Annotated in this window: 109 protein-coding genes, 4 tRNA genes and 1 pseudogene (1 of these 114 cut by a window edge); 79 read left to right on the forward strand and 35 right to left on the reverse strand. The window is 41.0% G+C overall.

Features of this window, described 5'->3' with window-relative positions; translation table 11 throughout:
* Together ABF487_RS06120 and ABF487_RS06125 are read left to right on the forward strand one after the other, a co-directional pair.
* A partial coding sequence (locus ABF487_RS06120) for a thiolase family protein (RefSeq protein ID WP_415634824.1) occupies positions 1–1,219 on the forward strand: 1,219 nt, incomplete at its 5' end.
* A 2-nt stretch (positions 1,220–1,221) separates the two neighbouring features.
* Positions 1,222–2,382, forward strand: coding sequence for a hydroxymethylglutaryl-CoA synthase (locus ABF487_RS06125; RefSeq protein WP_007744901.1), 1,161 nt, complete (start codon positions 1,222–1,224; stop codon positions 2,380–2,382).
* Between the two features lie 8 nt (positions 2,383–2,390).
* On the opposite strand, the gene ABF487_RS06130 is transcribed toward ABF487_RS06125, so the two are convergent.
* The 3 genes from ABF487_RS06130 to ABF487_RS06140 all read right to left on the reverse strand — a co-directional run bounded on the left by ABF487_RS06130 (position 2,391) and on the right by ABF487_RS06140 (position 3,656).
* Positions 2,391–2,846: a hypothetical protein gene (locus ABF487_RS06130; RefSeq protein WP_007744902.1), complete on the reverse strand. Its 456-nt coding sequence runs from the start codon at positions 2,844–2,846 to the stop codon at positions 2,391–2,393.
* A gap of 110 nt (positions 2,847–2,956) precedes the next feature.
* A complete protein-coding gene (locus ABF487_RS06135; RefSeq protein ID WP_007744903.1) occupies positions 2,957–3,427 on the reverse strand; it encodes a DUF669 domain-containing protein in 471 nt (156 codons plus the stop codon).
* Positions 3,428–3,584: 157 nt separating this feature from the next.
* Positions 3,585–3,656: transfer RNA gene (locus ABF487_RS06140), tRNA-Asn, on the reverse strand.
* 125 nt (positions 3,657–3,781) lie between these two features.
* Between ABF487_RS06140 and ABF487_RS06145 the strand changes: the two genes are divergently transcribed.
* From ABF487_RS06145 to ABF487_RS06165, 5 genes are all read left to right on the forward strand, one after another.
* Entirely contained in the window at positions 3,782–4,633 is an 852-nt protein-coding gene (locus ABF487_RS06145) for a sulfite exporter TauE/SafE family protein (protein ID WP_007744904.1), read from the forward strand.
* Entirely contained in the window at positions 4,633–5,001 is a 369-nt protein-coding gene (locus ABF487_RS06150; RefSeq protein ID WP_007744906.1) for a DUF1634 domain-containing protein, read from the forward strand. Before ABF487_RS06145 ends, ABF487_RS06150 begins: the two co-directional genes overlap by 1 nt.
* Before the next feature lie 3 nt (positions 5,002–5,004).
* Positions 5,005–5,817, forward strand: coding sequence for a Cof-type HAD-IIB family hydrolase (locus tag ABF487_RS06155; RefSeq protein WP_007744908.1), 813 nt, complete (start codon positions 5,005–5,007; stop codon positions 5,815–5,817).
* Between the two features lie 242 nt (positions 5,818–6,059).
* Positions 6,060–6,142 (forward strand) — tRNA-Tyr (locus ABF487_RS06160).
* A gap of 45 nt (positions 6,143–6,187) precedes the next feature.
* Positions 6,188–6,260, forward strand: a tRNA-Gln gene (locus tag ABF487_RS06165).
* A 48-nt stretch (positions 6,261–6,308) separates the two neighbouring features.
* Here ABF487_RS06165 and ABF487_RS06170 read toward each other — a convergent pair.
* A complete protein-coding gene (locus ABF487_RS06170) occupies positions 6,309–6,821 on the reverse strand; it encodes a phosphatidylglycerophosphatase A (RefSeq protein WP_007744910.1) in 513 nt (170 codons plus the stop codon).
* Positions 6,822–6,869: 48 nt separating this feature from the next.
* Positions 6,870–7,508 (reverse strand): hypothetical protein, encoded by a 639-nt coding sequence (locus ABF487_RS06175; protein WP_415634825.1) that lies wholly within the window; start codon positions 7,506–7,508, stop codon positions 6,870–6,872.
* Between the two features lie 126 nt (positions 7,509–7,634).
* Here ABF487_RS06175 and ABF487_RS06180 point away from each other — a divergent pair, with 126 nt between their 5' ends.
* Both ABF487_RS06180 and ABF487_RS06185 read left to right on the forward strand, forming a co-directional pair.
* Positions 7,635–8,525 (forward strand): aldo/keto reductase, encoded by an 891-nt coding sequence (locus ABF487_RS06180; RefSeq protein WP_415634826.1) that lies wholly within the window; start codon positions 7,635–7,637, stop codon positions 8,523–8,525.
* A gap of 59 nt (positions 8,526–8,584) precedes the next feature.
* Positions 8,585–10,456: an FAD/NAD(P)-binding protein gene (locus ABF487_RS06185; protein ID WP_007744915.1), complete on the forward strand. Its 1,872-nt coding sequence runs from the start codon at positions 8,585–8,587 to the stop codon at positions 10,454–10,456.
* A gap of 74 nt (positions 10,457–10,530) precedes the next feature.
* Here ABF487_RS06185 and lepB (ABF487_RS06190) read toward each other — a convergent pair whose 3' ends face one another.
* The 5 genes from lepB (ABF487_RS06190) to rpmH are packed head-to-tail and all read right to left on the reverse strand — an operon-like array spanning position 10,531 to position 13,146.
* Complete coding sequence (gene lepB / locus ABF487_RS06190; RefSeq protein WP_415634827.1) at positions 10,531–11,151, reverse strand: signal peptidase I; 621 nt, start codon at positions 11,149–11,151, stop codon at positions 10,531–10,533.
* The gene (gene lepB / locus ABF487_RS06195; RefSeq protein ID WP_007744919.1) at positions 11,148–11,768 is read right to left on the reverse strand and encodes a signal peptidase I; all 621 of its coding nucleotides are present in this window, start codon (positions 11,766–11,768) and stop codon (positions 11,148–11,150) included. Before lepB (ABF487_RS06195) ends, lepB (ABF487_RS06190) begins: the two co-directional genes overlap by 4 nt.
* A 3-nt stretch (positions 11,769–11,771) precedes the next feature.
* Positions 11,772–12,632 carry a membrane protein insertase YidC gene (locus ABF487_RS06200; RefSeq protein WP_415634828.1) on the reverse strand — a complete coding sequence of 287 codons (861 nt, stop codon included), beginning with the start codon at positions 12,630–12,632 and terminating at the stop codon, positions 11,772–11,774.
* Positions 12,622–12,981, reverse strand: coding sequence for a ribonuclease P protein component (gene rnpA, locus ABF487_RS06205; RefSeq protein ID WP_007744922.1), 360 nt, complete (start codon positions 12,979–12,981; stop codon positions 12,622–12,624). Before rnpA ends, ABF487_RS06200 begins: the two co-directional genes overlap by 11 nt.
* 30 nt (positions 12,982–13,011) lie before the next feature.
* Positions 13,012–13,146 (reverse strand): 50S ribosomal protein L34, encoded by a 135-nt coding sequence (gene rpmH / locus ABF487_RS06210; protein WP_002819722.1) that lies wholly within the window; start codon positions 13,144–13,146, stop codon positions 13,012–13,014.
* A gap of 449 nt (positions 13,147–13,595) precedes the next feature.
* Between rpmH and dnaA the strand changes: the two genes are divergently transcribed.
* The 6 genes from dnaA (at position 13,596) to gyrA (ending at position 22,219) form a co-directional block, all read left to right on the forward strand.
* Positions 13,596–14,942 (forward strand): chromosomal replication initiator protein DnaA, encoded by a 1,347-nt coding sequence (gene dnaA / locus ABF487_RS06215; RefSeq protein WP_007744923.1) that lies wholly within the window; start codon positions 13,596–13,598, stop codon positions 14,940–14,942.
* 162 nt (positions 14,943–15,104) lie between these two features.
* Entirely contained in the window at positions 15,105–16,232 is a 1,128-nt protein-coding gene (gene dnaN / locus ABF487_RS06220) for a DNA polymerase III subunit beta (protein WP_007744924.1), read from the forward strand.
* Between the two features lie 127 nt (positions 16,233–16,359).
* On the forward strand, positions 16,360–16,581 hold the full coding sequence (gene yaaA, locus ABF487_RS06225) for a S4 domain-containing protein YaaA (RefSeq protein WP_028291837.1): 222 nt from the start codon (positions 16,360–16,362) through the stop codon (positions 16,579–16,581).
* A complete protein-coding gene (gene recF, locus ABF487_RS06230) occupies positions 16,568–17,689 on the forward strand; it encodes a DNA replication/repair protein RecF (RefSeq protein ID WP_263779318.1) in 1,122 nt (373 codons plus the stop codon). Before yaaA ends, recF begins: the two co-directional genes overlap by 14 nt.
* Positions 17,682–19,640: a DNA topoisomerase (ATP-hydrolyzing) subunit B gene (gene gyrB / locus ABF487_RS06235; RefSeq protein WP_007744927.1), complete on the forward strand. Its 1,959-nt coding sequence runs from the start codon at positions 17,682–17,684 to the stop codon at positions 19,638–19,640. The genes recF and gyrB overlap by 8 nt, the downstream gene beginning before the upstream one ends.
* 8 nt (positions 19,641–19,648) lie before the next feature.
* Complete coding sequence (gene gyrA, locus ABF487_RS06240; protein WP_263779317.1) at positions 19,649–22,219, forward strand: DNA gyrase subunit A; 2,571 nt, start codon at positions 19,649–19,651, stop codon at positions 22,217–22,219.
* A gap of 59 nt (positions 22,220–22,278) precedes the next feature.
* On the opposite strand, the gene nadE is transcribed toward gyrA, so the two are convergent.
* Complete coding sequence (gene nadE, locus ABF487_RS06245; protein ID WP_007744929.1) at positions 22,279–23,109, reverse strand: ammonia-dependent NAD(+) synthetase; 831 nt, start codon at positions 23,107–23,109, stop codon at positions 22,279–22,281.
* Positions 23,110–23,357: 248 nt separating this feature from the next.
* On the opposite strand from nadE, the gene ABF487_RS06250 reads away from it, so the two are divergent.
* The 12 genes and pseudogenes from ABF487_RS06250 (at position 23,358) to ABF487_RS06305 (ending at position 35,960) form a co-directional block, all read left to right on the forward strand.
* Positions 23,358–24,827: a multicopper oxidase family protein gene (locus tag ABF487_RS06250; protein ID WP_036593974.1), complete on the forward strand. Its 1,470-nt coding sequence runs from the start codon at positions 23,358–23,360 to the stop codon at positions 24,825–24,827.
* Between the two features lie 136 nt (positions 24,828–24,963).
* Positions 24,964–25,239: pseudogene (gene rpsF, locus ABF487_RS06255) on the forward strand (30S ribosomal protein S6); the annotation flags it as partial.
* Positions 25,240–25,418: 179 nt separating this feature from the next.
* Complete coding sequence (gene ssb / locus ABF487_RS06260; RefSeq protein WP_007744940.1) at positions 25,419–25,964, forward strand: single-stranded DNA-binding protein; 546 nt, start codon at positions 25,419–25,421, stop codon at positions 25,962–25,964.
* A 24-nt stretch (positions 25,965–25,988) separates the two neighbouring features.
* Positions 25,989–26,309, forward strand: coding sequence for a 30S ribosomal protein S18 (gene rpsR, locus ABF487_RS06265; RefSeq protein ID WP_007744941.1), 321 nt, complete (start codon positions 25,989–25,991; stop codon positions 26,307–26,309).
* A 99-nt stretch (positions 26,310–26,408) separates the two neighbouring features.
* Positions 26,409–28,469, forward strand: a complete 2,061-nt coding sequence (locus ABF487_RS06270) for a DHH family phosphoesterase (RefSeq protein WP_028291840.1) — start codon at positions 26,409–26,411, stop codon at positions 28,467–28,469.
* An 8-nt stretch (positions 28,470–28,477) separates the two neighbouring features.
* Complete coding sequence (gene rplI, locus ABF487_RS06275) at positions 28,478–28,933, forward strand: 50S ribosomal protein L9 (RefSeq protein WP_007744945.1); 456 nt, start codon at positions 28,478–28,480, stop codon at positions 28,931–28,933.
* A gap of 2 nt (positions 28,934–28,935) precedes the next feature.
* Positions 28,936–30,393 (forward strand): replicative DNA helicase, encoded by a 1,458-nt coding sequence (gene dnaB / locus ABF487_RS06280; protein WP_028291841.1) that lies wholly within the window; start codon positions 28,936–28,938, stop codon positions 30,391–30,393.
* Between the two features lie 142 nt (positions 30,394–30,535).
* Complete coding sequence (locus ABF487_RS06285) at positions 30,536–31,603, forward strand: ABC transporter ATP-binding protein (RefSeq protein WP_007744947.1); 1,068 nt, start codon at positions 30,536–30,538, stop codon at positions 31,601–31,603.
* 2 nt (positions 31,604–31,605) lie between these two features.
* Positions 31,606–32,541: a carbohydrate ABC transporter permease gene (locus ABF487_RS06290; protein WP_007744948.1), complete on the forward strand. Its 936-nt coding sequence runs from the start codon at positions 31,606–31,608 to the stop codon at positions 32,539–32,541.
* On the forward strand, positions 32,538–33,395 hold the full coding sequence (locus ABF487_RS06295) for a carbohydrate ABC transporter permease (RefSeq protein ID WP_007744949.1): 858 nt from the start codon (positions 32,538–32,540) through the stop codon (positions 33,393–33,395). Before ABF487_RS06290 ends, ABF487_RS06295 begins: the two co-directional genes overlap by 4 nt.
* Positions 33,396–33,399: 4 nt before the next feature.
* Positions 33,400–34,671 carry an ABC transporter substrate-binding protein gene (locus tag ABF487_RS06300; RefSeq protein ID WP_263779312.1) on the forward strand — a complete coding sequence of 424 codons (1,272 nt, stop codon included), beginning with the start codon at positions 33,400–33,402 and terminating at the stop codon, positions 34,669–34,671.
* A gap of 65 nt (positions 34,672–34,736) precedes the next feature.
* Positions 34,737–35,960 carry an MBL fold metallo-hydrolase gene (locus ABF487_RS06305; RefSeq protein ID WP_007744952.1) on the forward strand — a complete coding sequence of 408 codons (1,224 nt, stop codon included), beginning with the start codon at positions 34,737–34,739 and terminating at the stop codon, positions 35,958–35,960.
* 7 nt (positions 35,961–35,967) lie between these two features.
* Here ABF487_RS06305 and ABF487_RS06310 read toward each other — a convergent pair whose 3' ends face one another.
* Together ABF487_RS06310 and ABF487_RS06315 are read right to left on the reverse strand one after the other, a co-directional pair.
* A complete protein-coding gene (locus ABF487_RS06310; RefSeq protein WP_415634829.1) occupies positions 35,968–36,534 on the reverse strand; it encodes a matrixin family metalloprotease in 567 nt (188 codons plus the stop codon).
* Between the two features lie 2 nt (positions 36,535–36,536).
* Positions 36,537–37,328 (reverse strand): hypothetical protein, encoded by a 792-nt coding sequence (locus ABF487_RS06315; protein WP_415634830.1) that lies wholly within the window; start codon positions 37,326–37,328, stop codon positions 36,537–36,539.
* A gap of 87 nt (positions 37,329–37,415) precedes the next feature.
* Here ABF487_RS06315 and dtd point away from each other — a divergent pair, with 87 nt between their 5' ends.
* Positions 37,416–37,862 (forward strand): D-aminoacyl-tRNA deacylase, encoded by a 447-nt coding sequence (gene dtd, locus ABF487_RS06320; RefSeq protein ID WP_007744956.1) that lies wholly within the window; start codon positions 37,416–37,418, stop codon positions 37,860–37,862.
* 3 nt (positions 37,863–37,865) lie between these two features.
* Here dtd and ABF487_RS06325 read toward each other — a convergent pair whose 3' ends face one another.
* Positions 37,866–38,600, reverse strand: a complete 735-nt coding sequence (locus tag ABF487_RS06325; RefSeq protein WP_007744957.1) for a MurR/RpiR family transcriptional regulator — start codon at positions 38,598–38,600, stop codon at positions 37,866–37,868.
* A gap of 201 nt (positions 38,601–38,801) precedes the next feature.
* Between ABF487_RS06325 and ABF487_RS06330 the strand changes: the two genes are divergently transcribed.
* The 8 genes from ABF487_RS06330 (at position 38,802) to ABF487_RS06365 (ending at position 48,987) form a co-directional block, all read left to right on the forward strand.
* Positions 38,802–40,253 (forward strand): 6-phospho-beta-glucosidase, encoded by a 1,452-nt coding sequence (locus tag ABF487_RS06330; protein WP_007744958.1) that lies wholly within the window; start codon positions 38,802–38,804, stop codon positions 40,251–40,253.
* A gap of 27 nt (positions 40,254–40,280) precedes the next feature.
* Positions 40,281–40,589: a PTS sugar transporter subunit IIB gene (locus ABF487_RS06335; RefSeq protein ID WP_415634831.1), complete on the forward strand. Its 309-nt coding sequence runs from the start codon at positions 40,281–40,283 to the stop codon at positions 40,587–40,589.
* An 82-nt stretch (positions 40,590–40,671) separates the two neighbouring features.
* Complete coding sequence (locus ABF487_RS06340; RefSeq protein WP_415625530.1) at positions 40,672–42,012, forward strand: PTS sugar transporter subunit IIC; 1,341 nt, start codon at positions 40,672–40,674, stop codon at positions 42,010–42,012.
* Positions 42,013–42,183: 171 nt separating this feature from the next.
* The gene (locus ABF487_RS06345; RefSeq protein WP_415634832.1) at positions 42,184–42,882 is read left to right on the forward strand and encodes a LytR/AlgR family response regulator transcription factor; all 699 of its coding nucleotides are present in this window, start codon (positions 42,184–42,186) and stop codon (positions 42,880–42,882) included.
* A gap of 253 nt (positions 42,883–43,135) precedes the next feature.
* Positions 43,136–44,005: a sensor histidine kinase gene (locus tag ABF487_RS06350; RefSeq protein WP_415634891.1), complete on the forward strand. Its 870-nt coding sequence runs from the start codon at positions 43,136–43,138 to the stop codon at positions 44,003–44,005.
* Between the two features lie 76 nt (positions 44,006–44,081).
* Positions 44,082–45,914, forward strand: a complete 1,833-nt coding sequence (locus tag ABF487_RS06355) for an ABC transporter ATP-binding protein (protein ID WP_415634833.1) — start codon at positions 44,082–44,084, stop codon at positions 45,912–45,914.
* Positions 45,907–47,811, forward strand: coding sequence for an ABC transporter ATP-binding protein (locus ABF487_RS06360; RefSeq protein WP_415634834.1), 1,905 nt, complete (start codon positions 45,907–45,909; stop codon positions 47,809–47,811). Before ABF487_RS06355 ends, ABF487_RS06360 begins: the two co-directional genes overlap by 8 nt.
* Before the next feature lie 72 nt (positions 47,812–47,883).
* Positions 47,884–48,987 (forward strand): P1 family peptidase, encoded by a 1,104-nt coding sequence (locus ABF487_RS06365; RefSeq protein WP_415634835.1) that lies wholly within the window; start codon positions 47,884–47,886, stop codon positions 48,985–48,987.
* 32 nt (positions 48,988–49,019) lie between these two features.
* On the opposite strand, the gene ABF487_RS06370 is transcribed toward ABF487_RS06365, so the two are convergent.
* Positions 49,020–49,199: a hypothetical protein gene (locus ABF487_RS06370; RefSeq protein WP_415634836.1), complete on the reverse strand. Its 180-nt coding sequence runs from the start codon at positions 49,197–49,199 to the stop codon at positions 49,020–49,022.
* A 187-nt stretch (positions 49,200–49,386) separates the two neighbouring features.
* Here ABF487_RS06370 and ABF487_RS06375 point away from each other — a divergent pair, with 187 nt between their 5' ends.
* Positions 49,387–49,656 carry a hypothetical protein gene (locus ABF487_RS06375; RefSeq protein ID WP_415634837.1) on the forward strand — a complete coding sequence of 90 codons (270 nt, stop codon included), beginning with the start codon at positions 49,387–49,389 and terminating at the stop codon, positions 49,654–49,656.
* Between the two features lie 43 nt (positions 49,657–49,699).
* Here the strand turns inward: ABF487_RS06375 and ABF487_RS06380 are convergent, their stop codons facing one another.
* A complete protein-coding gene (locus ABF487_RS06380; protein ID WP_415634892.1) occupies positions 49,700–50,476 on the reverse strand; it encodes an ABC transporter permease in 777 nt (258 codons plus the stop codon).
* 12 nt (positions 50,477–50,488) lie between these two features.
* The gene (locus tag ABF487_RS06385; protein ID WP_415634838.1) at positions 50,489–51,430 is read right to left on the reverse strand and encodes an ATP-binding cassette domain-containing protein; all 942 of its coding nucleotides are present in this window, start codon (positions 51,428–51,430) and stop codon (positions 50,489–50,491) included.
* 136 nt (positions 51,431–51,566) lie between these two features.
* On the opposite strand from ABF487_RS06385, the gene ABF487_RS06390 reads away from it, so the two are divergent.
* A complete protein-coding gene (locus ABF487_RS06390) occupies positions 51,567–52,073 on the forward strand; it encodes a MarR family winged helix-turn-helix transcriptional regulator (protein ID WP_415634839.1) in 507 nt (168 codons plus the stop codon).
* Between the two features lie 241 nt (positions 52,074–52,314).
* Here the strand turns inward: ABF487_RS06390 and ABF487_RS06395 are convergent, their stop codons facing one another.
* The 9 genes from ABF487_RS06395 to ABF487_RS06435 form a co-directional block, all read right to left on the reverse strand.
* Complete coding sequence (locus ABF487_RS06395) at positions 52,315–52,650, reverse strand: tyrosine-type recombinase/integrase (protein ID WP_415634893.1); 336 nt, start codon at positions 52,648–52,650, stop codon at positions 52,315–52,317.
* A complete protein-coding gene (locus ABF487_RS06400; protein ID WP_415634840.1) occupies positions 52,554–53,039 on the reverse strand; it encodes a site-specific integrase in 486 nt (161 codons plus the stop codon). Before ABF487_RS06400 ends, ABF487_RS06395 begins: the two co-directional genes overlap by 97 nt.
* Before the next feature lie 200 nt (positions 53,040–53,239).
* Complete coding sequence (locus tag ABF487_RS06405; RefSeq protein ID WP_263779100.1) at positions 53,240–53,890, reverse strand: bifunctional 2-keto-4-hydroxyglutarate aldolase/2-keto-3-deoxy-6-phosphogluconate aldolase; 651 nt, start codon at positions 53,888–53,890, stop codon at positions 53,240–53,242.
* A 26-nt stretch (positions 53,891–53,916) separates the two neighbouring features.
* The gene (gene hxlB / locus ABF487_RS06410; RefSeq protein ID WP_415634841.1) at positions 53,917–54,459 is read right to left on the reverse strand and encodes a 6-phospho-3-hexuloisomerase; all 543 of its coding nucleotides are present in this window, start codon (positions 54,457–54,459) and stop codon (positions 53,917–53,919) included.
* A complete protein-coding gene (locus ABF487_RS06415; RefSeq protein ID WP_415634842.1) occupies positions 54,456–55,079 on the reverse strand; it encodes an orotidine 5'-phosphate decarboxylase / HUMPS family protein in 624 nt (207 codons plus the stop codon). Before ABF487_RS06415 ends, hxlB begins: the two co-directional genes overlap by 4 nt.
* A complete protein-coding gene (locus tag ABF487_RS06420) occupies positions 55,057–56,040 on the reverse strand; it encodes a sugar kinase (protein WP_263779103.1) in 984 nt (327 codons plus the stop codon). Before ABF487_RS06420 ends, ABF487_RS06415 begins: the two co-directional genes overlap by 23 nt.
* 6 nt (positions 56,041–56,046) lie before the next feature.
* Entirely contained in the window at positions 56,047–57,336 is a 1,290-nt protein-coding gene (locus ABF487_RS06425; RefSeq protein WP_415634843.1) for a gluconate:proton symporter, read from the reverse strand.
* Positions 57,333–58,076 (reverse strand): sugar phosphate isomerase/epimerase family protein, encoded by a 744-nt coding sequence (locus tag ABF487_RS06430; protein ID WP_415634844.1) that lies wholly within the window; start codon positions 58,074–58,076, stop codon positions 57,333–57,335. Before ABF487_RS06430 ends, ABF487_RS06425 begins: the two co-directional genes overlap by 4 nt.
* A gap of 9 nt (positions 58,077–58,085) precedes the next feature.
* The gene (locus tag ABF487_RS06435; protein ID WP_263779106.1) at positions 58,086–58,343 is read right to left on the reverse strand and encodes a hypothetical protein; all 258 of its coding nucleotides are present in this window, start codon (positions 58,341–58,343) and stop codon (positions 58,086–58,088) included.
* 1,118 nt (positions 58,344–59,461) lie between these two features.
* Here ABF487_RS06435 and ABF487_RS06440 point away from each other — a divergent pair.
* The 7 genes from ABF487_RS06440 (at position 59,462) to ABF487_RS06470 (ending at position 64,769) form a co-directional block, all read left to right on the forward strand.
* Positions 59,462–60,034 carry a hypothetical protein gene (locus ABF487_RS06440; protein WP_415634845.1) on the forward strand — a complete coding sequence of 191 codons (573 nt, stop codon included), beginning with the start codon at positions 59,462–59,464 and terminating at the stop codon, positions 60,032–60,034.
* An 89-nt stretch (positions 60,035–60,123) separates the two neighbouring features.
* Entirely contained in the window at positions 60,124–60,939 is an 816-nt protein-coding gene (locus ABF487_RS06445; RefSeq protein ID WP_415634846.1) for a PTS mannose/fructose/sorbose/N-acetylgalactosamine transporter subunit IIC, read from the forward strand.
* 49 nt (positions 60,940–60,988) lie between these two features.
* Positions 60,989–61,867 (forward strand): PTS system mannose/fructose/sorbose family transporter subunit IID, encoded by an 879-nt coding sequence (locus tag ABF487_RS06450; RefSeq protein WP_415634894.1) that lies wholly within the window; start codon positions 60,989–60,991, stop codon positions 61,865–61,867.
* Positions 61,868–61,918: 51 nt separating this feature from the next.
* On the forward strand, positions 61,919–62,335 hold the full coding sequence (locus ABF487_RS06455; RefSeq protein ID WP_415634847.1) for a PTS sugar transporter subunit IIA: 417 nt from the start codon (positions 61,919–61,921) through the stop codon (positions 62,333–62,335).
* Between the two features lie 56 nt (positions 62,336–62,391).
* Positions 62,392–62,889, forward strand: coding sequence for a PTS system mannose/fructose/N-acetylgalactosamine-transporter subunit IIB (locus tag ABF487_RS06460; protein ID WP_415634848.1), 498 nt, complete (start codon positions 62,392–62,394; stop codon positions 62,887–62,889).
* Between the two features lie 149 nt (positions 62,890–63,038).
* Positions 63,039–64,043 (forward strand): D-isomer specific 2-hydroxyacid dehydrogenase family protein, encoded by a 1,005-nt coding sequence (locus tag ABF487_RS06465; protein ID WP_415634849.1) that lies wholly within the window; start codon positions 63,039–63,041, stop codon positions 64,041–64,043.
* Between the two features lie 45 nt (positions 64,044–64,088).
* Positions 64,089–64,769, forward strand: a complete 681-nt coding sequence (locus tag ABF487_RS06470) for an HAD hydrolase-like protein (protein ID WP_415634850.1) — start codon at positions 64,089–64,091, stop codon at positions 64,767–64,769.
* Positions 64,770–65,865: 1,096 nt separating this feature from the next.
* Here ABF487_RS06470 and ABF487_RS06475 read toward each other — a convergent pair.
* From ABF487_RS06475 to ABF487_RS06490, 4 genes are all read right to left on the reverse strand, one after another.
* Positions 65,866–65,938: transfer RNA gene (locus tag ABF487_RS06475), tRNA-Ala, on the reverse strand.
* Positions 65,939–65,985: 47 nt separating this feature from the next.
* Complete coding sequence (tyrS, locus tag ABF487_RS06480) at positions 65,986–67,239, reverse strand: tyrosine--tRNA ligase (RefSeq protein WP_415634851.1); 1,254 nt, start codon at positions 67,237–67,239, stop codon at positions 65,986–65,988.
* A 229-nt stretch (positions 67,240–67,468) separates the two neighbouring features.
* Positions 67,469–68,125 carry a hypothetical protein gene (locus ABF487_RS06485; protein WP_415634852.1) on the reverse strand — a complete coding sequence of 219 codons (657 nt, stop codon included), beginning with the start codon at positions 68,123–68,125 and terminating at the stop codon, positions 67,469–67,471.
* 38 nt (positions 68,126–68,163) lie between these two features.
* Positions 68,164–68,673: an aminoacyl-tRNA deacylase gene (locus ABF487_RS06490; protein ID WP_415634853.1), complete on the reverse strand. Its 510-nt coding sequence runs from the start codon at positions 68,671–68,673 to the stop codon at positions 68,164–68,166.
* Positions 68,674–68,825: 152 nt separating this feature from the next.
* Between ABF487_RS06490 and ABF487_RS06495 the strand changes: the two genes are divergently transcribed.
* From ABF487_RS06495 to ABF487_RS06530, 8 genes are all read left to right on the forward strand, one after another.
* Positions 68,826–71,279, forward strand: a complete 2,454-nt coding sequence (locus ABF487_RS06495) for a phosphoketolase (RefSeq protein ID WP_415634854.1) — start codon at positions 68,826–68,828, stop codon at positions 71,277–71,279.
* 173 nt (positions 71,280–71,452) lie between these two features.
* The gene (locus tag ABF487_RS06500) at positions 71,453–73,618 is read left to right on the forward strand and encodes a glycoside hydrolase family 3 N-terminal domain-containing protein (RefSeq protein ID WP_415634855.1); all 2,166 of its coding nucleotides are present in this window, start codon (positions 71,453–71,455) and stop codon (positions 73,616–73,618) included.
* Positions 73,619–73,632: 14 nt separating this feature from the next.
* Complete coding sequence (locus ABF487_RS06505) at positions 73,633–76,854, forward strand: GH36-type glycosyl hydrolase domain-containing protein (protein ID WP_415634856.1); 3,222 nt, start codon at positions 73,633–73,635, stop codon at positions 76,852–76,854.
* Between the two features lie 119 nt (positions 76,855–76,973).
* Positions 76,974–78,215: an extracellular solute-binding protein gene (locus ABF487_RS06510; RefSeq protein ID WP_415625607.1), complete on the forward strand. Its 1,242-nt coding sequence runs from the start codon at positions 76,974–76,976 to the stop codon at positions 78,213–78,215.
* A gap of 72 nt (positions 78,216–78,287) precedes the next feature.
* Positions 78,288–79,181, forward strand: a complete 894-nt coding sequence (locus ABF487_RS06515) for a carbohydrate ABC transporter permease (protein ID WP_263780063.1) — start codon at positions 78,288–78,290, stop codon at positions 79,179–79,181.
* Positions 79,182–79,183: 2 nt separating this feature from the next.
* A complete protein-coding gene (locus tag ABF487_RS06520) occupies positions 79,184–80,017 on the forward strand; it encodes a carbohydrate ABC transporter permease (RefSeq protein ID WP_415625608.1) in 834 nt (277 codons plus the stop codon).
* A 15-nt stretch (positions 80,018–80,032) separates the two neighbouring features.
* Positions 80,033–81,004 (forward strand): LacI family DNA-binding transcriptional regulator, encoded by a 972-nt coding sequence (locus ABF487_RS06525; RefSeq protein ID WP_263780065.1) that lies wholly within the window; start codon positions 80,033–80,035, stop codon positions 81,002–81,004.
* A gap of 43 nt (positions 81,005–81,047) precedes the next feature.
* Positions 81,048–81,797 carry an alpha/beta hydrolase gene (locus ABF487_RS06530; RefSeq protein ID WP_263780066.1) on the forward strand — a complete coding sequence of 250 codons (750 nt, stop codon included), beginning with the start codon at positions 81,048–81,050 and terminating at the stop codon, positions 81,795–81,797.
* 867 nt (positions 81,798–82,664) lie between these two features.
* Here ABF487_RS06530 and ABF487_RS06535 read toward each other — a convergent pair.
* Both ABF487_RS06535 and ABF487_RS06540 read right to left on the reverse strand, forming a co-directional pair.
* Entirely contained in the window at positions 82,665–83,648 is a 984-nt protein-coding gene (locus ABF487_RS06535; protein WP_415634857.1) for an asparaginase, read from the reverse strand.
* A gap of 5 nt (positions 83,649–83,653) precedes the next feature.
* On the reverse strand, positions 83,654–85,108 hold the full coding sequence (locus tag ABF487_RS06540; protein WP_415634858.1) for an ABC transporter substrate-binding protein/permease: 1,455 nt from the start codon (positions 85,106–85,108) through the stop codon (positions 83,654–83,656).
* Positions 85,109–85,267: 159 nt separating this feature from the next.
* On the opposite strand from ABF487_RS06540, the gene ABF487_RS06545 reads away from it, so the two are divergent.
* The 17 genes from ABF487_RS06545 (at position 85,268) to ABF487_RS06625 (ending at position 101,084) form a co-directional block, all read left to right on the forward strand.
* The gene (locus tag ABF487_RS06545) at positions 85,268–85,921 is read left to right on the forward strand and encodes an ATP-binding cassette domain-containing protein (RefSeq protein ID WP_007745113.1); all 654 of its coding nucleotides are present in this window, start codon (positions 85,268–85,270) and stop codon (positions 85,919–85,921) included.
* Complete coding sequence (locus ABF487_RS06550; protein WP_263780071.1) at positions 85,914–86,693, forward strand: ABC transporter permease; 780 nt, start codon at positions 85,914–85,916, stop codon at positions 86,691–86,693. The genes ABF487_RS06545 and ABF487_RS06550 overlap by 8 nt, the downstream gene beginning before the upstream one ends.
* A gap of 140 nt (positions 86,694–86,833) precedes the next feature.
* A complete protein-coding gene (locus ABF487_RS06555; RefSeq protein WP_007745115.1) occupies positions 86,834–87,760 on the forward strand; it encodes an ABC transporter ATP-binding protein in 927 nt (308 codons plus the stop codon).
* A 53-nt stretch (positions 87,761–87,813) separates the two neighbouring features.
* A complete protein-coding gene (locus tag ABF487_RS06560; RefSeq protein WP_415632491.1) occupies positions 87,814–88,572 on the forward strand; it encodes an ABC transporter permease subunit in 759 nt (252 codons plus the stop codon).
* 17 nt (positions 88,573–88,589) lie between these two features.
* The gene (locus ABF487_RS06565; RefSeq protein WP_007745118.1) at positions 88,590–88,961 is read left to right on the forward strand and encodes a GntR family transcriptional regulator; all 372 of its coding nucleotides are present in this window, start codon (positions 88,590–88,592) and stop codon (positions 88,959–88,961) included.
* On the forward strand, positions 88,948–89,841 hold the full coding sequence (locus ABF487_RS06570; protein WP_415634859.1) for an ATP-binding cassette domain-containing protein: 894 nt from the start codon (positions 88,948–88,950) through the stop codon (positions 89,839–89,841). Before ABF487_RS06565 ends, ABF487_RS06570 begins: the two co-directional genes overlap by 14 nt.
* A 3-nt stretch (positions 89,842–89,844) precedes the next feature.
* A complete protein-coding gene (locus tag ABF487_RS06575; RefSeq protein WP_415634860.1) occupies positions 89,845–91,287 on the forward strand; it encodes a hypothetical protein in 1,443 nt (480 codons plus the stop codon).
* Positions 91,288–91,318: 31 nt separating this feature from the next.
* Positions 91,319–91,939 carry a phosphatase PAP2 family protein gene (locus ABF487_RS06580; RefSeq protein ID WP_415634861.1) on the forward strand — a complete coding sequence of 207 codons (621 nt, stop codon included), beginning with the start codon at positions 91,319–91,321 and terminating at the stop codon, positions 91,937–91,939.
* Between the two features lie 19 nt (positions 91,940–91,958).
* Positions 91,959–92,984 (forward strand): tryptophan--tRNA ligase, encoded by a 1,026-nt coding sequence (gene trpS / locus ABF487_RS06585; protein WP_007745138.1) that lies wholly within the window; start codon positions 91,959–91,961, stop codon positions 92,982–92,984.
* Positions 92,981–94,069 (forward strand): hydroxymethylglutaryl-CoA reductase, degradative, encoded by a 1,089-nt coding sequence (locus tag ABF487_RS06590; RefSeq protein WP_415634862.1) that lies wholly within the window; start codon positions 92,981–92,983, stop codon positions 94,067–94,069. The genes trpS and ABF487_RS06590 overlap by 4 nt, the downstream gene beginning before the upstream one ends.
* Positions 94,066–95,583 carry a phosphoenolpyruvate carboxylase gene (gene ppcA, locus ABF487_RS06595; RefSeq protein ID WP_415634863.1) on the forward strand — a complete coding sequence of 506 codons (1,518 nt, stop codon included), beginning with the start codon at positions 94,066–94,068 and terminating at the stop codon, positions 95,581–95,583. Before ABF487_RS06590 ends, ppcA begins: the two co-directional genes overlap by 4 nt.
* A complete protein-coding gene (locus ABF487_RS06600; protein WP_028291857.1) occupies positions 95,583–96,284 on the forward strand; it encodes an NAD-dependent protein deacylase in 702 nt (233 codons plus the stop codon). Before ppcA ends, ABF487_RS06600 begins: the two co-directional genes overlap by 1 nt.
* Positions 96,285–96,293: 9 nt before the next feature.
* Positions 96,294–97,184 (forward strand): cation diffusion facilitator family transporter, encoded by an 891-nt coding sequence (locus ABF487_RS06605; RefSeq protein ID WP_415634864.1) that lies wholly within the window; start codon positions 96,294–96,296, stop codon positions 97,182–97,184.
* 289 nt (positions 97,185–97,473) lie between these two features.
* On the forward strand, positions 97,474–99,072 hold the full coding sequence (locus ABF487_RS06610; RefSeq protein WP_415634865.1) for an Nramp family divalent metal transporter: 1,599 nt from the start codon (positions 97,474–97,476) through the stop codon (positions 99,070–99,072).
* 105 nt (positions 99,073–99,177) lie between these two features.
* Positions 99,178–99,624 (forward strand): universal stress protein, encoded by a 447-nt coding sequence (locus tag ABF487_RS06615; RefSeq protein ID WP_007745149.1) that lies wholly within the window; start codon positions 99,178–99,180, stop codon positions 99,622–99,624.
* Positions 99,625–99,696: 72 nt separating this feature from the next.
* Positions 99,697–100,377 carry a VIT family protein gene (locus ABF487_RS06620; protein WP_007745151.1) on the forward strand — a complete coding sequence of 227 codons (681 nt, stop codon included), beginning with the start codon at positions 99,697–99,699 and terminating at the stop codon, positions 100,375–100,377.
* Positions 100,377–101,084, forward strand: coding sequence for a VIT family protein (locus ABF487_RS06625; RefSeq protein WP_415634866.1), 708 nt, complete (start codon positions 100,377–100,379; stop codon positions 101,082–101,084). The genes ABF487_RS06620 and ABF487_RS06625 overlap by 1 nt, the downstream gene beginning before the upstream one ends.
* 62 nt (positions 101,085–101,146) lie before the next feature.
* On the opposite strand, the gene ABF487_RS06630 is transcribed toward ABF487_RS06625, so the two are convergent.
* From ABF487_RS06630 to ABF487_RS06640, 3 genes are all read right to left on the reverse strand, one after another.
* Positions 101,147–102,820, reverse strand: a complete 1,674-nt coding sequence (locus ABF487_RS06630; protein WP_415634867.1) for an FAD-dependent oxidoreductase — start codon at positions 102,818–102,820, stop codon at positions 101,147–101,149.
* 15 nt (positions 102,821–102,835) lie between these two features.
* Positions 102,836–103,399, reverse strand: a complete 564-nt coding sequence (locus ABF487_RS06635; protein WP_415634868.1) for a redoxin domain-containing protein — start codon at positions 103,397–103,399, stop codon at positions 102,836–102,838.
* Positions 103,400–103,595: 196 nt separating this feature from the next.
* Positions 103,596–104,888 (reverse strand): HD domain-containing protein, encoded by a 1,293-nt coding sequence (locus ABF487_RS06640; protein WP_415634869.1) that lies wholly within the window; start codon positions 104,886–104,888, stop codon positions 103,596–103,598.
* A gap of 47 nt (positions 104,889–104,935) precedes the next feature.
* Between ABF487_RS06640 and ABF487_RS06645 the strand changes: the two genes are divergently transcribed.
* The 9 genes from ABF487_RS06645 to ABF487_RS06685 all read left to right on the forward strand — a co-directional run.
* A complete protein-coding gene (locus ABF487_RS06645) occupies positions 104,936–105,373 on the forward strand; it encodes a DUF1934 domain-containing protein (protein ID WP_007745160.1) in 438 nt (145 codons plus the stop codon).
* A gap of 26 nt (positions 105,374–105,399) precedes the next feature.
* Positions 105,400–105,978: a DNA-directed RNA polymerase subunit delta gene (gene rpoE / locus ABF487_RS06650; protein WP_007745162.1), complete on the forward strand. Its 579-nt coding sequence runs from the start codon at positions 105,400–105,402 to the stop codon at positions 105,976–105,978.
* Positions 105,979–106,107: 129 nt separating this feature from the next.
* The gene (locus ABF487_RS06655) at positions 106,108–107,736 is read left to right on the forward strand and encodes a CTP synthase (protein WP_415634870.1); all 1,629 of its coding nucleotides are present in this window, start codon (positions 106,108–106,110) and stop codon (positions 107,734–107,736) included.
* Positions 107,737–107,775: 39 nt separating this feature from the next.
* Positions 107,776–109,062 carry a UDP-N-acetylglucosamine 1-carboxyvinyltransferase gene (locus ABF487_RS06660; RefSeq protein WP_007745166.1) on the forward strand — a complete coding sequence of 429 codons (1,287 nt, stop codon included), beginning with the start codon at positions 107,776–107,778 and terminating at the stop codon, positions 109,060–109,062.
* A gap of 96 nt (positions 109,063–109,158) precedes the next feature.
* Positions 109,159–109,401 (forward strand): type B 50S ribosomal protein L31, encoded by a 243-nt coding sequence (locus ABF487_RS06665; protein ID WP_007745168.1) that lies wholly within the window; start codon positions 109,159–109,161, stop codon positions 109,399–109,401.
* Positions 109,402–109,458: 57 nt separating this feature from the next.
* Positions 109,459–110,889, forward strand: coding sequence for a C69 family dipeptidase (locus tag ABF487_RS06670; protein ID WP_415625619.1), 1,431 nt, complete (start codon positions 109,459–109,461; stop codon positions 110,887–110,889).
* An 86-nt stretch (positions 110,890–110,975) separates the two neighbouring features.
* On the forward strand, positions 110,976–111,938 hold the full coding sequence (locus tag ABF487_RS06675) for an aldo/keto reductase (RefSeq protein WP_007745171.1): 963 nt from the start codon (positions 110,976–110,978) through the stop codon (positions 111,936–111,938).
* A 177-nt stretch (positions 111,939–112,115) separates the two neighbouring features.
* Entirely contained in the window at positions 112,116–114,311 is a 2,196-nt protein-coding gene (locus ABF487_RS06680) for an alpha-galactosidase (RefSeq protein WP_415634871.1), read from the forward strand.
* Positions 114,308–115,343 carry the 5' portion of a glycoside-pentoside-hexuronide (GPH):cation symporter gene (locus ABF487_RS06685; protein ID WP_415634872.1) on the forward strand. Its footprint extends 362 nt past the window's final position, so the window shows 1,036 of its 1,398 coding nt (coding positions 1–1,036); it begins with the start codon at positions 114,308–114,310; its stop codon lies beyond the right edge, outside the window. The genes ABF487_RS06680 and ABF487_RS06685 overlap by 4 nt, the downstream gene beginning before the upstream one ends.

The raw sequence follows: 115,343 nt of genomic DNA on the forward strand, positions 1-115,343 counted from the left end.
ATTAAATACACCAGCCTTTAAGCGGGAAGACAATCGGCATTTTATAATGGTAAGTATGCAAAATGATCGAATTGCTGTCATCAGCGCAAAAAGAAGTGCCATCGGTAAATACGAAGGACAATTCCATTCACTTTCCGCGGTCGATTTAGCTACTTTGGTCAATCAAAACATTTTTCAAGAGACACATATTGACCCACAACTTGTCGACCAAGTGATTCTAGGCAACGTTTATCAAACAGGCAGTGGACAGAATCCTGCTCGTCAGACGGCATTAAGAAGCGGTCTCTCCAACTCCGCCACTGCCTTTACAGTCAACCAGCTCTGTGCATCCGGCATGAAAGCAATTAAATTAGCTAGCGATACCCTCCGGTTAGACGACAGCCGAGTCGTCTTGGCAGGCGGTTCAGAAAGTATGACCAACACAGTCCGTTTTATCAAAAAAGATGAACAATTGACGGAAAGCAATCTCCAAGACAGCTTATTTGTTGATGGTCTGGTTGACCCCTTTAATAACAAAGCTATGGGTCTGGAAACAGAATCATTGGCTGAAAAATATCAAATTACACGAGAATCTCAGGATCGTTGGGCTTACCGATCGCATCAAAAAGCCTATCAAGCCACTCTACAAGGACGTTTTTTAAATGAAATTGTGCCTATCCAAGTCCAAAATCAAAATATTAAAGAGGATCAATCAATCAGACCTGACAGTACGCTAGAGAAATTAGCACAACTAAAAAGTGTTTTTAAAATATCAGGACGAATTACAGCCGGCAATGCTGCACCGTTGAATGATGGCGCAGCATTGCTGCTGCTCACTAAGGAATCTTTTGCAGAAAAACAAGACTGGCCTATTATTGCTTATTTGAATACAGCAAGTGAAGCTGGTGTCCAATCCGAATTCTTTGGATACGGGCCAGTCGAGGCAACGCAGAAATTATTAAAAAAACAAGCAAGAACAATTGCCGATTACGATTTATTTGAGATCAACGAGGCTTTCGCAGCACAAGTTTTAGTTGATGCTGAAATTCTTCACATCCCCGCAGAGAAAATAAACGTCAATGGTGGATCATTGGCTTTGGGCCATCCCTTAGGAGCATCGGGCGCTCGAATTGTTGTTAGCCTGATTCACGCATTGAGGAATCGCGGGTTAAAAAGAGGCCTTGCAATGCTTTGCGTCGGCGGTGGTATGGGTATGGCAATGGAAATAGAGGTGGATTAAATATGAAAATTGGCATTGATAAAATCGCTTACTATACGCCAGAATATTATCTCGATTTAGTCGATTTAGCCCACGCAAGAGGGGTTGATCCGAACAAATATCTGATCGGGTTGATGCAAAAAGAAATGTCTGTCGCACCATTAGACCAAGATACAGTCACAATGGCAGCCAATGCAGCAGATCAAATCTTAAGTAAAACAGATAAAGACGAGATTGGCTTATTAATTTTAGCAACCGAATCAGGCATCGATCAATCAAAAGCGGCAGCGTTATATGTGCAAGAATTACTCCACATCAGTTCTCAAGCTCGTGTCTATGAGATCAAAGAGGCTTGTTACGGGGCAACCGCGGCTTTGACCAGTGCACTGGATTACATTACAAACCATCCATCCAAAAAAGCACTTATCATCGCCTCTGATATTGCACGTTACGGCCTCAACACACCTGGCGAAGTCACACAAGGTGCAGGCGCAGTGGCGATGCTTATTAGTACAGATCCTAAAATTGTCAGCTTAGACGGTCAAAGCGAAATTCATAGTGAGCAGATCATGGACTTTTGGCGGCCGAACTATGCTAAAGAAGCGCTCGCAGACGGCCACTATTCACAAGAACAGTATTTAAAATTTTTTCAGATTGTTTTTAAGGCCTACATGCAAAAACACCATCTGGATTTGAGTTATTTTTCAGCGATGCTCTTCCACCTGCCCTATGCTAAATTAGCTTTTAAGGCATTGAATCTGGCATTAGAAACCGATAAAAGCGGCTCGTCAAAACGACTCTCGCAAGCCTTTTCGCAAGCAATCCATCTCAATCAAAAAGTCGGGAATATTTATACAGCTTCTCTGTACCTTAGTCTGATTTCATTATTGCAATTTGATCAACAACTGAAAACTGGCGACAAAATTGCTGCCTTCAGCTACGGATCCGGTGCAGTCGCGGAATTTTTCACTCTAACTATTGAAGCAGGTTTTGAAGGCAGGCTGTCTAAAATAGATAACGATCGCCTTATCGGAAATAGAAAAAAATTGTCTATAGCAGAGTACGAACGTGCTTTTCAAGCCTCGCTACCTGAGGACGGCAGTGATTTTCAAGTGACAGCAATGTCTAAAGCACCATTTAAATTATTAGGAATTCATGGTCACAAAAGAATTTACGGTCAATAGATAGCGCCTCATTTGAAGAGACGGCTGAAAAAGCCTTCTTTTTTTTCTGCACCATCTTCTAAGAGTGGCTTCTTTTTTTCACTTAATTGCAATTTTTGAGATTGGTCCAGCAGTGTGTGTAAATCTTTTATCTGTTCATCCTTAATAGTCAACTGCTTATTAACTTCTTCAAGTTGTTTAATTAAAGCGTTAAGGGCCAGGCCGCTTGCCAAGTCATTATCAGCAGCTTTTTCTTGTTTAGTATTCTGGCCGGATTTGTCAACAATTGTACTATCTTTATCTTCACCATATTTCTTAGCTAGAAAAGAATGTGTTTTCTCGCTATATTCAAGTACCGTTAACTTACCGGTCTTTTTCCGGTTACTTACCGACAAACCACCTTTGGTAATGGCGTTTCGAATAGCTTGTTTAGATTTTCCAAATTCATCTGCAAGTTCTTTGATTGTATAATTTCTCTCGGTCACTTAGTCTATTTTACACATTTTTATTTTCAATTCCCAAACTTATCAATCAGATTTCTGCCTGCCTTTGCCATACAAAAAAAATCGGGAACACATTCCCGATTCTAAGCGGTTTAGACATTTTCCAAAACAATTTGCGTTGGTTCCCAATCCCAAGGTGCGACGGTCTCTTGAACACGATCTTCGCCTTGAAAAGTTGACACATCATGCGTAACAGCCACACGAACAGGTTTATTAATCAGCTCTTTTTTAAAATCTTCAAAAGTTTCATAAATACGCTTATTAGAAGCCCCGGCGGCGACAGCGATCGCATTAAGAGTTGTAAAACGATACTCAGGATTTCTTTCTGAATTCCACACCGTTGTAAAGAAAACGCGACCTGCAAATTTGCCGTTGGCATTAACTAGACCTGCTTCGTTTCCAATGCCGTGACGCACCTCTAACTGAAAGGCAATACCCGCATTACCGGTTGCCGCTTCTTTTTCATTAATATCTTTGATAACAACCTCATAATTACCGGTAGGCAATGCATCGTAACCGCCTCCTTCAGGCAAATGGTCATAATCTGTTTTCAAAAAATTCATTATAAATTCCTCCTATAACTCTTGATACGTATTTAAAGAGTTAAATCAGAAAAATGACGAATAAAATCGAACATGTCTCAATCACGGAAATCCATGGTTAAGAAAACAAGAAGGGGGCCGCATTTAGGAAATAAAAAAAGAGCTTTAGCTCCTCAAACTGTCCAGGCTGGGTTCGAACCAGCGACATCCACATTAACAGTGTGGCGTTCTACCACTGAACTACTAGACAATATTCTATTCATTATAAAGACATGTTTGCTATAAAGCAAGCCTTTTTTAATCAGCAAATGAGAAATACGGCATTTATCCCAAGACTATGTGTAAAAAGGAACTAATACCGCTAATATAGTAAATATGAGTCTTAGCCTCTTAATTACTTACATTTTGATTGGTGTCCTGGCTGGTATTTTTGGTTCGATATTAGGGTTAGGCGGCGGCATGATTGTCACACCGATTTTAGTACTTGCTTTTAATTTACCTATTCATTATGCTATCGCCGCTTCAATCATTGCAGTTATCGGTACCTCTTCCGGTGCATCGGTAGCATATTTAAGAGATGATTTATTAAATGTGCGTGTGGCGATGTTTCTAGAGATTTTTACAACCATCGGTGCATTAATCGGAGCCGTTCTTGTCGGTATTTTTCAGCCCGCATGGCTGAATGCTTTTTTCGGTTTATTGCTCGTCTACCAAGGTTACGCTATGTGGCAGAAAATTCATAATAAAAAAGCGGATGAGCTCGCATCAAAGGACGACAAGATAGCCGCCAAACTCAAATTAGACTCCAGTTACTACAATAAATTGGAACAAAAAAACGTATCCTATCATATCCAAAGGGTGCCTTTAGGTGCTCTGATTATGTTCGGTGCTGGTTTTGCCTCTGGACTATTAGGAATCGGCTCTGGTGGTTTTAAAGTGTTTGCTATGGACAGTGTGATGCAGATGCCATTAAAGCCTTCTAGTGCTACCTCTAACTTTATGATGGGTGTAACAGCTGCAGCATCAGCGGTCATTTACTTTTTTAATGGTACTTTGCAGCCCTTGATTGTTGCACCAATTGCCATCGGGATTATTTTCGGCTCTACTTTGGGATCTAGAATCATGCCGCACTTACCAAATAAATTGCTTCGAACTATATTCATTCCGGTGGTTCTGATCGCCGGTATCCAATTGATTATTAAGGCTTTCGGGATTAATTTATACTAATGGCAGATAAACAAGAAATAACAAACGAGAGAAAAATAGAAAATGGCATCGGCTGGATTCTGCGTGTAGGCGTTTTTTTTGCTGTTATCGTGATGAGTGTTGGCGTTATTCTGCTGCTGCTTCACGGAAATACCGGTTACGGAAAAAATATTCCTACAGATTTAGGTCCCCTAATCGCAGGCCTGATAAGTGGAAAAGCAGCAGCTTGGCTGATGATGGGTATTTTTATACTCATTTTGACGCCAACTATTCGTGTCTTTGCCTCCATTTTTGCTTTTTTAGCTGCTAAAGACTTTCTCTATGTAGGTATTACAACCTTGGTATTTATTATTCTATTATTCGCAGCCTTTATTGGACTCCGGGGATAAGATATGGCAGTTAGACTAATCACAATCGATGTCGACGGTACTTTATTATCCAGTGGGCAAACCGTCCCCAAAGACAATATCAAAGCTATTCAGGAAGCAATGTCTCAAGGATCTAAAATTGTGATTGCTTCCGGTCGTCCCCTATCCGGTATTATGCCATGGCTAAAAATTATTGGCGTCCCGATTGCAGATGATCAATTTGTAATTGCATTTAATGGCGGAGTCGTTCAGACAACTTCAGGAAAATTGCTTGAAAAAAATCAAATCACTTATCAAGATTATGAGCAGCTGCAGGCTTTTGCTGACCAGCAGCAGGCATACTTTCAAGTGGAGTCTTTAGATGGGTCTCACACCATAGCCAATAAAATTCCTAAAGAAGCTCAAATGGAAAATTATCTGATAAACGCTGATTTACAGATACACAAAAAAATGCCAGAACAAATAGAGTTTATCAAACCAATGATTAACGGCAGTAAAGATGAGTTGGATCGCATCATCAAACTTGTTCCAACGGAGATATCACGCAATTTTAACGTCGTACGCGGTGCTTGGTATAACTTGGAATTCATGTCAAAAAAAGCTTCTAAAGGAAATGCGCTACATATGCTGTCTCATCACCTGGGTATCGAAAACACACAAACGATGGCAATTGGTGACCAGCAAAACGACCTATCCATGTTCAGCCAAGCCCATTATGCAATTGCAATGGGCAACGCCGATGATGCAATTAAAAATCAGGCTGATTTTACGACCAAAAGCAATGATGAAGCGGGTGTTGCACTGGCCATTAGAAAATTTGCGCTTGCAAAATCTTAAATATTGACAAACAAATCTATCCGAGTAATAATATAAACACATCTAGGAAAGGGGGCGATCCGTTTTGAATTCAAATAAATCTGAACTTCTTAACGGCTTCGCCGCTTAAAGGAAAAGCGGCGAGAGCTGTTGAGAGAACCCGGGCAAATTTAGTTAGGTGGCCCGGGTTTTTGTTTGAACTTTTTCAAGAAATACTTGATATTCGTGTGGTTTTCCCTTAGAATAATTTAGTCAAAGCGTTTGGGAGTGTAGCGAAGTGGTTAAACGCTGCGGACTGTAAATCCGCCCTCTTACGAGTTCGTAGGTTCGAATCCTACCGCTCCCATCGGTAATAAGTTCGCTTGCTTGTCACAAATTTATTACCAACAAATGCCCCATAGCCAAGTCGGTAAGGCAACGGTTTTTGGTACCGTCATGCGCTGGTTCGAGTCCAGCTGGGGCAAGAAATAAAAAAAGACCTGTTGGAGGTCTTTTTTTATTATCCTAATATTTTATTGTGCATCATCCACAAATCCCTTAGGATACTTCTGAGCCAAACGCGACCCGGCTGCTGCCGCAATCCCACCAATGACATCATCAATAAAAGTTGTTGTGACACCCTTGGTCGTTTTACCAATTTTATCTAGTTTACCGATAATACCAGGTTTGATGTTATCAACATAACCATACCCTGTAAATCCAATTGAGCCAAACGAAGTTGCAATTGCATTGCCTAGTAATTCATCAACGCCAAACAGGCCAAAATCTTCCTTAATGACATCGCGCAAGGGCTCATTAATGAGATTTTCTTCTGTCAAACGATCAAGCTCCAAAGCAACCCACACAACATGCTGTACTTCTCTTTTCTCTAGTACGCGTTGGACAGATTGCATCGCAATCTGCTTGGTCAGTCCCGGTAGATAACGCAACTGGAAATGATAAGCTATCTCGGCAATATCATCCAAGTCAACGTGCCGTTCTTTTAATTTTGCAACTGTATTTTCATAATTTACGTGTTCAGACATACCTACCTCCAAATATAGATTTTTAATTACAAGCCAATTTTGATTAATTCAACGGCGTATCAAAATACCGAAAGTTAATCCTAGCAGCATAGCAATTGCCATCATCCAATAATTTCTCATCGCGAGATTAGCGGTTGCGAGTATGAATGGACGAGAAATAAATTTAATAACGTTGTTGAACACAGGAGGCAAAGCAGCGACTAGCAGCAGCGTTGTCCATGGTAGGAAGGCAAACAGAACCGCTCCGGCCACGGCAAAAAATGAAATAACATAAGCAGTAGAAAACATAATCAAATCCCGCCTCAAAGACTCAACCTCCTCAGCATTTGCCGGACTGTTGTGCATGATAATTCTATGAGACAAAAGAACATTAAAAATACTAACAACGGCAGGAAAACAGGCTAAGAAAACCAAAACATAGCTGCTCAGCGTTAAATTATTGTTTGAATTTAAAAAAATTAAGGCTGCAGGAATGATATAGCCCAAAATCAAGGAATAGATAATAATAGCCGTTTTTTCAGTTGGCAGCTGACTAAAAAACGAATAGATCATTGTAATAATAATCACAGCGAAAACAGCTGCAATTGAAGACCAGAAGTTAAGCTTGCTAAAATTGAATTGAACAATTAAAAGAGCTAAAACGATTGGAAAAACAATCAATTTAATTGTTAAAAACTTATCCGTCATTTATCAGCCCTTTCTGGGCTCTTCCTATATTCTACCTGCTCTTCTATAATCATGTATAGAAGCTCTCTTTGAACTTCAGGTTTGCTGGAACGTTAAATCTTTTTTCTGTCATATGGGGGACTTTATATGCAAATAAGTGCAAAGACATTAACAGATACATATTCATTAAAAAACGGCATTAAAATTCCAGTAGTTGGTTTTGGTACTTGGCAATCCAATAATGGTGCAGAAGCATACAATGCCGTAAAATGGGCCTTAGAAGCGGGTTATCGACACATTGATACCGCAGCTGTGTATGGCAACGAGGAATCAGTTGGAAAAGCCATTCGCGATTCAGGCATTAAACGCGATGATTTGTTTATCACAACTAAATTATGGAATTATCAAAGAGATAGCTATGAACATACATTACAAGCATTTGGTGATTCTCTTTCACGCTTGGGGCTGGATTATGTCGATCTCTATCTGATTCATTGGCCGGAACCAATTGAATATCGCGATCACTGGCAAAGCCTCAATGACAACTCTTGGCGAGCAATGGAAAAAATTTATCGAGACGGCGGAACACGCGCAATTGGTGTCTCTAATTTTAGAGAAACACATATCAACGAATTACTAAAAACAGCCGAAATCACACCAATGGTCAACCAAATTTTCTTAAATCCTGGCGATCAAGAGAAAAACTTAATCAAATATAATCAAGATCATAAAATTTTAACTGAAGCTTATTCACCACTAGGAACAGGTCAGCTGCTTTCGCGCCCCGATCTCAAAAAAATTGCCAACAAACACAATGTATCTCTGGCTCAAATCTTAATTAGATGGAATTTAGAAAAAGGTTACCTACCCCTGCCGAAATCAACACGCCAGGATTTTATTAAAAATAATACTCAAGTGTTTGATTTTCAGTTGGATTCTGATGATCATCGACTTTTGGATCAGATGGACGGCCAAGGCCAGCAGCATACAGAACCACGTTTACATGATTTCCAAAAGATAGTCCCTTTTTTGGAATAATAGCAAAAAGATAAGCTGTAGCAAATTATGTTACAGCTTTTTAATATAATTGAAGGTATATGAAAATTGCGATTATTGGTGCTGGCCCAAGAGGTTTGGCCGTAGCAGATCGGTTAGTAGTTCGAGCTGCAAAAGAACAAATAAAAATTGATATCAAACTCTTTGATCCCTACGAAATAGGCGGGCGAGTCTGGGATCCTTCAATTAAGGCCAATAACATCCTGCTGATGAATACTGTTGTCAGCCAGGTAAGCTTTTTTGCTGATGATTCCATTTACCACCCAGGTCCCACCAGACAAGGACCTAATTTTTACCATTGGATTAAAGAAGACGCTGTTGAATTTTTGAAAAATACACCACAAGGTATCCGCTACTTGGACAAACTGAATTTGAATGAAAACAGTTATGCGGTTCGCGGACTTGCTGGTCTATACCAACAGTGGTTTTTCAATGACATCAAAGAACAGTTAGAAAATAATTCCTCTCTTGTCTATCAGAAGACAGAAATTAAAAAAATTGCAAAACATAACGACCAATATCGATTGAGCTTTGCAAATAGCTTTGAAGATTTTGATTTTATCTTTATGGGCCTAGGCTTTGGCAACAATCGACTAACAGATGAAGAAAAAAGCTTTTCTGAGTTCGCCAAACGTTACAATCTCCGGTATATTGCACCCGGCCACCCTGCAGAAATAGATCTGAGCCAAATTCCTGGTAAGCAAAACGTTATTATCAGAGGGCTTGGCCTTTCCTTTTTTGATTATCTGGCTCTGTTAACGGAAGGTCGAGGCGGCCATTTTGTTGAAGATAAAAGCCAAGAACTCCGGTACCATCCTAGCGGAAAAGAGCCGACAATATATGCTGGTTCTCGTAGTGGCAATCTGCTCCATGCTCGCGCCTTAAATCAAAAGTCAGAAAGCGAACAATATGCTGCACAATTTTTCACAACTGCTAATTTAAAAAAATTAGAAGATGAAAATGGTCATATCACTTATTCAGATTTCTTCTCATTGTTCGACAAAGAGCTGCAGTTCAAACATTACGAAAATCTTACCAAGGCAATAGCCTATCGAAATCTCTTTCATAAAAAAACTCATCGGTTTTTGGAAAGGCTTAGAAATAGCGAAAGTAAAGATTTTGAGGTCATTGCACATAATTTTCAAATTCCCGAGGAACAAATTTGGCATTGGAATGAAATTATTGATGCCATTCACCAAGTCAAGAGCAAAGATGATTTAACAACTTGGTATGAAAGATACTTAGCTAATGATATTGAGGACGCTTCTGAAGGTAACAAGAATGCCATCTTTGCCTCAGCATTCGATATTTTAAGAGATATTCGCGAAACAATCCGCGACCTGATCAACCAGGACCGTTTTCAGACTCAAGATTTAAAAAAATTCCTGACAATTTTTAATCACATCAGCACGGTTATTAGTGTTGGACCGCCTTTGATCAGAATCAAACAACTAAAAGCACTTTTAAAAGCCAATATCGTGCACTTACTTGGCCCAGATCTCAAGGTTGAGAATAACCCTAGAGAAAATTCTTATATCGCAAAGACTGCCTTATCAGAGAGAGTCTCAGCCTCAAGCTTCATAGATGCTAGGTTGCCTCAGGTGAGTGTGTCCTTATCTGAGCAAGATCTCAGAAAGGAGCTGATTAACTTAGGCTGGTTCCACGAAACATCCTATCATGATAAGCAAGGCCATTTGATTTTAGATGCTGCTCAAATCAATCCCAATACTTTCCAATTAATTGATGAATTTGGACAAATCCTACCCAATTTATACTCTGCAGGTATTCCTCATGAGAGCATCAGCTGGTTCACCACCGTTTTACCCCGTCGTGGTGTGAATACGATTATTTTCCATGAGGCTGCCATCATTTCTGAAGAAATTATTCAGACCATTAAAAAAACGTCCAAATGACCTGTACTCCTAAAATTGTTTCCGACTTTTTGGGTACAGATCAGGATAGGGCGTTTTTTTGTTTCACGTGAAACCTATTCAAAAAAATGGCGAGACCACGAATTAATACGGCGCATACGTGTTCGCTGATTCCACGAATAGTATTGTACCGATCCTTGAATCTGTGATTTTTTTATTAGACCGTACTTTCGACTATCTGTGGGCATACTTCGATTATCTGCTAAAACAAAATACGTATTTTTTTTAACTTTTAGAATATTTTGTTGGGATCTTGGCCAGTTCCGATTAAGAGATAAAGAATTTAAGGACCAGCCGCTATCAATTGACATGCTGGTAGCTTGCTGTTGTTGTTTGCTAATAAATCGCTGATTAACCGTTTTGCCATTAACTTGCAGCTTATTTTTCCGAAAAACGATATGATCTCCTGGCAGTCCTATAACTCTCAAAACTGCCATCGTTGTACCTGTATCTGACCTCTGCCTAGCATTTGTATTAAAGACAACAACCGTTCCACGTGAAACATTTTGATTTTTTCTCAATAAAACAACTTGGTTATTAACTAAATTCGGCGACATGGACTGTCCGGAAATTCTGATAAAAGAAAAATAATTAGCCCTAAGAAAAACCGCAAACGCGATACCAGCGAATGCGGGAAATAACCAAATCTTCAAGAAATATTTGACATGTTTATTCATTTGGTAAAAAAGTTCTTCCAAACATCATTAATTTGAGTATGATTACTACTCCAAGGAAAGACTTTAGCAACACCAAGCATGTGTGCTTGACTCACAAATCCAAAATATCGGCCATCTTCTGATCTTGCACGATTATCCCCAAGAACAAAATAATTACCAGCAGGAACCGTCGTTGCCTTTCCATCGGCCCAATGCGAGCTGCCGGAAACGAAAGGCGAATCGCCTGAAGATAAAGACGTCAAAGTCCAATTCCCAGTACCGCTCGTCCTATTATAAAAAGAAATATAACTTTGAGATATTTGTTTGCCATTGACATAAATATTGCCATTCTTAGCTTCAATTCGATCGCCAGGTAATCCGATAACACGCTTAACATAGTCCTTTTCACCAGATTGAATGCCCGGATCTTCTTTACGAGCATCAAAAACAACGACTGATCCGCGTCGAATCCGCGCCATTTTCAAGACCCAAATGCGTTCACCGTTAGTAAGGTTGTTTAACATGGAATCACCATTGACGGTTACCGGTACTAAAATAAATATTTGAATGAGCCAGGCGGCCAGCAAACCTACGATAATTGGGACAATCCAAGAAAAAAGAACTCTAAGTTTTGCCATTTTTTATCTCCTTCGTTTGTGTACTTTACGCAATGTTTTGGTAATGACCCGTTTTCTTTCAATTTCTGCTTGCACTTTGGCCTTTTCCTCCGCGCGAACTTTGAAGGGATTTTGGAAGAAGAAAGTCTGAACAGCTTGAAATGCATTGGTTGCAACCCAGTAGAGAGATAGTGCTGAAGGTACAGCAAGCGAAGAGAAAAAGATAATAAATGGAAATATATAAGGCATGACTTTAGCAAATCCTGGCTGATCTTTTCCAAGAGATACCGTACTCATCCAAGAACTGGTGAACGTAAACAAGGCAGCGAGAACCGGGAGAATAAAGTATGGATCTGTATTTCCCAGCTGTAACCAATAAAATGATCCGCTTTTTAATGCTGGTGTCGAGTTAATCGCTTGAAACAAAGCCCAAAGTACAGGCAATTGAATCAGCAAGGGCAGCATGGAAGCATAGGGATTAACACCAGCTTCCTTATAGACTGCCGACGTCTCCGCCTGCATATTCATCATGGAATCACGATCACGTTTCCCTTTATATTTTTCCTGGACTTTCTTAATCTTTGGTGTGACCTTAGACATTTTCTTTGAGGAAGAAATCGAATAGACCATTAAGGGTAAAATCAGAAAACGGATCAAAACTGTAAAAGCAATAATGCCAAAGCCATACGAGTTGGTAAATAAACTTGCAGCACCAAAGATCGAATTAGCGAAAAAACCAGTTATCGAACCCAAGATACCGTGATAGTTTGTCTGATCTGAATTAGGAATCAAAGCAAGGGCAATGATTGCAATCAAAGAAAGTACCGCAAGAACAATTGATGGCCAACCAACTTTTTTTAAAAAATTCTCTATTTTATTTATCATGTAATATGCCTGCTAAATCCAATACGTGTTTGATTTGATCTTGGATTACCGTCTGTGCTTGCCCAGAAACGGCTGGTCGCGCAACAACGACGATATCCAAATCATCAGCTATCATTTGAGATAGATTGTTAAAAGATTCACTAATACGGCGCTTAACCCAGACGCGTTCATGAGCTTTACCGATTTTTTTTGAAACAGACAGACCAATGCGCCAATGGTTAAGATGAAGATTTTCTGGTTGCTGCTCACTGTATACAACAAAATAGCGGTTTGCAAAAGATTGATGCTTTGCAAAAACTTTTGCAAAATCGCTAGCCTTCTTTATTCTAAAAATTTTTTTTGTACTCATTTTACAAAAAAAGTCGCATACGCGACTGAATTAAGCTGCTAACACCTTACGGCCCTTAGCACGACGACGCGCAAGTACCTTACGACCATTTGCGGTGCTCATTCGTTTACGGAATCCATGGACACGTTGCAAGTGCCTCTTTTTAGGTTGATAAGTTCTTTTCATGTTCTACTCCAATATATGCCCAACCGGGGCAAAGTTACTGAAATATAGTACCACAAAAGCATACGTAAACTCAACTGGCGCAAGCTTTTAAAAGAAATTTACTTGTCCACAATACCACGGAATGTGGTGTGGAATTATTAAGAAAGTTTAAAGTTAAAAGCGCCTAAATCAGGGGTTTTCCACTAATTAACTACATTTCCACAGCTTGTGAACAAATAATGGACATTTTCTTGTGTATTCTGTGGATAAGTGGTTAATTTGTGGAAAGATCGGCATTTTCATGAGAAAGTGCCTTGTGGAAAAGTATTAAAAAAGTGGAAAGGGTTAAAAATACCCACAGACTTGGGGATAAATTAGTTAACAGACTGTAAATATCTCGGAAAGTTGTTTGCACATACTGTTGAAAATAACAGAGAGTTCCCGTTTAATTAGTCTAGTCGGAAAATATTATGAATGATGATTACTTTGATTTGAATAATTTTTGGAAGAGTGTCCAAGATCGCTTCGCTGATAACATGGGTGAAACAGCCTATGAGAACTGGATTCGGCCAGTTAGAGCAGCCAGCGTTGACCTAGCAAATCGTACCGTATCTCTGCAAGTCCCAAGCGATCTAGTCATGCAGGCTTGGGACAATGGCAACTACACAGCGAAGTTTATGGAATATGCCTATGATGTTGCTCATGATTTTTTTAAGCCTGACTTAAAAGTTGTCAAGGTCGTTGTCAATCCAGTTAACAATTCAAATCAAACCTCGTCCAATTTTCAAACGAACGACTACCAGCTCAATCCCGCTTTCACTTTTGATACATGGGTAGTCGGAGACGCTAATGAACTGGCAACAAGTGCCGCAATGGCAGTCTCAGAGCAGCCAGGCCGGCAATATAACCCTTTACTTATATATGGATCCTCAGGTTTGGGAAAAACGCATTTGATGGAGGCGATCGGAAACCGTCTAAAAGAGGTACAGCCCAATGCGATCGTGCGCTACATTACGACTGATGATTTTATGAATGATTGGGTCAATGCGATCAGTAAAAAATCTACCAGTGAATTTACAGATACGTATGAAAATGTCGATTTGCTCCTTGTTGACGATATCCAGATGCTGCAGGGGAAGGATCGTTTTCAAGAAGAGTTCTTTAATATATTTAACAAAATCACAAAAGCTCAAAAACAAATTGTTATGACTTCCGATGTTCTTCCCAAAGATATCCCTGGCCTTAATGCACGGCTTGTTTCCAGGTTCATGCAAGGTGTGGCCTATGATATTCAAAAACCCGATTTTCCAACTCGCCTGGCGATTCTAAAAAACAAGTCCGAAGAAGCTGGCATGCAGATTGATAATCAGACCCTGACCCTGATCGCAGAACAAATAGATACGAACGTTCGGGAATTAGAAGGAGCCTTCAATACCTTAACTTTAATGGCTAGAGCCGGTCGACCCATCAATGTTGCCAATGCTCAAAAAATTCTCGAACATCTCAACATCAGCAGGCAGAAAGTAATAACTGTTTCAGATATTCAAAGAATTGTTGCTGAAGATTATGGGGTTGGCTTGTCTGATTTGCTTGGGAAAAAACGAAATTCAGATATCGTGCTTCCTAGACAAGTTGCTATGTACTTAATAAGAACGCTAACCGATACCTCGCTGCCCAAAATCGGTCAAGCCTTTGGCGGGCGCGATCACACAACGGTGATGCATGGCACGGAAAAAATTGCCGATCTGATCGAAACTGACTACAGTATGAAGCAGAGAATTGAAACTCTGTCGACAAAAATCAAAGAAAAATCATAAAAATACGTATCATAAGAGTATAGACAGTTGTGGATAAAACGTTTGGTTTTCCAGAAATGTTTCCACCAGGTTTATCCCTGCCGAACAAGTAATGAGACGGCTTTTCCACAATATCCACAGCCCTTATTATTACTATTAACAAATTTATTATTAGGATGAGCGATGAAATTCTCTGTTAAACGAAGCGAATTAGTTAATAAATTAAACATTGTCAGCCGTGCCATTTCAGGCAAAGTCATGATTCCTATTTTGACTGGAATCAAAATTTCAGTCACCGATAGTGATCTAACTTTGATCGGGTCAAATTCGGAGATCTCTATTAAAACAGTGTTATCAAATACGCCGGAAAAACAAGAAAATCTTGTAATTGCAGAAAAAGGCGAAATAGTGGCCAATGCCAATTTCTTTACGAATATCATAAAGAGACTTTCTGGAGACCGCGTTGATATCACGACAGAAGGCTCCCAAATTAAAATTGTTGCCGGTAAGTCGGAATTTATGGTTTCCGGCCAGTCAGCAGACAACTATCCGCAATTACCACGTATTGACGACTTAGATTCCATTAGTCTCTCTTCTAAACAACTCATTGATATTATCGGCGAGACAATTCGATCAGTGTCGATTCAAGACTCTCGGCCACTGCTAACCGGTATCCATTTCATAATTGATAACGAACAGCTCAAGGCGGTCTCGACAGACTCGCACAGGCTCTCTCAAAGAATTACACAAATATCATCTGCCAACTCAGCTGACGTTGTGGTTCCCGGCCGTACTTTGACTGAATTAAGAGCACTACTTGAAGGTATTGACCAGTTAAATCTGCAATTTGACCAATCACAACTGCTGGTTGATTTAGGTCAGACAACTTTTTATTCTCGCCTGCTCGAGGGTCAGTATCCGGATACTGACCGGTTGATCCCAAGCGAATCAACTACAGGATTCGTGATTGATGCCGCTCAGTTGGCCTCATCCTTGGATCGTGTTAGTTTAGTGGCACACCAATCTGGTAATTTGGTCGCAAAATTTACGATAAAGCAGGGCAAGTTAACCATCAGTACAGCGCAGAGCGAAGTAGGAAAAGTTTCTGAAGAATTGTCAATTGATCATTTTATAGGCCAGGATCTGGAAATCAGTTTTAATCCGGATTTTGTTCGCGATGCTTTAAGCTCGATCGCTGAAGAGCAACTCAATTTTTCTTTCACGACTAATTTGCGGCCTTTTGTCATTAGGCCGGCCTCTTTTTCGGACAATAACAAGGTACAGTTAATCACACCCGTTAGAACCTTCTAGTTTTTTGCGATCTAAGCAAAAAAAAGCATTTTATGATTAAAAACGCCAAAATGTCAAAAAATTGCTCAAACGGCAAAATACGGCGTTTTTTTGCTATAATGGAAAAGGTAATCTTGGGGGTGAAAATTTGAAAAAAGTTCAGATCAACACCGAATTTATTACGCTAGGTCAATTATTGAAGATTGAGAATATAGTTGATTCTGGTGGCAGCGCAAAGTTTTTTCTAAGAGAAAATCCAAGCTCTTTTTTTATAAACGGTGAAGCGGATAACCGGCGTGGTAGGAAATTACGTCCCGGGGATATGATCAGCATTAAGCAGGTTGGAGAGTACCAAATTGTTTCTCAATAATCTTAGGCTTGTTAATTTCCGAAACTATAAAGAATTAAATGTGGCTTTTTCACATTCGATCAATGTTTTAATCGGTAATAATGCCCAAGGAAAAACCAATTTATTAGAAGCAATTTATTTTTTATCCATGGGAAGATCTCATCGTGATAGCAATGACAGAGATTTAATTAACTGGTCAGCAAAGTCGGCTGTCATTAGCGGGGAGATTGAAAGCAGAACAGCTCGTTATCCTTTAGAAGTCCGAATTGAGAAGGGTGGAAAAAGAGTTCTAGTCAACCACCTTACCGAAAACCGGCTATCCGATTATATCGGTAATTTGAATACCGTTTTGTTTGCACCTGAAGATTTGGAATTAGTAAAAGGCTCTCCCGGTGTTCGACGAAAATTTATCGATAGCGAATTTGCTCAAATGTCCAGCAATTATTTGTTTAACCTGCTGCAATATCGTAACGCGTTAAAGGACCGTAACGCGTATCTGAAAAACATCAAATGGGTGGCCAACTCGCCTAAGTTTGATGAAACTTATTTAAGTGTTTTGGATGATCAACTAATTAAGTTTGGCAGTGCTATCATTCTGCAACGCTTTTCTTTAATCCAAACTTTAGAAGCCTACGCACGTGAAGTTCATCTGGCGATCTCAAAAATCGAAGAATTGAAACTTTGCTACATTACTTTTCCAACAGTCAACGAACAGTCCAGTCAAGAGGAAATTAGTGAGATTTTTAAAAAACAGTTATTAAAAAATCGGAATCGTGAACTTTTCTTGAAATCGACAAGTGTTGGTCCTCATCACGATGACCTCAAATTTTTGATTAACGGGAAAGAAGTTGGTTCCTTTGCTTCTCAAGGCCAGCAGCGTACGACGGCGCTGTCGATTCGATTAGCGGAAATTGAAATGATGAAATTTGAGACCGGTGAATATCCGATTTTGTTGCTAGACGATGTACTTTCTGAATTAGATGGCAAAAGGCAGACACAACTATTAGATTTTATTCAGGATAAGGTTCAAACTTTTTTGACCACCGCAAGTCTTTCTGACATCGACAAGGGACTAATCAAAGATCCAAAAATTTATCACGTGAAGGATGGAGTACTTATTAATGATTGATGAAAAAAATAATAATCAAATAGCACCTGATGATAATAATGCTTACGGCGGATCTTCAATCCAAATTCTTGAAGGTCTTGAAGCTGTCCGTAAACGTCCAGGAATGTACATAGGATCAACTGCTAGTTCTGGATTGCATCATCTGGTCTGGGAAATCATTGATAACGGGATTGATGAAGCTTTAGCCGGATTTGCACATCATGTCACACTAACAATTGAGAAGGACAATTCGATTACTGTGACCGATGACGGCCGTGGTGTCCCTGTTGAGATCCAGCCTAAAACTGGTCGTCCAGCCATGGAAGCCGTTTTCACAATTTTGCACGCGGGCGGTAAATTTGATTCGAAAAACTACAAGGTATCCGGCGGTCTTCATGGAGTTGGTGCTTCGGTTGTTAATGCATTATCCAAAGAAATGGACGTACGCGTCTATCGTGACGGAAAAATTTATTATATGGATTTTCAGCGCGGCCATATTCAAACGGAGATGAAACTTTTGGATGAGCCAATGCGCTTAGAACGTGGCACCATTGTTCATTTTGCTCCGGATCCAGATATTTTTCGAGAGACGACAACTTTTGACTACAATACTTTAGCCAGTCGTATTCGTGAATTGGCCTTTTTGAATAAAGGACTGCGTCTATCAATTACAGATCGGCGTGTCGAACCAGAGAAAAAAGAATCTTTCATGTACGAGGGCGGTATCGCAGAATATGTGAAATTTTTGAATAAAAATAAACAGCCCCTATTCCCAGAACCCGTCTATGTGGAAGGTGAAGAAAATGGTATCCAAGTAGAAGTTGCTTTACAGTATACAGATGCCGTTGCTGAGACATTAATGAGCTTCACGAATAATATCCATACGCACGAAGGCGGAACTCATGAGACCGGCTTTAAAATGGCGCTGACACGAATCATCAATGATTATGCTAAGAAAAAAGGCATATTGAAAGATTCCGATGATCCTTTGACTGGCGAAGATGTCCGCGAAGGCATTACGGCGATTGTTTCGATTAAGCATCCAGACCCTCAATTTGAAGGTCAGACCAAAACTAAGTTGGGGAATACCGATGCGCAACAGGCAGTCAACCATCAATTTTCGACAATTTTCAATCGTTTTATGATGGAAAATCCAGAAACGGCTCGCGCCATTGCCAACAAGGGTATTATTGCATCCAAAGCACGAGTAGCTGCTAAAAAAGCTCGTGATTTGACCCGACGCAAGTCAGGACTGGAAATCAGTGCGCTTGCCGGTAAACTAGCCGATAACACATCAAAAGATCCCGATATTTCTGAATTGTTTATCGTCGAGGGTGATTCTGCCGGCGGTTCTGCTAAACAAGGCCGTTCACGTTTAACACAGGCCATTCTGCCTATCAGGGGAAAAATTCTCAATGTTGAAAAAGCGACCCTAGATAAAGTACTGGCCAACGAAGAGATTCGTTCTCTATTTACAGCGATGGGAACTGGATTTGGTGATGAATTTGATATCAGCAAAGCCCATTACCACAAGGTCATTATTATGACTGATGCCGATGTCGATGGTGCTCATATTCGGACACTTCTTTTGACGCTATTTTTCAGGCATATGCGGCCATTAATTGATGCAGGTTATATTTACATCGCTCAGCCGCCTTTGTATGGTGTCGCGATTGGAAATTCTGATCAGCGTGTATATCTGGACTCAGATGAAGAACTTGATCGTTACATTGCAACATTGCCGGCTAGTCCGAAACCAAGAATCCAGCGTTATAAGGGACTTGGTGAGATGGATGCCGAACAGCTTTGGGATACGACTATGGATCCTAAGCATCGGCGTCTGCTGCGAGTTAGTCCTGACTACCAGCCGGAGGTTGATACGACTTTTGATATGCTGATGGGTGATCGCGTCGAACCGAGACGTGAGTTCATTGAAGATAATGCACAATTTGTTGAAGATTTGGATGTTTGAGGAATTATATGACCGAAGAAGAAAATAACAATTTTACACCTGATTCCCGAATCAAGAGTGCCGATCTGAATAGCACGATGCGGACTAGTTTTTTATCTTATGCGATGTCTGTTATCGTGGCTCGCGCGTTGCCAGATGTACGAGATGGTTTGAAGCCGGTTCACCGTCGTATTTTGTATGGTATGAACGAATTAGGCGTCACGCCTGATAAACCGCATAAAAAATCGGCTCGTATTGTTGGAGACGTCATGGGAAAATTTCATCCGCATGGCGATTCGGCAATCTATGAATCGCTAGTTAGAATGGCACAGCCTTTCAGTTATCGTTACCCGCTGGTGGACGGCCATGGAAATTTTGGATCTGTTGATGGTGATCCAGCTGCCGCAATGAGATATACCGAAGCGCGTTTATCTAAAATTGCTTTGGAGATGCTGCGAGATATCAATAAAGACACGGTAGATTTTCAGCCCAGCTATGATGGCGATAACCGGGAACCGGTTGTGTTACCGGCTCGTTTTCCTAACTTGCTGGTAAACGGTGCACAAGGAATTGCGGTTGGAATGGCAACCAATATTCCGACGCATAATTTACGAGAAGTCGTGGCAGCTATTCATGTTTTAATGGACAATCCCGATGCAACGGTTGCTGATTTGATGGAAGTATTGCCGGGACCGGATTTTCCGACTGGTGCGATTGTCATGGGCAAAGCCGGTATTAGACGGGCTTATGAGACTGGTCGCGGGTCTGTCACGGTTCGTTCCAAAGTTGATATTGAGACAACTTCGACCGGGCATGAACGGATCGCCATTTCTGAATTGCCTTATATGGTCAATAAAGCCAAGCTGATTGAACGCATTCGAGAATTAGTTTTGGAGAAAAAAATGGATGGTATTACAGCTATCCGAGATGAGTCAGATCAAAAAGGCCTGCGAGTGGCGATCGATGTTGGGCGAGATGCAAATGCCAACGTTGTTCTCAATAACCTTTATAAACAGACACTCCTGCAGACGAGCTTTTCCTTTAACATGATTGCCATTAATCATGGTAAGCCTCAGACAATGAGCCTCAAGCAGATCTTGGTGGCTTACCTGGAGCATCAACGTGAAATTATCCGCCGTCGGACTGAATTTGATTTAAAGAAGGCACAAGATCGCGCTCATATTCTCGAAGGACTGCGTATTGCGTTAGACCATATTGATGAAATCATTGCCTTAATCCGTGCCAGCTCGACAGCTGAAATTGCCAAGACCGAGTTGATCACGCGTTACCAATTGTCTGATAAGCAGGCACAAGCTATCTTGGATATGCGTCTGGTACGTTTGACAGGATTGGAACGCGACAAGATTGAAGCTGAATACAATGATCTGCTCAAATCAATTGAGGACTACAAAGATATTTTGTCTAAGCCGGAACGGATTGATCGGGTTATTTATCAAGAACTGCTGGATATTTCTAATAAATTTGGGGATGACCGTCGTACAGAACTGCAGGTAGGCGATGTAACATCGATTGAAGATGAAGATTTGATTGATGAAGAAGATGTTTTGATCTCTTTGACACATAAAGGCTATATCAAACGGCTTTCGACAAACGAGTTCCATACGCAGAATCGTGGCGGCCGTGGTGTCCAGGGAATGAATACGCATGATGATGATTTTGTGGAACAGCTTGTTTCGACGAGTACCCATGATACTTTATTATTCTTCTCTGATCTCGGCAAAGTCTACAAAATGAAGGGCTATGAAGTTCCTGAGTATGGTCGCCAAGCCAAGGGAATCCCTGTAATCAACCTACTAGGTTTGGATTCCGGTGAACGTGTACAAGCTGTGATTAATGTCCGCGGGGAAGCAGCCTCATCGAAGAACTTTCTCTTCTTCACCACGAGACTCGGCACTGTTAAACGCACTGCTGTATCTGAATTTACCAATATTCGTCAGTCGGGTCTTCGTGCGATTAATCTGCATGATGATGATTCCTTGATTAGTGTGCTGCTGACAGATGGCAAAAAGAATATTGTTATCGCATCCCATTCTGGTTATGCTGTATCTTTTGCCGAACTAGATGTGCGTGCCATGGGCAGAACCGCTTCTGGTGTTCGCGGGATGAATTTACGGACTGGCGATTATGTTGTTGCTGCTGACTTGCTGATTCCCGGTCAGAATGTTTTGGCGATTACGGAAAAAGGTTACGGAAAACAGACCGCAGTTGAAGAGTATCCAATACGCGGTCGTGGCGGCAAAGGCTATAAAACAGCTAATATCTCTGAAAAGAATGGGCCTTTAGCTGGTTTAGCTGTTGTTTCCGGTAATGAAGATATCATGATTACCACTGATTCTGGTGTCATGATTCGCTTTAAAGCCGGGGATGTTTCAATTACCGGAAGAGCCACCTTAGGAGTTCGTGTTATTCGAATCGAGGAAGGTTCTAAAGTTGCTACTTTGGCTAAAGTTGAAGCAGAAGATGATGAAACTTCGCAAGATGAAGTAGGATCTGCAGAAGACCAGACAGATAACGCAACAAAAGTTCAAAATCTTGCTGATCAATTAATTGATGAGAATAAAGATGATAAACAAGATTAATAAAAACCACTTCATGATTGAGGTGGTTTTTATTAATCTTAAAAAAAATAAGCAGACTTTTATTGATACCACCAAGTATCGTAAATAGTTACCGGTAAATGGCGCTTTTGTTTGGTACTAAGATACAGTTTTTCGATTGTTTCGGCCGCCTGTTCAGGTACCTGACGTCCCTCTAAGTAGTCGTCAATATATTTATAAGAAACCCCCAATGCCACCTCGTCAGGCAGCTGAGGACGCTCATCTTCGAGATCTGCAGATGGTACTTTGTTATATAGAGCCTCGGGCGCGTGTAGAAATTTCAGCATTTGTTTGCCCTGACGCTTATTTAACCGCCACAAGGGATCGATATCGGTTCCGCCGTCACCATATTTGGTAAAGAAACCAGCAAAAGCTTCAGCAGCGTGATCTGTACCAACAACGACGCCGGCGTGCTCTCTTGCAACTGCATATTGAGCAATCATACGCATCTTGGGTTTAATCGAACCCCGGCTCATATCGTCAACGACCAAACCGGCATCTCGCAAGGTTGCTGTCAGTGCATCTGTCGCTGCTTTGATGTTGGTTGTCACTGTTATATCGGGCTCAATGAAATCTAGAGCAGCTCGTGCATCATCTTCATCGGCTTGCTGGCCATATGGTTGTCTGATCGCAACGAATTGATAGGACGAATCCTTTTTCTCTTCTCTTAATTCTTGAATGGCTGTTTGTGCAAGCTTACCTGCTAAGGTCGAATCTTGACCACCTGAAATAGCTAAAGCATAGCTTTTATAATTTGGATTAGCTAGTAAATAGTTTTTTAAAAAGGAAATTGAGCGGTCAATTTCTTCTTTGGGATCGATAACCGGCTGTACATGCAGGTCAGCAATGATTTCAGCTTGTAAAAGTCTCATTAGTTCTGTTCTCCTGATGATTTTTGTTCTTTTGTTCTTCTGGGGCAACCAACTGCCCATTGAAGACATTCTTTGGATAATCAAGATTATTCTACCTTTTTTTGCTTCCTGTAGCGGATTTCAGTCAGCTGCAATTGTTTATATAAAAATGAAGAAGATATATCCTATAGATGGCTGATATTTTAAGTGTGAGAGAGAAATATACGAAATTAAATTCTAGAGATCATCAGACGAAACGAGGTTTGAAAATGACAGAAATTTTAAATAAGTATTTATTTGACGAAAAAGCTTATGACTATCACGATGCGGCTTATAAAGCTTTGGTTGTGCCCAAAACTAAAGTTCATAGCCTTAGAATTCCAAAAATTCTAGAAGCAGACAAAATCCAAGGGGACACAATTTATTACACCATTCGTGCACAAACAGGAGAAACACAAATTTTAGATGGCAAGCCAACCGCTACATGGGGATATGATGCCAGTGTCCTTGGGCCCTTAATCAAATTCGTATCAGGCAAACACTACCATTTGACTTTGATTAACAACCTGCCCGAAGTGACAACTTGGCATTGGCATGGATTGGATATTCCCGGTCCAATCGAAGACGGAGGTCCGCACGCACCGGTACGGCCTGGTGAAAAAAAAGAGATCGAATTTGATATCAATCAGCAAACGATGACAGCTTGGCTTCATCCGCATCCATGTCCACATACTGCAGAACAGGTCTGGCATGGCTTGGCAGCACCTGTTGCCGTGATTAATCCGGCAGATAATTTGCCACAAATTCCACATGATTGGGGAATTGACGATATTCCGATTATTTTCCAGGATCGAACCTTCCACGATAATCAATTAGACTATCAAAGCGATTATGATATGGATGGAACCTTGGGGGACACTGCTTTGGTAAACGGTACTGCAAACGCCGAATTTACAGTAACACGGCCTTGGCTTCGTTTGAGAGTATTGAATGGTGCTAACCGGCGGGAACTTCGGCTAAATTCAAATGATAATATCACAATGACACAGATAGCATCGGATGGCGGCTTTTTGCCGCACGCGGTTCCGCTGACTAAATTAATGCTGACTTGCGCCGAACGAGCAGAATTGCTGCTTGATTTTTCATCATATAAAACTGGTGATCAAGTCGTATTGAAAGCTGACGACACGCCGATTCTGAGACTTAAAGTCGGTGATTTTACAGAAGATAACCGTTCACAGTTACCGGCAACTTTAAAGCAGATTGAACGTGGTTTTACCGGTGGTGCCACACATAAAGTTGTTATGGCTGGGATGGATGATTCTGTTCGGATTAATGACAAGCTTTATGACATGACCCGTATTGACGACCAGCAGGTAATGGGTAAAAACGAAATTTGGGATGTTTCTAATACAAATGATGATATGCCGGGTATGGGAATGATTCATCCATTCCATATGCATGGCATGTCCTTTCTCGTGTTATCCAGAAATGGGCATGACCCCTATCCGAACGAATTTGGTTTTAAAGATACGATTGGTGTTAATCCTGGCGAGCACGTTAGACTGCTGGTTAGATTTTCTGTTCCCGGTATCTTCATGTATCACTGCCACATATTGGAACACGAAGATACTGGTATGATGGCTCAAATTGAGGTCATTGATCCAGCACATCCGATACACTGGGATTTGAAAGATTTGTGCGAGAAAAATGGTGTCGATCCGCATATGCAGATGTAGTCTGTTTGTTTTTGAAACATAGCTTGAAGTTGATGCAGCTTGCTTTTAAGCGCGTTTCCCTGTATCATATTTGTCCGTGATGAAATACTCACTTTCCTTACCGCTTAGGCGGTCAGAGACCAAAAGGAGGTAAAAAATGGCTAGTTATGAATTAACTTATATTGTTCGTCCTGACTTAGATAAAGACGCAAAAGCAGCTTTGGTTGCACGTTTTGATAAAGTATTGACCGACAATGGCGCTACAATTGATAAATCCGAGGATTGGAATTCTCGTCGCTTCACATACGAGATTAACGGTTACCGAGAAGGAACTTATCATGTTGTTGTTTTTGCGGCCGCTGATGATAAAGCGACTAATGAATTTGATCGTTTGGCTAAGATCTCAGAAGACATCTTGCGTCATATGATCGTTGCTGTTGACCCTGCAAAACTTGCTGATGCTCACGCTAAACAAGCGGCAGCGGCACAAAGGGCAGCTGAGCGTCGTGCACAGCGTGAAGCTGAACGCAGCGCTGCACAAGCGCAATATAATGCTGCTAATGAGGCAAAAGCTGCATCAGCACCTGTATCAAGCGAAAAGTAAGGAGTTTTATGATCAATCGAGTTGTATTAGTTGGCAGATTAACCCGTGATGTTGAATTACGCTATACCGGGAGCGGTGATGCGGTTGGCTCGTTTACGATTGCAGTTGAAAGAAATTTTACAAATCGTGCCGGTGAACGTGAAGCGGATTTTATTAGTTGTGTTATTTGGCGCAAACCAGCAGAAAACTTTGCCAATTTTACAGGCAAAGGTGCCATGATTGCTGTCGAAGGACGTTTGCAAACGCGAAGTTATGATAATAATCAAGGTCAGAAAGTTTATGTGACTGAAGTTGTTGTAGATAATTTCCAGTTATTAGAGACGCGGGCTCAATCTGAAGCTCGCCGTTCTCAAAATGGCAGTTCCGCGGCGCCTCAGCAGAACCAGAATAATTTTAAAATCCCGGCTCAGCAGTCAAATCCGTTTGACGCGCAATTTAACAATCAATCACAGTCAAGCTCAGCTAATAATGATCAATCTAGTGCTTCCAGCCCCTTTGATACAGATGCTGGAAACAATTCGGTTGATATCTCGGATGATGATCTCCCATTCTAAATTTTTAAGAAAGGACTATCAATAATGCCTGAAGAACATTCAAACCAAAGAACTCAGACTTTTAATGGCGAGCGGACAAACCGTCCTAGCCGTACTCCTCGTGGAGACGGTGATCGCCGCGGCCGTCGTCAAGGTGGCCGTCGTCGTGTCGATTACCTCGCTGTCAATCACATTGAATATGTCGACTATAAAGATACTGAGTTATTGCAGCGTTTCATTGCTGACAATGGTAAAATTTTGCCGCGCCGGATTACCGGCACTAGTTCAAAAAATCAGCGTAAAATTGCAATTGCAGTTAAGCGTGCGCGCATCATGGCTTTACTGCCATTCGTTGCTAACAACTGATTTTCATATTGTTGGTTAAAAAGCATTTCCGTCAGGAGTGCTTTTTTGTTTCTTAAGAAAGGGTTAAAGTTCTTGGATCGTGATAAAATTAGATTCTTGATGAAGAAATATTCAAATTTACCTGCCTTCATAAAAAATTATCGCGTCATCTATCTGATTGGCATTTTTTTGTTGCTGGCAATTAGTGGTTTCGTTTTTTCATTACGTTTTGGTCCGATTATTTCTGTCATATGGGTCGCGTTTGTCATTTTGGCTGCATTGCTCCTGTATAGCTTGATAAGTTCTTTAGGTGTTGACTTTCAGACATATATGACCAACCTGTATGGGCGAGTGTCTATTTCTCAAACAAGCGCGTTGGATCAAATGCCTATCGGTGTTATGCTGCTCAATTCAAACGGGGAAATTGAATGGGTGAATGAGAATCTTTTGAATGTCATTGGTGATCGGTCGGTTATCGGCAAAAATATAAAAGATGCTGATCCTGAGCTTAATCAATTTGTACAAGCTAATAAAGATAGCGGGCCGGCCGAAATCAGCTGGCGGGATGGTAAGTTCTCTCTTCAGGTTCAAGGAAATGGTCGAGCAATATTCCTTCTTGATCTAACAGACGTATCTAAATATGAACTGTTGTATCAAAATGACCGACTTTTTTACGGTTTAATCAACGTTGATAATTATGAAGAAGTTATTCAAGATGCAACGGATTCTGATTCAAGTCGTTTGATAGCATTTATTTCTGGCAGACTCGATAATTGGGCGAAAAAGTATCATTTGTTTTTACGACGGATATCAGCAGATCGTTATCTTTTTTTTGGACGTTTGCCAAATTTAAAGCAGCTTGAAGACGATCGTTTTTCTATTTTGGATGAGATACGAGAAGAATCTTTAAAACAAAACATGCCTTTGTCTTTATCGGTCGGTATTGCATATGGTATTTCAGATTTAAATAACTTAGCTGATTTAGCACATCGAAATCTAGACTTAGCCTTAGGCCGAGGCGGCGATCAGGTTGTGATTCGCGACAACGAAAATCCAGCTATCTATTATGGCGGGACCTCAAATCCAATGGCCAAAAGAACACGAGTCAGAGCGCGTATGATTGATCAGGCTTTGTCGGATTTGCTAAACAACACTGATGTTGTCTTTATTTGCGGTCACCAAAATCCAGACATGGATTCTCTTGGTGCAGCTTTAGGCATCTGGCGAATGAGCCGTTTGCATGATTTGCCTGCCTACATTGTGATTGACGAACAAAATCTGCAGCGTGATGTCAAACTAGTCACGACAAAATTTAGCGAAGAAATTGCAGCTGCGAATGCCAAAATTAAAGAGCAGGCAGCAGCTTCTGACGACAATCAGCCGCCTAAACTCATCGAGTATCCCTTCATTTCAGAAAAGAAAGCGATGGCGCTTGCCAGTGACCAAAGCCTTCTCGTACTCGTGGATCATTCTCGGCCGACCATTTCAGCTGCCGGACAACTTTTGGACCGATTAAAGTCTTCTTTGGTCGTGATTGATCATCACCGAATTGCTGATGAAGGTTTTGCTGAAAAACCACTGCTTTTCTATGTTGAACAATATGCCTCATCTACCTCTGAATTGGTTACTGAACTCTTAGGTTACGAGGATCGCCGCAAATCACCATTAACTAAAGTCGAGGCGACAGCATTGTTAGGCGGCATCCAGCTGGATACCAAGGGCTTTACAGCTCACAGCGGGTCAAGAACTTTTGATGCTGCTAGTTTTTTAAGGGCTGCTGGCGCTGATACACAATTATTGCGGAGCTTCGGTAAGGAATCCAAGGAAGATTTGCTAGTTAAAGCACATTTGTTAGAATTAACTGATCTAAACGAAAATATTGCAACCGTTGTTGGTGAAAATGAGATTGACTATAATTCTGTTTTAGCTGCTCAGGTTGCGGATGAACTCTTAAAAATTCAAGGCGCATCTGCCAGCTTTGTCATTACTCGCCGACCAGATAAGAAAGTTGGTGTTTCCGCTAGATCAGATGGCAGTGTTAATGTTCAATTGATTATGGAAAAAATTGGCGGCGGCGGATCGTTATCTAATGCAGCGGCACAAATCGAGACTGATAATATTGTTGAGGTTAAGCAGCAGTTGGAGAAAGTTATTTTTGATTCATCAGATGAAAAGAAATAGGAGGCCATATGAAAGTTATTTTTTTACAAAACGTCAAAAACCAAGGGAAAATTGGTGACATTAAAGAGGTTCCCGATGGATATGCAAATAATTTTTTAATTAAGAATAAAAAAGCCGTCTACGCTTCTCCTGAAAATGTCTCAAAATTACATGGACAACAAAATTTAGAAGCAAAGCAGGCTGCTAAGGTTTTGGCTGATGCACAACAACTCAAAGAGACATTAGCTTCGCCAAAAACAATTGTGCAATTTGCAGAACACGTGGGTCCTGATGGCCGTTTGAACGGTTCTGTGACTGCGAAAGAAATTGCCGATCAATTGGCAAAACAGTACCAATTAAGCGTTGACAAGCGTAAATTGGACCTTTCACAGCCGATTAAGACGGTTGGCCTGCATGAAATTCCGGCAAAGCTTCATCAAAAAGTCTCAGCCTCAATCAAAGTCAATATTTCGCAGCTGGATTAATAATGGCAGATTCATTAATGGACAATAGAATTCCACAGGAAATTCAGACTGAAAAAGCATTGCTTTCAGCTTTTTTTTATACCAATGGTCTCAGCCAGCAGCAGGACGTTTTGGATCGCATGCTGGGGATTATTTCCGAAGATGATTTTTATGATCCTAAAAATAAAAAAGTTTTTCAAGCGATTAATGAACTGCTAAGTGATGATAAAATTGTTGAGCCCCTAACTGTATCGGATCAAATGAAAACCGACAAGAGTCTGGATATGGTCGGCGGGGAAGGTTTTATTTCGGAAATCCTGCTGGCTGACGGTACGATAGCCAACGTTGAAAACTATGCTAAGGCGGTTCATGAAAAGGCCACTCAACGGCGCTTGATTGATTTATTCAACCAAGGCAACGGTTTGGCACACGATCCCTCTTCTCAATCGCAAGATCTTATTGCTAATGTGCGAGCAAAACTAGATTCAATCGAAGATCAATCTGAGAATACTGATTTTATTGAACTGAAAAACTCACTTAGTAAAACAATCGATAACTTAAATAATTCCGCAAAAAACAATTCTATCCTGCGTGAAGGCGCTTTGCCTAGCGGTTATGCCTACTTGGACAAACTTACAAAGGGTTGGCAGCCGAATAACCTCATTATCCTAGCAGCACGTCCCGCCGTTGGTAAAACTGCTTTCGCTTTAAATCTAGCAATTAATGCTGCTAAATCTAAGGAGATTGGTAAAAAAACTGTTGTCGTCTTTAACATGGAAATGGATGACCAATCCTTATCAACACGAATTTTAGCTGCTAATGCACGTGTACCCATGGACAAATTGATGACTGGTAAAGATTTGACTCAATCTACTAACGGGCAGGTGGATCCGAATGCCGATTGGACGCGGATTATGCTGGCTAACGAAAGATTGAGTCGGTTGAATATTCACTTAGACACAACTCCAGGAATCCGCATCAATGAGATCCGTGCCAAATTGCGTAATCTGCAATCACAGTCGCAAAGAGAAGACCCGGAAGGCGGTATCGGACTTGTGATTATCGATTATCTGCAGCTGATCGAGTCCGATGTGACTGAATCTCGGCAGCAAGCCGTCGCTGCGATTTCACGTTCATTAAAAAAATTAGCCGGTGAATTGGATTTGCCGATTATTGCTTTGTCCCAATTATCCCGAGGCGTTGAAGGCAGGACGACAAAACGGCCGATGCTGTCTGATTTGCGTGATTCTGGCGCGATTGAGCAGGATGCTGATATCGTGATGTTCTTGTATCGTGACGATTACTATGATCAGAACGGCCATTCAGAAGATGATGAAGATTTTGATGAATCAGCTATCCCGGATCGCGGGCCAGTTGAACTGATTGTTTCAAAGAACAGACAGGGTGCCAATGATACGGTTAAACTCATGTTTGATCGAAGCATTCAATTCTACGGCAATTTGGATCCGCATAACAGTTAGTATGACTTGTGATTGATATTTTTATCACAAGTCTTTTTTATTCAACTGGTTCTAAATTGGTTTTTTCTAATTGCTAATCGTGTCTTTCTTTGATAAATTTATTCTTCGTAAGGTATTTCTTTAATTTGAGAAGGGGATCAACTTGAAGCTTGTTGCGAAGAACCTGACATTAGCCTATGAGGCCGGTCAAAACATTATTGACGATATCAATTTCGAAATTGAGGATCATAAACTTGTTTCGTTGCTGGGGCCTTCTGGTTCTGGTAAATCAACGATTTTAAATATGATTGCAGGTTTATTAACACCAACTGCAGGTGAAATATATTTCGGTGAGCAGAATGTGACCAAATTGACAGTCTCTAACCGAAATATTGGTATGGTTTTTCAAAATTATGCCCTTTATCCAAATATGACGGTCAGGAATAATATCGGCTTCCCACTTAAAATTGCCAAAATTGCTAGAAATAAACGTCAAGAGGAAATAGAGAGGCTAGCCAAACTTGTCCATGTTGATGATCAGCTGGACAAACGGCCTGGTGAACTTTCTGGCGGTCAGCAGCAGCGTGTCGCAATCGCCAGAGCGTTAGCCAGAAAACCAGCCGTACTTTTATTAGATGAGCCTTTATCTAATTTGGATGCCAAATTAAGAACTGAAATGCGGGAAGAGATTGCGCGTATCCAACATGAGACTGGTGTTACGACTATTTTTGTCACGCATGATCAGAATGAGGCTATGCATATTTCTGATAAAATTATGCTCTTGTCTGATGGCACGATTCAACAGTATGCTGTGCCCAATGACCTCTATGATCGGCCGGCCAATTTGTTCACGGCCAAATTTATTGGAGATCCGCAAATCAATACCTTTGATCAGCCGCAAGCTTTGGCTTATCTACAAAAGTATTTTGCAAAACCCGTTAAAACCATTGGCATTCGTCCAGATGCGCTCTCGACAATTAAGACTACAGGCAGTGTTGCTTTGCCGGTAACATTGAAATCCTATTCTAAATATGGTGCTGAGGAATTGTCTCGTTTTGATTTTTTCTCTGTTGAACTTGATGGTGAAAATGTGGATGGCGTCAGCGATACACAAATCGGTCAAGCATTAGAAGTATATGTTCCCTTAACGCAAATTCATGGCTTTGACGATCAGGATCAGCACGTTGATGTTATCCAACCCTCGGCCAAGATTCTTGAGGCCAATCGTTAATCATGATGAATGCTAAGCAAACTTGGAAAGGCTCAATCAAGGGCTGGCTGTATATTCTGCCAATGCTGATCGGTATTGCTATTTTTAGTATTTACCCGATTCTAAAATCCTTCTCCATGTCATTTTACACAGATTATCAATTTCTCACTGATACGGTATTGGCTCGCGGGTGGGGAAATTTTACATATCTATTCTCTGATGGCGATTTTCATCTGGCGGTAGTTAATACGCTTATTTATGTTGCAGGGGCAGTACCCTTGACGATTATTTTTTCGCTACTGTTTGCAGTTTTGCTGTTCAGGATTAAATGGCTGTCCGGATTTTTCCGTACAGTCTATTTTTTGCCTTTTGTTACATCTACGATTGCGATTTCAATGGTCTGGACTTGGATATTTAATGCGCGGTCCGGACTGGCTAACTATTTTTTGGGCCTGGTAGGTATTCATCCCATCGATTGGCTGAATGATCCTAAATATGCCATGCTGACTTTGATTATTATTTCTATCTGGAAAGGATTGGGATTCAATATCATTCTCCTTATGGCTGGTTTAGGTAATATTGATAAACGATATATGAATGCTGCTCGAATCGATGGTGCTAATGCTTGGCAGATTTTCTGGCACGTTACTTTGCCACAATTGTCACCGACTATTTTATTTGTCTTCATCAATGGCGTAATCGTTGATTTTAAAGTTTTTGATGAGGTTTTTGCGGTATTTGGCGGCCAGCCCGGCCCAGCCCAATCTGCGATGACGATGGTCTTTTATATTTATCAGCAGTTTTATGTCATGAATCAATATGGCAGAGCAGCTGCGGCATCTGTGATCTTGTTTATCATGATTTTAATTGTCACTGTTTTACAATTACTGATTTCACGGCATTTTGATTACCGTCGTCCCACAAAGGTTAGGAAAGCAAAGGGAGGCGTTTCCCTATGAATAATATGCAGCAGACCAGGTTGAAGACAAAAAAAAAGATCGATATTATTACGGTTCTGGTGTACTTGCTTGTTATCGCAGGCGCTATTGTCATGGTGATACCCTTCATTTGGATGCTTTCGACCGCCGTAAAAACACAATCAGAGTCGATTGAAGTACCTCCGATTTGGATTCCAAAAGTATTCCATTTTGAAAACTTTGTTAGTGCGTGGCAGGCAGCGCCCTTTGCAACTTACATGATGAATTCAGTCTTTGTGACAGTTGCAACAACAGCCTTACAGTTATTTACGAGCATTTTGGCAGCCTTCGGCTTTGCGAAACTTAATTTTAAAGGTAAAAATTTATTATTCATTCTGTTATTGGCAACTATGATGGTGCCTGGCGAAATGTTGATTATTCCAAATTATGTGACGCTTGCTAAAGTAGGTTTGATTAATACTTATGGCGCTCTGATCATACCGTGGATTGCAAGTTTTTTCTCGGTATTTGCTTTACGTCAAAGTTTTCAGTCGGTTCCTGATTCTGTTTATTATTCAGCAAAAATTGATGGATCTTCTGATTGGCGTTTTCTATGGCGAATTTTAGTTCCAATGAGCAGGTCATCGATTGTCGCTGTCACAATGCTGCAAGTAATTGGTTCATGGAATAGTTTTATGTGGCCATTGATTGTTACTAATAGCGACAGTCTCAGGACTTTGCCAGTCGGATTGCAGTCTTTTATGACTGAATCAGGCATTCAATATCCACAGTTGATGGCGGCAACGACTTTTGTCATTCTGCCGATGGCAGTACTATACTTATTCCTGCAAAAGTATATTATTGCAGGAATTTCAAGATCAGGATTGAAAGGATAATTTAATGAAGAAAGTTAAAATGTTTGGCATGGCCACTTTGGCTTTGTTTGGAAGTACAACGGCAATTAGCGCGGTTGCCCCGGTCGCAGCCAGTGCGGCTAGAACAAAGGTCGTACTTTGGGATGGTATGACCGGTCCTTATGCCAAGGCTTTAGACAAGATTGTGAAGGGTTACAATCGTTCTCAATCTAAGTACACAGTTGTTCGCCAATCGCAAGGGAACTATGCAGCTTTAAATCAGAAAATTATGGCTGCGGCCAAGTCGAGAACCTTACCAGACATGGCTCAAGCTACTTATACACAAGTGCCTGATTATCAAAAAGAAAATCTTGTTTCGCCTCTAGACAGCTATATGCTGAAGGGCAGCGACAAAATTTCAAAAGCACAATTGAAAAATATTTATCCTGGTTTTATTTCATCTTCTAAATGGCAGGGTAAATATTATTCAATACCTTTCTCTAAATCGGTTCGTGTCATGCTTGTGAACCAGGATCTGCTCAAGCAATTAGGATTCTCGACACCGCAAAGCTGGAATGACTTGGAAAAGATTGCGAAGGCTGCCAAGGCCAAGGGCGATGCCGGAATTGGATTTGATGCTTCCTTTGATATGGAACTTGAAGGTATGTCCACAGCAGCTGGAAATAAGTTCGTTTCCAAAAATTTGAAAGTCAATTTTGCTAAGCCGAAAGTCCTCAAAGCAGCCAATACTATTTACGACATGCTGCAAAATGGCGAAGCTTGGACTGCCGGTGCTGACGTATATGGTACAAATCGTTTTGCTGAAGGTAAGACGGCTGTCTACTTCTCTAGTTCAGCCGGAGTCACAATTTCTGCTTCCACAGTGAAGAAGTTCAAGCTGGGTACAGCAGTGTTTCCTAGCTATCAAGGAAAACGTGCAACTGAATTTGCCGGTAACGATATCGTGATGATGAATAACGGCAAAAAGCATCAAGCTGGTGTTTGGTCCTTTATGAAGTATCTGTTGAAAAACAAGACTACGGAACAATGGGCTGAATCAACTGGTTATCTGCCTCTGACAAAGAAGGCACGCAACTCTGCCTCTTATAAGAGTTATTTGAAAAAGAACCCGCTTTTCAAAGCTGCTGCTGACTCATTGCCATACGGCTTCCAAGCTACGGCCTTTTCTGGGTATAACGACTACCGGAATAAGATGCTGACAGCGATTGATGCAGTGACTGCTAAAAAAGAATCCCCATCCAAGGTATTCCCAGCCACAGCTAAAGAAATGAAAACAATTATTTCAGACAACAAGTAAATAACTGTAAGTGCTAAAACCATTCGCGATATGAATGGTTTTTGTTTTGTCTTAAAATAGAATACATGACAACTGAAGTAACTTTTTTAAATGGACTTAATACAATTGGCGGAAATATTGTCAGTTTTACGAATGGAAAAACACGTATAATCATGGATTTTGGTGTTCCCAGCGACCCCAGAGACGGTGATTCAACATCTGATTTAATCCAGCAAGGAATATTACCAAACACGCCGGAATTATTTGATGCAAAGGCGCAGCAGCTTTTTGATCATCAAGCTATTTTTATTTCGCATTTGCATATCGACCATATTGGCGCTTTAAAATTTTTAAAAGCCGAGCTGCCAATATATATGACAACCGATTCAAAAAAATTGTACGAGGATTTAATCGCTAGTGGTGATGAAGCGGCTGTAGCTAATCTGCAAGCTGTTGATTATGAACAACCGGTCAAAGTTGGACCTTTTTCGATTAGCTTTTTTAAATCGGATCACGATATTATTGGTGCCAGTGCCATAAGAGTGGTTGATGATGAAGGACATATCTTCGTTTATTCTGGGGATGTGCGTTATAATGGCCCAGATCCTCAGAGTGTTGCACATTGGGCAAAGTCTGTAGCCAATCCCCAAGCGGATCTATTTTTGCTGGAGGGCACTAGTTTTTCTTTTGATGATGAAAAAGGTGATCACGCAGAAAAGATTGTTCCCGATGTTGAAGGCAGTCTGGTCGAGCTGTTTTCTGACAAACTTTCCTCTAACCACTTGCTGGTAATCAATCCCTATCCTCGGAATGTGGCGCGTTTGTATGCCTTGGAACAGGCGGCTCGGGAATTTGGACGGCCAATTGTATGGGAGAAATTCTATGCCGATCTATTGAAGCAATTTTATTCCCAGACACACCCATTAACACTTGGCAAAGAGGTTGATTTATCTGAAATAATCGCATATCCGGAAAATTATGTGCTGCAAAATAGTTTTCAGAATTTAGATAATCTAGCCGATTTTTATCAGCCGATATTTTTGCAGATGAATGGTGAACCGCTGGGCGATTATGATCCGCGATATCGCGTGCAGCAGGAAAAATTGCAAAAGTTTGCTGCAGAATTTATCTACGCTGGTGCATCGGGGCACGCTGTTAAATCTGATTTAATCAAAATTGCTCAGCAGGTCAAAGCAAAATTAACAGTTCCCTGGCATTCATTTAAGCCTGAAACAGAGGCTCGCGTGCTAGAAGAAGCTGGACTTCGAGTCAAGCTGCCGCATAAAAACGAAACGATGGTTTTTAACTAACCGATTGTTAATGAATTCTCTTTAATATGTAATTGGCGACTTGCACATCATATTGACTAATAAAAGCCGTTGACTGCATCGAGGCGTTCATGAGTGCATCACCGTTGATGTGCTTTAATCCGATGACGTGACCCAATTCATGTTCGATTGCCGGTATGATGTATGGTTGGTCGTCCACTTGCTGCATAAAATCACGATTGAGATAAATACCTCCTTGACCGGTGGCAGCTAAGATGTGTTCACCATAGCCGACGTCTCTATTAATTTTAGAGAATTGCTGATTCGACAAGTCATAGAGTGTAATCGTAGCCTGTGACTGATCAAATTCATGAAACAAATGACGTTTTAGTGCTTTGTTCCATAAGGACATTGCTTTTCTTGCTTCAGGCGCATAGTGGGTCTGGCTTAAATTGATCAGCACTTTTTTATTGCGCGGAATTTGAGTGGTCATGACAGAGTCCCTGAGAGCTGGGCGCCGAATATAAAGAACAAAAGTGAAGCTGGCGGCCAGCAGTAGTAGGATAGCAATCAGTGAGAGTACTAGCTGAAGATTTTTTGCTAGCCGTTGACGCATTGTTATCCAAAGAAGCCATGCAGCAGATTCGCAACTTGGGCCGCTGCCCAGATGATGAAGAGCAAATCTGAAATAATGGTTGTCCAGCCAAAATACTTGGTCAAAGGCAGGTAGGAAAAGGCGGGCAGATTATGATTTTCCCGGTATCTTACGATAATCGAGGTCGAGAAAATATTGATTGTGATCACGACGAAGAAAACATTGGTCAAAATTCGTGAAAAAGAATTTTGAAAATAATTAGGCAGTAGGATAATTAACAAGGCGATCCATTGAATTTTGCCTGAGTTAATCCATTGAAGGAATCCCCGCAGAAAATCTGAATAAACTATTTTCTCAAACCATTTTCCTGATGTAACAACCGTTAGGGAACGCTCATAGCTTTCATTTTTTAATTTAAATCGTTGCGAGCTGCCATAAATTTTATCTGGATTTTCAGCTGCCCAGGCGTTGGCCATAGATAGAGCGAGAAACAGAATAATAATTGCTATCAACGTAATGAGTAACCAAGTTAATAGACTGCTGAGCCACCTCAAAGACGGCATAAAAAAGGGCAGAATAAATAGGGCAATCAGAAAACCAAGCAGCGGAATATACCGGCGTTTTTGAATGAATCGTGTGAAAAAACGTATCCAGCGATCAAAACTGGGACTGTTTTCCCGCTCGTGAGCAAAGGTTGCAATTAAACGATCGTTTTCAAAACTGTCTTTAGACTGGGGAAGTGTCAATCCTTGTGCCAGCAGCCATGAAGCCAAATTCCGGCAGGATTTTTTGAATTGTGTTAATTTAGTTAACATTTCACTGTCATTGTATAATAACGGCATTCATAGATGAACAAAAATCAAGTTGGTTGTTTTATCTGCTTGATTTTAAAGGGAGAGATCATGCGTGTTCTTTTACAGAAAGTTAGTTCAGCCAGCGTGTCAATTGATAAAAAAGTCGTTTCGCATATTGGAAAGGGCTTTTTATTATTAGTGGCTGTTGAAGATTCTGATGGTGCAGAAGAAGTGGCTTACCTAGTACATAAAATTATTAAACTGCGAGTATTCCTAGATAAAAAAGGCAAGATGAATTTATCGATTTCAGACGTTGCTGGTTCGATTTTGTCTGTGTCGCAATTTACTTTATATGCTGATACAAGAAAGGGCAATCGGCCAAGTTTTACTGATGCCGGACAGCCAGCGCATGCTCAGGCAATCTATAACGACTTCAATCAAGCATTGACTGCCACTGGTATTCCGCTAGAGACAGGTGTCTTCGCAGCTGATATGGCGGTTAAGTTAGTCAATGATGGCCCAGTTACGATCATGTTTGATACAGATCAACGATAAAGGTCAACTTTGATCATCAGAAGTTGAAATTAATTCACGAATCAAGGCTTCCAATATGAAAACGACTGGTACTTGGGTCGTGACGTTTAAATCAGGTCCAATCATCTCAGATTTAGCCTGGTAGGCAAAGTTCACATCAGATAATTTAGCAATACTGTTACTGCTGTTGTTGGTAATACTGATAATTTTTGAGTTTTGTTCCCGCAGTTTTTGAGTCTGGGCGACACTTTCTTTTGTTTCGCCGCTTACTGAAAGAACAATTCCAGTCACAGAATTGGCCAAACTGCCAAAACGAAAAGGAAAAAAAGGGTCGTTGCTAAAGTGTGCGTTGAATCCGAAATTTGAAAATTCCCTCGCACCATATTCTGCAAGCACACCGGAAGTGCCGATACCGAAGAAGATGATGAACTTGCTTGGTAAGAGAATTTTTTTGGCTGATGCCATTTCATTTTTGAATCGATCGACTAATTTATCATTAAAAAACTCTTTGGCTTCTGAAATTAAATCAAAATTTTTGCCGTTTATCTTAGTTGCCGCATACACTTGTGAAAGTGTAAATTTGAATTCCTGAAAACTTTGATAACCGATTTTGTTAATACATCTGAGAATCGTTGTCGGGGAAACGTTGCTCCTTTTGGATAATTCTCTAATCGTTAGAGCTGGAATATCAACCAAATGAGAAATGATGTAGTTGTATGCTGAAGCTTCAGATGAAGTCAGGTTTTTAATTTCTGTCATGTTAAGAAAATTATAGTTGTCTTTCTGGGCCAAAAAATCGTGAAGTCTCTAGTAGCCTATCTGTTACAAAAAATGGTTCTTGTACCATTATTAGGCCTTTTTGTTATTAATGGAAGCGCTTACAATTATAATAGATGGTGTTGAGGATATCAAATCTTCAACAAGCTTTCACAAGCTTTTTTTAAGGAGAGGAGAATATGGTTGGAAAATAGTAAGACTTTTTCGTTAAATGATCATTTTTTGTGGGGTGGCGCGGTCGCTGCGCACCAACTTGAAGGTGCTTGGAATGTCGATGGCAAAGGCATTAGTATTGCCGATGTGATGACGCAAGGCGCTAATGGTGTTGAAAGAAAAATCACTGATGGCGTGTTGGATGGTGAAAATTATCCAAACCATGAAGCGATTGATTTCTACCACCTCTATCCTGAAGATATTAAGCTGTTTGCGGAAATGGGATTTAAATGCTTTAGAACCTCTATTGCATGGTCAAGAATTTTTCCGCAGGGTGATGAGGATCTGCCCAACGAAGCTGGTTTGAAATTTTACGATGACTTGTTCGATACTTGTTTGAAATACGGTATCAAGCCTGTGATTACTTTGTCCCATTTTGAAATGCCCTACCACTTGGTCCAAGTATATGGTGGATGGCGTAATCGCAAAATGATCGGTTTTTTCACCAAATTTGCCAGAGTTGTGTTTGAAAGATATAAGGACAAGGTCGAATATTGGATGACCTTTAATGAAATCAATAATCAGACTTCATATGATATGACCTTTTCTCTTTTTACAAATTCAGGAATTCTGGCAAAAACAGGGGAAGATCCAGAAAAATTAATGTATCAAGCTGGCCACTATGAAACGGTTGCTAGTGCTTTAGCTGTTCAGATTGGCCACCAAATTAATCCTAATTTTAAAATTGGTGCCATGATCGCTATGATTCCAATTTATCCGGCAAGTTCTAAGCCGGCAGATATTTTCAAAGCCGAAAAGGCCATGCAGATCAGATATTGGTTTGCCGACGTGCAGGTCAATGGCAGGTATCCTGATTGGTTAGTTAAATATCAGCAGAATCATCATTTTGATCTGGATATTACGTTGGCAGACTTAGATGTATTGAAATCGGGTCCAGTTGACTATTTGGGTTTCAGTTATTATATGTCCGCGTCTGTTGCTGCCTCTGAAAGCGATGAACCGGAATACGGGTATAAAGAAAATCACAAATTTGTGAAAAATCCGTACTTAGCTGCTTCGGATTGGGGCTGGCAGATTGACCCGCAAGGCTTGCGTTATGCCATGAATTGGTTAAACGATCGTTATCACCTGCCGCAATTTATTGTGGAGAATGGTTTAGGTGCAATTGACCAACTCGAAGATGATCAAACAATCCATGATGCATATAGGATTGATTATCTGAGGGAGCACATCCGACAGATGGAACTAGCTGTGGCTTACGATGGGATTAATTTGATCGGTTATACCCCTTGGGGTTGTATCGATCTTGTCTCTGCCGGCACCGGACAAATGGATAAACGCTATGGATTCATTTATGTCGATAAAAACGATGCTGGTCATTCTACTTTAAAAAGATATAAAAAAGATTCATTCTATTGGTACAAAAAAGTAATCCAATCCAATGGTCGGGATCTGGACTAGTTTTCATCAACTGAAAGGTTATGTAAGATGGCAAAAAAAACGATTATGCTTGTTTGCGCGGCCGGCATGTCAACCAGCCTTCTGGTTAGCAAGATGCAAAAAGCCGCTGCAGAAGATCACGAAGATGTCACTATTTTCGCTACAGCCGCCTCGGATGCTCAATCGAAGATCGAGAGTGAACATCCCGATATTTTAATGCTGGGACCTCAGGTCAATTATCTGATCAGCAGTTTTAAAGAAAGAGAAACGATTCCTGTCGAGGTCATCAATATGCAGGATTACGGCATGATGAACGGCCGCAAAGTCTTAGAACAAGCACTAAAGGACATGACTTGAAATATCACCGTATTTTCTTGAAAAAGACAGTTTAACAAATATCGCGCTTATTTAATTCAATTGAGAGGAGCGTTAATTATTTATGAACAATTTTGTCAACAAAACAATTTTGCCTCCTGTGATGAAATTTGTGAATACTAAAGCGATCACGGCCTTAAAAGACGGTATGATCGTCAGTTTGCCATTCATCATGGTTGGGTCGGTCTTCCTGCTGCTGAGTTCATTTCCATATACACCAATTGCAAATTGGATGACATCCACAGGCCTATCGGCATATTTTACGCAGGCATATAATGCTTCGTTTGGTATCGTTTCTGTTTTTGCAGTTACCGGTATTGCTTATGTTTGGGTTAAAAATGAAGGATATGAACCACTTCCTGCTGGTTTGACTGCCTTCGTGAGTTTTATTCTTGTTATGCACCCGACCACTGCTGTTATGAATGGTACTAAAACCGTCATTTCAGCTAGTCAAGCACCAACGCTGCTTGGTGGTTTCATTGATCGAACATGGCTTGGCGGTCAGGGTATGATTGCCGCTATTATTGTTGGTATGATTACTGGTTGGATTTATTCTTGGTTTATCAAGCATAAGATTACAATCAAGCTGCCGGAGCAAGTTCCGCCAGCTGTATCTGCTTCATTTGTTGCTTTAATTCCGGCTTTTGTCATTGTTGTTGGCTGGCTGCTGGTTTATATTCTGTTTGATGCAGCAGCAAATGAAACCATGACACAGTGGATTTACCATGTGGTTCAGATTCCTCTGCAAGGCTTGACTGACAGCTTCGGTGGCGTGTTGGGTGTTGCACTTTTGATACCTTTCTTCTGGTTCTTTGGTGTTCACGGTGCCATTATTGTTAGTGGTATTATGTCACCAATTCTGCAAGCTAATGCACTTTCAAACGCTGCTATTTTTAAAGCTGATGGTGTTGTAACTGCTGCTAATGGCGGCCATATCTTCATTCAGCCTCTGCTTGATCAATTCGGTACGGTTACCGGTTCTGGTATGACTCTTGGACTAGTAATCTTCATGTCATTCTTTGCACGTTCTGCTCAAATGAAGAGTATCGGAAAACTATCCCTAGTACCGGGAGCCTTTAATATCAATGAACCGACACTGTTTGGATTGCCAATCGTGCTTAATCCTTTGCTGGCATTGCCGTTTATTTTGATGCCAGCTCTGTCGATGTGTGCCACATATGTCTTAATTCAGATTCATGTGCTGCCTTATTTGACCGGTGTTATGGTTCCCTGGACAACGCCGCCGATCATCTCAGGATTCTTGGTTGGCGGTTGGCAGATGGCAATTTGGCAAGCAATTGTTATAGCTGCTTCATTCTTTGTCTACTTCCCATTTGCACGTCGTTACGATAAGATTCTTTATCAGCAAGAGCAGGCAAAAGAACAAGAAATCTTAAGCAAATAAATATGTTTAGAATATGAAACCTGAAAAAGCTAGCCCAACAGGTTAGCTTTTTTATTACTTCAGATTCCTTGGGGATGTTATTGTTTTTCTAGATTAGCTGTCTTGCTGTCAAGCTAGTTGTTTTTAAGCCCGGTGCTATAATGTTTTTAGTTTTAGGCTAGGAGATCTACCATGCTGCTTGCAATCATTGAAGATGATGAACGCACACGTGAAAACAATGCTGAATTATTTGCCAAGGCAGGTACTGTCAATCTTCCCGTTGTAGTACGTAGCTTTAGTTCGGCTGAATCCTATCTTTTCGCGGCCATTACGCCAGATTTACTAGTCTTAGATATTCGTTTAACCGGAGCAGATGGCATGACGCTGGCTAAGAAAATCCGGCAGGTCGATGCCACGGTACCGCTTGTTTTTCTCAGTAATTATGAGGAATATGTCTTTGAAGGTTACGATGTGAATGCATTGGCTTATATTATGAAGCCGCTTACTTCGGGTAAGGTGGCACATATTCTTCATAAAGTTACTAAGTTGAAGCCGCCTGCAGGCATTGTTGTGAAAACGGATGATGGAACCCGCCGGATTAATTTATTCGATTTACTGGTCGTTGAAGTTTTGAACCATGAGCTGTTGTTTCACACACAACAAGGTGTTATACGAAGCTCTGGGCAATTAAAGGATTTTTCGAATCTCACGAAACAAGGTTTTGTTCAAGTTTATCGGTCAGTACTTGTGAATCTCAGTTTTATCCGGCGTCTGTCTCCAAGCCTTGTCGATATGGCAGACGGTACGCAATATCCTTTGTCGCGGAAGCAAGCCGCTAAGGTCAAACAAGCCTTTTTTACACATTATCGAAAGCTGGCTGATAATGACTAGTATTTTAGTGGCAGCCATTGCTGTCGGCACAAGCAGCTGGCTTGTTAGTCAGTCTTTTTCTCTTTTCCGGCGTGCAACTGCAGCTATTATAGTTTCCGTCATGACCGCATTAGCTGTCTGGTTTGGACTTTACTGGCTACCGGCTTGCTTACTACTTATTCTTAGTTTATGGGATTGGCATCGGCGTAAAGCGGCATTATCCCAGTTGATCATTTGCGGGGACATCATCGTAGCTGTGATCCTGAGCTTTTGGTTGATAGCTTTGCCTTATGTTTGGCTGCTGCTGGCAACGGGCGAAATTCATTTGTGGCAAAGCCAACGGCATTGGCCATTGCGTTTATTAGGGACAGCATGGATGTTGGCACTGGCTGTTTTAGCGTCTTTTTTGTCGAGCTGGCCGCAAGTTGTTTTGACTTTAGCGATTGCTTTGCTGCTTTTATTTATGACCGAACTTATTTCTTTTTTCTTTACGCAGCAGGATGCTGTTTTTGCCATTGGATTAGACCAGATGATGGCTCAGTATAGTCAGGAAGTGCAGGATTTGTATGCCAATATGCGCGGCTGGCGGCATGATTATCATGATCACTTGCAGGCTTTAAAAGCGTATCTGGATGATCAGCATGTCGCCGAAGCACGCAATTACCTGGATTCCCTCGAAGAACGCTTGGATACAGTAGATACACTGATCCATTCTGGCAACGTTTTGCTGGATGCAATCATGAATGCAAAACTCACTTTAGCCGAACATGCACATATCCCAACCAATGCTAAGGTGTTTGTCGGCACAAGGCCTTTGATTAAGGATTTAGACTTGGTTGTGATTGTGGGAAATTTAATGGATAATGCCCTGGAAGCAATTGAAGAGCAGCCGGATGGCGAGATGCGGCGCCTGCGTGTTTATATCGCCATTTTGAAACAGCAGCTTTATATATCTGTGACGAATTCGCGCCCGCGCGATCAGACTATTGATTTTCATTATGCCTCGACCAAAAATGACAAACGCGGCCTTGGCATTCGCCGTATCAACAAACTGGTTTCTAAATATGGCGGTATGATCAATCGTCAATACGAAGACGAAGTTTTCGTGACGGAAATTGCCATACCACTTGCGCAGAGTAAATAACCATTTACGCAAAAAATGGCCTCAATGGTCATTTTTTTTGTAGGGTAAGTGAAGTAAAGAAAAGAAGGCGATTATCATGGCTGAAAAACATCTGACATATTCTTTGTGGAACAACTTACACTGGTGGTGGGGAATTATGTGCCAAGAACGTCCTTGGATTAAATGGACACTTGTCGGTTATATCTGCCTTACCGCTATCGTATCGGTAATTAGTGTAATTATCCCGGCTTGGCTGGTCTCTTTGCTGGCGTCGCGCGCGCACTTTGCAAACTATGCCACAGTTGCTTTGGCGATGGCTGCCGCTTTGGCTGGTACTGTCGTGGCTCAGAACTTGTGTCTTTCATATGGACGCGATCTTAGCGGTGCAGTCCGATCTCGCGTCCTGCTGCAGATGCATAGTCGTGTCTTGTCAGTGCCTTATCAGCAATTAATCGAACCAAGTACCGAGAAACTTTACCATGAAGCATCGACCAATGGTACTTCTTGGACAATGGCTGGCGCTCAGGCAATTTTTTTCGGGCTTGAAGGTGCTCTGGCAGATAGTATCACGCTCTTGATTTTTGTGCTGACTTTAAGTGCTTTTACCCCTTGGCTATTTGTTTTGGTGTTGCTGGCGGCAGTAGCCAGTTATTTTGCTTTGCAATGGTTCCGTGATTGGTACGACAAACATAAAAATATTTGGGCGGCTGACGAGAAACAGCAGGATTATCTCGAACGTACGGGTTATGCCAGTGAAAACGGCAAGGATGTCCGCCTTTATCATGTTCAAAGCTGGTACCACGCGCATCTGGACAAATTGATTCACGATCGTATGCAGTGGCAGCGCCGCAGTAGTAGGCGCGAGATGGTTAGCCGCATGATCGGGGAAGTGGCCGGATTGGTTAGAGACGCCGCAGCATATAGCTACTTAATTGCGGCCGTATTGGCCAAAACCCTCACCTTGGGCCAGTTCACGCTGTTGTTTTCTGTGACTAATCAGTTTGTGACACTAACCAATCAGCTGCTGGAAGATATGCATATACTACAAAAGGCTAGTATTGATTTGCAGGATGTCAGGCGTTTTTTGGACACTTCTAAGGAGAAAAATCTGCCTCCATTATCAGCAGCTATGGCAAAACAGCTAGCGAAAAGACCTGTCACGATTATTTTTGACCACGTTAATTTTACTTATCCAGAGGCAGTAAAAGAAACATTGCAGGATGTTAGTTTTACGATGCATGCTGGTGAAAAATTGGCTTTGGCCGGTGTCAATGGCGCTGGCAAAAGCACGATCGTCAAATTAATGATCGGACTTTTTACGCCTGGCAGCGGCCGTATCACCATTAATGGCCTTAATGCGGCTATGATACCGCTGCAGGATCGCTATGATCTGTTTGCTCCGGTCTTTCAGGAAACAACACTGATAGCTGCTTCGGTCGCCAACAACATCGCGCTAACAAGCACGCCTGATTCTGCACGTGTTCAAACAGCTTTAGCAACGGCTGGTCTAACGGAAAAAATCGCCAGTCTGCCCAATGGGGTTGAGACCCCAATGACGCGAAATATTGAAGATAAGGGTGTTGAATTTTCAGGCGGACAAGCACAGAAACTCATGCTGGCACGAGCAGTTTACAAGAATGCACCGGTATTGGTGCTTGATGAGCCGACTGCTGCCTTGGATGCGCTGGCTGAAAATGAGGTGTATGAAAGTTTTGCTGGATTAGTACAGGGGAAATCAGCTATTTTTATCTCACATCGTTTGGCATCGACACGTTTTTGCGACCGGATTATTTTTTTGGCAGACGGCAAGATTGCAGCACAAGGCACACACGAAGAGCTGATGGCCCAAGGTGGCAGTTACGCGGAAATGTATCGAGTACAAAGCAAATATTATCAAAAGAATCTGAAATCGGGTGATGGCCATGACTAATCAGAAGAAAAATTTTGGACAAAAACTTTGGAATATTATTCGCGTTGTTCATACACTTGATGCTAAAGCAGTCTGGTTGGAATTGGCTTATGCCTTTGCAATGCTCGCCAGTCCATACCTGAATATCGCTTTTTTGGGACTATTGTTGATCGGCTTGCAGCGTGGGTTTTCAAATGATCATATGCTGCTGTTATTGGCAATCTTCCTGGGGGCGCGTTTGTTTGTAACGCTTATTACCAGCTGGCTGGAAAAATTAGCGGCCGATCATGAGACTTATGTTGGTCAAAGATTGAGATCTAAAACAACAGAAAAACTGCTTAGTATCAGTTATTCGGATTTTGAATCGCCGCAGATGCGTGAAGCATACACAGGAACCAAGCGCGGCATAAATATGAGTGGTGGTCTGACGTCATTATTGCAGAACGGTTTTAGGGATACTTTTTCCTTAATCATTTCGGCTATTTTCGCCATCGGAATCTTTATCACCTTGGCGCAGGGCCATGTGAGAATGAATGCAACAGCTGCTGGTTTTTTCAATGGTTTCTATTATCCGCTGACCCTTGTGCTGCTGCTGGCTGCACCAATCGGATTAGGCTTCTGGGCGACTCAACGCGGCAACATCCAGCAGCGTAAAATGATTGCCGGCATTATTCGAGAAAATCGTGTATTTGGTTATTTTATTAATTTTGTTGATACTTTTAAACACGGTGAATTAACACGGCTTTATCATGCAGATAAGTTGATCGAATCCCAAGAAGAGGCCTCAAATAGCAAGAGCTGGGAAGACTATTGGCGGGGAGCAATCGGTTCGCTCCTTTATGCCCTGCCGCCTACTATTCTGATTAATCTTTTAGTTGGTGCCTTGTTTGCCTTGATTGGACTGCAGGCCTTTGGCGGTGGTATTGCGATCGGCACAGTTTTGATTGCTGTCGGCTATTTTCAACAATTTATGAATGCCTTTAATGAATTTACAGGCAGTGTTGGCTGGTATCTGAATATGATTGATTATCTGCAATACTTTAGTGATTTCTTTTCTCTACCTGACGCGGCAGAATCGGGCAGTTTACCGGTCGAAAAACGAACCGATAATGATTTTGCTATCAGCTTTCATGATGTGTCTTTCAAATATCCCGGTAGCGATACATGGGCACTGAGACATGTGAATCTGGATCTTCATGTTGGAGAACGCCTGGCAATTGTCGGACCCAATGGATCTGGTAAAACGACATTAATTATGCTCTTGACGCGTTTGTATGCGCCGACCGAGGGAAAGATTACGCTGAATGATATTGATATAGCCAAGTATGAAGCTAAAGAATATGAGAGCCTGATGGGTGTTGTTTTCCAAGATTTTCGTCTATTCGCCTATAGTATTTCCGAAAATGTGGCGACAGGCTCTATGCCTGACAAGACACGCGTCTGGCAAGCACTTGATATTGCGGATATCAAAAAACGAGTCGTCGAACTACCCAAGACGATCGATACCCCATTAACAACAGCTTTATCTCCTGATGGTGTTGCAGTTTCGGGCGGAGAAGCACAAAAAATCGCAATTGCCCGAGCTTGGTATAAGAATGCACCTGTTGTCATACTAGATGAGCCGACTGCAGCTTTGGATCCTATTTCTGAATATGAGATTTATCAGCGTTTTGATGACCTGATCGCCGATAAGACAGCAATTTATATTTCGCATCGCATGAGTTCGACGCGTTTTTCCCAACGAATTATTGTCTTTAATCAAGGACAGATTGTCCAAGATGGGACGCACGATTCTTTGATGGCACAGCCGGGCTTGTATCGAGATCTCTTCAATGCACAAGCAAAATACTATACCGATGATCGAGTTGCGTCCGAACGCGCCAATGGCGACAAAAAGACGAATGCTGTGACTGGTTGACTAGCGGAGTATCTTGGGAAACATTTCCTATATTTTGTGAGATGATGTCAGCTAGATGTCGAGGTATTCAATATGGGTTTATCGGTCAATTTAATTAACGACCTTTCAGATGGGATTAAAGGCCCTAAAAACTTAATCACAGATGTTGCCGGTGTCAAAGTGGGTCAAATAAATCACGATGAAGGCAATTTTCATAGTGGTGTGACAGCGATTTTTCCTCATTCGGGTAATCTGTTTAGAGAAAAAGTGCCGGCTGCATCTTATGTCATTAATGGTTTTGGAAAAAGCGTTGGTTTAATTCAGATTGATGAACTGGGAACGATTGAAACGCCGATTATTTTAACAAATACTTTTGCAGTGGGCACGGCAATCAATGCTTTGACGAAATATATGCTGAAGGAAAATCCAGAAATTGGTCAGACAACTAGTACAGTCAATCCAATTGTTGCCGAATGTAATGATGGGGTTGTGTCAGACATTCGCAGCATGCAGATCACCGAGTCGGATGTTTTTTCGGCATTGGATGCTGCCAAAGATACTTTCTCAGAAGGAGCTGTTGGTGGCGGCCGCGGCATGATTTGTTATGGTTTGAAAGGCGGCATCGGCTCATCTTCCCGCGTTATTGAAATTGATGACCGACATTACACAGTTGGTGCCTTGGTGATGACTAATTATGGTTTTCTTTCAGATTTTACTGTTGCTGGTATGCCGATCGGTAAAGCTTTGTCGGAAATTTTAGTTACCGGTAAGCAAAAAGAGGAAAAAGGATCAATTATTACTGTCTTGGCTACTGATGCACCTTTGGACTCACGACAGTTGAAGCGTTTAGCCAAGCGGGCCGCAGTTGGTATTGGCCGGACTGGCGGCTATGAGGGAAACGGCAGTGGCGAAATTGTTTTTGCCTTTTCGACAACGAATTTGGTCCAGCATTTTGCCAAGCATGATTTTGACACGGTTTTCCGATTTAATGACAATCATATTGATACCTTTTTTAGAGCAGCCGCTGCCAGCGTTGACGAAGCTGTTTTGAGTTCCTTGCTGCATGCCAAAACAACCATGGATCGCAAGGGTTATTTATGTCTCAACCTAGTGGATGCCGCTAAACAATTAATTGAAACGCAGCCCAAATATACTGGTATGGTTCATGATCTTTTCCACCAGCTCGGTATCAAATGAATCAAAAAAGGAGCCGCAGCTCCTTTGCTAAATTATGTTGGTCTCTTTAATTTAAGAAATACAACGATAGCATTATACAGATTTTTATTTTGTAAAAAATTGACCGAATCGAGTACTGCTTGATCCTTGGAGGCCAAAGGATGCTGTGGGACCTGTTTCAATTCCTTGATTTCAACATTCTTTGGATGAGATTGTTGTGTCTGACTGATCATAGTTCCTCCTTTAAAAGGTAGGTTCGCTAGATGTTTACAACTCTATTCTATCAAGGAAAATTAAAGGCCACATTAAAACCGACCTTCTGTGACAGTGGTAAAATATTGGCAAATCATCCGCTCAGAATGATCGATTAACTGGTGTTAGTGGAATAAGCCGGTAGTGAATTGAAAAAGAGTTTTAAAAATGAAGTCATCAGATAAAAAACAAAGTCTTAAGGAAGAATTGCAAAAAATTCAGTTCAATAAGTTGGATGAAAAGCAAATCATAAATACTGCTATTGCTCGACTTGAAGGCGGTCAGCGGGACCGTATGGTACTTGCATATTTGGCACAGCAGTTAAGGAAACTAGCTTTAGAAAGAAACTTATCCAAAGAAGGCCTTGATTTGCTAACGAGGATCACACGTCCAAACTTTGATGAGGATATTGCATTTTCATCAATCACTTGGTTTTGATTCTCAATCAGGGAGCTATTTTTCTTCTGAGTTTTAATCGCTTTTAACGCCGTCGCTGATAGACAAAGACAGTCAGGGGCATAAAGATCAAAATAATGATTCCTCCGCTAATAAAGACCGCAGTGGCATTGCCGCTCCATTGACCGGTTCTCAGAATGGTTCTAATTGCCGAGATGGTCAAACTCACCGGGTTAATCTTCACTAGCGTCTGAATAAATTTTGGCAATGTTTTTGTGGGAATAAAGGCGTTAGATAAAAATGTCATCACTAGGATAATCACCATAGATACGCTGCCAATGAGCTCCGCATTCTTGGCAATCAAGCCTACCAAGGCAAAGATCCAAGAGGTGGACCAGCCGATAAAAATAGCTAATAATAGCACTGCGATTAGTGCTGGCAAGCCGACTGTTGGCCGCCAGCCCATGAAAAAGGCCGTGATCAAGGCCATGGCTCCTGAAATCAGCAGGCGAAAGATGTCACCCACTAATTGACCTGCTAGCGGCACAATTGGTGAAATCGGCAGAGTCTTGAAACGATCAAAGACACCTGCATTAATATCTTCACGCAATTGCTGACCGGAACCTGAGGCTGCGTTTAAAATACTTTGCACCAGAATGCCAGACACCAGCATGGGCAAGTAGGCGTGAACACTTCCCGCAATGACGCCGCCGAACAGATAACCGAACAATAATGTGAAGATCACGGGTTGCATAATTACGTCACTAAAATTATCGGGATTATGCAGCGTCTTCAGTAGATTGCGGTGCGTCATAGTTAAGATGTTGCTGAAAACAAGATTTTTGTTTGTAGTTGATTGCATCATTTATTCTCCCTAATTTTTTCCCACCGTCATTTTTAGAAAAACATCATCCAGCGATGCTGTTTCAACAGCAAAATTGTTCATGGCAATCCCTGCAGTCTGGAGCTGATTTAAAATTTGTGAAACTACCGACATTCCGGAGTCGTCAAGCAATGCGGTCAGGGTTCGTTCATCAACGTGCACAGATGCTGCTAAAACGTCTTGAATAATTGTTTGGGCTTTTGTGACTTGTTTTAAATCAGCCACCTCTAGTCGAAGCTGCAGACCGCCGACTTGTTGTTTGAGCTGGCTTGGTGTCCCGATTGCGATCATACGACCGTGGTCAATCAGGGCAATGCGATCAGCTAAGTGATCGGCTTCTTCTAGATATTGAGTTGTTAATAACACGGTTGAACCTTGGGCAACCAGTTTTTGGATGGCTTGCCACATCTGTGTTCTTGTTCTTGGATCCAATCCAGTGGTTGGCTCATCTAAAAACAAAATCGCGGGTTTTCCAATCAAGCTAACAGCTAAGTCCAATCGGCGGCGCATACCCCCAGAAAATGTTGCTAATGTTTGATCAGCTGAATGCAGTAAGTCGAAATCTGTTAATAATTCGGTGGCACGGTTACGAGCGGCGGCACCTGTTAAACCGTTTAGCTTACCGAAAATCATTAAATTCTCGCGTGCACTCAAATCTTCATCAATCGCCGCAGTTTGGCCAGTCACACTGAATTGTTGACGTGCAAAACGGCTCTGTGCCAGCGTGTCAAAACCGTTCAATAAAATTTTTCCTGCGTCTTGGCGCAATAAAGTCGTGATCATCTTTAAAATAGTGGTTTTTCCAGCGCCGTTTGGGCCTAATAAACCGAAAATCTCACCTTTTTTAATGGCAAAAGAAACACCTTGGATTGCTATTTTGTCGCCAAAATGTTTTTCAATATTCCTGACTTGAACGATGTTATCGTGATTCATAATTTGTTCTCCTATTATTCGATCAGGGCCCCCAGATCAAATATATAGTAAGGGTATCTGACTAAATTGTCAAGCGGCCGTTTTCAGGGCTAGGAATGTTGTATATTTAAAAGAGTAATGGATGGCGTAGCGAATCATGGCAAATAAAATCAAGGCAGAACTGGCCGCCGGAAAATTGGCGGAGTATGAACAGCTCAGTAAAATCTATGATGATGTCATCAAACAGGCGCGGCCACGCTTAACAGTTCAAGGCCAAGGCAAGATTTTACTGGCGTTGGCTGATGAAGACCATTTATCACAACGGGAACTGGCTACACGCCTGGGAATTTCGCCTCAGTCTACGAGCGAATTTGTCAATAAACTTGTTAAGTATCATTTAGTCACTTTGACAAAATCACCTAATGATCGGCGCATCAACTTAGTGAATTTAACTAGTGAAGGTCGAAAACAAATCGAGTCCGCTGCCCAAGAAGTACCTCCATTCATTAAGACACTCTCCGACACTGAACTCGATCAATTGTCATCGTTGTTATCTAAGATCACGACGGCCATGTATGCAGATATAGATGCCGCTAACTCTACTTTAGGAGTTAAACTTCATAAGCTATTTGCCAGCCGATATTTAAAACAGTTTAAGCCTTAACTGTAGTCAACCCTAGCGATTAAGCTAAAAAGCAATAGATATCGTTTATCGACATTTTTCCTCAATCAATTAATGGTAATTTTGACGATTTTTCGGGACAAGTGGTGAAACCAATAATGAAACTGGTCAAAGTAATTTCCCTATTTGTAGGGTTTTATACACCCTTAGACCATATTTGTATGGACATTACGGGATTCGAACTCTCAATGCTGTAACACTTGTACGATAAGGTTTTAGCGATTTAGTTATTTTCTTGATTACTTATTTGGGTACTTTGATTAACAAAATTAGCAAAAATACTAGCCGTTTCTGTTTTCTGTTTCTTTGTGACCTCAGCATAGATCTGCAGAGTGGTATGCGCATCGTGATGAACAAGCTGGTATTGGAGCTGCTTAATATCCATCCCCGCTTGAACAGCTAAAGTGGCATAGGTATGCCGAAGACCGTGAATCGTTATAGGGGATAAATTAGCTTGTTTAGCTATGGATCGGCACCATTGCCTAGGTTTTGCCCAACTGACAAACCAGTTGACTGAGCTATTAAATACGAACTCACAAGGGGATGAACCATATCCCAGTTTCTCGTATAGCTCATGTTGTTGCAGCTTCCATTTAAAATAGATACCGTATCCTCATCTAGAGTCAAGACACGATTGCTGGCTTTGGTCTTGGGCTCATCAGAAACGATATCGCCATCAGTGACAGTTACAACGGTCTTACTAATAGACAACGTTTTTTGGCTCAAGTTGATATCAGACCAGTTCAAAGCTAATGCCTCACCTTTTCTCATACGGGTAAAAGCTAATAGTCTGAAAAAAGCGTATCGTCCGAGGTAGTCTTGATGATATAACTGGTAAGCACTATTTAGAAACTCAATAAGTTGTTCTTTATCGGAGTTGACTAACAATAAAAAGCGTTGATCGGCCAGCAGTAACCAGGTATCACCAAGATCGAAAGCCGTTTGCATTTATAAGAAAGAACAAATTTTTTTCTGAGACATGTTTATAGAACAAACAAAAAAAGCCTAGCTGATAGACCTTTTTGTCTCTAGATTTGTAATGTTAAGGTATAGGCTCATGAAACAATAATGAGAGAGGAGTTGATTAACAAGATATATTCATTAGATGAATGGATAAAAATGTTCTCATTGTTATATTCGCCAAAACTTCAATCATGTTTTATTTCATTAAGGCGGTCCGAAAAATTTTGGGCATTTTGAGTAACTGCTTCATAGTTTCCTTCTTCTGCAGGTTTGGTTAAAGAGCCCCCAGTTCCAACAGCAACGACTCCCGCCTCGAACCACTCTGCCATATTGTCAATATTCACTCCACCCGTCGGCATTAAATTAGCTTGAGGAAGGGGACCTTTTTTGACAGCTGTTACCATTTTAGGAGTCGCTATGTCACCAGGAAAAAGCTTAATAATATCGACACCGCCAGCTAAGGCTCTTTGAATTTCCGATAATGATTGGGCACCCGCCAAATAAGGGACTGCATAGAGATTACAAATTTCCAGCACTTGTTTATCAAAAGAAGGTGAAACAATAAACTGGGCACCTGCTAGAATTGCAATTCGCGCCGAAATTGAGTCAAGAACTGTTCCAGCACCAATAATAACCGACGCATCATTAACATATTTTTCTGAGACTTTGTCAATTAATTTATCGGCGTGAGGAACAGTAAAAGTCAGCTCAATTGCTTTTATACCCCCCTTAACAACTGCATCAGCGGTTTTTTGAGCTTGTTCTACTGAATTTCCTCTGACAACAGCAACGATGCCATTGTCCATTAATTTTCTAAGTGTTTCAATCTTTTGCATCATACCTCTCGGGCCTTTCTAATAATTCACTCCATATTGCTATGAGTATTTTTAGCCGAGTCGTTACTGATATGGTCACGACGGCTCAATTTTAAAGTCAGAATATCTAAAGTAATGTGCGTTGTCTGATCGAATAGCGTACTTAATAACTGGATCGACTTCACACCATCGCCAGTCTTGGTGGCGCCCGGCACGATCAGAACTTGATCGGAATTCTTAGCCAAGGGCGAAGCAGCATTACTGGTCACGCCGATCACAGTCACACCGTCTTGATGCGCTTTTTCAGTCAGCTCGACAATGCTGCTGGTTGTGCCTGAACCTGAAACACTGACTAAGACGTCACCAGGTGCAATTGATGGTGTGATCGTCTCGCCAATCACAAAGACCGTGTAGCCGATGTGCATCAAACGCATAGCAAAGCCTTTAGCCATCAGGCCTGAACGTCCGGCACCGAGCACGAAAATCCGTTTGCTGGGCACAATCAGTTTTTCAGCCGCATCTAATTGCTGCTCATCCACATCTTCCATGACTGTTTTAATTTCATCTAATACTTGATCAACTAAGGTCATTTAATTACCTCCATAAATTCTTTTGCTGATGCTAATGGATCGTCAGAACCGGCAATAGCACCGCCGACAATCACGATTTCGGTTAAGCCTTGAGCTGCTAGGGTTTTAGCCGATGTTAAGTTAATGCCGCCCGCGACAGCCACGCGTTTGATAGACGGGAACTGCTCATGAAAAGCTGCTACCGAGTCCGTCGGAGCAAAGTTCTGACTCGAGTCATGAGAATGGTGCAGGCCGAAAATTGCCTGATGAAAATCAGTAATCTGGGCAATTTGCTGCTCGCTCATGGCCATCAAATCGATAAACATGTCTTTTTGCCGATCTTGAGCAACCTGATAGGTCTTAGCCAAAGTCGCATGATCCATCGCACCCATGACTGTCAAAATATCGGCCTTTGCGTCAAAACCGGCCTTAAATTCGTAATCGCCTTCATCATTGGTCTTAATGTCAAAAAGTAGTTGTGCGTGATGCAGCTGGGACTTCAAATCTTTTAAAGCTACAAAACCAAAATCCTTAATCGCTGATGTGCCGATTTCGATGATATCAACGACGGGGTCAAGGATTTTAGCCAAGGTAATCGTCTCGGCTAATGATTTTCTATCAATGGCTGCTTGTAATTTCATCTGTCTCTTCTACTCCTTGTGTCGCGTAAAAATCAGCTAATTCTTTTTTCGTTGGATAGCCATCATTGTCGCCAGGCGTCTGAACCTGCAGGCATCCAACGGCATTGCCACGCATAACAGCTGATTTTTGCGATTTGCCTTCTAGCAAAGCAGTGATATAGCCTAGAGCAAAACCATCACCTGCTCCTACGGTGTCGACAACTTGCGCCGCTTTAAAACCGTTGATAAAGTATCCTTCTTTTCCTTTGTTTTTAACGTAAGCCCCTTGAGGACCCACTTTAACAATGACGGTTTGGGTTTTCTCTGCTTGGAGGTAAAAATCCGCGATTGTCTCCGGGTCTCGAGTACCAATCAAAACTTCTCCTTCATTATCACCAGGTAAAACAACATCGGCAAAAGTAGCTAACTCATTAATTGTTTTAACCATTGTCTCCTCGTCTGGCCAAAGAGAGGGACGCAAATTCGGATCAAAAGTTGTGAAAATATGCTGTTCATTTAGCCGTTTGAACAAGCGGCGAAAGGAATTTTGCGCCGTTTTTGAAATAGCTGGAAAAATACCTGACATATGCGCGATTTTAACATCAGATAAATCAACTTGGTCAATAATATCGGGAGATAAGTGAGTTGCAGCCGAATTACGACGGAAATTATAGGTTGCAGGGTCTCCTTTGGTAACTTTTTGTTTTAGTTGGATGCCTGTCCAGTACTGATCATCAAAACTGATATAGTCAGAACCGACATTATTTGTGTCAATCTGATTTTTCACAAACTCTCCTAATGGTTCTTTCCCAACTCTTGAAATATATTCAGTTGAATGGCCCAGACGAGAAACGCCGATCGCAACATTTAATTCCGCACCACCAACGATTTTTTTAAAATTTTCTGCATGAGCTAGGTCAACATCTGCATCGATAGAAGCAAAAGTAGTTAATGGCTCACCAATTGTAATAAATTCACTCATTTTTATTTATCTCCCAAGAAATTGATAGACTAGAAATTCGTTAATAATAGACACAATCCACATGACCGGAATACCGTATTTCAACAGCTCTTTTGATTGGACTTTCATGTAGCCCAAACCCCAGACGTTCCAAGACTGTGTGATATCAGTCGAGACAGCAAACAAAGTCGCCGTATAAAGTAGCGGAAGCAAAAAGCTGTCTGGGAATAAATGCATACCTGACAAGACGGCTGCTGTTGCCGCGCCAGCGCCCCACACTTGTAGTGGTCCTCTAAACAAAGACAGGGGAGCAATAATCCCGATTAAAATACAAATAGCAAGAGTACTATGCGGCAGAATTACCTTGAAAATAGGTTGGAATCTTTCAGCATTCAAACTAGCAGCACCGGAAAACATCGTCAAAATCAGCAGAAACATAATCAGGCCCGCAATATTACCAATACCTTTTTGAATCGTGTCATTGATAAAAGACATCATCTTTTTATAGCCGCGCATTTTTCCTGTCAAAAGCATGGCTAAAATCGAAGCGACCACCAAAGAAGGAATCGCATCCCATTTAAAGATGATATTCATTGCTACTGGAACAACAGGAATAATCCAAGCAATAAGTGGTATTTTGGGTATTTCTACTTGTTGATCTGTCGCACCCACTTCCTGCAAATTTGCCGACGCCTTGTTTGGATCAAATTTATGTGCATGAATAGTCAAAAAGATAATCACCGCTAACAGCTGGACCAAGGTAGCACAAATGCCAAAAATTAAATACTTTCCGCCATAGATGGCCTTAGGGAAGAAGGCTTTCATCTGGTTAAAAAGCACAACATTAATATACATTGGTGCACCGATTGCCAATGCAAAAGCTGTTAATGCAATTGGACGTGGAACACCTACAGACAACAAGACAGGTAATAAGATAACACCAATCGCAATCACGGAACCAACGCCATAAGCACTAGAAAAAATCAAAGCCGTCACCAGAACAACTAGAATAGCTGTTATAAGCGGTCTCTTTTTGCCAAAACGACCAGTTGCGTGAGATATGGCTGGTGCTATACCAGATTCAACGAGTACCTGCCCGAACCAGGAACCGAAAATAATGTAGACAATTGTCGAACCATAATTAGCTACCGGTGTTGCAAAAACATTCACTATCGCTTTCTGATAGGATATTCCACCAATCACAGTCCATAAAAGCGCCATGATGAAAAATCCCAGCATTAAGTTGCCACCTTTAAAAATATAGATAATAAAGCCGACAAAAGTGACCAATAATAAAGCAACAATTAACGTATTCATGACCGCTGTGCGCCTCGTAAAATCGCCAATTCTTTTGCAATCCGCTGATTATTAGGCATTGGGAACTCCAAAGCCTGATCAGCATCTTTAGGCAGCAGCGCCATAATGGCTTGCCAATCAAACTGGCCATCATTTAAATCTTCGGTCGTAATTAATTGGCCATTTGCTTCTTTGACATTTTTAAAGTGAATGTAATCAGTGAAAGCAGCTAATTTTTTCGCGTTTTGAACAGCATCCCCTTTTGTATAAGCCCAGTTTCCCAAATCATAGACATAGCCAATTGACAAACCGGTATCTTTAGCCGCAATCAAAAAAGGCAGAAATTTGTCGATGTGTCCGGAAACAGCTGTTTGATCGTTTTCAACATCGACTTTTAATGCAGCCGGAATATTCGCAAAAGCTGCTTTTAAATCTCCGGAAAAAGCCGCAAAATTACCCGTATTGAATTTGGCACGCTTGGCGCCTAGGCCGAGACTTTCAGCGTAATAAGCCGGCAATTTAGGATTGACAGAACCATCTGTCTCGAATAATTCATCAGGAATACTCAAACTAATCTGCAAGCCTAATTCCCGAGCCTTTTCTCTGATGGCTGGTGCTTCCCGGTCAAAATCCTTAAAATACTCATAACGCACTTCGACACCATCAGCGCCCAGTGCTTTCACATCATCCAACAAGTCTAGCTGGCTCTGCCCGGCTTGAATCCGCTTCACAAAAATCAACGTATTTAAAAATGTTGTCATTTTCTCTCCTTAGTATTTATTCAATTGAGCTATTCTCGTCAATAATTCATCAAAACTCAAATCGGAGAATTTTTTATCTTCTTTGCTTACAAAATTCTGTGATTCATTCTTATCAAAATCTTGAACCAGATAATATGCTGTTAAGTAAGCCAGCAGTTGTTCTTTAGCTTTATCAACAAATTCGCTGACTGGAACATTTCCTTCAGCAACTGTTTTGCTAAAACTCAACGCAAACTTATCTGGATCAATAAAAGTTCTTTCCGCCATTTTTTCACCCCATAAAGAAAATAGAACTACTAAGAGAGTTTGATTTAATCGGTTGAAGATCTAAATAATATTTTAGGGAAACCGCTTACCTATTTTCTTCAATAAACATACTACCACTTTATAATAAAAAAGCGCTTACCCTAAACTAAGCGAGAACAAATGGCGTCGTTATTTCAATGAATTTGCACTTCTAACGTTTTCGAAAGTGTTTTAACCACAACGCTTGCACTTCTACCTATATGTTGGTTTCATGTGCTAAACAGACTTTTGGACACAAAAGTACCCACCATAGCGGTGGTGGGTACTATAAAAGTTTAAATTTATATGGGATGTAAGGGCTTGCACCACCCCTACGACATTCATTATAAAACAAAACGCGCCACAGAGGTGGTTTGTATTAAAAAAGTAAAGTAATCTTGGGGTTCCTGCAATCGTCAAGATTACTATCTTAAAAAGATCGTTAGTTACCAAGGCATCTCTGGAATGACAATTTTTTATTTAGATTTAGATATAAACACTATGAATAAAAGTATGACCTAGATAAATTTAAAAAACGCCCGGATCCCTCCGAGCACTGATAGACTCATTTTAGAATTGTGGATACTAATGTATCCGGTTAGGATTATAACGCAATTATGATTCCACGATGTTCTCTGCTGCAGCTTTTACATAATACCAGTTTCGTAGTTCCATGGTTGATGCTGATGTTGAGCTAAGCTTGTTCGAAAACCTTTGTGGATAACTTATCAAAATTTTATTGAAGTCAGGCTGTTTGCAGTAGAACTGATGATTTTAAATCCAACGTGTCGAGAAAATAGGTTCTCGACGACATAATTGCTGGTTGCGGAAGTGTTAACAGGCTTTCTAATCTATAAAGCTCAAAGCCACAGAATTTCACAAGTCATTGTCATGTGCATACATCGTAATGATTGATTAATGATAATTGTATGGTCAGTAAATTGTCCTTATATCAAAATTAAAATTTCTCCAAGGCTTGTTGAACTCAGCTTAACCAACGAATTGATGATCTGATTCTTATTAGAAATATTGATGTCTGATCTTACCGTTGATGAGATTACAATTAGGGTTGATACTTTTCGTAAAGGATATAGTGAATTATGAATCAAACAAGGGAAGCACCTTATATTATTCGAAACGATCGTGTTCGGGATATAACCTCGATTTTAGTTTATTTTTTAATTTTAGTGGGGATTTGCGCCATTTTGGTTTTTGAAAAACCTAATCTTTTTTTCCTTACAATCATTTTATTTGTATCTGCTTTTATTTTGGGTATTATCTACATTCAATTTAAGAGACTGCTCCAGAATAACATTGTTTTCATTGTGAGCGAAAAAGGAATTACAGACCTGACGGATCGAACACATGTTATTAATCTAGCCTGGACAGAGGTAGCACAAATTCAAATGGATGCTAATAATTCAAGTCTGGAAATTGGCATTATTGGTTCGCAATCCATAAACGATCACCGAAAATTATTTGATAATGCGAAAGCCAATTTAATGAAAAACGGAAATCGTATTTTTTATAATATTCTTATTGATGGATTCCAATATAGGCGTAAGAATTTTTTTCGAATATGGAAAAAAATTACGCAATACGCTTCAGCAGCAAATCCTAATGTCCAAATTATAAATTATCATGATCCGCTGGACAAAAAAGAAAAAAAATAAAGTTAGGATTCATATTGAAAATGAAAGGGCTTACGCGTAAAATTGTAAGCGGTTGCATTAATAGTTGCAACAAAAAGGAGATTAGAATTATGCATCAAGCAACCTTAACACTCGTTCAGGCCTTGCTGATTGCCATTTGGGTGGCGCTGATAGAATCAAGAATTTTGGGTTATGCAACACTAACCCTTCGGTTCAGCCCACTGATGACAGGTTTTATTGTTGGAGTTGTCATGGGAGACGTCAAGGATGCGATGATCGTGACGGCGACCATTCAATTAATTTATATGGGTGCAGTCGCACCTGGTGGAACGTTGCCATCAGAACCAGCTATTGCTGCAGCGGTAGCGGTTCCTGTGGCACTTTTAGCCCATCTGAGTCCTACTGCATCTGTTGCGGTAGCGGTTCCTGCTGGCTTATTAGGAAGCTATCTTTATCAGTTTAGATTCTTTCTCAATACCTTCTTTACTAAAGCTATGGATAAATACGCGCGTGAAGCAAACGATAAGGGTCTAACGATGTCGATCATGATTATCCCTACAATTATTTCGTTTGCTTTATTTGTTCCCCTAATTACATTGGTTCTCTACTTTGGAGCTGGCAAGTTAGCCTCCTCAATGAATGCTATTTCTAACGGCCCGGTTGTCACCGTCTTGAATGTCGTTGGTGGCGGGCTGGCTGCACTAGGAATAGCAGTTATCATGCATGTTATTGGTAAAAAGAGTCTACTTGTTTACTTCTTTCTGGCCTATTTTGTTAACGTAACATTTACCACACTGACGACGGTTTTGGCAGCTGGAAAGAGCCCTGTTACCTGGAGCATCAACACGGTGACATATGCAGTTTTCGGGATTATTTTAGCAGTTATGTACTCTTACAATAACCTGAGGAAGGAAACAAAAAACTAATATGGCTGAAGATCAAAGAAAAATTGAAGATTTCATGGATGAAGATGGAATGGTTCATTCCGATGTTTCCGTGATGCTAAAACCAGAAAATAAACCAGAACCAATTACTAATAAAGACCTTTTCAAATCATGGTTCAGATGGTGGTGGGCAAATGAGGTGCCTCATACTTTTGATCGAATGCTTGCACCCGCTTTCCTTTTCGGAATGATGCCCTCATTGAAGAAAATTTATAAAGACAAGATTATGCGGGGAGAAGCATATCAAAGACATTTGATGTTTTTCAACACGCAAAACAACTGGGGAGGCGGAACCCTCACAGGCATGTCGATTTCTATGGAAGAGGCTCGTGCCAAAGCTTTGGCGGCTGGACACCCGGAAGAGGCCCTAGATCCCACCGTAATAAACAACACTAAAGTCGGACTGATGGGTCCACTAGCTGGTATCGGAGATGCCATTGATTCAGGTACAATTCAATATATTTTCATTGCGATTTTTCTACCTTATGCTAAAGCCGGTTCTGGTTGGGGGGCAATCCTACCATTTTTGTTCTTTGGTGTTTCGACGTTTATTTACGGTTATTTGTTCACTAAGATGGGTTACACACTTGGTCGTAACGCTGCCAAAGAGTTAATGACAGGGGAACGTGCTAAGACTATTATCAATGCCTTGGGGGTCCTAGGCCTCTGGATGATGGGAATTATGGCTGGTTCTTATGTCAAACTCTCAACAACTCTTCAATTCACGTTAAACCAAAAAACTTTTGTGATTCAAGATATTCTTAACCAGATCCTTCCCGGTCTCTTACCGCTGGTAGCTGTGATGGGGTTGTACTTCTATTTTGAGAAGAAGGGTCTTAAGATTACCAGAGGATTGTTATATTTGACCGGTGTTTTAATTTTATTTGGTTTAATTGAAGTGATTTTATAATTGAAATCGAAATTAATTTTCAAATATTTTTTGTGGGAAGGAGATTTTTTAATGTCAATAAACAGAGGAATTTTAGTGATTACACACGGTCATTTCGGAGTTGAAATCGTCAAGAGTGCTGAAATGATAATGGGTCCACAATCCAATGTGACAGCTTTAGCATTAAATCCAGGAGAGTCTGTTGAAGGCTTAAGACAGTTAGGTACTGATTCTATTAAAAAATTTACTGATCAAGGTAAGGAAACCATCGTCCTGACTGATTTATACGGCGGTAGTCCATCAAATACAGGACTCTATTTGCTGTCGAAGGGTGCCAAGGTGGTTATGACGGGACTCAACCTCCCAATGCTAATTGAGTTACTCCAAAATTATGAATCTATTGAAGATTGGGATGAATTAGTGGACGATATTTCCAAGGCAGCAGTTGATGGCGTAAGAAATATGAATATAAATTTTATTAAAAAATAATTTTATAGAACAAATTTCGGATTATTTTTTTGGAACTAAGAAATTAAGGAGAACTAATGGGCAAAATAAATCTCTTAAGAGTTGATGACCGATTGATCCACGGTCAGGTTATGACGAAATGGTCCAAGGGTCTGGGCACTAATGCTGTATATGTTATTGATAATGTAACTGCAGCCGATGATTTTATGAAAGATATATATATTAATACAAATTCCTCCTCTGGTTTGAGAATTAAGGTTTATTCGACCAAAGAAGTGGTTGATGCTTGGCAAAAGGACTCATTTGGTAATGATAATGCTATTTTAATTTTTAAAAACATTGCTGCTGCTGTTGAAGTCATTGAGCGTGGTATTCCCGCTGAAAAGTTGAACGTCGGCGGCATTGCTAAACGACCAGATGCCAAATTTGTGATTGACACGGTCGGGGTCACTAAAGATGATGTTTTAAGTTTGAAGAAATTAAGTGATGATAAACAGGTTGATGTTTTCTTTCAAACGGTACCGGATTCTAAAAAAGTTGAGTTAAAAGAGGCTTTATCAGAATTTGGCGTTTAAGTGTTCTTTGGGTCGATGAAGTATGAAAGGTAGACGCTACGGTTTTCTTGCTATTTTGTTACTAAGGAAGGAACGTGGCTTTTTTGTTGACATTCATATCGTTACAAATTGTAACATGTGATTCAGCCAACTGACAGTGAGGAGGAAAAATGGTAGAAAAGTATAGTATCGCAATTGTCAATTCGAATAGCTTTGGAAAAGTGTATACCGAGCATCTTGATCGATTGAGTAAGATTGGTTCGGTTCGGCGTTTCATGTTTGATCAAAACATCTCAGGTAAAGATTTGGCTCAAAATTTACAGGGTTTTAATATTATTATTGCTAGTGTTACACCAAATTTCACGGCGGAATTTTTCGAACATAAGGACGAGCTTTTGCTCCTTTCACGACACGGAATTGGTTTCAACAATGTAGATATTTCAGCGGCAAAAAAACATCACACATTAGTTACCTTGGTGCCACAAGATATTGAACGTGATGCTGTGGCAGAAAATGCTTTAACAAACTTGCTTGCCGTTACCCGCCAAGTAATTCCGTCTTATAATGCTAATAAACTTGGTCATTGGGAACAACGTGCCAATTTTCAAGGAGTCAACTTAACTGGAAAAACTTTTGGAGTGATTGGCTGTGGAAATATCGGTAGTAGAATGGCTGAGATATTTGCTAATGGGTTTAATGGACGTGTCTTGGTTTATGACCCGGATCCTGAAACCCATGCGCCTAAAAACTGGTTTAAGAATCATCATCCTGAACGCGTTGATCTTGAAACACTTTTGCACAACTCGGATTTTATTACTCTCAATGCTTCTTTAAATGAGACATCTATTGGTATTCTTGGCGAGAAAGCTCTGGCTAAAGTGAAAAGAGGAGTGTTTATTACTAACGCTGCTCGTGGAGCCTTGGTTAACGAGGAAGCCCTGTTGAGAGCGATTGAAGATGGTCGAGTTCGGGGATATGGAACCGATACAACTACTGAAGAGCCGACTAAAGCGTCACATCCTTTTTTTAGAAATGATCATATCGTTGTTACACCCCATACCTCAGCCTATACTGATGACTGCTTGTATGGGATGGGTGAAAAGTGTGTTAGCGATGTTGAGAATTTCGTCCATCAAAAGCCACTTACTAGAGAAGTTACAGCTATCCAAAATTAGAAAAATATTTTCAAAATTTAGATAGCACCGATTATAGAGGGCACTATGACACTGAAAAATATTTTTTTTGATTTTGATGGTACTTTAGCTAACTCAGAATTGGGGATAAGGAAATCTGTAGATTTTGCTTTGCAAGAAGTAGGACTTTCCAAGTTGCAAACAAGAGACCAATATAAAGCGTTTATTGGGCCACCCTTTCTTTCTGGCTTAGATAAATTTTATCCGAGCATTCCTACAGATATTAGAATAAGCGCCGATTTACTGTATCATGATTTTTATTTTAATCATGAGATATATGAGTTAGAATTTTATCCGAAAATTTTGGAAGAAATTCAAAAACTGAGAATTCACCATTATGATCTTTATATTGCATCAGCCAAAGCAAACAACGCTTTGAATAAAATACTAGAACATTTTAATTTAGCAGAGTATTTTATTGCAATTTTTGGAAATGATTACCCAAAACGCCGATTAGCTACTAAAGCAGATATTATTCGTGAGGCCATTTCAGAAATGCATTTGAATGCACATGAATGTCTGATGGTTGGAGATAGGCTCAGTGATATTGAAGGTGGAAAGAAAAATTCTGTTTTCACGATGGCTGTCACATATGGCTTTGGTAGCATAGATGAACTAAAGAACTCTCAAGCAGATGTTTGTGTGAGAAATCCTAATAATATTTATGAGGAGATTACCAGTTTTAACTGTCTTCTAAGAGGCAATTAGTAGTTTTTTTCATCGCTCTTGTGTATACTTATTTAGGGGATACTGTCTCCACGAAGATACGCTTTGGAAACAACTACAACCACTAGTTTCACGACTAGTGGTTTTTAGTATAAAAAAATTGTAAGTATCAGCTCGAAGATTGCCAATCGGAATAATCTTACAATTTCCATACAACCGGAGTTAGTGTAAGTAAACACTCACTATAACTATATTACTGGGTTTTTGAAAAATACCAAGAGGCTATGACGCGAAGGCTGGGGTGCAATGATTTTGTTATTACTAGGGTAAGTTTAGACCGATTAACGCAAAGTCTCATTTAAAACGAATCAGATTTCTACTAGCACTAAAATTCCTATCGCTGTAGTTATCAATGATATGAAAAAGCAATTTTTTGAAACCCAGCCACTGTCCGTACCTAACTGACAATGTCTGGCAATTTCGCTCATTGAACTAGGCTCAAGAGTCTGAAATTGTTAGCGGGATCGCATATTCTATTTAGTTGTCTGCTGATTGAGGTGCTAAAGATTGATTATAAGATGAACCCACATATGACAAATAACGTTGTGAAAAAGAAAAATAGAGTCTATACATAAACGATAGGCGAACAATATGAAAACTTTCAAAACGAAAATTAGGAATTATTTTTTGCCTTGTTATTATTTTTTTACATACATATATGTTCTAAAAAGTTTAAAAAATATCACATAAAAAAATAAGGGTGCACGAACAAAAATTACAAGCCATTTGAAGTATTATAAATGGCTCACCGGTTAAACTATTGTGTAGGCGTTTGGGTATAGCTACTTTGCTACCATCACAATTTTTTTGAAAAATTTAGTTGATAGAATATAATTTACAAACTTTGCATTAACTATTTCAATTTATATTTATCATCAAAAAAACAGAATAATACTTCTTACTTTTTTACTTACTCTAAAAATGGTCATATCTATGAATCCATTTACTGACCTTTCTTTTTCATAAATCTGATTAGTTTTTTGATTATTTTTCTTCGTAACTAAGGCACATATTTAGAAACTATTAAACCTAAAACCCTCAACGTAAAGGGACTATGCACCTCTAAAACACACTATGATGGACATTACGGGATTCGAACCCGTGACCTCTGCCATGCGAAGGCAGCGCTCTCCCAGCTGAGCTAAACGCCCGAAGAAACGAATGCGTATGGAACGCGTTCGTTTATTACATATTCATTCTAATGTACTTTGGCTAGAAAATATTTTTTCTTTCCACGGCGAATAACCACAAAATGGCCTTCGAATTTGTCTGCAGGATTGATAACTGCATCGACATCAGTGATTTTTTGACCATTGATTGAAATAGCACCATTTTTCAAATCCTCACGTGCCTGACGTTTGGACTTTTCAATGAGGTTATCTTGCGTCAGCAGGTCCAAGACAGGAATTTCGCCACTATTGATTGTTATAGAAGGCACACTGGAAAACGCCGCTGCTACCTGCTTACCGGTAAGATTCTGTACCTCACCGGTAAATAAAATCTGTGAAATTTTTTCGGCTTCTTGAACAGCTTCTGGTCCATGGACAAAGGCTGTTACTTCTTCTGCCAAACGTTTTTGTGCAGCGCGTTCTTCTGGTGCTTCAGCAACTTGTTTGGCTAACTGATCAATTTCATCTGGATTTAAGAAAGTGAAAATCTTTAATAGCTTGATAACATCAGTGTCGGATTGATTGTAGAAGAATTGATAAAACTCATAAGGCGACAGCAGATCTGGATCCAACCAAATGGCGCCGCCGGCAGATTTACCAAATTTTGTGCCATCGGATTTCAATAACAGTGGCACGGTCAAGCCAAAAGCTTTAGCCTCTGGACCAACCATTTTGTGGATTAATTCGACACCACTGGAAATGTTGCCGTACTGGTCGCTGCCGCCTACCTGCAGCTGCACGTCTTTTTCTTTATACAAAGTATAAAAATCAATCGCCTGGAGAATTTGATAAGTGAACTCTGTGAAGCTGATGCCGACTTCCAAGCGGGAGGCGACAACATCTCGTTTCAGCATGACATTGATAGGAAACAATTTTCCAAAATCGCGTAAAAATGAAATCAGGTTGAGTTTGGATAGCCAATCATAATTGTTGACAATCTCAAAACCATCTTTACCGAATAGACGAGTCAGCTGTTTTGTAATCCGTTTAACGTTTTCATCAAAAACATCAGGTGGCAGTAACTGTCTTTCAGCTGCTTTTCCTGAAGGATCGCCGATCATGCCTGTGCCGCCGCCAATCACAATCACTGGTCGATGGCCGGCTTTTTGGAATCTTTTCAAAATTGTCAGCGGGATTAAATTACCAATATGGATCGATTTTGCGGTTGGGTCAACACCTACATACAAGCTGATTTTTTTTGTTTTCAGCAAGTCAGTCAGGCCGGCTTCGTCAGTGGTTTGATTAATGGAACCACGCCATTTTAGATCTTCGATAATGCCCATAAAAACCTCCGGATAATAAAAAACGCCTCGATATGATCGGGACGAATTTCTCCGCGGTACCACCCGGATTGTGTTTTTGCAAACACCAGCTTAATTATCGAGACGGATCTCAAAAAGATAGTTGCTGTGTAATTCGTGAATTTTCTGGGTCGGTTTTCAACTAGCACCGACTCTCTAAATGACCGCCAATTCACTACTGTCAGCTGAGATTGTCTACATTGTACCAGAATCATGGCAGTAGTGAAATGATCATTTTGACAAGCAGATAGAAAAGAAAAACAAGCACAAAAGCAGTGGCACCGATAATCATTTCTTGTTGGAGTAATTCCACGAGTATACTCATCGATACATTTTTAAATACTTTCATGGCCAGTGCTGCTAGAAAAATCAGCAATAACGCGATCCAAAGCCCTTGACTAGCATTATGGAAATCAGCGCTGGATAAGCCGACACCCAGCAATAGCGAGAATGTGAGCAGCAGCCACAGAAAAAATTGCCAATCCAGATTAAGGGTGAAATTGAATAAATTTGGCTGGAGATAAAGAGTTAAAAAGTAAATAACGATGCCGTTTCCGAAAATTGGTGCTGTACCGATTAACAAATTTCCGAATGTCTGCCAAGGATTTCTGGGGTTAGCGGAATGTTGCACAAAACCTACTTGGTTGTTTTTCGGCAGCTGTAACAAGCGAAAATGCTGGATATGATGACCGAAAAGCAATGCCATGATCAGATGGGATAATTCGTGAACGATGATTCCCAAAGAAGCCAATAATAGATAACAGTTTGTTCCCAAGCATCCTGTGATCACACTGGCAAGACGGTTGGATAAATAAGATAGCAACCAAGAAAAAAGGCCGGGCAAAAACAGCAGCATGATCGATAGCATCGCGAAATATTCAAGGATTGTTTCAGCGACTAAAATCACTAGTCAGCTGTCAGATCAGCAAAAGAGGCTGAAATTAAATCAGCTACTTGTTTGGCATCGATTAAGTCACTACGGCCCAATTCACCAGCTGACACATAAATTTTGCCATCGGTTAACGCCTGATTATCGAAATAAATTGGGAACTTTCCGTGGTGATTGTGCCAGATACCGACCGGATTATTTGCGCCATGAACATAGCCGGTTGTCTTTTGCAGTTCTTTTAATGGCAGCATTTCAGTACGCTTGTTTCCCGAAGCGGCCGCCAGTTTTTTCTCGTCTAGATGAGCTGTGATAGGTAAAACAGCAATGATCGGCCCGGTTTTATCGCCGCTAGAAGCCAGTGTTTTGTAAATTAACGATTGCCGATCAATGCCAGCCTGGACCAGCATCTGTGGTATTTGTTCTTTACTAGTATTTAAAAAATCTATCTGAATAGGTTTATAAACAATTTTATTTTTATCCAGTAATTGCTCAACTTGTGTTTTTTTAATCTTTGGATGTTTACTCATAATTAAATTTTAATTCTTTCTTAATTGTAAGCGTTAACAGCAGAGACAAGGCGTTTCCACGCCTTAACCAGCGCTGAGTTTGCTGTATAATGGATCATGTTAAGGTGCGCCCAGAGCGTGCTTTAGAAAAAAAGATTAGGAGATATTAATACATGGCAGCTAATGCACCTGCAGTTGATTATGATTCAACTGAATATCTAGAACTCGTCGATAAGTGGTGGCGTGCAACCAACTACTTGTCTGGCGGAATGATTTTCCTAAAGAGCAACCCACTCTTTAGTGTTACGCATACTCCTTTAAAAGAAGAAGATGTTAAATTTAAGCCAATTGGTCACTGGGGAACTATCTCAGGACAGACTTTCTTGTACGCTCATGAGAACCGTTTGATCAACAAGTATGGACTGAATTCCTTCTATGTTGAAGGACCTGGTCATGGTGGCCAAGTTATGGTTACGAATTCATATCTTGATGGTTCATACACGGAAGACTATCCAGAGATTACTCAGGATCTTAAAGGTATGGCTAAGTTATTCAAGCGCTTCTCATTCCCTGGCGGAATTGGATCACATGCGACAGCTCAGACGCCTGGTTCTTTCCATGAAGGTGGTGAGTTAGGTTATTCACTTTCTCACGGTATTGGCGCTATTCTTGATAACCCTGATCAGATTGGTTTCGTTACAGTCGGCGATGGCGAGACTGAGACTGGTCCAGCTATGACTGCTTGGCACGGTTTGAAGTTCGTTAACCCGAAGACTGACGGTGCGGTACTGCCAGTTCTTGATTTAAACGGTTGGAAGATTTCTAACCCGACTATCTTTAGCCGCATGTCTGATGAACAGATTACCAAGTTCTTCGAAGGACTTGGCTGGTCACCACGTTTTCTTGAAAATGACGATATCCATGACTATATGGCTTACCACAAAAAGGCTGCCAAAATTTTTGATCAGGCTATTGAAGATATTAAGCAGATCCAAAAAGATGCTCGTGAAAATGATAAATATCAAGATGGTACTGTCCCTGCATGGCCAGTGATCATTGCTCGTTTGCCAAAGGGCTGGGGCGGTCCGAAATTTGATGAAGACGGAAACCCAATTGAAAATAGTTTCCGTGCTCACCAAGTTCCATTGAACTTCTCAGCTGAGCATATGGAAGAATTACCACAGTTTGAAGAGTGGATGAATTCTTACAAGCCTGAAGAATTGTTTAATGAAGACGGTTCTCTGAAAGCTGAGATTGCCGCAATTGCACCTAAAGGCAAGAGTCGTATGGCCGCTAACCCGCTTGCAAACGCTGGTGTTGATAATTCCGACTTGAAACTCCCTGATTGGAAAGAGTACACGACTGGTGTTACTCCTGAAAACCGTGGGCATGAAATGAAAGATGGCAACATGAACATGGACATGGTTACTCTGTCTGGATTCTTGGCCGGCGTAGCTAAGTTGAACCCGACACGTTTCCGCTTCTTTGGACCAGATGAGACGATGTCTAACCGCTTGTGGAAGTTGTTCGATAAGACACCTCGTCAGTGGATGAGCAAGATTAAGTTCCCTAATGACGCTTTGCTTGCCCCAGAAGGCCGTATCATTGATTCTCAGTTGTCTGAGCACCAAGCTGAAGGCTGGTTGGAAGGTTATACTTTGACCGGACGTGTCGGCATGTTTGCTTCTTATGAGTCCTTCTTGCGTGTTGTTGATTCTATGATCAACGAATACTTCAAGTGGATCCGTCAAGCTGATGCTGAGCCATGGCGCAACAAGTATCAATCATTGAATTTGATTTCTACCTCTACGGTCTTCCAGCAAGACCATAACGGTTATACTCACCAAGATCCTGGTATGTTGACGAACTTGGCCGAGAAGAAACAAAACTACATCCGCCAGTATCTACCGGCTGATGGTAACGAATTGTTGGCCGTTGCTGCACGTGCCTTAGTTGACCGTCAGAAGATCAACCATATCGTTGCTTCTAAGCAGCCTCGTCAACAGTGGTTCACTACTGAAGAAGCTAAAAAATTGGTTAACTATGGTCTTGGTATTGTTGATTGGGCATCCACGGCTCCTAAGGGTGATGTTGATATTACCTTTGCTTCAGCTGGTACTGAACCAACGATCGAGACACTTGCTGCTTTGTGGCTTGTCAATCAGGCATTCCCTGATGTTAAGTTCCATTATGTGAACGTTGTTGAATTGGGACGTTTGCAGAAGAAAGTTGGACCCTTGAACGATGACCGTTCATTGTCTGATGAAGAATTCGATAAGTTCTTCCCAGCTGGCAAGCCTGTTGTCTTTGGCTTCCATGGCTTTGAAGATTTGATCGAATCAATCTTCTATGAGCGTAATCACCACAATCTTCATGCACATGGTTATCGTGAAGATGGTGATATCACGACAACTTATGACATGCGTGTTTATTCTGAATTGGATCGTTTCCACCAAGCAATCGATGCTGTTTCAGCATTGAAAGATGAAGGCGTTGTTGATGGCGAAAAGGCTGATAACTTTATCGCTGATATGAACAAGATTCTCGACAAGCATTTCGAAGTTACTCGTAATGAAGGTCGCGATATCGAAGAATTTACTGATTGGAACTGGAGTCCCTTGAAGTAAATCACTTCATTTCATAAATGATTGAAAACCACGGATTAATTGTCCGTGGTTTTTGTTTGCTTAAATTTTTACGGAATATCTTTAATTTTATGTAAGCGCTTTAAAATATGTGCTATTATTTATTAGTAAAATTAGTGAAACGTTTCTACAAAAAAAGAAAAGGAGAAATTTCAATGCAGAGTAATTATGTCAAACAATTATTATCAAAAATGACCTTACAAGAAAAAATTGGGCAGTTGCAGCAAATCGCGGGTGATTTTTTTGGTGATGACGGTTCTCCCATTACGGGACCGCTTTCGACCTATAAGGTTTCTAAAACGCAGCTCTATAATATCGGTTCCGTATTGGGTGTTTCCGGTGCAGAAAATGTTTTGAAAATTCAAAGAGAATACCTTAAAAATAATCGCCTACATATACCCTTGATCTTCATGGCTGATATCATTCATGGCTATAAGACGATTTTTCCAATCCCACTAGCACTTGGTTCAACTTGGGATCCTGAGTTAGTAAAAAGAGTCGCTCAAGCCTCCGCGGCAGAAGCTTCTGCGAGTGGAATTGATGTGACTTTTTCACCAATGGTGGATTTGGTACACGATCCTCGTTGGGGAAGGGTTATGGAGTCAACTGGCGAAGATCCTTATTTGAATAGTTTGTTTGCCAAATCTTTTGTAGACGGCTATCAAGGAAACTTACCGGTCGACGAGAAACATGTTGCTGCTACTGTGAAACATTTTGCTGCCTATGGTGCTCCTGAAGCTGGTAGAGAATATAACACGGTAGACATGTCTGAATGGCGTTTCCGAGAACAGTATCTGCCTGCTTATCAAAAAGCAATTGAATCCAAGGCTTTGCTCGTGATGACCTCTTTTAATATTTTATTTGGTATTCCCGCCACAGGAAATAAGTATTTAATGAGGCACATTCTTAGAAGAGAGCTAGGTTTTAACGGTGTTCTTATTTCTGATTGGAATGCGATTAACGAAATGATTAGTCATGGTGTGGCTAGCGATTCCGAAGAGGCCGCTGAAAAAGCGATTCAGGCTGGAACTGACATTGATATGATGTCGTTTGCATTTCTAGGATCTCTTGAAAAACTAGCAATGAAAAATGAAGAAGTAAAAAAGTTGATTGATGAAGCAGCAGCACGTGTATTGAATCTTAAAGATGCACTTGGTTTGTTTGACGATCCTTATCGGGGTGTCGACGCAGCAAAAGAACGACAGATTGTGTTGTCACAGGAAAATTTAGGACTGGCCAAAAAAGCCGCCGAAGAGGCAACGGTTCTTTTAAAAAATCAGCATCAATCGTTGCCTTTAGACTCAAATAAGGCGATTGCTTTGATTGGATCTAAAGCAAATACTGGAGATCTGCTAGGCAATTGGTCTTGGAAAGGTGATCCCGCTTCGACACAAACAATCAAATCGGCCCTTGAAGATCATTTTGATAATATTTTATTTGAAGCCGGATATGACATGGTATCAGCAGAAAATAATTTGTCTCTCAATGAACAGGCTATCTCTTCAGCAAAAAAACAAGATGTGATTTTATATGTTGCTGGTCTATCAGCATCACAAAGTGGTGAAGCCAGCAGCATGACCGATATTTCTTTGCCTAAAGAACAACTGGATTTATTAAGGAAATTATCAAAGTTGCATAAGCCAATTATTACGATTGTCATTACAGGCCGTCCTTTGGATTTAACTGAAGTTGACCGTTTGTCCGACGCAATTCTTCTGCCCTGGTTTCCTGGAACTGCTGGTGCGTTGGCAATTGCTGATATTGTTTCTGGAAAAACTAATCCCACCGGTAGACTTTCTATGACTTTTCCGAAATCAGTTGGTCAAATACCAATTTACTATAATTACTATAATACCGGTCGACCATTGACTGGGACGTTGGAAGATCGGAACAATATATACTTATCTAAATATATTGATTCCAGTAATGATCCTTTGTACCCTTTTGGCTTCGGGTTAAGTTATTCCAATTATACTTTAAAAGATTTGCGGCTTTCAAAAAAAGAATTTACCGCTGATGAATCAATTACGGCATCGGTCACAGTTAAAAATAATAGTAAGATTTCCGGAACCGCCACAGTGCAGTGGTATATCCACGATTTAGTCGGTGAGGTTGTTAGGCCGGTTAAAGAGTTAAAGCATTTTCAAAGAGTTCAACTGGGTGCTGGTGCCGAAGAGACTGTCACCTTTACAGTTTCCAAACAGGATTTATCTTATGTGCATGCGGATTTTACGCGGGTGTCGGATGCAGGAAGCTTTAAACTTTTGGTCGGATTTTCTAGCCAAACAGAGCTTGAAACATCATTTTTACTTAAAAACTAGGAGCTGATAGATATATGTATTCACTAAAAAATGACCATTTACAAATAGATTTGCTACAAAACGGAGCAATCGAAAAAGTGATTGCCAATGGTATAATGATCAATCAAGTCAACGGAAATTTGATAGATGGCAGCCTTTCTAATCTATATTTGAGAAGTAGAGAAGCCGACACGTATAATTACACCAAATTAATTGGGCCTGATGCTCCAAGCCGGTTTTCCTTAACCAAAAATGCTGCTAAATGGATAGGCAACTTTCATGGCATTTCGTATACCGTGACGTTGTATTTAGGTACAGAAAAATGGTTTTGGAATATTGATTTGAGTTCGAATTCGGATAAAGCAAAGCAGGCTGAAATTTTTTATACGCAAGATTTAGGTCTTGGTTTGCCATCTTTTGTTAGCTCCAATGAGGCTTATGCATCTCAATATATTGATCACCATATTGAAGAAAAGGCCGGTAAAATTACCATATCTTCTCGCCAGAATCAAAGCCAAAATGGCAAACTTCCTTATCTTCAGCAAGGATCGTTTAACCAACTCAGTGCATATGCTACGGATGGCTTTCAATTTTTTGGCAAATCCTATAAGACCACCGGAATCCCGGAATCCCTAACTAGGACGCAATTACCAAACTACAATTATCAATATGAATTTGCGTTTATCAGTCTTCAAAGTATGCCGCTGAATTTGACAAAAAAGCCAACACAACTTGTCTTTTATGCGGCTTTCAAAGAAAATGATATTTCGGAAAATGATAGAACTTTCTTTTCGGAAAATGAGTTATACAATGAATTTGATTCTCTAAAAAGAGTTGCTAATGCTGAAAATTTCGAAGTACAGCCCTTAGTTGCAAAAAAGAAATCTATCAGTGACTTACCATTAAATAGCTCGGACTTCTCGCAGCAGGATATTGAAAATTTATTTCCAAATCGTATTCAAGAAGAGTATAAAGACGATCAACTTTTATCGTTCTTCCTTAAAGATGGTGCTCACGTTGTTTTGAAGGCCAAAGAAAGAATACAAGAAAGAGCTAGTGGCAATATCATTATGGCTAGTTCAAGTTCGAAACCGGCTACACGAGTATTAGCAACGACACAATTTATGATGGGGGTTTTCGCTTCACAAACCGTTTTTGGCAATACTAACATGAATACATTTTCAGCTAATTTAAGAAATCCGCTGAATGTTTTGAAAATACAGGGTATGCATGTCTATCTTCGCCAAAACGATCGTTATTACTTGTTAGGAATGCCTTCAGCTTTTGCGATGACCTATAACGCTGCTGATTGGTACTATAAGTTGACTGATGACTTAATAAAAATTAGTGTTGATGCTGTTGCTGAACAACCTTATATTACTTTTAAACTTTCTTCGACCGAAAATAAAAAATATGACTTGATTATTACTGACGAGATAATCATGGGTTCAGAAAAGAACGATAGTCTCCCGGATATGAAACAGGACCAAGGCTCAATTATTTTCTACCCAGACCATACTTCGCTCATGTTTAAGAGAAATGAAAAACTCCGTTTTTTGATGGACTATCATGATAACGATGCTGAATATTTTTCAACTGGTAACGAAAGCGCCTTATTGGCTACGACTCCAGAAAACTTTCGACCGAAACTGTTAGCGATAAGCTATGAGGATGTCAGTCAGCTGACGATTAATTTAACCGTTTCGGAACAAGCCAATTTTCCACAATTGCAATATACGCCTAGTGAGTCTAGAATTCGACACCAACAAGTGATTGAAAAGTTGATTCGTGGTTTTAACCTATCGGGTGGTGATAGTCGTTATCATGATCAGCTTGAAAGAACTAATCTAATCGTTCGATGGTTTGCCCATGATGCCTTGGTTCATCTATTGTCTCCACACGGGCTGGAACAGTATGGTGGTGCGGCTTGGGGTACTCGCGATGTTTCACAGGGACCGACTGAATTCTTCCTAGCCACCCAAAATTATGATCAAGTTAAACAGATAATTGAAATATTATACAGCCATCAATTCATTGAAAATGGTAATTGGCCGCAATGGTTTATGTTTGATGAGTATGCTGATCAATTTGCTGATGAAAGCCATGGAGATGTCATTGTTTGGCCCTTAAAAGTTGTGGCCGATTACATTCGCCTTTCCGGCGACAAAGAAGTTCTTAATAAGATCTTGCCATACATGAGTTTGCATGATAAGGCCCAAAGCCCACAAAAAGAGACACTTTTGGATCATATAAAAAAACAAATCTCGTATATCAAAAATAACTTTTTATATGACACAAACGTTTCTGCCTATGGGGATGGTGATTGGGATGACACCTTGCAACCAGCCGATGCCAAACAAAAAAAGATCATGGCCAGTACTTGGACCGAGGAGTTAACGATACAGGTTTTGAATACAGCTGCCAGGGCTTTTCAGGGAATTGACCTGGCCGCCGACTTATCAGAACTTAGTTCACGTATGTTAACTGATTTCAAAAAATACTTCATGCAGGATGGCGACTTACCCGGATTTATTAGGCTTTATCCCGATCATCATACTGAATATATTATTCATCCGAATGACAACATTACAGGAATCGAATATCGATTAATTCCGTTAACGCGTGGGCTTATTAGTGGCATATTAAACGAAAAACAATCTCAGAAGGCGCTCCAAACTATCAAAGGTAATTTGCTATTCCCGGATGGCGTCCGTCTAATGAATAGGCCAGCGCATTATCATGGCGGGATTAGTCGTGTCTTTAAGCGTGCTGAACAATCTGCAAACTTTGGTCGCGAAATCGGCTTAATGTACACGCATGCTCATATCAGATATGCAGAAGCGCTTGCTACGATTGGTGACCCGGAGGCTTGGCATGCTCTGCAGATAATTAATCCAATCAATTTGAATAAATTAGTTGCTAATTCAAATATTAGACAAGCAAACGTTTATTTCAGTAGTTCAGATGCTAATTTTAATAACAGATACGAGGCTGAGAAACGATTCGCAGAGGTTCACAAGGGCAGTATCGACGTCAAAGGTGGTTGGCGTCTGTATAGTAGCGGTCCTGGTATCTATATTAATCAGCTTCTATCCAAAGTTATTGGCATCAATGCAAATATGGATAGTATATCCGTTAAAGCGGTCTTACCTTTGGGAATATTTCAGAAAGAGCCATTGGTTCTGCGATATGAATTTAAAGGTGACTATTTGAAATTTGTTTTCAACAGCGATGGATCAATTGCTAGTCAAGTTTAGTCGTTAGTAAAAATTAAAAATTGTATTTTTAGTCTTGAAAGCGTTTACAATTGGTGTAATATATTCATTTAGAAACGTTTCGAAAAAAATATTCTTACGATTCATTTGGGAGGTTAGAAATGATTTTAAAAAAAACAATAGTAATGTTGGGAGCATCGGTTATTGCTGGATCTAGTTTATTTGTCTTGCCAGTTGCTAATCACACCGCTTCTGCCAAATCAGAAACGATCAATTTTTGGTACGGAGGTGATGGCGACAAGGACATAAAACCAATTATCAAGGCTTTTACGAAAAAAACTGGTATCAAGGTCACGATTCAAAGTATTCCATGGAGCCAATATAATGACAAACTGTTAACGGCGGCGGCATCAAAATCCGGTCCTGATGTTTTGGTTGTTGGGACGACTGAAATGCCGAATATGGTTAGTTCAAAGACAGTTATGAATATTTCCAAATATGTCAAGAAAGATAAAAAAATTAGTCCCAGCAACTTCTTTGAAGGATCTGTTAATACGACTAAATATAGTGGCAAATATTATGCTCTGCCTTGGTATGTTGAAACCAGAGTTCTCTATTATCGAAAAGATTTATTAAAAGAAGTCGGCTATAATCAGGCACCGAAAACATGGTCGCAATTGTATAAGGCCGCGCTGAAATTGTCAAAACGTGGTTCTAATATGTACGGGTTCAATGTTGATGCTTCCGAACCTACTTTTGGATTTATGTTTGCCCGCCAAAATGGTGCTACCTTGATTAAAAATGGAAAAGCTCAATTTGATAAAAAGCCGATGGTCAATGCAATCAGTTATTTGCATAAGTTTGTTAAGAATGGTGCTGCTCCAAAACAGGATCTTAAGTTAACAATTGGTCAATCATTCGGTGGAAATGGTAAGGTGCCAATGTTTATCTCCGGCCCTTGGATGATGAATTCAATCGAAACTGATAGTGGTCTAAAAAACAATCAGTGGGGAGTTGCTCAGTTACCTGCAGGGAAAGATGGTAATACATCTAATACTGGTGGCGGAGATATCGCAGTGTTCAACTATACAAAGAAAAAGGCTGCTTCGATTAAGTTGATGAAGTTCTTGTCCACTAAAAGTAGCCAACTTGCGTATTACAAGAATAGCGATTCAATGCCTACTTTGAAGTCTGCTTGGACTGATAAATCTCTCAGTGACTCAAAAATTCAAGTATTTCGTAATCAACTAAACAATTCTGAACCAATGCCTTTGATTAAGCAATGGGATGAAATCGGCACGAACTATTTGCAGGCTTGGCAAGAAATCGCTCTAAAGAATTCGAGTGTTCAAAAAACCATGACCAGCTTCACGGAACAAACGAATAAATTAATTAACAAATAATTATGTTCTTTATAGGAATATTAAATAATTACTTTTTAATTAATATTCCTATAATTAAAGGAGATATCTTAAATGCGTAAATCGCTAAAGTCAAAGCTTACCCCATATACATTTGTTGGCCCGGCTATTGTTTTACTTTTGTTTTTCTCATTAATTCCTATTTTGATAGCTCTTTTTATCAGCTTCACAAATCTAAATATTACAGGTTTAGGGGATTGGTCTTCAATTAAATTTATTGGATTATCCAATTTTATCAACCTATTCAGTGATATGACTTTTCTTCAATCTGTTTCCAACACAATTTATTATGTTGTGATCGGTGTGCCATTGGTGGTGGTTTTATCTCTCGGCGCAGCGTTGATGATTAATTATGGCCAAAATAAATTTTTCAAATTAATGAGATTAATTTTTTATACGCCATCCATAACCAACACGGTTGCAGTGGCAGTTGTTTGGACCTATATGTATAATCCAAACAACGGGCTAATCAACGAACTGCTCAGTAAGATTGGTATCCCTGGTCTACAGTGGTTAAATGATCCGGTGACAGCTAAAATTTCTTTGGTCATTTTGGCTCTTTGGAAAGGAATTGGTTTAAATATGCTGATCTTTTTGGCCGCTCTGCAGGGAATTCCGAAGTCCCTGTATGAGGCAGCCGAGTTAGATGGGGCGAACAGATGGGAACAAACAAAACACATTACTTTGCCCTCACTCAGTTTTTCAATTTTCTTTGTTCTTGTCACGACGTTGATTGGTTGGTTCCAGTTCTTTGACGAACCATTTGTTATGACACAAGGTGGCCCTTTGAATAGCACGAACTCCGTTGCTCTATTCGTTTATCAAAATGGTTTCCAGAATTCTAATTTTGGTTACGCCGCAGCGGCTTCATTCGTCATGTTTGTTGCGATTATTGCTGCAACTTCGATTCAATTTAGGATTCAAAAGAAACAACAAGGAGTGTCTTAACCATGAGCAATAGCCGTAATTTTATTGATAAAAGGAATAAAACAATTATTAGCGCTATCTTGCTTGTTTGGGGTTTGGTCACGGTACTGCCCTTTCTGTGGATGTTTCTGTCGTCCTTTAAAACGAATGCTGAAATATCACAGATGACCCAAAGCTTTTTGCCGAAAAGATGGACTTTTCAGAACTATGAAAACCTATTTATTAGTGGCAATTTTGGTGTTTATCTCAAAAATACCTTAATTATCACGGCCTCATCTTTTTTTGGATTAATGTTGAATGCCATTGCAGGATATGGTTTTGCTAAGTTTAATTTTTTTGGAAAACGAATCTTGTTTTTGGCTGTTATGGCTACGATGATGATTCCGGGACAGGTCACAATGATTCCGGTTTACTTGATTCTCAACCAAGTCAAACTAACAAATACACTTCTTGGCATTTTATTACCGGGATTGGTGGGTGCTTTTTCGATCTTCCTATTTCGCCAATTTATGTCCAATATCCCAAATTCAGTGATCGAGTCTGCGCGAATTGAAGGTGCTGGCGAATGGTATATCTTTTGGCATTTGGTTGTGCCAATGTCACGACCGGTAATTGCGGTTCAAGGCATCTTAACTTTTATTGGTGGATGGAATTCCTTTCTCTGGCCATTGATCATTGCCAATAATCAAAAATACTATACCTTATCAGTTGGCTTACAATTGTTGCAGGGACAGCATACATCTGACTATGGCATTCAAATGGCCGGGTCTTCGTTTATGGTGATACCGATAATTATCATATTTCTTATTTTTCAGAAGTACATTCTTCAAGGTTTCAGTGTTCAGTCTGAAAAATAAAGTTAAGAGGATTGAATGTCTGGTATTAAAGATATTGCAAAAAGAGCAAACGTTTCTATCTCGACGGTTTCCTATGCACTTAACGGCAGCGATAAAGTTTCAAAAAAAACAAGAGATCGAATTATAGAAATCGCTAACGAATTAAATTACACGCCAAACCTGGCTGGAAAGACTTTAAAGAGGCAAAAAACCGATATCATTGGTGTTTATGTTCATGATTTTAGTGGTTATTTTTATAGTCACGTTATTGATGGTATTTCTAGTACGTTAAAAAAATTTGGTTTTGAAACGATTGTCTGCCCGGGCGGTAGTCAGGCACGCTTGTTCATTCCTCAGCGGCTTGTTGACGGCGCCATTATAATTGATCCTAATTTTCCAGATGCAGATATCGTTAAATATGCCGAACAAGGCTATAAAATTGTATTGATGTGGGGAGGCCTCTCAGTTCCTTCGATTAGTCATGTAGTGGTGGACAACGCACAGGGGGCTGGACAAGCTATTGATGCTTTACACAATTCAGGCGTTGAAAACTATTTGATTGTTACCGGACCTAGCAATTCGTATGATTCTCAGCAACGTCTGCAGGCTTCTTTAGCTGAAATTCAAAAATTTTCGAATAATCCAGTAACGGTTTTAAGCAGTAATTTTACGATTGATGGCGGGATTGAAACGGCAAAATATATTGCTAAGCAGGATTTAAAAAAACTTGGTGTTTTTTGTTTAAATGATGAAATGGCTATCGGACTGTATGAAGGACTTGCTAAATTCGGGATTCGACCGGGTCGTGATTTACGAATTATCGGTTTTGATAACGATCAGATTGGTCAATTTTTAAATCCTCAACTTTCAACAGTTGATTATTCAAAGAGGCAGTGGGGTGAAAGCGCTGCTGAGACAATCGTGTCGATGATACAAGATGGAAAGGTTGAAAATAAAATCATTAAAACAAGATTAGTTAAAAAAGCTTCAATTATTAGTCAAAATTAAGTTGGATTGGTTCTATCTGATATGTGAAAGGGAAGGATTACTTTTGGCAATTTTTAAGATATCTTTTTTTAGCGATTCACTCGGTATGAAAAGCACTGTTAATATTATTTTGCCTGACCACATCCAATCAACTTTATCAACATTGCTTTTGCTGCATGGTATGGGTGATGATGAGAATTCTTGGATGGACAACACGTCTTTATCGCGTTATTTATTAAACAGACAGTTAGCCGTAATTATGCCGCGAGTTGATTTGAGTTATTATGCCAACCTACGATCTGGTGAGAAATATTTTGATTATGTTTCTGATGAATTATTGCAAAAAGCCTCGGAATGGTTTCCTTTAAAAAAAGATGTTGAGCACCGTTTCGTTGCTGGACTCTCAATGGGCGGATATGGTGCTTTAAAGTTAGTGCTAAACGAACCGAAGAAATTCAGTCGTGGATATGCATTGTCAGCAGTCACTGATTTGCTTGATCGATGGAATCAAGAGCCCAAACGTGATGATTGGTACGCAAATTTATTTGGCAGCAAAACAGATTTAAAAGGATCTACGAGTGACTTGATTTCAATTGTCAAACAATGGCCCGTTGATAAAAAAAAGCCCCATATTTGGCAATCCTGCGGAACGGCTGACGCTTTCTTTCAGCAAAATGCAACTTTCCATCAGCTGCTAACCGAAAAGAAATTTCAAAGTGATTTTATTCCTGTTGACCAGGAAACACACCGATGGGAATTTTGGGACAAGCAAATTGTGCGGGTTATTGGCGACCTGGACCAATTTTTATCATAATCGATTTAATATTTGTTAGATCACGATTTAAATTTCCAGAATCAAGAAAGTATTTTCTTAGCTGAAAAGATTTCTTGATTTTTTTGTATTCGAGAAGTTATCTGCGCTTCTTTGACCGTAACACTGCCAATATAAATTGTGCATATTTTGCGTATCTAAGTTTTAACACTAAGAGACGCCAACCAAAAATGTTGACATAATATTTGTTTTACTAGAAGGAGAGTATAAATGCTGATCCCAATTGTAATCATTCAATTGGAAAATCAATCAAGGATCTTCGAAAAAAGCGTCTGTCTGTTGAGAGCGCCCCTCTAAACAGTTTATAGCGAAAATGGATAAAATATTACTTTTATTATAAACCTGATTGTTGACATTTTTTTGTATTTCGATGTAAACAGGAGTAAAAGGAAAATACTTTTTTGGGTGATCTCTATTCAACGATAAAATCTAAGAAATAATTTCAGAAACAGATGCAACAAATTCCTCGTGTAAGACTTATGCAATAGCTATTGGCACTTCCTTAACAGGGTTTGGTCTCTGTTTTGGATTAGATCATTTCTAATTAGATGAGTCCTATTTGAAGTGTAAGGTTTTTACACCATCGTGCGGCAAAGTGCCACAGCTTACGTTCGCAAATCTTCATTTAAAAAATCAACAATTGTTTTAGCTAGTGAACCAACTAGCGCACTTGATTTTTCAAACACACAGATTGTTATGCGTAGTCTTTGCTGGTTTGGCAGATATGGATAAAATTGTGATTGTGGCCACGCATGATAGCTTTGTGGCTGGACAAGCTGATCAGGTAATTGATGTTAGTCAATATAGCCCTCGTTAACTATAAATGAGCACGAAAAGTGCTCATTTTTTCTATAGCTGATCTAAATCGTGGGCAATGGGCGTTTGCATGATCTTTTTGATCTGAGATAAGTCTTGAGTTCGTGCCATGACCCACATGAGTTTGGCCACGATGGCTTCTGTATTCATGTCACCAGCCGTGATGCCACCAGCTTGTTCAACTCTTTGACCAACCTCATAAAGGTCGATATCTTGCCCTTCATTCATAATTTGAGTGGTAATAATTACCGGTAAGCCGGCTTGAGAAAGTTTTTCAACGCCTGCGACTAAATTGCGCCCCACGCTGGGTAAGCCGCCGTTTCCTAAGCTTTCAATAACAAGACCGGCTTTTTCTTGCTCGATAAAATCGAAAAATTTAACCGATAAGCCTGGAAATGCTCTGATGACATAGATGTTCGTATTGAGACCGGTCCTACTTGTGATAGGACCAGGATTAAAACTAGGCCGATAAAGAATTTTGAATTGCTGATTTTCGATCTGAGCAATCAAAGGGAAGTTAATTGAATCGAAAGCGTCAAAAGACTTTGATTTTACTTTAACCGCACGGGTGCCAGCAATGACACGGCCATCGAAGACAGCATAAACGCCTGGGAAGTCAATCGTGCGTGCTGCGAGTAAGGCATCATTGATGTTTTTCTTGGCATCCGTGTGTTCAAAGGTTAGAGGAATTTGCGATCCGGTGATAATAACGGGCTTTTCAAAATCACTGAGTAAATATGATAAGCCGGCAGCTGTGTAAGCCATTGTATCAGTGCCGTGGGTGATTAAATATGCATCAAAGTCAGGATGTGACCTAATCGTCTGGGACATTTTAATCCAATCTTCGGGCTGCATATTGGTCGAGTCTTTATCCATAAGCGGTATGAGGTCAATTGGCCCTTCGGCTGAATCAAAAAAAGCTGACAACTGGTTGATTGTCATACCAGGAGCCAAGCCATTTTTATGTGCAGTAGAAACAATAGTCCCACCTGTAGCTAATACAAGAATTTTTTTCATAGGAATTATGCTTTAACTTTAGATTGTACCCAGTTAGATAGCCAAGTAAGCAGCGTAATCATAACTAGGTACATTAAGGCAACAATCGCCCAAATTTGAAAGCCTTGCTGCGTTCTGGCAACGATCAAGTTACCGGTCTGAGTCAGTTCGACAATGCCGATTGCCTGCAGAATTGAGGTATCCTTCAAAGTAATAATAAATTGGTTAACAAAACTCGGCACCATAATTCGAATACCTTGCGGCATTACAATATGATACATCGACTGCCAGTATGTTAAACCGTTAGAACGCGCGGCTTCCATTTGCCCCTTGTCGACTGCCTCAAAACCGCCTCGGACAAAAGCCCCGGTATAGGCGCCCTCATTTAATGTCAGTGTGATAATACCTGCAATAAATGCTGGGATCTTAATATCCAGCACATGCGGAAGACCGATGTAGATAAAGAAAGCCAGTACGAGTAACGGCAACCCGCGGAAAATATAAATCACAGTTTTTGAAAACGCACGTAAAATTTTTAGTTCTGCGACACCACAGACGCCGAGCAGGACTCCCCAAATTGAAGCCAGAATAATACCGACAACTGTTAACTGAATCGTTTTAATAATGCCGCTGAGAAAACCGGGCCAATTAGATACTAGTAAGGACCAAATACCGGAAGACTTGGCATCACTAGCCGAGTTGCCGGAATAATGCTTTTGACTTTGGCCAAGATATTTCTTCACGATACGGTCATAGATACCATCTTTTTGGATCGCGACTAGGCCCTTATTGAAAGCACGCAATAAAGCACGATTTTTACCTTTTTTAACAGCAAATCCATACCAGCCGGCATTTGCTACTTTGCTGCTGGGAATTCTTAATTCAAGCCCATTTTTGATCGCATACTGCATAACCGGCAAGTCTTCAAAAGTAGCTGCCGAATTGCCGACAACCACATCGTTATACATCGTGTTGGAATCATTAAAATAACTAACTTTAAAACCGTATTTCTTTTGAATAATTTTGGCGTAATCAGCTGAAGCGGTACCTGTTTTCAATGCAACTGTTTGACCGCGTAGCTGAGACAAATTTTTAATTTTCGATTTGCTAGAAACAGCCCACACAACACCTGTTCGATAATAAGGGCGGCTGAAATCGTAGACTTTCTGTCTTTCTGGCGTGATGCTCATGCCGGCGATAATAGCGTCCATCTGTCCGGAAAGTACCATTTGTGCGCCGGAGTTAAAGGAAATGGGCTTCAAATTCATGGCAAATCCCTCGCGTTTTGCGATAGTACGGATGATTTCGACATCAATCCCGGTATACTGCCCGTTTTCTTTTTGAAATTCAAAAGGTGGGTAGGTGACATCCGTCGTAATATTATATGTCGTTTTCTTGGCGTCCGCAGCAGAGAATACAAAGGGAACGAACAGCGTAAAAATAAGTAAAAAGCTGAATGATCTAGTCAAAAATTTAAACATCTTACACGTTACGGTAACATGAAAAAATGCTGAAATGATTGAAATGTCAGCTTTCTTAACAAAATATGAAAAAAATGCGAATGATGCTCGCGAAATCGTGAAAAAAATACTTTTTAAGGGTACTTTTTGTCTGACTCGACGACTGGTAGAATGTTCCGGATGACAGAAATTAACTTAAAACAGGTATCACTTTCATTGGCCGGAAAACCGGTTTTAAATGCGATTGATTTATCGGTGGAAAAAGGGCAGTGGATCACACTTACCGGCCCGTCCGGGTCTGGAAAATCGACGATTTTAAAGCTGATTGCCAATCTGATTAATCCAGACTCTGGAATCATTTTTTTTCAAGAAAAAAATATTCAAGAACTCGATCCGATTAATTATCGTCGGCAAGTGAGCTATGCGGTTCAGTCGGCGCAGTTATTCGGCAAAACTGTCAAGGATAATCTAGACTTTCCTTACTTGATTAGAAAAAAAGCGATTGATGAAAAACATGAGAAATCTTTATTGACAGCTTTTGATTTACCCGAAGATTTTTTGTACAAATCTGTTTTAGATATCTCGGGCGGCCAGCGGCAGCGCGTCGCCTTGGCCAGAAATTTTGTTTTTCCACCACAGGTACTATTGCTGGATGAAGTGACAACCGGCTTGGACGAATTAACCAAAAAAATTGTCCGCCAAGTAATCGAAGAAAACAATCACAGAGGACTGACCGTGATCGAAGTGACGCACGAAGCTGAAGATCTCAGCGAAGCAAAGAAAATTTATATCGTTGATAAAGGCAGGATTCAGCAGGAGACCGCTCATGAATAATTTGAATATTTCTAATACGACACTGGCTTTGGTGGCCAGTTTGGTGGTGGTTTCATTACTGATCTCCTATAAACAGAAATTAGGGATTGTCAAAGAAACAGCAATTGCGGTCTTGCGTGCCGTAGTTCAGTTGGTGGTCGTCGGCTTTGTTTTACAGTATATTTTCGATGCTAAAGAGTGGTTTTTAACTTTAGCTATGTATCTGGTTATTATTTTTAATGCCGCTTATAATGCTGGTAAAAGAGCTAGCGATCTGTCCCGATGGTCGGCTTTTTCGATTAGTTTTGTTTCCTTGATTGTGTCGGTTTCAATTACGATGACAATTTTGGTAACCAGCGGTGCTATTGAATTTAAGGCAATGCAGGTGGTACCGATTTCCGGCATGCTGGCTAATAATACGCTGGCCGCCTTGGGGTTGGTCTATCGCAATATGCACCAGCAATATAATGACCTGCACGAACAAGTGGTGGAACGTCTGGCATTAGGCGCATCGATTAGAGATGCAAGCTATGAAATTTATAGAAACGCATTACGGCTTGGCATGCAGCCGCAAATTGATACAGCTAAAACATTAGGTATCGTTAGTTTGCCTGGCATGATGTCCGGTTTGATCTTTGCTGGTGTTTCGCCAGTATCGGCAATTAAATATCAGATCATGGTGACATTCATGCTGCTTGGGTCCACAGGTATTAGTTGTTTGATGGCTACTTTCATGACTTACCGCAAATACTTTAATAACCGCGCCCAACTTGTGGGAGCACGTCATAATTAGTGACTAACTGATTAGCACTTAAAAACTACGTTTGATTGCGCAGTTTTTTATTGGCCTTGATGAGGGGATGTTTAAATTTATGACTTGATTTTGGCAACTGTACTATGTAACATAGTACATATCACATTTTGGGAGGCAAAATGCTCGAAAACACGGCAAAATTGTTAACGGTTAAGGATATAAACAAGTCGTTTGGTCAACGCCAGGTTCTTTTTCAGGTCTCTTTTGATATCAAGCCAGGCCGCATTGTTGGTTTAATCGGCCCTAATGGTGCTGGGAAAACAACGATCATGAAATCGATCGCTGGACTTACTTCCTATCAAGGAGAAATTGAGATAGACGGTCAAAAGGTTTCAAAGACACACACGGCACCATTGAAAAAAGTGGGCTCTTTGATTGAAACGCCAGGAATTTATCCATATATGTCCGGTTATAATAATTTGAAATTATATGCAGGACACACTTCGGCTGAAGATTTGGGGAAGATCATGGAACAGACTATGATTACTGATTTTGCCAATCGTAAAGCAAAAAAATATTCATTGGGCATGAAACAGCGTTTGGGTGTTGCAATTGCGATGCTTGATCATCCCGAACTGGTTATTTTAGATGAGCCTATGAATGGGTTGGATCCTGAATCGGTTCATTCGATGAGGCAATTGCTGCGCGGTTTAGCAGATAATGGTGTGTCGGTGCTCATCAGTTCGCATATTTTAAGCGAATTGGAGCTTGTAGCTGACGATTTGGTCGTCGTTAATCATGGCCATATTCTTTTTAATGGCACAAAAGACGAATTTTTTGCTAGTCAGGCTGCTAAAAGCGGCCATGGTACTCGTATTTTAATCAAGACAGGTGATGACCAAAAAGCCGCGGGTATTTTAGAATCCTTAGGTTTTCAAACCGATCACAAAGGTAAACATATGGGTGTTTATACGGATGACCAGCACGATTTGAATAAAATGCTTCAGCAATTAGTCATGAACAAAATTGAAATTAAGAGTGTCAGTGAAGAAAAACAGCATTTGGAAGATTCCTTTATTGACTTGATCAAAGGGGGAGACAAATAATGCAAGCAATTCGACAGGAGTTTTTTAAATCATTTCATAGACTTAATTATTTAGTGTTCAGCCTCATAACTTTGGTAATTCCTTTTGTGGGCGGTATTGCATATCTGATCAGAGATCACGCGCATGCAGAAGCAGATTTCGTCATGCATCATGGATACTATGACTCGTTTATTTTCATTTTTATGCTGGTCTCTTTCGGATCAATTTTGGCTGAAGAATTTCAGTTCGACACAATCAAAGTGATCGCATCACGTGGCAATTCCCGGCGTTTGATCTTTTCTGCAAAAGTAATAAAACTAATTTTTGATTATTGTTTCTGGTTTTTTATTGCAACTGCATCTTACTTATTGAGCTGGCTGGTTGAATTTGGCGGCACGCATGTTGGCCAAGCAATTAGTTTAGGAAACAAAGGTTATTATTTTGCAGCTAACGGCAAACCAAGTGAATTTACCTTTCTCTGGCAAAATTTTGTTACGAATCTGCTTTATATCTTTTTGATTGGTTCGATTACTTTGATGATTTCCAGTTTCTTAAAATCGAATGCGATCGCAATTGCTTCAGCTTTTATTATCTGGTTGGCAGGACAAATTATCAGTGCTCTATTAATGAATTTGTTTTATAAGCAACTGCCTTTGATCAAATGGAACCCATTTAATGTCAATACCTATATCGCTGGTCAAGCCTTCAGCGACTCAAAAGCACTAACGCTGCTATCGCACTTAAGCCAACCAGAAATTATTATTGCATCGCTTGTTTGGACCGGTATTTTTCTTGCTATTGCTGGTATTGTTTTCAATAGACGTAATCTGTGATTTTTTGAGGTGGCTATATGGCAATAAGCAGTAAAAAGCCAATATACCTGCAGTTAGTCGATCGAATTAAAAATGAGGTTGCGACAGATATTTTATCAGCCAATGATCAGCTTCCTTCAGTTCGTGAAATGGCCTTGCAGGAGAGAATCAATCCAAATACGGTCGCAAAGGCGTATAAGGAATTAGAGCGGCAGGAAGTGATTAAGACACTAACTGGCAAAGGCACTTTTGTTACGGGCAACACGCAAAATGTCAAGAATCTGAATCAGAACCAACTATTTTCAGAGTTGTCTTCTTCTGTTGACCAATTATTGAAAAATGGCGTAACGCGTAAGCAGATAGAACAATTTGTTGATGATTTGTTTGGAGGAAAAAATGCTAAAAATTGAAAATTTGACAAAAAAGCTGGAAAACAAGTTGGTCATTGACCATGTCACTTTCTCAATGCAGACCGGTCAGATTGTTGGATTGGTTGGCCGAAATGGAGTTGGTAAAACAACTCTTTTTCGCTTATTATCAGGAGAATATCTGTCAGATTCAGGCGGAGTTTCTAGCGATGATGCAGAAAATGCACGAACACAAATCTTCTATCTTGATGCCCCTGATAATTTCACCAACGCTTATTCTGCTGCGCAACTGGCCAGAATCTTTAAAGTAAGTTATCCCAAATTAGATGTTGAATGGTTTGAAAGCCTGGTTAAGACGAATAACCTGCCTTTGCATAAAAAGATGTCGAGTTTATCAAAGGGACAGCGTGGCCTTATTTTGGTGATTGCTGCCATCACAAGCAAAGCAAGGTATATTTTTTTAGATGAACCCCTGGACGGGCTGGATTTAATTGTACGTGATCAAGTCACGCAAATGCTGATTTCGGCCGTTTCAGATAATCAGACAGGCATTATGCTGGCTTCGCATAATTTAAGAGAACTTGATACGATTGCTGATCGGATTATCTTGATTAAAGAGGGTCGAATCGAAAAGGATTATTTGCCCGGTGAAGAATTAGAGACGGCAAATGTTGCCAAAATGCAGATGGTCATTGAAGGCGCTCTGCCTAAAGTTGTCATTGAATGCGGTCATATTCTGGAAAAACGCGGCCACTTATATGTTGTGCTGTTTAAAGATTACGACAGTAAAATGGCAGCGCGCATCAAGCGAAGCAAAGCCAAATATATTGAAGAGTTACCAGTTAACTCAGATGATATTTTCCGAGCGACCTTTGATGAGGATTATCGTCTGCGTCAGGCAACGCCTAAAGGGAGGCAGTGATTTATGAGAGAAACAGTCAAACTTTACTATGAGCTGCGCAAAATTTGGATTTGGACACTTTTAGCAATTATCACCATCATTGCGATTAGCAGCATGGTGTTTAATATTGGCAGTTGGTATCAAGCTAAACACACTTTTGATAGTCATTTTGATGCGCATCACTATTATGAAATCAGGGATTATGCGCAGACGCTGCTGAGCAAAAATAAGAGAAAACAAGCCGCTAAGGTGACTAATATTCTCTCAGATACTCAAGGCTTTCATTTTGTCACTAATTCCAAAGTTAGATATGTATCGAAAAATGCGGAACTAGCATTTTATATTTTGACAATCTCACCTGATAGTGCGTATAGAAATGTTAGTTATAAAGAAGTGGTCAGCTCGCTGCCTGAGACATTTTCAGAATATAGGCATCGGGTTCTTCGTTACTATGTGTCAGCAAATGGTTCAAATGGCAAAGATGTTGTGCAGTATTCTGATGATAGCCCAGATTTTGTTGTTTCTGGCCTGCCTACTAGTAAACAAATTTATTTGCCGGATACCCCTAGGTTTTCTAAAGATTCCGGTCCTTTCAATAAAGAAGGTTTTTATACACATACTTTCATATTCAAACAGCCTATGGGAGCGGGGCCGGTTGTATTGTCAATTTTGATCGGTGCCATCTTCTTTTTGCTGGATCAGATTCACTGGATTAATCCCTATATGCTTCAGCGAAGCAAAGACGGCCGGTACCTAGCCTTGGCTAAATCACTTTGCTGGTTTGTTATTCCGGGCCTGCTATCCTGTTTCTATGCCTTGGTTGAGTTTGTGTTAAAAGGCTTTTTGGTCCCTTCAGCGTTCGCTAATAGCGATTACGGAGCGATGTTCAGCGGGCTATTGGTTGTGTTGACCCTAGGGCTTTCTCTGGCAGGTTTTGGCCTGCTGATTGATTCTTTTATTGGCACAATTTTCGGAAAAATTTATACAGCGATTGTCAGCATGTTTGCCCTTGCACTATTCATTTCCACGGCCCATATGCTGGGTTCAGGATTAAGCCGCCAGTGGCATTTAAATATGAAACCATTTCTTAATTTTGTGGACGATGCATTCAGTGCCAATGGCAACGGATTTTCCTGGGTAGAATTATTAATTGCGCTCTTAATGTTGGCTTTGGCCTTTTTCTGGTATAAAAAATATTCATATGATACAGACAGCAGTTATGTGCGTATGCCGAAATTAAAGAAGCCCTTCTTCTGTTTTGTTGTGCTGCTGGCTGTGTGGGACTTTATTTTGCCCTTACCGCTTGCTGCCTGGACACCTAGCAACGCTTATTTCCAGAGCGGCCAGATATCTTCTATTGTTTGGTGGCTTGCCTGGGGTATTGGCATCACACTTTTCACTGCTTGGCTGATTTTTAAAAAACCATTCAAATTTCGTTTTTTAAGCAAAAAAAATGGCAAACAATAATTTAAAGTTTAAAAATAATAGATGGCTTAATTTGTTCGGAACAGTTTCTTTGGCTGTTTTTTTCTTACTAGCCATTGCGGTTAAATTGCATAGTTCTAAATTGTCGCGTCTGGATCGTGCTATTTCTCTTTTTTTCTATGAGAGGCGTTCTCGGAACCTTATATTTGCATTCCAATTCATTTCCGATATCGGCCGTCCAACAGTCACAGCCGCAATTATTATTCTGCTGGCCTTGGTTTTTTATGGAAACCACCGGCGTATTTTAGCTTTTTGGTTAGTACTTTCGACCGTCTTAGGAAACTTATTTTGGCAGCTTTTGAAAATATATTTCATGCGGCCTAGGCCGTTAATGACAACCATGCATCATAGCTTTGCATTTCCTTCTGGTCATGCGACGAGTGTTGTTATCTTCGCGCTATTGATTTTCAGCTTGCTGCCAATGCTGACAGTATCAAAAAAAATAAAAAAAATGATGACGATTATATTATGGTTATTTGTTTTGGCTGTCTGCTTTTCGCGCATCTACCTCCAAGCCCATTATTTATCAGACGTGGTATCAGGGGCGGCTTTGGCCTTTAGCTGGATTATTTTTATGCGGCATATTTACAATAAGTTTGCAGAAAAACTGTTATTGGCTAAAATGTTTCGATAAAAATTCTATAATTGAAAACATGACAAAAGAAATCTATCTAACCGGTGACCGTCCAACTGGCAAACTTCACATCGGACATTATGTCGGTTCTTTAAAAAACCGTGTTGCCATGCAGAATTCTGGTGAATATGAACCCTTCGTCATGATTGCCGATACACAAGCATTCACGGATAACGCACGTGATCCTGAAAAAATTCATCGCAGTTTGACAGAAGTGGCTTTGGACTATTTAGCCGTTGGTTTGGATCCAAAAAAAACAACAATGTTTGTACAGTCTCAAATTAAAGGCTTGTTTGAACTGACTGAGTATTATATGAATCTTGTTACAGTTGCGCGTTTGCAGCGCAATCCGACTGTGAAGGCTGAAATTGAACAAAAAGGTTTTGGCGAATCAATTCCGGCTGGCTTTTTTACGTATCCAGTCAGCCAAGCAGCTGATATTACGATTTTTAAGGCCAAAAAAGTGCCCGTTGGGGATGATCAGGAACCCATGTTGGAACAAACACGAGAACTTGTTCGAGCTTTTAACAGTGCCTATAACACTGATATTTTGGTAGAGCCTCAAGGTGTTTTCCCAGCAAAAGGATTGGGTCGGATTCCCGGTATTGACGGTAACGCTAAAATGTCAAAATCTCTTGGTAACGCCATCTATCTTTCCGATGATGCCGATACAGTAGCGGCTAAAGTTAAACAAATGTACACAGATCCACAGCATATCCAAGTAAGCGATCCTGGGCATATCGAAGGCAATGTGGTTTTTACTTATTTGGATATTTTTGACCCGGATAAAGCACAAGTAGCCAGCTTAAAAGAGCAGTATCAACAAGGCGGACTCGGAGATATGAAGTTAAAGCGCTATTTAACGGAAGTATTGGAATCGGAATTAAAACCGATCCGTGAACGCCGTGCCAGCTTTGAAGAGGATATTCCTGCTGTTTTACAGATGCTAAAAGATGGATCTGATCATGCAAACCAGATCGCCGAAAAGACAATGACTGAAGTCCGGGCAGCGATGGGTGTTAACTATTTTGATGGTTTAAAATGACTAAATTCTACGAAAAAAATTTTTCCCAGAGATTGAAGGAAGCTGTTCCAGATCCTAAATTGCAGGAATTATTTTTGCAGCATGCTGATTTAGCTCACGATAAAGTAATTGAGAATTATTTAACCGACTTACCAGTGCCAGTCGGTCTTTTGCGTCAGTTGGTTGTTGACGGACATACTTATCTTGTTCCAATGGCCACTGAAGAACCAAGCGTTGTTGCCGCTGCCAATAATGGCGCAAGATTTCTGACAAATATTGAAACAGTTTATCAAACACACCTGCGTTTTGGTCAAATATTGGTGATGGGTGATTTTGATACACTGGACGCAGTCTATCTAAAACATAAAGATGATTTGAAAAAGACAGCACAATTGGTATATCCGTCCATTGTGGCACGGGGTGGCGGGCTGAAGGAATTGCATTTTCGTCAAATGGATGCTAATTCGTTTTCTTTTGATGCACTGATTGATACGCAAGATGCTATGGGCGCAAATATCGTCAATACGATTGTGGAGGCCATAGCAGAACAATTGCGATCTTGGCAGGTGGATGTTTTGGCGGCGATTGTTTCCAATCTTCCCACTACCAGCATGACTGAAATGAAAGCAGTTGCCTCTGGACTGGATCTGCCTAGTATGAAAAAAATCGCTGCACTGTCTCATTTTGCGACGATTGATTTTCATCGCGCAGCCACAGACAACAAGGGATTTCTTAACGGCGCCTCGGCAGTAGTACTGGCTAGCGGTAATGACTGGCGTGCTTTTGAAGCTGGTGCGCACGCCTATGCGGCCATAGATGGTAACTATAAGTCTTTAGCTTCTTGGACCATTAATTCGCAAAATCAATTAATTGGCCGTGTCAAAATGCCGGTTCAATTAGGTATAGTAGGTGGAACAATCTCACAAAATAAAGTAGCCGTTGGGTTGCTGAAACTAACTCAGGTACATTCTGCAGATGAGCTGGCTAGAATCGTTTTGGCCGCCGGGCTTGCCCAAAGTCTTGCTGCTTTGAGGGCATTAGTTGGTGAAGGTATTCAAAAGGGACATATGAAAATGCAGCGACGCGCAAAAGGAGAAGATAAATGACAACAATTGGACGCAGAATTCCTAACATAATGGGTACGCAGCACCCGGATAACGCCGCAGTGCCATTTTTTAAACACAGCCAGAGCCCTTTCATTTCGGCTTACAACGAGGTTAAAGAGGCCTTTAATAATTTTTCTGTGCTGGATACAGATGAATATATGTGGGACTGGGAAGGCAAACACGCCGATGCTGCTGTAATTGATCGCCTTTATTCAGAAAACTATAGCTATTTTAAGAAAAATCAATTAGGGCGCGACAAATTTTTGACCTTCCGTCTGCCCAACATATGGGAAGAAAAAGGTTACAGCCTCATGCAGGCCATGGCCACGATACTGTCAGCCGAAGATTTCGCTAAAGATCTATCTTTTGATCAAAGACCCTTGTTTGAAGCTATTTTACCCATGGCGCAGTCGGCAGATCAGTTAATTGAAATCGAAGACAAATTTGCCAGTTTGGCGCATTTTAAATCCAAAGAATTTACAAGTGGATCTAATAATAATGATCTGCTCTACATGATTCCCTTATTTGAAGGCTTTGAAACACAATTAAATGCACCGAAAATATTAAAGACCTATTTGAGCATGTACGAAAAACATTTCGGGCAGTCTTTGCAGTATCTGCGCGTTTTCTTAGCTGGTTCTGACTCAGCCCTGAGCAACGGGTTTATGAATTCTATTATCGGCAACAAGCTGGCGTTAACACGTTTGGCTGATTTTTCTAACGAAATTAATCTGCCTGTCTTTCCAATTGCGGGAACCGGGTCAACTATTTTCCGTGGCGGCCTGTCGCCTCTTTGGATTAAAAGGTATTTGCAGGAATTTCCAGGTTTGAAAACGGCTACTGTCCAGTCGGCTTTTCGTTATGACTATCCGACTAACCAGGTTCAAGCGGCAATCAAAGAACTGCGCGCTGGTCTGCAGGAAAGCAAGCCTTTGTCCATGAGCGGAGAAGAACAGCAGATTCTGATTGACGTGGCTAAAAAATCGGCCGTTTATTATCACGAAACGCTAGATCAGCTGATTGTTGATCTACAACCTGTGTTTGATGCATTTCCTAAAAGACGCGATCGTCGTCAGCATGTCGGTATTTTGGGTTATTCACGTCAGGTAGACGGCTACAAGATGCCGCGTGCGATTACTTTTACAGGCAGTCTTTATTCGGTTGGTGTGCCACCGGAATTCATTGGTTTTGGTCGGGCATTAATGAGTTTGGATGCCAAAGAATTAGCGATTTTTGTGCGTCATTATCCTAATCTAAAGCATGATTTCGTCCATTTGGCTAAATATATCAGTCAAGATGCTTTGAACACTTTGATTCAAGGCAATCCTGCCTGGGCTGAAGTACGTCAGGATATTCAGGACATGCAGAAGATTTTGCAGTTTGAAATCGGGCCAAGTAATGAGAATGAAGAGGAGCATGCAAGGCTCGCTTCTGATTTGGTTAAAATATCAGATGCAACAACACGGACCCTGTTGATTGAAAAACAAGCTCTTCTCAGGAGATTCTTAGGTTGATCGTTACCAAAGAAATTCAAGAGTTGTTTGATCAAGCTCAGCATATTGTTTTTATGACCGGTGCAGGTGTCTCGACTGCTTCAGGTATTCCTGACTACCGCAGTAAAGGCGGCCTTTATACGACGAGTGAATTGGATCGGCCGGAGTATTTGCTAAGTCATACTTGTTTTGAGACCGAACCGGAGCGTCAATATCGTTTTATGAAGGAAAACATGTACTTTCCGCAAGCTAAGCCGAATATTATTCATGAAAAAATGGCTGCTTTTGCAAAATCGGGCAGGGCGCGCACTATCACGCAAAACGTTGATGGCCTGCATACGCGTTTGGATCCCACTGTGATTGAATTTCATGGCTCATTGTATCGCGTGTACGCCCCGATTGACCATAAAACTGTACCGGTAACCGACTATCTGACATCGATGTATCGTAAATCTGATCATGCCTTGCTGCGCCCTGATATTACTTTTTATGAAGAAATGCCGCAGCATGTCGAACAAGCAGTTGCCACGGTGGCGGCTGCCGATTTGCTTGTGGTTGTAGGGACGAGTTTTCAAGTCTATCCTTTTGCCGGCCTGATCAATTATGCCCAAAATTCTGCAGTTAAAATTTCTGTTAATATGGAGCATATCAACACGACTGCGCCCATTAAACAGATCATCGGCGATGCAACCGAATTCTTTTCAGAAATTCACTTGCGTTAAGATGAATTTATGAATAATCATCAAACTTTTAACTATTCGTCTTCCGATCACAAATACTGGTTAGGTATTTCGATCAATTTAATTTTTATTATTTTTGAAATCCTGTGCGGTGCTTTCGCTAATTCTCTGGCACTGGTTACTGATGCCATTCATAATTTAGGTGATGTTCTCGGACTGGTAATTGCCTTAGTAGCAGTCGTTTTATTAAAACGCAAGCCGACCAAACGGCACACATATGGTTTTTACAACACGACTATCCTAGCAGCCTTCATCAATTCATTAATTTTGGTGGCAAGCCTCTCGATTGTTATTTGGGAGGCCCTTCTGCGTTTTATTCATCCAGAAAATCATATTGACGGTATGCTGGTTGCTATTGTTGCTTTAATTGGTGTGTTCGTAAATGGCTTTACAGCTTATATTTTTCAAGCTGGTGCGTCTAAAGACCTCAATGAAAAAGCTAATTACTGGCATTTTTTGGCTGACGCTCTGATTAGTTTGTGTGTTGTTGTTTCTGGCCTGCTAATTGTGTGGACCGGCTGGCGTGTAATTGATCCAATTGTGTCAATTGTGGCTGCTATTTTTGTGCTGCGTGAATCCTGGAGAATTTTCCACGATTCTTTTGATTTGATTACTAATGGCGTGCCCGAAGGAATTGAAGAGGAGGAAGTCGAAAAATATTTGCTGAGTTTTCCAAATATTGAAAAAATAAATGATATGCATATTTGGGCGCTATCGACAACCGAAATCGCTTTATCAGCACATTTGCAATGTGAGGATCCGCAGCGGTATGTCGAGATTTTAGATGCAGCCACAGATGGCCTACGAAAAAAATTTGCCATTGATCACGTTACGCTGCAATTAGAGACTAAGCAGAAAACACATATAGAATCGGATATTTAGTTTTGGAATTTGCGCAAATTGATGGGAAAGCCTGGTTTAATTGCCTTTTTCACTCGATTTTTCTTTGATAACGTCATGAGAAGCGAATTTTAGTGTATAGTGTTAGTCGAGTTAGTTCTTATTTATCAGCTATCCACATACCAGTGGATTGACAGATATGATAAACAAGTAATAACTCACAGTAAGCTGAAAATCAGGCATTTCGACTAAAAGTATATTTTTATAGCTCTTTTTGTTTTCGCCTTTTTTAAGTGTCTCTTTTTCAGAAAATAGAGAGGTGGTATTGATTGTGAGTGATAATGCTAAAAGCAGGACTCATAGGGATCATGGGTTGATTCACTATGCCAACGGGCCTTCGTTGGAAGAAATTAACGGAACTGTTACAGTCCCAAAAGGAAAGGGTTTTTGGCGGACGCTATTTGCTTATTCAGGACCAGGCGCACTAGTTGCGGTTGGCTATATGGATCCCGGTAACTGGTCGACTTCGATTACTGGCGGACAAAATTTTCAGTATTTACTGATGTCAACGATTCTATTATCCAGCTTGATTGCGATGCTGCTGCAGTATATGGCTGCTAAGCTAGGTATTGTCTCTCAGATGGATTTGGCCCAAGCTATCCGTGCTCGGACCAGTAAATCCCTCGGAGTTGTTTTATGGATTATGACTGAACTTGCGATTATGGCGACCGATATCGCGGAGGTTATCGGCGCTGCGATTGCGTTGTATCTCTTGTTTCATATTCCGTTAGTCATTGCCGTCTTTATAACGGTTTTCGATGTGCTGCTGCTATTGCTGCTAACGAAAATCGGATTTAGAAAAATTGAAGCAATTGTGGTGGCTTTGATTTTAGTTATCCTATTTGTATTTGTTTATCAAGTTGCTTTGTCAGATCCTAATTGGGCAAACGTTATTGGCGGACTAGTACCTAGCGCGAAAGCGTTTGCCAGCACACCACATATTGGTGGCCAAACACCATTGACTGGTTCTTTGGGAATTATCGGTGCGACAGTTATGCCGCATAATCTGTATCTGCATTCAGCTATTTCGCAGACCAGAAAGATTGATCATAATGATGAAGAAGATGTTGCAAGAACGGTCCGTTTTTCCAGTTGGGATTCTAATATTCAATTAACAGCTGCTTTCTTTGTTAATGCACTGTTGCTAATCATGGGTGTCGCAGTCTTTAAGTCTGGTGCTGTTAAGGATCCTTCTTTCTTTGGTTTATTCCAGGCTTTATCTGATACTTCGACTCTGAGTAACGGTATTTTAATTAGTGTTGCAAAGACTGGTATTTTATCAACTTTGTTCGCTGTGGCTTTGCTTGCTTCTGGTCAAAATTCTACTATTACCGGTACGTTGACCGGTCAGGTTATCATGGAAGGCTTCGTCCATATGAAGATGCCTCTATGGCTGCGTCGTTTGGTAACACGTTTAATTTCTGTTATTCCTGTTCTAATCTGTGTATCAATGACCAGTGGTGAAAGTGCCATTGCCGAACATGAGGCTTTGAACACGTTAATGAATAACTCACAAGTTTTCTTGGCCTTTGCGTTGCCATTCTCAATGCTGCCTTTGTTAATGTTTACGGATAGCAATATTGAAATGGGTACGCGTTTTAGGAACGCAGCGTGGGTCAAAGTTCTTGGTTGGATTTCTGTTGTAAGTTTGACTTTCTTGAACCTGCTGAATTTGCCTGGCAATGATGGCCAGATTGCTGCTTTCTTTGGTGATAATGCCTCTAAAAGTGAATTAACATTAGCAAATATCATCGCTTGGGTGCTGATTGCTGCTATCTTAGCTTTGCTGGCATGGACTATTTATGAAATCATGAAGGGCAACAGGCGCTATCGTCTTGAACATCCTGCAGCAGAAGTTAGCGCTGAATAATAAATTAATCTCTTCAAGTGAAAATTAGATTATTATATCCGTGATGATACACGGATATAATATGACCTAGGAGTAGGAAATTGTCTCAGAAAGGATGATGTAAAAATGTCTGAAAAACCAGTGGACAAGGTTTTTAACCGGATCCTGGTTGGTGTTGATGACTCAGCGGACGCTCAATTAGCTTTCCAGTATGCTGTACGAAGAGCTGCTAAGGACGGCGCTGTCTTGATCATTACATCGATTTTGGAAAACGATGAAATGAATGTGTACCAAGCTTTAACAAAGGATTATGTGCATGGCGAGCGTGATGAATTGGAAGAGCATCTTAAACAATATCGCGATATTGCTGTGGCAGGCGGCGTTAAAAAAGTGGAAATGATCGTTGATGAAGGCGATGCAGGTGAAACTATTGTCAAGAACGTGATTCCGGCTGCCAATGCTGATCTGCTTGTTATCGGCTCTTTGTCAAAGAGGGGAATCAGCAAGTATTTTGGTTCTCAAGCTGCCTATATGGCTAAGTATTCACCGATTTCTGTGCTCATTATTCGATAAAAAACAAAAAATTTGAAAGCGTGAAAATGGATCTTTGAATCCGTTTTTTTATAAACTAGACGGGACTTTAACATGAACTTAGCTGAAAAAATTAATGTTATTCGTGCGAGTGTCATGGGTGCTAATGATGGCATTATCTCAGTAGCAGGTATTGTGCTCGGCGTTTTCGCTGCGACCAGCGAACGTACCAACAGCAATTGGGCAATTTTAATCGCCGGTTTTGCCGGTACACTTGCCGGTATGATTTCAATGGCTGCCGGGGAATATGTGTCTGTGCATGGACAGCGTGATGCTGAAAATGCGGCTATTCAATTTGAGAGCGTTTTAAATAAAGAAAATATGGGTCAGCAGATCATGGCTGTCGAACAAGATTTAGAGACTCAGCAAATTTCCCACGGTTTGGCCCACCAAGCTGCCTTGGAGATGATGCAAAATAAACCAATCGAAACGGCGGTTCGCGTTAAACACGGTTTTAGCATGGACAATCAGATTAGCCCTTATTATGCCGCTGCTGCCTCTTTTATTAGTTTTCCCTTGGGTGCTTGTTTGCCCATGGCGGCGATTCTGCTGGTTCCTAAAGTCATGAAGATTGCATCCACGTATACGGGTGTTTTAATTGCCCTTGTTTTGACCGGTTTTTTTGCAGCTAAAATCGGTAATGCCAACGTCAAAAATGGTATTACTCGCAATGTTGTGGCTGGCCTCTTCACGATGACGGCAACGTATTTGATTGGAGGGCTATTCGGTAGATAATGTTCAACCTTGCAATTAAAAATAAAAATAAAAACAAAAATCAACAAAGTCTCGAACAGAAAATGAATTCTGTCCGTGCTGGCGTTCTAGGATCCAATGATGGTATTTTGACGGTTGTTGGCGTCCTGTTTTCGACGGCTGCAGCTACAACTGATAATTTTATTATCTTGATAGCGGGATTTGCCGATCTGCTTGCCTGTGCGTTTTCAATGGCTGCCGGCGAATATGCCTCTGTGTCTGCGCAAAGAGAAACAGAAAGGGCTGTTGTTGGCAGCGAGCAGAAGCGGATCAATACAGATAAGAATTATTCGCGCCGTATTATCATAGCTGGCTATGTTAAAAGAGGTGTTAGCCAAATAACGGCCGAAAAGATCGCCAATGAGCTGATTGCCAAACACGAAATTGTCTCGGTTGTCTATGAGAAATATACGCTTAAAATTGGTGAGTATGTTAATCCATGGGATGCAGCCATTAGTTCTTTGTTCAGTGCAGGCTTAGGCGGTATCTTTCCACTAGCGGCGATGTTCTTTTTGCCAGCCGGCGCGAAATTTGTTGGTACAATTTTGGCAACTACTTTAGCTGTCGCCATCACGGGTAGTTTGTCAGCTATTCTAGGAAAATCGGATTTGAGAGCAGCTGTAGTCCGAAATGTGGTTATCGGATTAATTACAGTTGCTATCCATTATTACGTTGGTAAATTGTTTTGATGATAGTATTAAAAAAACAGTTCTCTATTGGGAACTGTTTTTGATTCATCCAATATATGGCTCTATGCTTGTTGTTGACATAAATCAATAATTTGATTCAAGGTCTGGCTGCCAAAAGTAACGTCGCCTTCATTAATCATAAAAGCGGGCACACTCATGATTTTTTTGGATTTTCTAAAATCAGGAAAGAGCTGCAAATCAATCATTTCAGCCGTGATTTTGGGATTAAGAGCAGCGATTCTTTGGCTGGCCGCCACGACATCGGGACAAAAATGGCAAGTCAGAGACACACCTATTTGCAGATGCATAGCCGGTAACGCTTTAATTTGGTCAACTAGTTTTGTGTCAATACTTTGACCTGGTCCTGCCAAATTATAGATCGCTAGGACAATTGAATTCAATTCATGTCCAGTTGGAATCCCGCTAAAACGAATGCCACTGTCCTGTTTTTTGTTGTCCAATAAAATTAAAGCCGGTAAACGTTTATCAGCAGTAGCAGTGCTTGTCTCCTGCTGGACTGACAGGTGTGCTGGATCTAATGCACTTAATTCTTTTGTGAAACTCAGCAATTGCCTGCTCTTAGCTGAATCGTCTGTCCGTACCAACAGAGTTACTGCTTGATTTAGGCGCACAAACAGTGCTTTCAATTGTGCTTTTATTTCATCAGGGAACCAAGTCCCTGCATGAGCCGGCGCAAGCGGCGTCTTTTCTTCTTCAGAATCTAGGGTAGTTTGCTGTGTGATCGAACTGACGGGCCTCTGCTTTTTAGCCGCTTTGATTGGAATCCCCAGCTGTCTTTTTTGTTCAATGACATAATTTTCAGCCGATGTGGCAGCTAAAGCACCATCGGCAGCCGCGGTAACAATCTGGCGAAGCGGCTTTGCCAAGAGGTCGCCAGCTGCAAAAACGCCTGGTAAATTAGTCTGCAGGCGCGCATCTGTCAATACATAACCGTCGGCATCGGTTTCTAAAACATCTTTGATCTGCTCGCTATTGGCTTTTGTACCGACAAAAACGAACACACCAAAAGTCTCATCACCATCAGTCAAGTGATAAGTGGTGCTTTGACCAGTTTTTCGATTGAACAATTCCGCTTCTTTTAAGAAGGTATCCCCGGATACTTTCTTTAAGACTGTATTGTATTGAATGTCAATTTTTGGATTGTCAATGGCACGCTGGGCCGTCAGGCTAGCACAGGTAAACTGCGACCCACGCACTAATATTGTGACATGGCGGCCGAAACGACTGAGATAGTCAGCTTCTTCGGCCGCTGAATAGCCGCCGCCGACAACAAAAATTTGCAAACCGCTGAATAATTCACCATCACAAGTTGAACAGTAAGCAACACCGTGGCCTCGGTACTTATCTTCGCCCTGAAAACCGGCTTTTTTGGGATTGGCACCAGTTGCAAAAATAACGCTGCGGGCAAAATAATCTTGTTGACCGTGCAAAACCTTGACCTCTTGGTTTAAATTCATACTTTGAATATCATCTTGAACGATTGGGACGCGAAATTCATCAATTTGTTTTTTCATCAAATTGACTAGCTTGCTGCCATCAATATCAGCAACAGCCGGATAATTCCAAACAGTTGAGGTAGTCGTGACTTGTCCGCCAACTTGGTCCCTTTCGATGATCATGGTATCCAAAGCAGCCCGGCCGGCATAAATGCCAGCCGTTAAACCCGCTGGGCCGGCACCAATAATGATCGTATCGTAAATATGCTTTGGATTCATTACTGTTTGTCCTGTTTAAATCTTGCCAACCAAATCAAGGCTTGGTGTGATTGAATCTTCGCCAGGATGCCAGTTTGCCGGGCAGACTTTATCACCGTGTTCAGCAACGAACTGCGCAGCTTCTAGTGTCCTGAGAATTTCCGCTGCATTGCGGCCGATGCCCATGTCGTTGATTGTGTAAGACCTGATCTTGCCTGCAGGGTCAATAATGAAAACGCCGCGAAAAGCTTGGCCAGCATCTTCATCTAAGACTTCAAAGAAACGCGCTAATTTGCCAGCGGGATCAGTCAGCATCGGATACTGGACTTTTCCGATCGTATCGGTTGCCTCTGCCCAGGCTTTGTGGACAAATTCACTGTCTTCAGATACGGAATAGATTTCTGCGTTGGCTTTTTTAAAGGCTTCATAATGATCTTGCAGATCTCCTAATTCTGTCGGGCAGACGAAAGAAAAATCAGCTGGGTAAAAGAAAAAGATGGACCATTTGCCCAGAATGCTTTTCTTCGTTACCTCTTTAACCTTGCCTTGCTGATAGGCATTGACCTTAAAATCGGCTATTTCATTATTAATAAAATTCATGTTCGGATCTCCTCTTAATGAAGTCCACAAAAACCGGCAGAAAAAATCGGTCGGGTTTTAAACAGACATCATAACTCAAATTAACTATTCCTTATTTATCAAAATCTGTCACTCCACTTGTGTGAATAGCTGATAAACAAGATCTAGCTAAATCGACTATACACTAAAAAACATCACTCGGAGATGCTTTTGTCATTTAATAAGTTTTCTTGTATTTAAGATATAAATCATTCACTTCTTTGTCGGCCAGCAGTTCTCTAGGGAAGAAGAAACGACGGTCAATCGATTCTTTGCCATTGATTGCTGCAACGAGCGGGCTTAGCTGAGACAGCTCGGCTTGTTCGCCATTAGGGTATACGAATTTAATACCTTCTTCACCTGTCTTTGGCGAGTAGCTTTCATAAGGAAGGTCAGTTGCATCGTTTTCGCCGGTATAATATTTTGGATCAAAACCTAGGACCGCAATTTTCTGTTTGATGTCGGCCAGCAGCGGTTTGGTTTGGGCGTTTAATACCATTGATTTGAGCGGCTTGCGATCCAAGAATCTTTTGGCTAAATCGGCCAGCACAGGATCGTCTGCATTCTGCCAGATATTGAAGGCTGTATTGAAAACAGAGTCATCCAACGCAATATAATCCTGGACATCGATCTTGTTTTTTAAGGAAAATATCGGCTTTAATAATTGGAAGAAAATCGGATTATCGGGATTCTGGTCAAATAGTTCCTGTGCCCGCATCAGCAGATTTTCCAAAACGACTTCCATGCCGCGGGACACCGGATGAAAATAAACCTGCAGATACATTTGATAACGTGAAATGACATAGTCCTCAATTGAGTGAACGCCGGCAATGTCAAAGGCAAAGCCATCTTTGACAGGTCGGATCAAGCGCAGGATTCGTTCGATATCATAACGGCCATATTCAGCACCTGTGTAGTAAGCATCTCTCAGCAGGTAGTCCATCCGGTCAGCATCTAATTGCGAACTGATTAGCTGGACGACGCGTTTATCAGGATAGGTTTTACCAATTACTGCAGCAACTTTTGCCGGAAAATCCTTGGACACACGCCGCAAAATGGCGTTCACTTCAGTAGAGGGATCAGTAATAATTTTTTGAGTAAATTGCTCGTGCACCGTATTAAATAGGTGCTCAAATGTATGCGAGTATGCACCGTGGCCGACATCGTGCAGTAAGGCGGCTGCCTGAACTAGCAAATCATTTTGATGTTCCCACTTTTTTTCATTAAATAATTGTTTATTGTGGTCCAGCGCGTCGATCATTCTGCGAGATATTTCATAAACACCCAAAGAATGCTGGAAACGGGATTGTTCGCCGCCATGAAAAACCAAATTGGCGACACCTAGGTGTTTGATGCGGCGAAGACGCTGCATTTCGTGTGAATTAATTAAATCGAGGATCACGGAATTATCAACGTGAATGAAACCAAGAATTGGGTCACGAAAGACTTTTTCAGATTTTAAACTAGTCATTAATTAAATTTTAGACTAATTGGTCAATAACTGTATAATTTTTAGTAATGACAAAAGAATTTAAAACTCCGATTAATATAGAAATAACCTCAGATGTTGACCGGGCTGGTGATAAAGAAAACGTTCATCAGCAAGCCCAGGGTTCATTATTATTTAATGAAGACCATTCCTATACGATCCTTTATGATATGGCAGGAGACCTAGTTAGATTGGAGATCGCTCCGGAAAAAACACGTACGGTCTATTTTGGCCATAATGGTAAAACGGTGATGGTTTACGACGAAATGATGGATCAGGCCAAATCTACCTATATGAGTGATTATGGCGCGATGGATATGCTGGTCAAAACAGCAAGTGTGGATTTCGATCAGGTTGATGGGCAAGGTATGCTCCATATTAAGTATGAACTGTTCCAAAATGAGGCTTCTTTAGGAAAATTTGATTTAACCTTGCAATTTGTACCAACGGTTAGTACGATAGATTAGCAGAATAGACAGGAAAAGGAATCTAAATGGCAGTAAAAGACTATACAAATACACAAATCGCTGAGTTAAGCAACATCGAATTGGTTCGTGAACTGTTAAATGAAACACGCAAGCAGACAAAGTTTGTTGATATCCTAGCCGAATTGGAAAAGGTCCGCGGCAGCAAGTTAGATGATGAGACGATTGTTCAAATTTATACAGACTTGAACGCCGATGGCTCCTTTATCAGCATGGGTGACAATGAGTGGGCTTTGCGTTCTTGGTTTGCTATTGACTCAATCAATGAATCGATCCATGAAGATTTGGATGAAGAAGACGAAAAGCCAAAGAAGAAGCGTGGCAAGAAGGCTGTTAGCGAAGACGATGTCGTTGATATTGACGATGATGAAGACGATGATGTTATCGATACCGAAGATGAAGATGATAGTACTGACGATACCGAAGATGATAGCAGCGATGACAGCAAGGACGCTGATGATGACGATTCAGATAGTTCTGACAGTGATGATGGCGAATTACCGTTAAATACAGATGATAAGCCCTTAGACGTGATTAAAGATAATAATGATCTTGATGATTTAAGCGATGGTGATCAGGAAGTTTAATCATTTTTGAAAGCTTTTAAGATTGAGCAAAGTGCTTGACGATTTGCCCGCATATCTGTAATGTAAATAAGGGCGCTCTAATAAATGAGCCAAGCTCCTAACCTAATAAGCTAGGAGCTTTTTTATTTTATGGCAGAAGCAAAGCAAACAAAATATATTTTCGTAACCGGCGGTGTTGTATCGTCACTGGGGAAGGGGATTGTTGCAGCGAGCCTCGGCCGTTTGTTAAAATCTCGCGGGTTGACTGTAACTGTACAAAAGTTCGATCCATATTTGAATCCGGATCCTGGAACGATGTCTCCCTACCAGCACGGTGAGACTTTTGTGACTCAGGATGGTGTTGAGACCGATCTGGATTTAGGCCACTATGAGCGATTCATGGATATTAATACGAATAAATATTCGAATGTGACTTCCGGAAAAATTTATCAAGAAGTGATTGAGCGCGAGCGGACTGGTGATTATATGGGTCGGACTGTACAGGTCATCCCCCATGTCACAGATGCAATTAAAGACAAGATTTTTCGCGGTGCCAAAGAATCCAACGCTGATGTTATTATTACGGAAATCGGCGGCACAATCGGTGACATCGAATCAATGGCTTTTATTGAAGCCATTCGTCAGATGAAAAAGGAAGTGGGTTCCGTTAACACCTTTTATATCCATGTTTCTCTGGTGCCTTTTTTGCGTGCTGCTGGTGAATTGAAAACTAAGCCGACGCAACATTCGGTCCATGAATTGCGTGGTATGGGTATTCAGCCGGATATGATCGTTGTCAGATCGGAAATGGCCATTACGGATGCGATGAAGGAGAAATTATCCGAATTCACGGATGTCCCGACTGAAGCCATTATTCAATCAATTGATTCAGATGTTTTATATTCTGTGCCTTTAAATTTGGCAGCTCAGCATATGGATCAGGTCGTGCTGAATAAACTGCAGCTTGGTCATCAGCCGCAAGCCGATTTGACTCAATGGTCGGCGTTGGTGGACCGCATTCGTCATCTATCTAAAGAAATTAAGATTGCCTTAGTCGGTAAATATACGGATTTGCCGGACGCCTATATTTCTGTGCATGAAGCGTTGAAACACGCGGGTTATGCTGTTGATGCCAAAATAAAATTGATCAGTATTAATTCAGAAACTGTCAATGATAGTAATGCCGCTGAACAGTTGAAAGAAATTGATGGCTTGATTGTGCCTGGTGGTTTTGGCCATCGCGGCACCGAGGGCATGATTTCGGCAATCAAATATGTCCGGGAACACAACATCCCTTTCCTCGGCGTTTGTCTTGGCATGCAGATGGCATCAGTGGAATTTGCGCGTGATGCAGTCGGTCTAAAGGGCGCTAATTCAACTGAGATGGATCCAGAGACAGCTTACCCGGTTGTCGGTTTGATGGATTCCCAGAAAAAAATTACAAAAATTGGCGGTACGATGCGCCTTGGATCGTATACTGCTGTCTTGAAATCAGGAAGCAAAACAGCTGCCGCCTACGGCAATGTATCTGAAATTTCCGAACGTCATCGTCATCGTTACGAATTCAACAATCATTACCGTCAACAATTCGAAGCGGCCGGCATGGTCTTTTCCGGAACCTCGCCTGATAATTCACTCGTGGAAATCATTGAGTATCCTAAAAACGATTTCTTTATAGCAGCGCAGTATCATCCGGAATTTCTCAGCCGTCCAGAACGGCCTGAGGGTCTATATGCTGCCTTTATTCGTGCGGCCTTATCTTATGAGCATTGTCAGTGAGCCTGAAATCTATTAAAAATTAAGCTAAAATTAAAGTTAATGACCAAAATCTTAATTAATGGCGGAAAGCGCCTACATGGGGAAGTCACAATCGGAGGCGCAAAAAACTCGACTGTGGCGCTGATTCCGGCTTCGATTCTTGCTGAGACACCAGTTCGTTTTGATACTGTCCCGGCTATTTTGGATGTCAAAAATCTTCAATTAATTTTGAAATCCATGAATGTTTCGTCGACTTTTCATGACGGCTTTTTAGAAGTTGATCCGACGCATATTGTCGAAGGGCCGCTTCCTAAAAATGCGATCAAATCTTTGAGAGCCTCCTATTATTTTATGGGTGCGCTGCTGGGCCGTTTTGGCAAAGCTACAGTGACTTTTCCAGGTGGGGATAATATCGGCCCGCGGCCGATTGATCAGCACATTAAGGGTTTTAAAGCTTTGGGTGCGCTCGTTCGTGAAGATAATGACACGATTTATATTACGACCGGCCCGCAGGGCCTTCATGGTGCAGAGATATTTTTTGATAAAGTCTCAGTCGGTGCAACGATGAATTTAATTATGGCATCGGTTCGCGCTAAGGGCCTTACAATTTTGGAGAACGTGGCTCGCGAACCCGAAATTACGGATTTGGCTACTTTTTTGAACAATATGGGTGCTAATATTCGTGGTGCTGGTACTGATACCATTCGTATTTCGGGCGTTCCTGTTCTACGTTCTTCGGCTGTACATACAATTATTCCCGATCGTATTGAAGCCGGGACCTATATTACGGCCGCAGCTGCTATGGGTGATGGCGTTACCGTGAAAAATGTGATCCCAGAGCATTTAGAGTCTTTTACCTCTAAGCTAATTGAAATGGGGGTGCGTTTGAGAATTTCGGAAGATGAGATTTACGTACCGGCAACCGGCCATTTAAAACCGGTAATCATCACGACAGCGCCCTTTCCTGGTTTTGCGACTGACCTTCAGCAGCCAATCAGTCCGTTATTGATGAAGGCTGATGGCCGCTCGACAATTATTGATACGATTTATCCGCAGCGAATCCGTCATGTAGTTGAATTACGACGCATGGGCGGGGATATTTCCTCTCTGGAAGGCGGTGTGATTCAGATCAATGAATCGCCTCGCCTAATTGGGACAGATGTGCAAGCCGCTGAGATCAGAGCTGGTGCAGCTTTAGTGATTGCTGGGCTGATGGCTGATGGCCAGACAGTCATTGACCATGCTGACCATATCCTACGCGGTTACGAACAGATCCAGCAGAAGTTGACCAATTTAGGTGCATCTGTTGAAGTTTTGGATGTGGATCTGCCTAGTTTGATGCCCTAAGGGTCTTCTGGCTTGAAATACGTGAGTTGAGCTGTTATTATATTAGGGTTATGACTGACTCTTTAGCTTGAGCTAAAGGGCACTAAGGAGAAAAATATGAAAGCAGATATTCATCCAGATTACCGTCCAGTCGTTTTTGTCGATTCGACGACTGGTGCTAAGTTCTTGGCAGGTTCGACCGCTAAAGCTCAGGGCGAAGTTGATTACGAAGGCCAGACCTATCCAATGGTTCGTGTTGAAGTATCATCTGATTCGCATCCTTTCTATACTGGGAAGCAAAAAGTTAACCAAGCTGATGGCGCGGTTGACAAGTTCAATAAAAAATACGGACTCAAGTAAAAAGTCTCAGCCGCTTGGCGGCTTTTTTTGTATGCTAAATAATAAGGAGAATTTAACATGAAAGATCAATTTTTAGGAACTTCCTGTACGACGATTTTGGTCGGCAAAAAGGCCAGTTATGATGGGTCAACAATCGTTGCGAGAACAGAAGATTCTGGTAATGGCAGCTTTGAGGCTAAAAAATTTATTGTCGTTAAGCCTGAAGACCAAGTTAAACATTATGTTTCCAAGATCTCTAAAGTGGCGATTGATTTGCCTGACAAAGCATTGCGCTATACAGCAACTCCCAACGCTGTCCAAGATGAAGGCATTTGGGGCGAGGCCGGCATTAATTCTGAAAATGTTGCGATGAGTGCAACAGAGACGATTACAACTAACGAACGTGTACTGGGTGCTGATCCAATGGTGGCCGGCGGTATTGGCGAAGAAGACCTGTTGACAATTGTGCTGCCTTATATTCATTCTGCTAAAGAAGGCGTTCAGCGTTTAGGTGCGCTCTTAGAGAAATATGGTACTTATGAACGCAACGGCATCGCTTTTTCTGATGTTAATGATATTTGGTTTTTGGAGACGATTGGCGGCCATCACTGGCTGGCACAGCGTGTTCCCGACGATCATTATGTGACGGTTCCTAACCAGTTAGGTATTCAGGACGTGGATTTTGATGATCCTGATAATTTTATGTATTCAGATGATCTGCCAAAATTTATTGAAGACAACCATTTGAATTTGTCTTTGGATGGCAAAGTTAACAGCCGTCTGACTTTTGGTTCGCATGCTGATATTGATCACCATTACAACACGCCGCGTGCCTGGTTTATCCAGAAGTTTTTGACACCAAATATTGATCAGGAGCCCATGAGCGACAATATTCCCTTCGCTCAAAAGCCTTTTCGCAAGATTACGATTGAAGATGTGAAATACGTGTTGTCAAGTCATTATCAAGACACACCTTATGATCCTTATGGTACAACGGGAACTGAAGCCCAAAAGCATCTTTTCCGTCCAATCGGGATTAACCGTACCAGCGAGTTGTCGGTTTTGCAGATCCGTCCGGATCAGCCTGAAGGCAATCGGGCTGTTCAGTGGCTGGCTTATGGATCAATGGCTTTTAACACTTTAATTCCTTTCTATACGAATGTCGAAGATACGCCGGATTATGTAAAAAATACGACTGCACGTGTCAGTTCTGAGAATTTTTATTGGGCAAACCGAATTATCGCGGCTTTGGCAGATCCCCATTATCATGATGTCGTTGCTGATTTGGAGCGTTACCAGGAACTGACATTAAGTTTGGGGCACGAGAATCTTCTGGATGCCGACAAAGCAGCTGTTAATAAGACTGGCCAGGCCTTGACTGATGCTCTAGCGGCAGCAAACAACGAGATCAGCGATGCGGTGAAAAAAGAGACTGAAGATCTCTTGGATAAAGTGTTGTTCACTGTTTCGAATCTGATGACAAATAAATTTGCCCGCAGTGACAATTAAACTGCTGCATTTTATAGAATTCTTATTTCAGAGTAAAATTAAGTCGGAGCAATTTGCTTCGATTTTTTTGCCTAGGAGGTATTTTAATGAAACAAATAGAACTAGGACAATCCGCTTTAAAGGCCAGCCAGATCGCTTTAGGTGTAATGCGCATCAATGAGCGTGATGCCAAACAAGCCGTGGAAACAGTTTCGGCTGCGCTTGATGCAGGCATCAACTATTTTGACACAGCCGATATTTACGGTAATGGCCGATCCTCAACAATTTTTGGTCAGGCACTCAAAGACGCTGGTGTTGACCGTGATAAGATCTTTATTCAGACCAAAGCCGGCATTATCTTAAAAGATGGTCAGATTAATGGTGATGGTTTTAAAGGCCTGCGTTATGACTTTTCTCGTGATCATTTGATCTCTGCTGTCGATATCGAATTGCAGCGCCTTCAGACGGATCATGTCGATTTTCTGCTGCTGCACCGTCCAGATACATTAATGGAACCTAGTGAAATTGCCGAAGCTTTTAGTCAATTGGAAGCTTCTGGCAAAGTGCTGCATTTTGGTGTTTCCAACTTCACGCCTTACGATGTTGACCTGCTCCAGCAGGCATTGAGTCAACGCTTGGAGGTTAATCAATTGCAATTCGGCCTTGGCCATGCTGATATGATTGCTGAAAACATCCAGATGAATATCAATGGCAAAGCAGAATTTGATACGCACGTGCGCACTTTTGATGTGCTGACTTATTCGCGTCTGCACAAGATGACAATTCAGGCATGGTCGCCATTCCAGTATGGGATGTTTGCCGGTGTCTTTATTGATAATCCAAAATTCCAGCCTTTAAACGATGAACTTCAGACTTTGGCCGATAAATACGGTGTGACAAAAAATGGTATCGCAACTGCTTGGATTTTGAAGCACCCAGCCAGGATTCAAGCAATCCTCGGCAGTATGTCGCCTAATCACATTAAAGAGATGGCTGATGTTGACAAAGTGCATCTCACAAATCAGGAATGGTACGACTTGTATCAAACTGCTGGTTATCCGCTTCCATAATTTAAAAAAATATTTGAAAACTTCCTAGTTTCTGATTGGGAAGTTTTTTTATTAGTCTATTTTAGTTGGTATTATTACATAAAGATTACAAATGTCATATAAATGTAAATCTAAGCGCTTTACTAAACATTTAGTAAACAAATATTATGTAATTGCAGTTTTTAAAGGAGACACAGCATGATCACATTTGATGAGAGTACACAAGTTTTTCATTTACATAACCAGCAGATTTCCTATTTAATGTCGGTGGAAGAGGGCAATCTGTTAGCTCACCTTTACTTCGGGAAAGCCGTCAGCCATTACGCTGGGGAACGTGCTTATCCTCGCCGCGACCGAGGTTTTTCTGGCAACCTGCCCGATTCTTCAGAGCGGGATTATTCTAAAGATACGCTATTACAAGAATGGTCCGGCAACAATACGGGCGATTATCGCGTGCCGGCCGTGATTATCCGTGATGAAAATGGTGCACGCCAGACAGATTTCCGTTACCAATCCTATCGAATCGTCGCTGGAAAACCCGACCTGGAAAATTTGCCGCACAGTTATGTGGTTGACGATTCTGAGGCGCAGACCCTCATTATCACTTTGACTGATACAGCTTTGAATTGTGATCTGGCCTTAAGCTATACAATTTTTGATAATTGGGCCGTGATTGCGCGGGATGCCAAATTAATTAATCGCGGCAGCCATGTTCTACATATCGAAAAAATTGCCAGCATGCAGATAGATTTTCCCAAACAAGATTTTCAAGTGATTTCTCTACCAGGTGCTCACGCACGCGAACGACAAGTTGAGCGGCAAGAAGTCGGCCACGGCGTCACACAGTTTGAAAGCCGCCGCGGTACTTCCAGCCATCATATGAATCCTTTTATTGCTTTGGTTCATCCGGACACGACTGAATTTGCTGGAGAAGCATTTGGCGTACAGCTTGTCTACTCCGGCAATCACCAAGAGACACTGGAGCGCGATTACATCGATCAGACGCGTGTGCTGGCTGGCATTAACGAGTACGATTTTGATTGGAAATTGTCGCCAAAAGATGTTTTTCAGACACCCGAAGCTTTACTGGTCTATTCTGACCAAGGCCTAAACGGCATGTCAAACACCTATCATCATCTTTTGCGCGAACGGGTGGCGCGCGGCAAGTATCAATATGCTAAACGCCCGATTGTGATTAACAACTGGGAAGCAACTTTCTTTGACTTTGATAGCAGCAAGATCCAGGAAATTTTGAATAACGCGGCTCCGTTGGGCATCGAAATGTTTGTCTTGGACGATGGCTGGTTTGGCCACCGTGATGATGATAATTCCAGTCTTGGTGATTGGTTTGAACATGCTCATAAATTGCAAGGCGGCTTAAAGGAAGTCAGCCGCCAGGTTCATGACAAGAACATGCGCTTTGGTTTGTGGTTCGAGCCAGAAATGATCTCGACTGATTCGGATTTGTATCGTGCTCATCCAGACTACGCCTTGCAAGTGCCTGGACGCGGCAAGACTTTGTCACGAAATCAGTTAGTCTTGGATTTTTCGAGAAAAGAAGTTGTTGACAACATTTTTCATCAAATGGTCAAAATTCTAGATAATGTCAAAGTTGACTACATCAAGTGGGATATGAACCGTCATCTGACCGAAGTGTATTCGGCGGCTTTGCCAGCTGATCAGCAAGGTGAAGTCAGTCACCGTTATACGCTGGGTGTTTATGATTTGGCTGAAAGATTAATTGAAAGATATCCAGATATTCTTTTTGAAGGCTGTTCTGGCGGTGGCGGCCGTTTTGATGCCGGGATGCTGTACTATTTCCCTCAATCTTGGGCCTCTGACAACACGGATGCTGTCGCAAGATTAAAAATACAGACCGGTACTTCTCTGGCTTATCCGATGTCGAGTATGACCGCACATGTGTCCGTGTCGCCTAATCAGCAGACTGGACGTGCCACGAGTTTTGAGATGCGCGGGGATGTTGCTATGTCAGGCGTCTTTGGTTATGAATTGGATTTAGCCAAACTCACTGATGCTGAAAAAGAGATCGTTAAAAAACAGGTTGCTTTTTATAAAGAGCACCGTCAATTAATTCAATATGGCGACTTTATCCGGATTAAGTCGGCTTTTAAAGGCAATGATTTTGCCTGGGAATTTGTTTCCAAAGATAAATCCGAAGCGTTCCTATTCAGATTCAAGCTGATGTCTTTGGCTCAACCGGAATTTACACTGACAAAAATGGCTGGATTGGATCCGAAAATTGTTTATGAAGATGAAAAAGGTCATTCCTATGGCGGCGATGAGCTGATGTCGATTGGTTTTTACGATGTGCCGCTAGAAGCAGCTGATTGGACGAGCAAAGTGGATTACTTTGCAGCAAAGGAGCGAGCATGAAAAATTTTAAATCTTCTTTCGCATATGGATTAGGTGCTTTTGGCCATGACGCTTTTTACGGCATGTTAAACGGCTACCTGATCATGTTTGTCACCAGTGTCTTATTTGCCGGCGGATCAAAAACCTATATGGCACAAATGATTGCCGCTGTGACGCTGATTATTACCGTGGTGCGTATTGTGGAACTGTTCATGGATCCTCTGCTTGGCGGTATGATCGATTCCATCCATACCAAACACAGCAAATATGCGCCCTGGATCGCTGGTATGGCGACAATTTCAGCTGTCCTGTCCTTATTGGTTTTTTCAAACTTGTTTGGTCTGTCAACATCGAACGGACCGCTTTATCTGACAATTTTTGCGGTTATCTTCACGGTATTTTACATTTCGTATTCGATCAAAGACATTGCCTTTTGGGGGATGCTGCCAGCATTAAGTACCAGTTCCGACGGTCGCGGCGTGATTGCGACTTTCGCTAGAATTGGCTCAACTGTTGGCGGCAACGCTGTTGCTTTAATTTATGTTTACGTGCTCACGCTATTCTCAGGGTCATCGACATTTAATCAGCGAGGCTGGACTGGCTTTATCCTCTTAATTGCCGCAGTGCAATTAATTGGCGCATATGCAGCGGCCCTAATGACAAAAGAAGATAAAAGTGTTGTGAACCATCCTGCTGAACATATGAAAATCTCTGCGGTGTTCAAAACTTTGGCAAAAAATGACCAGCTTTTGTGGATGGCACTTTCGTATTTGATCTTTGCCTTTGGCAACAATATTTTCAATAATTTAATGATTTACTTCTTCAGATACATCCTTAATGCACAGGATATGTGGAAATATGTTGGCCTGATTGGTATGGCCACAGGGTTTGTATCGATTGTGTCTTTCCCGTTAATTTCCAAGTTTTTAAAACGGCGTCAGATCATGATTACCGGTATTTTGGCGATTGCCTTATCTTTTATTGTCTTTCTCTTTGCAAGAAATTCACTTCTGGCGCTTGGCGCTTATGTGATTTTTGATTTAGCCAACCCTC

Origin of the sequence: Oenococcus sp., from assembly GCF_047725585.1 — a bacterium.
Classification (GTDB): Bacteria; Bacillota; Bacilli; order Lactobacillales; family Lactobacillaceae; genus Oenococcus; species Oenococcus kitaharae_A.

What these genes read in the sequence shown, in the direction of transcription:
- ABF487_RS06125 (WP_007744901.1), top strand. Translation starts at nt 1,222, where the DNA reads ATGAAAATTGGCATTGATAAAATCGCTTACTATACGCCAGAATATTAT.
- ABF487_RS06135 (WP_007744903.1), bottom strand. Translation starts at nt 3,427, where the DNA reads ATGAATTTTTTGAAAACAGATTATGACCATTTGCCTGAAGGAGGCGGT.
- ABF487_RS06145 (WP_007744904.1), top strand. Translation starts at nt 3,782, where the DNA reads ATGAGTCTTAGCCTCTTAATTACTTACATTTTGATTGGTGTCCTGGCT.
- ABF487_RS06150 (WP_007744906.1), top strand. Translation starts at nt 4,633, where the DNA reads ATGGCAGATAAACAAGAAATAACAAACGAGAGAAAAATAGAAAATGGC.
- ABF487_RS06155 (WP_007744908.1), top strand. Translation starts at nt 5,005, where the DNA reads ATGGCAGTTAGACTAATCACAATCGATGTCGACGGTACTTTATTATCC.
- ABF487_RS06170 (WP_007744910.1), bottom strand. Translation starts at nt 6,821, where the DNA reads ATGTCTGAACACGTAAATTATGAAAATACAGTTGCAAAATTAAAAGAA.
- ABF487_RS06175 (WP_415634825.1), bottom strand. Translation starts at nt 7,508, where the DNA reads ATGACGGATAAGTTTTTAACAATTAAATTGATTGTTTTTCCAATCGTT.
- ABF487_RS06180 (WP_415634826.1), top strand. Translation starts at nt 7,635, where the DNA reads ATGCAAATAAGTGCAAAGACATTAACAGATACATATTCATTAAAAAAC.
- ABF487_RS06185 (WP_007744915.1), top strand. Translation starts at nt 8,585, where the DNA reads ATGAAAATTGCGATTATTGGTGCTGGCCCAAGAGGTTTGGCCGTAGCA.
- lepB (WP_415634827.1), bottom strand. Translation starts at nt 11,151, where the DNA reads ATGAATAAACATGTCAAATATTTCTTGAAGATTTGGTTATTTCCCGCA.
- lepB (WP_007744919.1), bottom strand. Translation starts at nt 11,768, where the DNA reads ATGGCAAAACTTAGAGTTCTTTTTTCTTGGATTGTCCCAATTATCGTA.
- ABF487_RS06200 (WP_415634828.1), bottom strand. Translation starts at nt 12,632, where the DNA reads ATGATAAATAAAATAGAGAATTTTTTAAAAAAAGTTGGTTGGCCATCA.
- rnpA (WP_007744922.1), bottom strand. Translation starts at nt 12,981, where the DNA reads ATGAGTACAAAAAAAATTTTTAGAATAAAGAAGGCTAGCGATTTTGCA.
- rpmH (WP_002819722.1), bottom strand. Translation starts at nt 13,146, where the DNA reads ATGAAAAGAACTTATCAACCTAAAAAGAGGCACTTGCAACGTGTCCAT.
- dnaA (WP_007744923.1), top strand. Translation starts at nt 13,596, where the DNA reads ATGAATGATGATTACTTTGATTTGAATAATTTTTGGAAGAGTGTCCAA.
- dnaN (WP_007744924.1), top strand. Translation starts at nt 15,105, where the DNA reads ATGAAATTCTCTGTTAAACGAAGCGAATTAGTTAATAAATTAAACATT.
- gyrB (WP_007744927.1), top strand. Translation starts at nt 17,682, where the DNA reads ATGATTGATGAAAAAAATAATAATCAAATAGCACCTGATGATAATAAT.
- gyrA (WP_263779317.1), top strand. Translation starts at nt 19,649, where the DNA reads ATGACCGAAGAAGAAAATAACAATTTTACACCTGATTCCCGAATCAAG.
- nadE (WP_007744929.1), bottom strand. Translation starts at nt 23,109, where the DNA reads ATGAGACTTTTACAAGCTGAAATCATTGCTGACCTGCATGTACAGCCG.
- ABF487_RS06250 (WP_036593974.1), top strand. Translation starts at nt 23,358, where the DNA reads ATGACAGAAATTTTAAATAAGTATTTATTTGACGAAAAAGCTTATGAC.
- ssb (WP_007744940.1), top strand. Translation starts at nt 25,419, where the DNA reads ATGATCAATCGAGTTGTATTAGTTGGCAGATTAACCCGTGATGTTGAA.
- rpsR (WP_007744941.1), top strand. Translation starts at nt 25,989, where the DNA reads ATGCCTGAAGAACATTCAAACCAAAGAACTCAGACTTTTAATGGCGAG.
- ABF487_RS06270 (WP_028291840.1), top strand. Translation starts at nt 26,409, where the DNA reads ATGAAGAAATATTCAAATTTACCTGCCTTCATAAAAAATTATCGCGTC.
- rplI (WP_007744945.1), top strand. Translation starts at nt 28,478, where the DNA reads ATGAAAGTTATTTTTTTACAAAACGTCAAAAACCAAGGGAAAATTGGT.
- dnaB (WP_028291841.1), top strand. Translation starts at nt 28,936, where the DNA reads ATGGCAGATTCATTAATGGACAATAGAATTCCACAGGAAATTCAGACT.
- ABF487_RS06290 (WP_007744948.1), top strand. Translation starts at nt 31,606, where the DNA reads ATGATGAATGCTAAGCAAACTTGGAAAGGCTCAATCAAGGGCTGGCTG.
- ABF487_RS06295 (WP_007744949.1), top strand. Translation starts at nt 32,538, where the DNA reads ATGAATAATATGCAGCAGACCAGGTTGAAGACAAAAAAAAAGATCGAT.
- ABF487_RS06300 (WP_263779312.1), top strand. Translation starts at nt 33,400, where the DNA reads ATGAAGAAAGTTAAAATGTTTGGCATGGCCACTTTGGCTTTGTTTGGA.
- ABF487_RS06305 (WP_007744952.1), top strand. Translation starts at nt 34,737, where the DNA reads ATGACAACTGAAGTAACTTTTTTAAATGGACTTAATACAATTGGCGGA.
- ABF487_RS06310 (WP_415634829.1), bottom strand. Translation starts at nt 36,534, where the DNA reads ATGCGTCAACGGCTAGCAAAAAATCTTCAGCTAGTACTCTCACTGATT.
- ABF487_RS06315 (WP_415634830.1), bottom strand. Translation starts at nt 37,328, where the DNA reads ATGTTAACTAAATTAACACAATTCAAAAAATCCTGCCGGAATTTGGCT.
- dtd (WP_007744956.1), top strand. Translation starts at nt 37,416, where the DNA reads ATGCGTGTTCTTTTACAGAAAGTTAGTTCAGCCAGCGTGTCAATTGAT.
- ABF487_RS06325 (WP_007744957.1), bottom strand. Translation starts at nt 38,600, where the DNA reads ATGACAGAAATTAAAAACCTGACTTCATCTGAAGCTTCAGCATACAAC.
- ABF487_RS06335 (WP_415634831.1), top strand. Translation starts at nt 40,281, where the DNA reads ATGGCAAAAAAAACGATTATGCTTGTTTGCGCGGCCGGCATGTCAACC.
- ABF487_RS06340 (WP_415625530.1), top strand. Translation starts at nt 40,672, where the DNA reads ATGAACAATTTTGTCAACAAAACAATTTTGCCTCCTGTGATGAAATTT.
- ABF487_RS06345 (WP_415634832.1), top strand. Translation starts at nt 42,184, where the DNA reads ATGCTGCTTGCAATCATTGAAGATGATGAACGCACACGTGAAAACAAT.
- ABF487_RS06355 (WP_415634833.1), top strand. Translation starts at nt 44,082, where the DNA reads ATGGCTGAAAAACATCTGACATATTCTTTGTGGAACAACTTACACTGG.
- ABF487_RS06360 (WP_415634834.1), top strand. Translation starts at nt 45,907, where the DNA reads ATGACTAATCAGAAGAAAAATTTTGGACAAAAACTTTGGAATATTATT.
- ABF487_RS06365 (WP_415634835.1), top strand. Translation starts at nt 47,884, where the DNA reads ATGGGTTTATCGGTCAATTTAATTAACGACCTTTCAGATGGGATTAAA.
- ABF487_RS06370 (WP_415634836.1), bottom strand. Translation starts at nt 49,199, where the DNA reads ATGATCAGTCAGACACAACAATCTCATCCAAAGAATGTTGAAATCAAG.
- ABF487_RS06375 (WP_415634837.1), top strand. Translation starts at nt 49,387, where the DNA reads ATGAAGTCATCAGATAAAAAACAAAGTCTTAAGGAAGAATTGCAAAAA.
- ABF487_RS06380 (WP_415634892.1), bottom strand. Translation starts at nt 50,476, where the DNA reads ATGCAATCAACTACAAACAAAAATCTTGTTTTCAGCAACATCTTAACT.
- ABF487_RS06385 (WP_415634838.1), bottom strand. Translation starts at nt 51,430, where the DNA reads ATGAATCACGATAACATCGTTCAAGTCAGGAATATTGAAAAACATTTT.
- ABF487_RS06390 (WP_415634839.1), top strand. Translation starts at nt 51,567, where the DNA reads ATGGCAAATAAAATCAAGGCAGAACTGGCCGCCGGAAAATTGGCGGAG.
- ABF487_RS06400 (WP_415634840.1), bottom strand. Translation starts at nt 53,039, where the DNA reads ATGCAAACGGCTTTCGATCTTGGTGATACCTGGTTACTGCTGGCCGAT.
- ABF487_RS06405 (WP_263779100.1), bottom strand. Translation starts at nt 53,890, where the DNA reads ATGCAAAAGATTGAAACACTTAGAAAATTAATGGACAATGGCATCGTT.
- hxlB (WP_415634841.1), bottom strand. Translation starts at nt 54,459, where the DNA reads ATGACCTTAGTTGATCAAGTATTAGATGAAATTAAAACAGTCATGGAA.
- ABF487_RS06415 (WP_415634842.1), bottom strand. Translation starts at nt 55,079, where the DNA reads ATGAAATTACAAGCAGCCATTGATAGAAAATCATTAGCCGAGACGATT.
- ABF487_RS06420 (WP_263779103.1), bottom strand. Translation starts at nt 56,040, where the DNA reads ATGAGTGAATTTATTACAATTGGTGAGCCATTAACTACTTTTGCTTCT.
- ABF487_RS06425 (WP_415634843.1), bottom strand. Translation starts at nt 57,336, where the DNA reads ATGAATACGTTAATTGTTGCTTTATTATTGGTCACTTTTGTCGGCTTT.
- ABF487_RS06430 (WP_415634844.1), bottom strand. Translation starts at nt 58,076, where the DNA reads ATGACAACATTTTTAAATACGTTGATTTTTGTGAAGCGGATTCAAGCC.
- ABF487_RS06435 (WP_263779106.1), bottom strand. Translation starts at nt 58,343, where the DNA reads ATGGCGGAAAGAACTTTTATTGATCCAGATAAGTTTGCGTTGAGTTTT.
- ABF487_RS06440 (WP_415634845.1), top strand. Translation starts at nt 59,462, where the DNA reads ATGAATCAAACAAGGGAAGCACCTTATATTATTCGAAACGATCGTGTT.
- ABF487_RS06445 (WP_415634846.1), top strand. Translation starts at nt 60,124, where the DNA reads ATGCATCAAGCAACCTTAACACTCGTTCAGGCCTTGCTGATTGCCATT.
- ABF487_RS06450 (WP_415634894.1), top strand. Translation starts at nt 60,989, where the DNA reads ATGGTTCATTCCGATGTTTCCGTGATGCTAAAACCAGAAAATAAACCA.
- ABF487_RS06455 (WP_415634847.1), top strand. Translation starts at nt 61,919, where the DNA reads ATGTCAATAAACAGAGGAATTTTAGTGATTACACACGGTCATTTCGGA.
- ABF487_RS06460 (WP_415634848.1), top strand. Translation starts at nt 62,392, where the DNA reads ATGGGCAAAATAAATCTCTTAAGAGTTGATGACCGATTGATCCACGGT.
- ABF487_RS06465 (WP_415634849.1), top strand. Translation starts at nt 63,039, where the DNA reads ATGGTAGAAAAGTATAGTATCGCAATTGTCAATTCGAATAGCTTTGGA.
- ABF487_RS06470 (WP_415634850.1), top strand. Translation starts at nt 64,089, where the DNA reads ATGACACTGAAAAATATTTTTTTTGATTTTGATGGTACTTTAGCTAAC.
- tyrS (WP_415634851.1), bottom strand. Translation starts at nt 67,239, where the DNA reads ATGGGCATTATCGAAGATCTAAAATGGCGTGGTTCCATTAATCAAACC.
- ABF487_RS06485 (WP_415634852.1), bottom strand. Translation starts at nt 68,125, where the DNA reads ATGCTATCGATCATGCTGCTGTTTTTGCCCGGCCTTTTTTCTTGGTTG.
- ABF487_RS06490 (WP_415634853.1), bottom strand. Translation starts at nt 68,673, where the DNA reads ATGAGTAAACATCCAAAGATTAAAAAAACACAAGTTGAGCAATTACTG.
- ABF487_RS06495 (WP_415634854.1), top strand. Translation starts at nt 68,826, where the DNA reads ATGGCAGCTAATGCACCTGCAGTTGATTATGATTCAACTGAATATCTA.
- ABF487_RS06500 (WP_415634855.1), top strand. Translation starts at nt 71,453, where the DNA reads ATGCAGAGTAATTATGTCAAACAATTATTATCAAAAATGACCTTACAA.
- ABF487_RS06505 (WP_415634856.1), top strand. Translation starts at nt 73,633, where the DNA reads ATGTATTCACTAAAAAATGACCATTTACAAATAGATTTGCTACAAAAC.
- ABF487_RS06510 (WP_415625607.1), top strand. Translation starts at nt 76,974, where the DNA reads ATGATTTTAAAAAAAACAATAGTAATGTTGGGAGCATCGGTTATTGCT.
- ABF487_RS06515 (WP_263780063.1), top strand. Translation starts at nt 78,288, where the DNA reads ATGCGTAAATCGCTAAAGTCAAAGCTTACCCCATATACATTTGTTGGC.
- ABF487_RS06520 (WP_415625608.1), top strand. Translation starts at nt 79,184, where the DNA reads ATGAGCAATAGCCGTAATTTTATTGATAAAAGGAATAAAACAATTATT.
- ABF487_RS06525 (WP_263780065.1), top strand. Translation starts at nt 80,033, where the DNA reads ATGTCTGGTATTAAAGATATTGCAAAAAGAGCAAACGTTTCTATCTCG.
- ABF487_RS06535 (WP_415634857.1), bottom strand. Translation starts at nt 83,648, where the DNA reads ATGAAAAAAATTCTTGTATTAGCTACAGGTGGGACTATTGTTTCTACT.
- ABF487_RS06540 (WP_415634858.1), bottom strand. Translation starts at nt 85,108, where the DNA reads ATGTTTAAATTTTTGACTAGATCATTCAGCTTTTTACTTATTTTTACG.
- ABF487_RS06545 (WP_007745113.1), top strand. Translation starts at nt 85,268, where the DNA reads ATGACAGAAATTAACTTAAAACAGGTATCACTTTCATTGGCCGGAAAA.
- ABF487_RS06550 (WP_263780071.1), top strand. Translation starts at nt 85,914, where the DNA reads ATGAATAATTTGAATATTTCTAATACGACACTGGCTTTGGTGGCCAGT.
- ABF487_RS06555 (WP_007745115.1), top strand. Translation starts at nt 86,834, where the DNA reads ATGCTCGAAAACACGGCAAAATTGTTAACGGTTAAGGATATAAACAAG.
- ABF487_RS06565 (WP_007745118.1), top strand. Translation starts at nt 88,590, where the DNA reads ATGGCAATAAGCAGTAAAAAGCCAATATACCTGCAGTTAGTCGATCGA.
- ABF487_RS06570 (WP_415634859.1), top strand. Translation starts at nt 88,948, where the DNA reads ATGCTAAAAATTGAAAATTTGACAAAAAAGCTGGAAAACAAGTTGGTC.
- ABF487_RS06575 (WP_415634860.1), top strand. Translation starts at nt 89,845, where the DNA reads ATGAGAGAAACAGTCAAACTTTACTATGAGCTGCGCAAAATTTGGATT.
- trpS (WP_007745138.1), top strand. Translation starts at nt 91,959, where the DNA reads ATGACAAAAGAAATCTATCTAACCGGTGACCGTCCAACTGGCAAACTT.
- ABF487_RS06590 (WP_415634862.1), top strand. Translation starts at nt 92,981, where the DNA reads ATGACTAAATTCTACGAAAAAAATTTTTCCCAGAGATTGAAGGAAGCT.
- ppcA (WP_415634863.1), top strand. Translation starts at nt 94,066, where the DNA reads ATGACAACAATTGGACGCAGAATTCCTAACATAATGGGTACGCAGCAC.
- ABF487_RS06605 (WP_415634864.1), top strand. Translation starts at nt 96,294, where the DNA reads ATGAATAATCATCAAACTTTTAACTATTCGTCTTCCGATCACAAATAC.
- ABF487_RS06615 (WP_007745149.1), top strand. Translation starts at nt 99,178, where the DNA reads ATGTCTGAAAAACCAGTGGACAAGGTTTTTAACCGGATCCTGGTTGGT.
- ABF487_RS06620 (WP_007745151.1), top strand. Translation starts at nt 99,697, where the DNA reads ATGAACTTAGCTGAAAAAATTAATGTTATTCGTGCGAGTGTCATGGGT.
- ABF487_RS06625 (WP_415634866.1), top strand. Translation starts at nt 100,377, where the DNA reads ATGTTCAACCTTGCAATTAAAAATAAAAATAAAAACAAAAATCAACAA.
- ABF487_RS06630 (WP_415634867.1), bottom strand. Translation starts at nt 102,820, where the DNA reads ATGAATCCAAAGCATATTTACGATACGATCATTATTGGTGCCGGCCCA.
- ABF487_RS06635 (WP_415634868.1), bottom strand. Translation starts at nt 103,399, where the DNA reads ATGAATTTTATTAATAATGAAATAGCCGATTTTAAGGTCAATGCCTAT.
- ABF487_RS06640 (WP_415634869.1), bottom strand. Translation starts at nt 104,888, where the DNA reads ATGACTAGTTTAAAATCTGAAAAAGTCTTTCGTGACCCAATTCTTGGT.
- ABF487_RS06645 (WP_007745160.1), top strand. Translation starts at nt 104,936, where the DNA reads ATGACAAAAGAATTTAAAACTCCGATTAATATAGAAATAACCTCAGAT.
- rpoE (WP_007745162.1), top strand. Translation starts at nt 105,400, where the DNA reads ATGGCAGTAAAAGACTATACAAATACACAAATCGCTGAGTTAAGCAAC.
- ABF487_RS06655 (WP_415634870.1), top strand. Translation starts at nt 106,108, where the DNA reads ATGGCAGAAGCAAAGCAAACAAAATATATTTTCGTAACCGGCGGTGTT.
- ABF487_RS06660 (WP_007745166.1), top strand. Translation starts at nt 107,776, where the DNA reads ATGACCAAAATCTTAATTAATGGCGGAAAGCGCCTACATGGGGAAGTC.
- ABF487_RS06665 (WP_007745168.1), top strand. Translation starts at nt 109,159, where the DNA reads ATGAAAGCAGATATTCATCCAGATTACCGTCCAGTCGTTTTTGTCGAT.
- ABF487_RS06670 (WP_415625619.1), top strand. Translation starts at nt 109,459, where the DNA reads ATGAAAGATCAATTTTTAGGAACTTCCTGTACGACGATTTTGGTCGGC.
- ABF487_RS06675 (WP_007745171.1), top strand. Translation starts at nt 110,976, where the DNA reads ATGAAACAAATAGAACTAGGACAATCCGCTTTAAAGGCCAGCCAGATC.
- ABF487_RS06680 (WP_415634871.1), top strand. Translation starts at nt 112,116, where the DNA reads ATGATCACATTTGATGAGAGTACACAAGTTTTTCATTTACATAACCAG.